A 115,343-nucleotide genomic window follows, 5' to 3' on the forward strand; every position below is an offset into this window, starting at 1 on the left:
CGCCGTCCTCGAGGCCATGAAAATGGAAAACCCCGTCAACGCCCACAAGGCCGGCACCGTCACCGGCCTCGCCGTCGAACCCGGCGCCGCCATCACCCAGGGCACCGTCCTCGCAGAACTGAAATAGCGTGTGAGTACTTGTCAACCGCCCGCGGTTGACAAGTACTCACGGGTGGCGGCCGTGCATGGCGGCCGTCACCCGCGCCGCGGCGTCCCGGACCATTTCACCGATCTCCGCCGTGCGCACACCCGACATCGGCCGGGACGCGTCGGCGACACACAGTACGACTGCGGGTTCACCGTCACGGTCGAATGCCGCGGCATTGATCGACAGCGGCTGGTAGCTGCCCTCCGGGTCGATGTCACCGACCACGGCATCCGCCGACAACAGTGTGCGGGCCTCTCGCAGCGCGACGGTCGAGCGATGCCCGCCCACACCGCGACCGCGGAGTTCCGACACGGCATCCGCAAGCGAATGCTGTTGCTGCTCCATGCATTCCATCGCGTATCCGCGCTCCCGGACGAGCGCGAGGGCCGGCTCGTACGTCGCCCGCAGCACGTCCACCTCGACACCCAGATTCTGCCCGCCGAGGGCATACCATTCCTCGCGCTGCTCCGGCGGGTACCAGGCCGCGATCCCCGAACCGATGGGCGGCGCGAGCAGCACCTTGTCGCCGAGCCGCAGGCCCAGCGTTCCGCGGCGTCCCCCGACCGGTTGCACCACCTCGGCGACCACCACGTCGCTTCCCGATTGCACGAACGCGATGGACGCCATGTCCGACGCGTCGGCCAGTTCGTGCATCACCGACCGCGCGAGGTCGACGACGTCCGTGGCCGTCGTCGCTGCACGTCCGATGGGGATGAGCGCGGGACCGAGACGGTAGGTCTTGCGGGTGGGGTGCCGGATGAGCCACCCCGCCTCGGTCAGCGCCACGACCATCGGATAGCAGGTCGCCTTCGCAACACCCAGGTGCCGGGCGATGTCGGCGAGGCTGCGGGGCGTCTCCGGTTCGTCCGCGAGGAGTTCCGTCAGCATCACGATCCGGTCGGTCTGCGGTGAATTTCGCGCCATGTGTTTGCATAATGCCACTCTGGCGTCGCACTGTGAACGGCGTTACAGTCGAGTCGTCTGAACGATCGCTAAATCACGTGGACCCTCCGTCACAGCCGCTGCAGGAAGTGAAACCCATGAAACGCTTCGATCTACGTCGCCGGACCGACCGACTCGATCCCGAGACGCAGTACGAAGAGATCGCTCGCATTCTCGCCACGCAGGAATTTCCCTGGGACATCAACCAGGCCCTCAGCTTCGCGCTGTTCCGGACGTACGCCGTGCCGACCATCGGGCGGTTGCTGTTCGAGACGGGTGAATTCACCGAACGCGTGCAGAAGCGCTACGACGACACCGGCCTGATCCTCGATGCCGTCCTCGAGCACGGCCTCACCAGCGATCCCGGTCGCGCCGGGATCCGCCGGATGAACCAGATGCACGGCTCCTACGACATCTCCAACGACGACATGCGGTACGTGCTGTCGACGTTCGTGGTGACCCCGGTGCGTTGGATCGACGACTTCGGCTGGCGGAAACTCACCCGCAACGAGATCGTCGGATCCACCAACTACTACCGTGCGCTCGGCAAGTACATGGGCATCAAACAGATTCCCGAGACGTTCGAGGCGTTCGAGAAATTCCTCGACGACTACGAGCGTGAACGCTTCCTCTTCGACGAGGGTGGCCGCGCCGTCGCCGACTCGACGCTCGCACTCCTCTGCACGTTCCCGCCGAACAACCTTGCGCCCGCCGCCCTGATCAAGCGATTCTCCTGGGCGCTCATGGACGATCCGCTGCTCGACGCGTTCGCCTACCGCAGGCCGTCCCGCCTCGCGCGAACTCTGTCGCGGGGTGCGTTGAAGGCCCGCGCCCGCCTCGTCCGGTTCTACCCCGTGCGCACGGTGCCCAAGTTCGCCCGCGACCTGCCGAACATTCGCAGCTACCCGACCGGGTACGAAGTGGAGAAACTGGGCACCTTCCCCAGAACCTGCCCCGTACAGCACACCAACGGTACGGTCGCGCGGGAAAACACCGCATCCTGAACCGCTTTGGAGGTGTGATCGACGGAAAGCCCTGTGTTCGAACTATTCTCGGACACTCGGCGAATGGCGGCGGGTATTACCTGGTTCTGCCGTAACGTGGCTGCGCGTAGAGACCGTCGACAGGAAGGGATTTTGTGCACTTCTCGCGAGGGACCCTGACCATTGCCGCACTGGCAGGAGCGGCCTCACTCGCTCTGGCGCCCACGGCAACCGCCGCAACCACCTATCAGATCTCCGTCGTTCCGCCGCTCGGGACCGTCTACGCCAACAATCTGGTGACGCTCGGCGCGCTGGTCACGCCCACCCCGACCGGCACCGACGGATCCACTCCGGTCGAACTCGAGATCACCGAGCCCGACGGCGACGTGAACACGCGAACCATCCCACTCACCCTCGGTGCCGGGACGGCAGCGATCCGGACGCACGAGGCCGGCCGCTACACCGCCGTGTTCACCTACGCCCCACCGAACGGCACACCCGCCGAGACGACGACGCAGTTCGACGCCGTCGCGTCACCGGGGCTGGGCCTGGGTAGCTGACCACCGGAACCTGCCGAGGCGCATCGCCGGTCAGACGCCGGCGGTGCGCCTCTTCTTCGGTTTGACGGGAGCCTCGGTGGATCCCACCGTCTTCATCGCGATCTCGACGTACTTGCGGGCCACCGCGTCCGGGGTCAGCTTGCCCTCGGCGTGATACCAGCGCGGAATCGACTGGCACATACCGAGAAGTGCCCGCGTCGTCTCCGCGGCATCCGACACGTCGAAGAGCTCCCTCTTCCTGCCTTCCTTGACGATCTCGAGGACCAGTTCCTCCACACCCTTGCGGACGGTGCGGTAACGCTGCCGGTTCTCCGGGCTCAGGTAGCGCACCTCGCTCTCGAGGGCCGCCAGACGGGATCGCATGGTCATCCGCAACACGATCGCCTCGATGACGTTCGCGAGTCGCTGCACGGGATCGTCGCCGCCGTCGGCGCTCGCGGCGTGGGCGCGCTCGAGAACGTCGCTGGTGGAGAGTTCCAGGAGCGCCAGGAGAACGGCCTCCTTGTTCTCGTGGTGGTAATAGAGGGCGGGTACCGTGACACCGACTCGGCGGGCGATGTCGCGCACCGACGTGCCGTGGAAACCGTGTTCGTAGAACGCGTCGAGGGAGGCGCTGAGGATCGGCGTCAACTTCGTGGGTTCGAGGCGGCGCCAGTCCGCTGCGTTGCCGACCTCGGTGGGCGTCGCACCCTTGGATGAGCTGACCATCAAAGACCTATCTACCGCTCGCTATGCCAGGACGGGTCAAGTGTAGCTGTTCAGATAGTCGGCGAAGGTCTGCGGCGGCCGCCCGGTGAGCGCCTCGACGTCCCCCGTCACCACTGCCAACTCACCGGCCGCGATCGCTGCGTACGAGGTCACCCACCCTGCGACCTCGAAGTCCGGCGCCCCGAAGTGGGCGCGGGACGCGTACGCCTCGTCCAGAGTCTCGTTCTCGAAACGCACCGAACGTCCGGTCACCCTCGTGATCGTCTCGGCGGCCTCAGTGAGGGTGAACGCCTCCGGCCCGGTCAGCCGGTAGGTGACGCCGTCGTGGTCGCCGTTGCCGGTGGTGAGGACCGCCGTCACGGCATCGGCGACGTCGTCGGGCGCCACCGCGCTGACCCGGCCGTCCCCGGCGGGTCCCCGGATGACGCCCTGATCGTCGGCCATCAGCGGGATCATCGACTGATACCAGCTGTCCTGCAGGAACGTGTACTTCAGCCCGCTCTCCCGGATGTGCTGCTCCGTGAAGTAGTGGTCGCGGCCGAAGGTGAACGTGCACTCGGGCGCCGCGCCGAGAAACGACAGGTAGACGATCCGCTCCACCCCGGCGGCACGGGCGGCGTCCACCACGGTGCGGTGCTCCTCGCGGCGAGTGGCGCTCTCGTGACCCGAGACCAGGAACAGCAGCCGGACGCCGTCCAGCGCGGCGGTCATCGCCGGACCGTCGGCGTACGTGGCCACCGCGAACGCGGAGTCGAAATGCTCGGCCAGCGGCTCGAGCCGCTCGGCGTTCCGCCCGATCAGCCGGACCCCGGCGCCACCGCCGAGCCGCTCGAGCACCTTGCCGCCGATCGACCCCGTGGCTCCTGTCACTGCAATGGTCATGGCCCGCATTCTCCCAGCGCCGGCCCTCTATCCTGACGCGTATGACTGAACCCGTGGCAACCGCTGACCTGGCAGACGAGATCGGACCCGACATCCGGAGCTGCGACACGCAGTTCATCCAGTTCGGCGGCCGTGAAGTGTTCTCCGGCCCCATCACCACCATCAAGTGCTTCCAGGACAACCTGCTGGTCAAGCAGACCCTCGGCGAGCCCGGCAACGGTGGCGTCCTGGTGGTCGACGGTGACGCCAGCATCCACACCGCCCTGGTCGGCGACATCATCGCCGGACGCGGCGTCGACAACGGCTGGGCAGGCGTAATCGTCAACGGTGCGGTCCGAGACTCGGCGATCCTGAAGACCCTCGACATCGGCGTCAAGGCGCTGGGCACCAATCCCCGCAAGAGCACCCAGACCGGCTCCGGTGAGAAGAACGTCCCGATCGAGATCGGCGGCGTCACGTTCAATCCGGGCGAGACCGTCTACAGCGATCAGGACGGCGTCGTCGTCCGCTGATCCGGCGAGAACCGAGCGGCGGTTCGGTATCTCTCGATGCCGAACCGCTGCGAGGCTCCGAGCGCCGACGCGATGATCCGGAGGAATTCAGCGGTCGTTCGCACGACCCGCTCCTACGGAGGGCGAACTCGATGGCCGTGTATGGGCTGGCCTGCGTGTTCCTGCTTCTACTACCCGACACTCCTGGCCTACGTCGCGAGCACCTTTGCGTACGTGATCAATCCGGCGCTCGCCGCGAACGACCTGTACACGGCCATCATCATCGTCACCCTGTTCTGGACCGGTGAACGCCGTGCACGTCTCCAGCCTGCGGCGACCGGCGAGCGAATTCCCTCGCGCGATGTTCGTCGCCATGGGGCTGGTCCTCGGAATCGTCGCGTACTGGATTCTCTCCGCCATCACCACGCAGGTGTATCTCGTGGTGCACGGGCTGATGTTCGCGCTGCGCACACCGGCCTGGAAACAGGACTGGCGGCCGACCCGCTCGCGGAGGAGGCGTGATGACCACATCCGGTCGTATGGGCCCCGACGACCAGTCCGTGAACACCGCACCGGTCGACGACCTGCACAAGAGACCCGAAAACACCCACTGGATCCTGTGTTCCGTCCTCGCCGCCGCGTTCGTCGGACTCCATCGTCGAAGGTGAGCGACTGGTGATCGCCGTGCACTGCCCGGACAGGTCGGCGGAATTCGAGTCCGCCGTCGCCGATCCGAAGCTCGTGGACGAGAATTAGGGGAACCCCGAGGAGGCGTTGATGTCCGACGAAATCCGTTCCACAGTAGCCGCGCTGATGCCCACGGCGCGTGACGAACTCGCCGAACTGGTGGCCATGCGGTCGGTGGCCGATCCGCGGCAGTTCCCACCGGAGGAATGCGTTCGCGCCGCCGAGTGGGTCAGGGACGCCTTCATCGGAGCCGGGATCGGACACGTCGAACTGTTCGAGACGTCCGACGGTTCACACGCCGTCGTCGGACACCAGCCCGCGCCGGACGGGGCCCCGACGGTACTGCTCTACTGCCACTATGACGTTCAACCGCCCGGTGACGAGAAGCTCTGGCACACCGACCCCTTCACCCTCACCGAGCGGGAGGGCCGCTGGTACGGGCGCGGCGCAGCCGACTGCAAGGGCAACATCGTCATGCACCTGCTGGCGTTGCGCGCACTCGGCACCCCGTTCCCCGTCGGGATCAGAATCGTCGCCGAAGGATCCGAGGAAATGGGCACCGGCGGGCTCGAGAACCTCGTCGAGGCCAGGCCCGAACTCTTCGACGCCGACATGATCCTCGTCGTCGACACCGGAAACGCCGCGGTCGGCAGCCCGACCGTCACCACAACGCTGCGCGGCATCGCGAACGTCGTGGTCCACGTCGAGACCCTGGCCGGGGAGGTGCATTCGGGCATGTTCGGCGGGCCCGCCCCCGACGCGCTGGCCGCCCTCGTCCAGATGCTCGCCACTCTGCGTGACGCGGACGGCAACACCGTCGTCGACGGGCTCGAGTCGGACCAGAAGTGGACGGGCGTCGACTATTCCGAGGCGCAGTTCCGCACCGACGCCGGCGTGCTCGACGGTGTGCGTCTCGCCGGTTCGAGTTCCGTCGCCGACGCCGTGTGGGCCCGGCCGGCCCTGACGATCCTCGGCATCGACTGCCCGCCGGTGGTCGGCTCGGCCGCCGCCATCCAGCCGCGCGCGTCGGCCCGCCTCAACCTGCGGGTGCCACCCGGTATGGACCCGCAGAAGGCGCAGGACGCGCTCGCCGCGCACCTCGAGAACGCCGCCCCGTGGAATGCGCGGGTGACGGTGGAACGCGAAGCGGTGGGCTCCCCGTTCCGCGCGACCACCGACGGCCCCGGATACGCGGCCCTCGGCGCAGCGATGGAGGAGGCGTTCGGGAAGGAACTCGGAACCGTCGGGCAGGGCGGCTCCATCCCGCTGTGCAACGTCTTCTCCGCCGTCGTCCCGACAGCGGAGATCGCCCTGATCGGGGTGGAGGAACCGCGCTGCCTCATCCACGCCCCCAACGAAAGTGTGGATCCCGGCGAAATCGAGAATCTCGCCGTCGCCGAGGCGCTGTTCCTGCAGAAGTTCGCGACCGCCGACCGTCAGGACTGAGAACTCACCCGAGCCGTCATCCCACCGATCTCCACGACGTCCCCGTCCCGCAACTGCCGCCCCCGCCGCACCTCGACCTCACCGTTCACCGACACGAGTCCGTCGGCGATCACTTCCTTCGCCTCCGCACCCGACTCGATGAGGTTGGCGAGCTTGAGGAATTGGCCGAGACGGATGGATTCGTCGCGGATCGGGACGGCGTCGTGAATGTCGGACATGCCTCTATCTTCCCTCTTGACCCAAATCGCGGCCCGACGGCTCACACTGAACACTGGAACACCTGTCTCCCGTGATCGGTACGTATCTCTCGCCGGGAAGGAAACGCTCGATGTCAGCTAGCACCGAGACACACCACGCGTCCGAGGCGGCCGTCCGCACCGCACCACGGCCCCGACCCGCACTCGGCTCGAAGAACGGGCGCCTGCACCAGGTTCCCCACATCGCGGGACTGATCCTGGGCGTCTTCTCGGTGCTCGTGTTCCTGTGGAGCATCTCGCCGGTACTGCGCTACTACGTGCACGTGCCGCGGGAATACGTCGACACCTACTATTTCGACGCTCCGGACACCAGCCTGTCGTGGGCTCTGGTGGTCGCGCTGCTCGCGGCGGCGCTGGCGAGCCGCAAACGCATCGCCTGGTGGCTGCTGACGATCTATCTGGTTCTGATCCTGATCACCAACGTGATCGTGAGCATCACCGACCGGAACGTGAACGCGATGGTCGCCGCCGTGGTCCAGGTGGTGCTGATCGGCATTCTCATCGCGGCCCGGCCCGAGTTCTACACGCGGGTCCGGCGCGGGGCGGGCTGGAAAGCCCTCGGCGTGCTCATCGTCGGTCTCGCGATCGGCACCCTCGTGGGCTGGGCGCTCGTCGAACTCTTCCCCGGCACGCTGCCGCAGGGTGAACGTTTCCTGTGGGCGCTCAACCGCGTGACCGCCCTCGCCGCGGTCGACAACGAACAATTCAGTGGGCGCCCGCACGGATTCGTCAACACCCTCCTCGGCCTGTTCGGCGCAATGGCGCTGCTGGCCGCCGTCATCACCCTGTTCCGCGCCCAGCGCTCCCACAATGCGCTCACCGGCAACGACGAATCGGCGCTGCGCGGGCTGCTGCTGCAGTACGGCGCGGACGACTCCCTCGGCTACTTCGCCACCCGCCGCGACAAGGCCGTCGTGTTCGCGCCCAGCGGGAAGGCGGCCATCACCTACCGCGTCGAGCTCGGCGTGTGCCTGGCAAGTGGCGATCCGATCGGCGACCCGGAGGCGTGGCCCCACGCGATCGAGGAGTGGCAGGCACTCGCGTCCCAATACGGTTGGGCCACCGCCGTGATGGGCGCCAGCGAAACCGGCGCCACCGCCTACAACAAGGCCGGTCTCACCGTGCTCCAGCTCGGCGACGAAGCCATCCTCCGCACCCGCGAATTCAACCTCAGCGGACGCGACATGCGGCAGGTCCGCCAAGCCGTCACCCGCGTCCGGCGTCAGGGCGTCACCGTCCGGATCCGCAGACACCGGGACGTCCCCGCGGAGGAGATGGCCGAAGCCATCCGGCTCGCGGACGCGTGGCGCGACACCGAGACCGAGCGCGGTTTCTCCATGGCCCTCGGCCGGCTGGGTGACCGCCTCGACGGCGACTGCCTGCTGGTGGAGGCGGTCGCCGAGGACGGCGAGATCGACGGCATCCTGTCGCTGGTGCCGTGGGGACCGACCGGTGTCTCGCTCGATCTGATGCGCCGCAAGCCGACCTCGCCCAACGGGGTGGTGGAGCTGATGGTGTCCGAACTGGCCACCACCTCGGACCAATTCGGCATCACCAAGGTGTCACTGAACTTCGCGGTGTTCCGCTCCGTCTTCGAGGAGGGCTCCCGCATCGGGGCCGGACCCATCCTGCGGATCTGGCGCTCGATCCTCGTCTTCTTCTCCCGCTGGTGGCAGCTCGAGGCGCTCTACCGCTCCAACGTGAAGTACCAGCCGGAATGGGTGCCGCGGTTCCTCTGCTTCGAGGACAACCGGGAATTGCTGCGCGTCGGATTCGCGTCGGCCGTCGCGGAAGGATTCGTGACCCTGCCCCGGTTCGGCCGCTCCGGAACCCGGGACGCCCTCGAGCACACCGGCACCCACGCCGCGGTCCCCGCCGCACTCGTCGCCGCCGAAGGACTGCACTCCGACGGCAGCGCACCCGGCGAAGGCGTCGCGCCGACCGCGACCGGACCTAAACGTCCCGAGCAGGTCCGCGTCCGGCTCGACAAACTGCCCGACCTCGCCGAACAGGGTATCGACCCCTACCCGGTCGCGTATCCGCCCACGCACACGGTGACCGAGGCCGTGGAGTCGCCGGAGGGAACGACGGTCCGAATCGCAGGGCGCCTGCTCCGGATCCGCGACTACGGGGGTGTCGTGTTCGCGGTGGTCCGGGACTGGTCCGGGGACATCCAGATCCTCGTCGACGAGGCCCGGGTCGGCACCGATCGCATCCGGGCGTTCGCCGCCGAGTTCGACCTCGGTGACCTCGTCGAGGTCGCCGGCGTCATCGGATACAGCCGCCGCGGAGCGCTGTCGCTGCTCGCGAACGAGTGGCGCATGACCGGCAAGTGCCTGCACCCCCTGCCGGACAAGTGGAAGGGCCTGTCCGACCCGGAGACCCGCGTCCGGCAGCGGTACGTCGACCTCGCCATCAACTCCGATGCCCGCCGCCTGCTCGAGGCCCGCAGCGCCGTCGTGAAATCGCTGCGCGATTCGCTCGGCGGCCGCGGCTTCCTCGAGGTGGAGACCCCGATCCTGCAGCAGGTGCACGGCGGCGCCAACGCGGCCCCGTTCCTGACCCACATCAACGCCTACAACCTGGACCTGTACCTGCGGATCGCACCGGAGCTGTACCTCAAGCGGTTGTGCGTCGCAGGAATGGAGAAGGTGTTCGAGATCGGCCGCGTCTTCCGCAACGAGGGCGTCGATTTCAAACACAACCCGGAGTTCACGATCCTCGAGGCGTACGAGGCGCACAGCGACTACGAGAAGATGATGGTGCTGTCCCGGGAGCTCATCCAGACCGCGGCGACGGCGGCGTACGGACGCGAGATCATCATGCGGCCCGGCCCCGACGGCACGCTGGTGGAGGTCGACATCTCCGGCGAATGGCCCGTCAAGACGATGCACCAGGCGGTCGCCGAGAAGCTCGGCGTCGACGTCTCACCCGAGACGCCCCTCGCGGAACTGCAACGGCTGTGCGACGAGCACGAGATCCCGTACCAGTCCACCTGGGACGCCGGCGCCGTCGCGCAGGAGATGTACGAGCACCTGGTGGAGGACTACACCGAATTCCCCACCTTCTACACCAATTTCCCGACGTCGATGTCACCGCTCACCCGGCCGCACCCCACGATTCCGGGGGTCGCCGCGAAGTGGGACCTCGTCGCGTGGGGCATCGAACTCGGCACCGCGTACAGCGAACTCACCGACCCCGTGGACCAGCGGAACCGGCTCACCGAGCAGTCGATGCTCGCCGCCGGCGGTGACGAGGAGGCGATGGAACTCGACGAGGACTTCCTGCAGGCCCTCGAACACGCCATGCCCCCGACCGGTGGGCTCGGCATGGGCGTCGACCGGGTGGTCATGCTCATCACCGGCGGCAGCATCCGTGAAACCCTCGCGTTCCCCCTGGCCAAGCCGAGGCAATGACCTCCCGTGGCCGGGTCGCCGTCGCTGCGCTGCTGATCCTCGGCGCCGTCGGCTACGCGTCGTGGCTGCTCGAATTCGTCCTCGACACCGGAATCGATCCGCTACGGGGGTTCGCGAGCGAACTCGCCGCCGCGGACCAGCCGTACGGATTCTGGTTCCGCACCGGCGACCTGCTGACCGGATGCGTCGTCGCCGTGGCCGGGGTACTGGGACTGTCGCGGTACTCGCAGGGCTGGGTGACGGCGGTCGGGTGGATCGCGCTGATCGTGTTCGCGCTCGCGACCATCGCCGATTCGCGCCTGCCGATGAGTTGCGCGGCCACCAACGACCCTGTCTGCGCTGCGCGTGAGGCCGCCGGGCACCTGCCGCTCACCCACGACCTGCACGCCGTGACCAGCGCGTCCGCCTCGACGGGAGGCGTGGTGTCTTCCCTCGCGTTCCTGTTGGCCGCGTTCCGCTACCAGTGGCCGACCTGGTTGAAAGTTTCCGGCGTGGCCGTGGCGACGGTGTTCGTCGGCGGCACGGTATGGACGCTGACAGCCGCGGGACTCCGCGGCGAACAGGACGCCTGGCTCGGACTCGGTCAGCGCGTCCAGCTGCTCGCCTTCTGCGGATGGCTGATCTTCGTGGCGCTCAGCGTGATTCACGTCACCCCGGAAAGGGCTGGTTCCACGTGAAACGTCCTGGGGAAATGGTCGCGGGAGTGCACGTGGTGGTGGACGGCGAGGGCCCACCCGTCGTCCTCTACGGCGGCCTGGGCGGGAACTGGTTCGACTGGGACGAGGTGGTCGAACTGCTGTCCGAGACCTGCCTCGTGGTGCGGATCGATCGTCCCGGGTACGGACTCAGTCCCCCGTCCGCCGAGCGTCCGTCCGCCCGTGGCGAGGCGGCGAGAATCGCCGACGTTCTCGACGCGCTTTCCGTGACCACCCCCGCGGTGCTCGTCGGCCACTCGCTCGGCGGCATCTACGTCGAGGCCTTCGCCCGGCTGTACCCCGACCGAACCGGCGGCGTGATCCTGCTGGACGCCACCGTCACGGCCCACCCGCACCGCGTGATCCCGACCCGATGGCGTGTCACGATGGGCAGACGAGCGGCCCGAACGGCCAGCAGGGTGGGGCTGCAACGCCTCCTGGGCCCCACGGTCCGCCGGATCCTGAACCACTCGACACCCCCCGGCGGGATCGCGCCGGGCACCCGTCGATGGGTCGAGCGGATCTACCGCGAGCCCGCGTACCTCGAGTCCTCGATCGTCGAGAACGCGTCGTACCCGGCGCTGGCCCAGGAGCTGGCCGCGCTGCGCGAGACCACGACGATGACGGCACCCGTCGTCGTGGCCGCGGCCCACACTGGACGCCCGACGCCCTGGGGGTCGGCGTGGATCCGCATGCAGCGACAGTTCGCGGAATTCCTCGGCGCCGCGTTCCGCGTCGTGCGTCCCGCGCACCACCACGCCATGATCGATCAGCCCGGCCAGATCGCGGTACTGGTGCGGGAGCTGGCAAGCTGATCGACGTGCAACTGCTACTGATCCGCCACGCGCTGCCCGAGCTCGTCACCGCGTCCGACGGGCGCGCGGACCCCGCACTGACCGAGGAAGGTCACGCCCAGGCCAAGCGGCTGCCTGCCGCGCTGGCCCCGTACCGCATCGCCCGGATCGTGAGCAGCCCGCAGCGCCGCGCACTCGAGACGGCGGCGCCGGTCGCCGAGGCCCTCAACCTTCCCGTCACCGAGTACGTCGGCCTCGCGGAGTACGACTACGACCTCGACCACTACATCCCGTTCCACGAGGCGGAGGCACGGGCGCCGGAGGCCTTCGCCCGGATTCGGGCCGGCGAGTTCCCCAAGTCCGTCGACGCCGACGCGTTCCGCACGCGGGTGTTCGAGTCCCTCGGCCGCATCGTCGACGAGTCCGGCCACGAGGACACCGTCGCGGTATTCGCCCACGGCGGCGTCATCAACGTGTTCCTGCAGCAACTGCTCGGGCTCGACCGACCCCTCGTGTTCCCGATCGAGTACGTCTCCGTGACCCGGGTGCTCGTCTCCCGCAGCGGCGAGCGACGGGTGGCGTCGGTCAACGAGACCGGTCACGTCAGGGACATGCTGCGTCGATAGAACCCGCGAGAACCGCACGCACGGCGATCGGCAGAGCGGTCGGCACGCCCGCTTCGGCGCCCGCACGTGCGACCGTGTCGATTGCCGCCGCGGTGAATTCCGCGCTCTGCACCGGCTCGTACTGCGCGGGAGTGTCGATTCCGACCGCGAACTCCTCGAAGCTTCCGGTCATCGCCTGAAGGAACGGCGCCGCCATTGCGGCGAGTTCCCCCGCGGTGCCGCCGGCGCCTCGGACCATCGCGGCGCCCTGCTCGAACCCGGCGAACATGGCGTACATCGCGCCGAGCAGCGCGAGGTCGTACATCGCCGCAGCGCCGGCGTCGTCGCCGACGAATACCGCACGACCGAACAGTTCCAGCACCGGCCGATTCCTGTCGAACGCCTCCGCTGCGCCGCTGTAGAGCACGAACGTGTCGCCGCCCCCGATCATGTCGGGCACCGCCATGATGCCGCCGTCGACGTACTCCACTCGCGCCGCGCCGGCCCACCGCGACATCGCACGCGCCTGCTCGGGCGTGGTCGTCGTCAGGTTCACGAGCGTTCGTCCACGCAGGTCACCGGCGACGGGCTCGATCAGCTCGTGCACCGTCTCGTCGTCGAGCACGCAGACCAGCACCAGCGGCGACGCCTGCACCGCCGCGGACACCGACCCGGCCGGGTGCGCACCGGACTTCGTCACCGTGTCCGCTTTCTCGGGCGTGCGGTTCCAGACGGTGACCGTGCGACCCGCCCGCAGCAGCGCGACGGCGATAGCCTGTCCCATGGCGCCGAGCCCGAGAACGGTGACGTCGGTGCCGGTCATGCGACACCCCGGGCGGACTGCGACGGTGCGACGATCGCCTCGTACACGCTGCCCGAACCGTGCCCGCCGAAACCGAGGTCGAGGGCGCGCCGGTACAGGTCCCTGACCGCCGCCGGAAGTCGCGAATCGATCTGCGCGTCCTCGCTGGTGGCCGTGATGTGATCGATTCCGGCGGCCATCATGGCGAGGCTCGCCCCGACGTCGGGGTACTCCCGACGGTCGATCTCCTCGGCCGCACCGTCCAGGAAGAACGGCATCTACGCGAGCAGGTCGGAGGCGTAGGGCAGGAACGTCTCGGCCTGCACCCCGGCAGATTTCATCAATGCCGCCGCATGACTGGTGCCGACCAGCGTGGTCATGAACAGATCGAGCAGTGCCTGGTACCAGAGCAGGGCCAGACCCGGATCGGCGCCGACGTACTCCGGCCGCGCTAGGAGCCCGAGCGTGTCGGACCACCGGTCGAGCACCGCGCGCGGTCCGCTGTAGAACGCGTACGCCGTGTCGTCGCCGACCAGCGGGGCCGGAACCATGATGCCGCCGGTGAGGAATTCGGCACCGTGCCGGACAGCCCATGCGGCCGCACGCTCGGCCTCGCGGGGAGTACCGGAGCTCAGGTTGACCAGGACCTTGCCGGCGAGGCGGTCGGCGGCGGGTTCGAGCAGGTCGTACATCGCCGGGTAGTGGGTGAGGCTGACGATCACCAGATCGGCGGCGTAGAGCGCGTCCTCCGCGCTGGTCGCGCGGCGGGCACCTGCCGCGACGACGGTGTCGGCGCGTGACGCGGTGCGGTTGAACACCGTGACCGGCACGGCGTGATCGAGGAGCGTTCCGGCCATGGCGCGGCCCATCGGCCCGAGCCCGACGACGGTGACGGAAGCAGTTGTGCAGGCATGATTCGCTTTCGGAAGTCCGTGCCCGAGTGACCGGGCAACGCTGCGGAGCAACGCCTTCTCCAGTCTCAGCGCGCGCACTACACTCGACAAGTACCCACTTCAAAGTCAGGTACTTACCAAAAAGTCAGTGAGGAGCGTCATGCGCCGACAGCAACGTCCCTACTCCTGCGGCATCGATGCGGCGATCGACGTCATCGGGGGCAAATGGAAGGTGCTGATCCTGTGGGCCCTTCACACCGGTGAGCAGCGGTTCGGCGACCTCAAGCGCCTGGTACCCGGCATCTCGGAGAAGATGCTGATCCAGCAATTGCGGGAACTCGAAGCCGACGCCATCGTGCATCGCGAGGTCTACCACCAGGTTCCGCCGAAGGTCGAATACTCGCTGACCGAACTCGGCGTCTCCCTCAACCGCTCCCTCGAACCGCTCGGCGCCTGGGGCGCCGAGCACATGGACCACATCGTGGCGGTCCGGGAGGTCGAGGCGAACGGGGACAACCTCGACCCGTCGAGCCGCTAGAGGCCCGGAATCCGCGGCAGCGGAGGGAGCGGCGGGGGCGGCGGAAGTGTCGGCAGCTGAATCTGCGGCAGACCGGGAATGAGTGGGCGCGGGGCGGGGGCAGGCGCGGGAGCGGGCTCCGGCACGCTTGCCTCCTCCTCGGCCGGGCCCGGAACCGACACCGCGGCGGACGGCGGTGGCGTCGACACCGGTGCGGGTGCGGGCGACGGGGACATCTGCGCGTCACTCGGCTGAGTGGCGACCGGACGTGCGTCGCCGTCGGAGCTCTGCAGGTGGCTGCCGCCGACGCCGAGGCCGAGTCCGATCACGGCGACGACAGCCAGCGCACCGCCCGCCAGCGCGCCACCGCGGATCACCGGTTTGGCGAATCCCCCGGCGCCGATGCGGTGCGACGTGCCCGAGTGCTCCTGTGCCAGCAGCGCAGCGCCCTCCGCGGCCACCAGTTCCGGCTGCGCCGGCACGATCACCGGGAGCGCGAGCCACGACTCCATCAGAGACGCGACCAGCGGAATATGCGCGCCGCCCCCGATCAGAACCACCGCGTCGGCAGCCCGCCCGGACGATTCGATCACCTCGCGGGCCAGGCGCGCCGACGCCTCGACGTGGCGCACGATCAGCGAGTCGAGGATGTCCTGCGAGAGCAGGAGCAGGCCGCCGTCGCCGGGCACGCAGACCGCGGTGTTGGTGGACAGCTCTTCCTTGGCGCGTCGGCAACGGGCATCGAGCGCCGACTCCGCGGCCGCATCGGCCGGTGGCGCAATGCGCTTCTCGTCGAGCTGGTGGTCGCGGATCAACCGGTCGACGACGTCGCCGCTGATCTCGTCGGTGCGAGCCGTCCCGAGCACCGTGCCGGTGAGTCGGTCGACCACGGTGACGGTGAGGCCGGAGCTGCCGAGGTCGTAGAACACGAGCGTCGAATGGTCGCCGAGCTGTCCCGACGCCTCGAGCATGCGGAGCGCGGCCGTCACTTCCGGGACCAGCCGGCAGTCGATCGCGGCCTGCACGGCAGCGGCCTGCGCCTCGTCCCGGTACGCGACACCGAAGACCTGCACGTCGTCGGCGGCGCGCTCGGCCATCACCGTTCCGATGGCGTCGGCAACCACGTGCTCCGGGTGCTCGCTCGCGACGTCCACCGGGAATGACCGGAAGACGGCCCCCTCGTCGTCCGGATACGCCACGCGCACCGCGCTGGCACCCACCGATACACCGAGAACTGCAACCATGGAACGACTATAACGGTTTGATCACGGAACGCGTGTCGGGGCCTCGCGGCCTCCACCTTCGTTATATGCGCTCAGAGTCCGGGTATCCGGGGAAACTCCGGCATCGGGAGCGGCGCGGGCGGCGGAATCGTCGGGAGCTGAAACTGCGGCAGACCTGGAACGAGCGGAGTGGGTTCCGGCGTGGTCGGCGGAGCCGACGACGCGTCGGACGGCACGACACCCTGTGCCTCGGGAGCCGCCGGCGCCCGAGTCGGGCTCTGCGTCTGCGGCTGCGGCTGGTACGTGGTGCGCACCTCGGTCTGCGGCGGGATCACCGGCTGCTCGTCGACCACCGACGGGGCGGCTCCCGAAGGCGGGGCCACTTCCGCGGTCGTCGTGGGCTGCGGCGGTATCACTTGCCGCGCTGCCGGCGCCTGCGTGTTCGACTGCGTGGCGGCCGGTTGCGCGTCCTCCTCCGCACCTTGCAGGAGGTCAGTGCCGACGCCGAGTCCGAGACCCACCGCGGCGACCACGGCCACGACACCTCCGGCGAGGACGAGGCCACGACGCTTCCGGATCGGTGCCGACTGCGACTCGGGCTCCGGCTCCCTCTCGGATCCGAGCTCCAACTCGGACTCGGGCTCGAACTCCGGCTCGGGCTCGAACTCCGGCTCGAACGGGTGGTCCGGCGCCACCGCCGCGACGAACTCGTCGGACGTCGGACGCGCCAGCAGGGCCGCACCCTCCGCCGCCACCAGTTCCGGCTGCGCGGGGACGATCACCGGAAGGTCGAGCCAGGACTCCATCACCGATGTGACCAACGGAATATGTGCGCCACCGCCGATCAGCACGGCGGCGTCGGGGAGGCGTCCCGAGCGGCGAATGACCTCCCGGGTCAGGCGCGCCGACGTCTCGACCGGGCCGACGATGAGCGAATCGAAACTGTCCTGCGACAGGAGAAGAAGACCGCCCTCGCCGGGCATGCACACCGCACCGTTGGTGGACAGCTGTTCCTTCGCATCGCGGCACCGCGCGGCGAGCGCGAGCGCGGCTGCCGCGTCGGCGGGGTGCGCGAAGCGGTGCAGTTCGAGTTGGTTGTCACAGATGAGCCTGTCGACGAGATCGCCGCTGATCTGGTCCGAACGCGCACTGCTCAGCACCATGCCGGTGTCCCGGTCGACGACGGTGACGGTGAGACCCGAACTGCCGAGGTCGTAGAACACGAGTGTCGAGTGGTCGCCGAGTTCTCCGGACATCTCGAGCATCTGGAGTGCGGCCGTCACTTCGGGGACCATCTGGAAGTTGCCGATCTGGAGCCGGGCCATCGCGGCCTGCACGGCACCGGCCTGCGCCTCGTCCTGGTACGCGACACCGATGGCCTGCACCTCGTCGGTCTCGTCGCGCTCGGCGAGCACCGTCCCGATGGACTCGGCGGCCAGTTCCTCCGGCCGTTCGAGTGTTGCGGTCACCGACCGCGATTGGAAGATCGGCGTTTCGAGAGTCACGGCGTCGTGGCACGCGAAGCGCACCGCGCTGGCGCCTACCGATACACCGAGAACTGAAGTCATGACGCAGACTATAACGGTTCGGTCACGGGTCTCGCGCATGAAGCAGACCGGACGGCACGTCAGGCGCTTTTCGGCCGTACCCCAGTGACGCACATCGGGTTCCCGTTCGTGACATCCACGTCGAAACCTGCGGAAACAAGAGCCCGCGTGGCGGTATCCGCAACACGCCGAGACTTGTCACGGTCGTGTACGGACACCGCTCCGCCGTACACGAGGTGCAGGATTCCGCCCGGTCGGAGCGCCTCCCACAGGACGCGTATCTCAGCGGTCGCGTCACGCACCCAGAACACGTTGACGTTGACCGCGAACGCCTTGTCGAAGGAGGCCTGATCGCAACGAAATCCGGCGACGTCGGTGTTCCGGAGCACCACCGTCCCCGTCGAGACGTGGGCGTCGTTGCGCCGCGCCGCCCGTTCGATCGCCGTCGTCGATCGGTCGAGCGCGGTGATCCGTCCGCCGTCGAGTTTCTCCGCGACCAGAGAAATCGCTACACCCGGCCCGCAACCCACCTCTAGGATCCGATCGCGAGGATTCACGTCGAGACGATCGACCGCCCACAGCACCCGACCGGGAATGCCCGCAGCCCTCACGGCATACCACCTATCCGAAGCGCCCCAGTAAGGACACCATGCGGGACCTCACCTACTTCGTCGGCATCACCATCGACGGCTTCATCGCCGGCCCGGACGGCGACATCGGTTTCTTCCCGATGCACGACGACATCCTCGGATTCATGGCGCAGGAATACCCGGAGACGATTCCGACACACCTGCGGGAGCAGTTCGGCGTCGACGGCGCCAACAAGCAGTTCGACACCGTGATCCAGGGCCGCGCAACGTACGAGCCCGCCCTGGCCGTCGGCATCACGAGCCCGTACGCGCACCTGCGTCAATACGTCGCTTCCCGCACTCTGACCGAAAGCCCCGATCCCGCCGTCGAGATCGTCGCCGACCCGCTCGAGAAGGTCCGGAAGCTCAAGGCCGAGGACAGCGCGCTGGGCGTCTGGGTGGCGGGCGGTGGCGAGCTCGCGGGCACCCTCCTGCCGGAGATCGACGAACTGGTCGTCAAGCACTATCCGGTGGTGGCCGGCCGCGGAACTCCGATGTTCGGCGGCGACTTTCGGCCCACCCACTTCGATGTCGTCCACCGGGAGGCCTACCCGAGCGGGGCCGCGGTCAGTCGGTTCCGGCGGCGCGTGTGACGCCGACGTGGGTGCCGAACCACTGCAGCGTTCGTGCCCATCCGTCCCGGGCGGCCTCCTCGTTGTACACGGCGGGACGGTCGTCGCAGTGGAAGCCGTGTTCGGCGTCTGCGTAGCGGACGATGTCGGTGTCCACCGGCGCGTGGGCGACCGCGGCGCGCAGCTCCTCGACTTCCTCGGTCGGAATCCCCTTGTCGCGGTCGCCGAACAGGCCGAGCCACGGCGTACTCAGCTGCCCGGCGACGTCAAGTTGCGATGGATACCCGAAGCGTCCGTTCGCGACGCCTCCGCCGTAGAAACTCACCGCGGCCCCCAGGTCGAGGCGCGTCGCCGTGTGGAACGCGACCGTTCCGCCCATGCAGAATCCGACGATCGCGGTGTTCCGCGGGTCGATCGAGGCCGCCGACAGGGCCGCGACGGCCCCGTCGACGTCCTCGTCGATGTGCGCGGCGGTGAGCTCACCGATCAACGACATCGCCGACTTCATGTCGTCGTACTCCAGCACCGGATCGCCGCTCCGGTGGAACAGGTGCGGCGCGACCGCGTGGTACCCGGCGGCGGCGAAACGGCGGCAGACGTCGACGATGTGCCCGGTGACGCCGAACGCCTCCTGGATGACGACGACACCGCCGCGGACGGGACCTCCAGGGGTGATGCTGGTGAGTGGTGTGGTCACGAACTACGACTCTAGGAAACCGGCTTCAGCGGGTGGATCGCCGGTGCCCCGGCGAGGTGCTCACCGAACGTCCCGAGCGCGGCCTGGAAGTGCGGCGACTTCATGTGCGCGTCGACCGCCTCCTGACCGGTCCACACCTCGACGGTGACGAAGGTTCCCGCGACCGCGGCTGATTCGAACACCTCGTACGAGATGCAGCCCTCTTCCTTGCGGCTCTCCGCGGCCAGCGCGGACAGTCCGTCGCGGACGGTGTCCTCGGAACCGGGCTTGGCAGGAATGGTCGCTACGACATGCAGATCGGACATCGACTCCCTTTCGTGAACGCCACCTCGTGTGGCCCGTCTCACGTAAGCACAGTTGGGTCGGCTAGGAAACCCGAAGTCGCGTCAAATAATCGGTGACCTTCGGTTCGTCCCAGCCGTGCGCTTCACGGAGACCGTCCGCGATGGTCGCGAGATAGGCGGGTGCCGGTGCGTTCCTGGCGACGACGTCGCCGCGGGCCCGGGTGGTGAACGTGCACATGGGAACATCGTGGCGGGCTCCGAGAGTGACCAGGCGGTCGTAGCAGGCGGGTTCCTGCGCGTGGATGTCCTCGAACTGCTCCTGTGTCACCAGGAATGCGCGGGCCGCGACGGTGCCGGGCGCGTCGGGGTCGTAGAACGCGCGGCCGCCGCCCCAGATCCGTGACTCTCCCGCGAAGAACACCGAGCCGGGTATCACCACCGGTACCGACTCGCGGGGGGCGCTCGCGTCACGGGCGCCCGTGTGCACGAGGTTGCCCCCCGCCGGGCAACCACCACGCAGGTAGCAGGTCAGACGCGTCGTCGCCATGTTCGATCCATAGCTGACGTACCAGATCAGCACACACACGACCGTACTCGGACAAGATGGTCACATGAGTCTTCTCGGCGAAGTAAGAGGCTGGCGCAGCGGTACTCGGAAGCATCACCGCCTGCGGGACCTCGACGGCACTCTCGTCGTCGTCACCGGTGGCGGCAGCGGGATCGGCCGCGAGACCGCGCTGGCGTTCGCGTCCGAAGGCGCTGTCGTGGTGGTCGCCGACCGCGACCTCGAATCCGCGCAGCTGACCTCCGATCTCATCAACTCCGCCCAGATGAAGGGCGGCGGTGCGGTGGCCATCTTCGGGGGCGGCTCCCACGCGTATCAGGTGGACGTCGCGGTGGAGGACGAGGTGCAACGCTTCGCGGAGAAGGTGCAGGCCGAGCACGGCACCCCCGACATCGTGGTCAACAACGCCGGAATCGGATATTCGGGCACGTTCACGAAGACCCCGCAGAAGGATTTCGAGCGGGTGATGGACGTGAATTTCTGGGGTGTCGTCTACGGCTCCCGCGCGTTCTCCCAGCAGATGATCGACCGCGGAACCGGTGGGCACATCGTCAACCTGTCGTCCGCCGCGGCTTTCACGCCGCAGAAGCGACTCACCGCGTACGCGACGAGCAAGGCCGCGGTGTTCATGCTGTCGGACTGTCTCCGTGCGGAATTGGTGAACCACGGCATCGGCGTCAGCGCCATCTGTCCCGGACTGGTCCACACCAACATCGTCAAGGCCACCGACTTCGCCGGCGCCACACCGGAGGAGCAGACGAAGATGCGGGACCGGGCCGACAAGCTCTACCGCAGACGCGGTTTCACCCCGGACCGGGTGGCGACGCAGATCGTGAGGGCCGTCAAACACAACAAGGCCGTCGTCCCCGTCACGCCCGAGGCCAAGTTCGGGCGTGCGCTGAGCCGCCTGGCCCCGGGCAGCATGCGGCTCGGCGCACGCTTCGACCTCGGCTGATCCGAAACGTCGGGGGTGGGTGCCTGCACCCGACCGGTGTAGGCGTCCATGCTGTGGTACACACCGAGCCGGTCGGCCAGACGGTCCCAGGCACGCACCGGCAGCACGGCTTTCGCCACCCGCGACAGATACAGCGACCGCGGCAGCATCAGCAGAGGCTTCCCCTGCTTCATCGCCCGCCACGACCGGGCCGTGACGTCCTCCGGGCTCAGGATCGGGGCGAACAGGGGGTTCTTCACACCGTCGAACATGCCGGTGGAGATGTAGCTCGGGCACACGGTGGTGACCTTGACGTGCCCGTGGCCGGCCTGGACCAGTTCGAGTCGCAGCGAATCGCTCCAGCCCAGGGCAGCCCACTTCGACGCCGCGTACACGGCCATTCTCGGTGTCGCCACGGTCCCGGCGGCGGAGGCGATGTTCACGATGCGGCAGTCCCGGCCGCGGTCCTCGATCATGGCGGGCAGGAACTCGTTCGTGATGTACATCGGTGCGAGCGTGTTGACGTCCATCACGAATCTGGTGTCCGACTCGTGGTCGTGATCCCAGAAGTACTTGCCACGCACCACCCCGGCGTTGTTGACGAGCACGTCGGGACGACCGACCGCGTCCCGCACCTCGGCGGCCGCCGTGCGGACGGATTCGAGGTCGGCGACGTCGACGACGTGTGCGCTGACGGTGCACCCCGATTCGCGCAGTTCGTGCGCCGTGCGTTCGAGCGCGGCGGCGTCGATGTCCCACAACACCACCGTTCCGGCGCGATCGGCGGCGGCGAGCCGGGCGAACAGACGCCCCATCCCCATGGCCGCCCCGGTGATCAGGACCGTCTTGCCCGCTACCGAGAATCCCACGTCATGCTCCCCTGCGGTCGATACCGGCCGGGCCGGCCGGCTCGTGGTAGAGGGTTTCGATCCGATCCTTCAACGTGGCCTGTGCACGTCGCAGCGCCTGCCACACCACGGGTGCGGCGACACCGCCGAGCAGTTGTCCGGCCGGTCTGCCGGGAGAGTGGTAGCGGAAGGCGACGGTGAGCTCCGTTTCGTCCGGGCTGACCGCGTCGAACGTCCAGACCGATCCGTGCACGCCGTGATCGGCCTCGACGACGAGCCGGCGACCCGGGTCCGATTCGACGACCCGGGCGCGGGACGGCAGCGTGATCGCACCGGGCACGGTCGCCGGATCCGCAAGGTACTCGAAGGCCATCGCGGGCGGAACGACGATCACCGTGGTGCTGCGTAAGCCGATCATCGAACGCCCGGAACTGCGGGGGCCGGACAGGCAGAGCTGAATGGACAAGACGGATATCCCAACGTGTCGACGTCCGAGACAGAAAATGTGTGGTACATCGATGTACCGCATACTGCCGACGGTATACGGAAACGCAGCGACAGGGAAGACTACGATTCGATTCGATGACGAAACCCCAGCAAGACGCCGGTGACGGGCGCGCTGCCCGGTGGCGCGGCCAACGCGAGAAGCGGCGCTCGGAGTTCGTCGAACGGGCACTCGTCGCCATCGACGCAGAAGGTCCCGACGTGTCGGTCGCGACGATGGCCGTCTACGCCGAGGTCGCGCGAACCCGCATCTACCGGCACTTCGACGACAGCACCGACCTCAAGAACGCCGTCGCCCGGCGGGTCGCGGCGATGATGCTCCTCGAATACGCCCCCGTGATCACCGTCGACGGCGCACCGCACGCCATCCTCACCCGCGCCGCCCGCACCCACCTCGACTGGGTCACCGAACACGCCAACCTGTACCGCTACCTGATGTCGTTCTCCCCCGCGGCCGGAGAGGTGCGGCGGGCCATCAGCACCGCGGTCGCCGACATGCTCCACCCCTACCTGGACGCTCTCGGCGCGCCCGCCACCGCGACACCGCTGGCCAATGCGCTGATCGGGATGGTCGAGTCGGTGTCCGCGGAGTGGATCGATCGACCGGGCGGCACCGACGTCGGCGCGCTGACCGAACAGCTGGCCGCGTGGGCGTGGGCGCTGGTCGACGCCACGATGCGCAGCCGCGGCGCGGTCCTCGACCCGGACCGTCCCCTACCGGCCCCCGACGACCTCCGCACGTGAGTGGGAAAGCGTGCCGGAACACACATTCCCACTCACGTGCGGGACCAGCGGGTCAGGTACTCGCGCTCGGTGGCGGTGATGCGGCGTAGCCGCTGGGCATCCACGTCCGCGACGGCCATCTGAGTGGTGGCGGTGACGGCAGGCGGGTCGGTGATCGGGGTACGGGCGCCCCGGACTTCGTAGCCGATGGTGAAATCCACCGCCCGGTGCTTGGCGATCCACATGGTGATCCGCAGGGGACTGTCGGAGTGCCGCAACTGTCCTCGGTACTTCACGTGGATGTCGGCGATGAACGCGCTCGTGATGAGCGACGAGTTCTCGCTGCCCTCGCTGAGCAGCCAGTCGATCCGGGCCTCTTCGAGCAACGTCACCATCCGCGCATGGTTGATGTGCTGAAAGGCGTCCATGTCGGACCACCGAACGGTCACGAAGGCGTCGTAGCCGACGACGGCGGCAGGGGTGTCAGTCACGTTGGACATCATCCCCTGCCGCCGTCGGCCGAACTCACGCGATGTCGCGCAACCAGTTCCTCAGCCACGTCGTGGCGGGCGTACCCGATCCGTCGACCGCGTACCTGGTGTAGTCCTGGTGAGCCTGCGACTTGTAGAACTGCTCCAGCTCGTCGATGCGCTTCTCGTTGGACTGCTCGTCCAGCTGAGCCATCAGGGCCGGCACACCGCCCACAGCGAGGATGTCGTTCCAGATCGCGAGCGCTTCCTGCTGGTAGCGCCCGAACAGCGTCGGCGTCGGATCCGACGTCTGCGCGAGGAACCCGGCGAGCCGCGTCACGAAGTCTTCCTTCGGCGTGGAGCAGTACAGGTCGCCGTACGCGCAGAAGGTGCGCGTGTTCTGGCTGACCCAGCCGAACCCGCCGATGCGGGGACCACCGGCGCCGCTGCCTGCGACGGCAGGGCCGACGAGCGCGTCGGTCGGCGACCGCCGCGGATCGGACACGAGTCCGACGGCCGCGATCTTGTCCGCGGGCACCACACCGAGGCCGGTGCCGATCTCCGCAGCGAGATCACCCGCCGCGTCGGCGCCCTGGCTGTACCCGATGATCGACAGCTTCGTGTCGGGGCACTGCTGCGACATCGACGACAGCATGCCCTTGGCATTGCTGACCGCCTGCGCCTTCGAGCGCCCGTACACCTCGGACTCCCACGGGAAGGCCGTGGCGGCGTACGTGACGTAGTCGGTGCGGATCGACGACGGCAGACCGTTCGTCACCGCGGACAGCAGACCCGGCGTGGGCCTGACATTGTCCTTGGTGGACGTTTCCCACGTCCCCGGAATCGCGACCACGTACAGACTCGGGCAGGGGTCCGCGTTCGCCACTGCGCTCGTGCCCGCTACTCCCGATACCACCGGGATGGCTGCCGCAGCAGCCACTGCGGTCAGAAATGCGACAACCCGTTTCATTGCCATGGCCTCAACCTGTTCTCCCCTTCGCCGTCCTGCAGACGGGATGCTGCCAGGGCGACGTGACCTAAAGATGCACGATCGGTAAATGAACGTTACCGACCGAACGTGACCCCCGCACGATAAACCGACACCCCGGTAGGAAAACCTACCGGGGTGCGGATTGTACGAGCAGTTACATCTACCGCTGCGGGGCGGTGGTGGTCTCGATCGGAGACGGCAGCGCCGACTCGCCCTCGAGGTACGCATCGACCGCGGCGGCCGCCGAGCGACCCTCGGCGATGGCCCACACGATCAGCGACTGACCGCGTCCCATGTCGCCGGCCACGAAGACGCCGTCGACGTTGGTGGCCCACTTCGCGGAGCGGGCGACGTTGCCGCGCTCGTTGAGGTCGACGCCGAGATCGGTGAGCAGGCCCGGCTTCTCGGGTCCGACGAAGCCCATCGCCAGCAGCACGAGGTCGGCCTCGAGCTCGAAGTCCGAACCCTCGACCTTCTCGAAACGACCCGACTTCATCTCGACCTCGTGGGCCTTCAGTGCGGTCACCTTGCCGTCGGCACCGACGAACCGTTCCGTGTTCACGGAGAAGAGGCGTTCGCCGCCCTCCTCGTGCGCGGACGCGACCCGGTACATCAGCGGGTACGTCGGCCACGGGGTGTGCTCGGCGCGGGTCTCGGGCGGTCTCGGCATGATCTCGAACTGGTGAACGCTCTCGGCGCCCTGACGGTGCGAGGTGCCCAGGCAGTCCGCGCCGGTGTCGCCGCCGCCGATGATGACGACCTTCTTGCCCTCCGCGGTGATGGTCGGCTTCTCCAGGTCGCCGAGCTGCACACGGTTGGCGATCGGCAGGAACTCCATCGCCTGATGGATGCCGTCCAGCTCGCGGCCGGGGATCGGCAGGTCGCGGGCCTCGGTGGCACCGCCGGCCAGGACCACGGCGTCGAACTGCGCGCGCAGTGCGTCCGCGGTGATGTCGACGCCGACGTTGACACCCGTCTTGAAGACGGTGCCCTCGGAGTTCATCTGATCGAGACGGCGGTCGATGTGCCGCTTCTCCATCTTGAACTCGGGGATGCCGTACCGCAGCAGCCCGCCGATGCGGTCGGCCCGCTCGAACACGGTGACCATGTGCCCGGCGCGCGTCAGCTGCTGCGCTGCAGCGAGCCCCGCAGGACCGGAACCGACGACGGCGACCTTCTTGCCCGTCGAACGGGTCGGGTGCACCGGCTTGACCCAGCCCTCGTCGAAGGCGCGGTCGATGAGCTCGACCTCGACCTGCTTGATGGTGACGGGGTCCTGGTTGATGCCCAGGACGCACGACGCCTCACAGGGTGCGGGGCACAGCCGCCCGGTGAACTCCGGGAAGTTGTTGGTCGCGTGCAGACGCTCGATGCCGTCGTGCCACCGGTCCTTGTAGACCAGGTCGTTCCACTCGGGAATCAGATTCCCCAGCGGACAGCCGTTGTGGCAGAACGGGATACCGCAGTCCATGCACCGGCTGGCCTGAGTCTTCAGGGTGTCCGGCGAGAACTCCTCGTAGACCTCGTTCCAGTCGAGCAGGCGCAACGGCACCGGCCGGCGAACCGGAAGTTCGCGTGACGTGTGCTTCAGGAAGCCGCTTGGATCACCCACGAGCTGCCTCCATCACTGCCTCGTCCACGTTCTTTCCATCCTTCTTCGCGGCCTCGATGGCCAAGAGCACCTTCTTGTAATCGCGGGGCATCACCTTCGCGAAATGGTTGACCTGCTGCGACCAGTCGGACAGTATGCGCGCGGCAACCTCCGAGCCCGTCTCATCGCGGTGACGCTCGATGGCGGACTTCAGCCAGGTGAAGTCGTCACCCGTCAGGTCCTCGAGATCCACCAGTTCCGTGTTGAGGTTGTCCTCGAACACCTTGTCCGGGTTGTAGACGTACGCAACGCCACCGGACATGCCGGCACCGAAGTTACGTCCCGTCGCACCGAGGATGACGACCTTTCCACCGGTCATGTACTCGCAACCGTGGTCGCCGACTCCCTCGACCACCGCGGTGGCGCCGGAGTTACGGACCGCGAATCGCTCGCCCACGACACCGCGGAGCAGAGCCTCACCGCTCGTGGCACCGAACAGGATCACGTTGCCGCCGATGATGTTGTCCTCGGCGACGAAGCCGGGCGCGGTCTCCAGCGGCGGGCGCACCACGAGGCGTCCACCGGACAGGCCCTTGCCGACGAAGTCGTTGGCATCGCCGTGCAGGCGCAGGGTCATGCCCTTGGGGACGAACGCACCGAAGCTGTTCCCGGCCGAACCGGTGAACGTGATGTCGATCGTGTTGTCCGGCAGGCCCTCGCCGCCGTACACCTTCGTCACCTCGTGGCCGAGCATGGTGCCGACCGTGCGGTTGACGTTGGTGATCGGCGACTCGAACGTGACCTTCTGGCCCTTGTCGAGAGCGTTGCGGCTCTGAACGATCAGCTGCTGGTCGAGTGCCTTGTCGAGGCCGTGATCCTGGGTGCCCGTGCAGTACAGGTCCTGGTCCATGAACGCCGACTCGGTCTCGTGCAGGATCGGCGACAGGTCGAGGTTGCCGGCCTTGCTGCCCTTCCAGTGCTCGAGCGCCTTCGTGGTGTCGAGGACGTCGACCTGGCCGACGGCCTCGTCGAGGGTGCGGAAGCCGAGCTCGGCGAGGAGTTCGCGCACCTCTTCGGCGATGAAGAGGAAGAAGTTCTCCACGAACTCCGGCTTGCCGTTGAACCGCTTGCGCAGAACGGGGTTCTGCGTGGCGACACCCACGGGGCACGTGTCGAGGTGGCAGACCCGCATCATGATGCAGCCCGACACCACCAGCGGGGCGGTCGCGAAACCGAACTCCTCGCCACCGAGCAGCGCGGCGACCATGACGTCGCGGCCGGTCTTGAGCTGGCCGTCCACCTGCACGACGATGCGGTCGCGCAGACCGTTGAGCAGCAGCGTCTGCTGGGTCTCGGCGAGGCCGAGCTCCCACGGGGCGCCCGCGTGCTTCATCGACGTCAGCGGGGTGGCACCGGTGCCACCGTCGTGACCGGAGATCAACACGACGTCCGCGTGTGCCTTGGACACACCGGCGGCGACGGTGCCGACACCGACCTCGGACACCAGCTTCACGTGGATCCGGGCCTGCGGGTTGGCGTTCTTCAGGTCGTGGATCAGCTGCGCGAGATCCTCGATCGAGTAGATGTCGTGGTGCGGCGGCGGCGAGATCAGCCCGACGCCGGGCGTGGAGTGCCGGACCTCGGCCACCCACGGGTACACCTTGTGCGCCGGCAGCTGGCCGCCCTCACCGGGCTTCGCTCCCTGCGCCATCTTGATCTGGATGTCGGTGCAGTTGGTCAGGTAGTGCGACGTGACACCGAAGCGTCCCGACGCGACCTGCTTGATCGCGGACCGCCGCCAGTCGCCGTTCTCGTCCGGGGTGAAGCGGGCCGGGCTCTCGCCGCCCTCACCGGAGTTGGACCGGCCGCCGAGGCGGTTCATGGCGATGGCGAGGGTCTCGTGCGCCTCGGCGGAGATGGAGCCGTAGCTCATCGCACCCGTCGAGAAGCGCTTGACGATCTCGGTGGCGGGCTCGACCTCGTCCAGCGGGACGGGCTCGCGGACGCCCTTCTTGAACTCGAAGAGGCCGCGCAACGCCGCGAGGCGCTCGGACTGGTCGTCGACCAGCTTCGTGTACTCCTTGAACACCTCGTACTGCCCGGTGCGCGTGGAGTGCTGCAGCTTGAACACCGTGTCCGGGTTGAACAGGTGGTACTCGCCCTCACGACGCCACTGGTACTCGCCGCCCACCTCGAGCTCGCGGTGCGCGCGCTCCTCGGGACGGTCCAGGTACGCGTTGGAGTGCCGGACCGCGACGTCGGCGGCGATCTCGTCGAGGCCGATGCCGCCGAGGCTGGACTGCAAGCCGGTGAAGTACTCGTCGACCAGTTCCTGCGACAGGCCGATGACCTGGAACAGCTGGGCGCCGGTGTAGGACGCCAGGGTGGAGATGCCCATCTTGGACATCACCTTGAGCACGCCCTTGCCCGCGGCCTTGATGTAGTTCTGGATGGCCTTGTCGAGGCTGACGCCCTGCAGTTCGTTGTTCTGCACCGCCTCGTCGACGGTCTCGAACGCCATGTACGGGTTGACCGCTGCCGCACCGAACCCGATGAGGAGCGCCATGTGGTGCACCTCGCGGGCGTCGCCGGCCTCGACGATGAGGCCGACCTTCGTGCGGGTCTTCTCGCGCACCAGGTGGTGGTGCACGGCCGACGTCAGCAGCAGCGACGGGATGGGCGCGTACGTCTCGTTCGACTCACGGTCGGACAGGACGACGAGGCGCGCACCGCCGGCGATGGCCTCCGACACCTGGTAGCGGACGTCGTCGAGGGCCTTGCGCAGACCCGCTCCGCCCTCGGCCACCGGGTACAGACCGCGGACGATGACGCTGCGGAAGTTCGGGAATTCACCGTCGTCGTTGACGTGAATGAGCTTCGACAGGTCGTCGTTGTGCAGGATCGGCTGCGGCAGGAAGATCTGCCGGCAGGACTCCGCGGTGGGGTGCAGCAGGTCGTGCTCGGGGCCGATGGTGCCGCCGAGGCTGGTGACGACCTCCTCGCGGATGGCGTCGAGCGGCGGGTTCGTGACCTGCGCGAACAGCTGCGAGAAGTAGTCGAACAGCATCCGCGACCGCGAGGACAGCACGGCGATCGGGGTGTCGGTACCCATGGAGCCGAGAGCCTCGGCGCCGGAGAGCGCCATCGGCTTGACGAGGAGGTTGACCTCTTCGTTGGTGTACCCGAACATCTGCTGACGCAGCACGACGCGCTCATGCGACATGTAGGTGTACGGGCGGTCCGGCAGGTCGTCCATGTGGGTCAGACCCTGGTCGAGCCACTCCTGGTAGGGGTGCTCGGCGGCCAGTTCCGACTTGATCTCGTCGTCGCTGATGATGCGACCCTCGGCGGTGTCGACGAGGAACATGCGGCCGGGCTGCAGCCGGATCTTCTTCACGACGGTGGCGGGGTCGATCGGCAGGACGCCGACCTCGGAGGCCATGACGACGAGGCCGTCGTCGGTCACCCAGAGACGCGAGGGGCGCAGGCCGTTGCGGTCCAGGACGGCGCCGATGACGGTGCCGTCGGTGAAGCACACCGACGCCGGTCCGTCCCACGGCTCCATGAGCGACGAGTGGTACTGGTAGAACGCCCGGCGGGCGGGGTCCATGCTCTCGTGCCGTTCCCAGGCCTCCGGGATCATCATCAGCACGGCGTGCGGCAGGCTGCGGCCACCGAGGTGCAGCATCTCGAGCACCTCGTCGAACCGCGCGGTGTCGCTGGCGCCGTTCGTGCAGACCGGGAAGATCTTCTCCAGCTGGCTGCGCCGATCCTTGCCGGGCCCAACCTCTCCTGACCCACCGAAGATGTCGCTGTCGATGAGCGCCTCACGGGCACGCATCCAGTTCTCGTTGCCGGTGACGGTGTTGATCTCACCGTTGTGGGCCACGCGCCGGAACGGGTGGGCCAGCGGCCACGACGGGAAGGTGTTGGTCGAGAAGCGCGAGTGCACGAGGCCGAGGGCCGACTCGACGCGCTCGTCCTGCAGGTCCAGGTAGAAACCCTTGAGCTGCGGAGTGGTCAGCATGCCCTTGTAGACGAACGTCTGGCTCGACAGGCTCGGGAAGTACACGGTCTCGCGACCGGGGCCGTCCTTGCCGGCGCCTTCGCTGCCCAGCTCGTGCTCGGTGCGCTTACGGACCACGTAGGCGCGGCGCTCGAGGTCGAGTCCGGTGAGGGCGTCGTTCTCGCTGCCGATGAAGATCTGCCGGAACGTCGGCATGGCGTCGCGGGCCAGGGCGCCGAGCGACGAGTCGTCGGTCGCGACCTCACGCCAGCCGAGGACCTTCAGGCCCTCGCTCTCGACGATCTTCTCGACGGCGTCGGCTGCGCGCTGCGCGTCGGCCTTGCTCTGCGGCAGGAACGCGATGCCGGTGGCGTACGTGCCTTCCGCGGGCAGCGGGAAGTCGACCACGGCGCGGAAGAACTTGTCCGGGACCTGGAGGAGGATGCCGGCGCCGTCACCCGTGTTGGGTTCGGAGCCCGCGGCACCACGGTGCTCGAGGTTCACCAGCGCGGTGATCGCCTTCTCGACGATGTCCCTGCTGCGGCGGCCCTTCATGTCCACGACGAACGCGACACCACAGGAATCGTGCTCGTTCGACGGGTGATACAGCCCCTGGGGGCCTGGAAGTTGCTTCATACCTAGCCTTCGTATGCCAAAAGATGCACCGACGACCAGCAGCGCTGATGGCCATCAACTTGCAATGCAGGTGCCGTCACGACGTGATCGGCACCACCGATCGGCTATCGCCCTTTTGCAGCACGCTGGGTGTGGTCCTCGCACCGGGCGACGTGGCTTTTCGGTCGGGTCGGACTTTCGTGGGTCCAACGTGTAACGAAAACGATAATTCAGAACCCCCGACGAAACACAACTTAGGTTGGCCTATTTACCCTCTGAACTGGGCATTGTCGAGGGCGGACCTCGTCCGACTGCACTGAGTACATGTTAAGTGAGAGCGCCGAGCACCGCTGTAATTCCCGCAGTCGGATCGAAATCGAGATCCGGGACGGTGAGTTGATGAAGGATCACACCGTCCAGGTAGTCGGTGACCACCACTGCGTCGGAAGCCGGGTTCCTCGATCCCACGAGTTCCAGCATCTCCGCACCCCACTCTACGAGCGCGCGGCGCGCCGATCCGATCTTCGCGTCCAGTCCCGGCGTCACGGAGGCCTCGACGAAGAGTGCGTAGCGGGCACTCGTGCGCACGCGGTCCGGACCAGTGGAGAAGCTCACGAACGCAACCAGGGCCTCGACCAGGGCGTCCGTGCCGGCCGGCCGGAGTTGCGCGAACTTCTGCCAGTCCTCCCGGTCACGTTCGACCAGCCGTGTGACGATCCCCTCGAGCAGCGCGCCCCGGCTGCGGAAGTAGTTGGACGCGGACCCCTGGGGCATCCCGGCCAGTTCGTCGACGCCCCGGTGCGTGAGGGCCCGGACCCCTTTGGTGCCGAGAAGCGTGATGGCGGCGTCGAGCACCTTCTCCCGTTTGTCTGCCATACCCCGACACTACAACGGTAGTAAATCCACTACACCCGTAGTACCGTGGTGGTCATGACGCACTCCGCAGCAGTCCTCGGCGGCGGCATCGGCGGACTCGCCGTCGCCCGCTACCTGTCCCGCGCCGGCTGGCACGTCGAGGTCTTCGAGCGTGCCGACACCCTGCCCACGTCGGGCACCGCGCTCGGCATGTGGCCGCAGGCGCTCGACGCGCTGGACGCGATCGGCGCAGGTGACCGAGTGCGCACGCTGGGATCACCCCAGCACCGCGGTTCGCTCCTGCGCCCCGACGGATCCGTGATCGGCACCCTCGACAACCGCGACCGCACCGCCTACCTGCTGTCGCGGCCCGCCCTCCTGGCCACACTGGCCGAGACCCTGCCCGACGGAATGATCTCGTTCGGCACACCGGCCCCGGCCGTCGACGCGCTGACGGACCACGACGTGGTGATCGGCGCGGACGGTCTGCGCAGCCCGACCCGCCGACAACTGTTCGGCGAGAAGTTCGAGCCGCGGTACACAGGAGCGACCGCCTGGCGCGGGTGGGTGCCCGGCCATCGCGACACCGTCAGCGAAACCTGGGATGCGGACGCACTTTTCGGTATCACCCCGCGCGACGGTGATCTCGTCAACTGGTTCGCGTGCGTCCGCACCGACGCCGGGCACCCCGGCGGCCTCGACTACCTCCGCTCGCGGTTCGGGAACTGGCACGCCGACGTCCGGGCAGTGCTGGATGCCGCCACCCCCGACGCGATGCTCCACCACGACCTGTACGAGTCCCCCGCGCTGCCGTCGTACGTGTCGGGCAACACGGCCCTGCTCGGCGACGCGGCCCACGCGATGGCACCGAACCTCGGCCGGGGCGCCTGCGAGGCCCTCGTCGACGCAGTCGCGCTCGGCCGATTCCTCACCGCCGACACCGACATTCACACCGCGCTACACCGTTACGACCGCACGCGGCGGCCCGCGACGCGGCGGCTCGTGCGTGGATCGCGCGTCATGTCCTCCCTCGCGATGACCGGCCGTCTCCGTCCGCTGCGCGATCTGACGGTGAAGCTGGCCGCGGGCCTGGCCTGACCGGAATGCGGGGGCGCGGGAACGCTTGCCCGTCTGGTACTTTGCCGCGGTAGGGGGACGAGAAAGAACCGGGGGCGGTCATGGGGGCGGTGGACGACGGCTGCGGCAGTGCGCCGGCAGCACGGACGTATCTCATCGGGGAAACAACACATCCACCTCGTCGGTGGAGGCATTCTGCTGTGCTCGCTTCCCTCTTTCGGTGCCTCTGAACTGCACCACTCTTGCGTTTGCTTCGTCAGCACCAGTCCGTTCGATCACCATGTCCGTTCGACTTCAGGAGTCAAAGACTTGAGAATCCGCATGCACGCTCTGGCAGCCGCGATTTCGGTGTCCGCCGCCGCACTGCTCGGTGCCGCGACGGCACACGCCGCTCCGACCACCCCGCCGTCCACGTCGCAGCCGGGCGTCACCGACCCGCGGGACGCGCCCACCACGTCGCAGCCCGGCGTGACGGACCCGACGACGCCACCCACCACGTCGCAGCCCGGCGTCACCGACCCGGCGGCTCCGGCCGCGACGACGCCCGCTCCCCCGCAGGCTCCGCTGGCGGTGCCGGGTGCCGAGACGGTTGTGCCCGCTGCTCCTGACCTGGCAGCGCCCACCGCCGAGGGAGTCGTCGACGAGGGAGTGGTCGACGAGGCACCGGCCGCCCAGCCGGCGACCGTGTGGATCGACCCCGACGACATGCCGAAGGCGCACCAGGCACCCGTCGCCCCCGCCCTTCCCGTGCCGAAGCCGGTGGTCGAGGTCAATGCGGCCGTCGACACACTGGTCGGCGCGGTGCCGGTTGCCGCCAACGGACGCCAGTACGGCAACCCCGAGGGATACGTCGGCACCATCGGCTGGCGCATCGGTGACGCCACCGGCACCGCGGGCATCGCCGTCGACCCGTTCTCGCCGACCGCGGCCACCGTGTCCGCGTTCTCGGCCGATTCCAACGCCGAGCACCCCACCAACTGGTCCGCGCCCGTCGACGTCACACCCGCCGCCGCCGCGATCGCGGATGCGGCCCACCGGTACCCGGCCTTCGGGGAACTGGTCCAGACGATCGCGTCCCTGCCCGCACCGCAACTGCCGCAGCTGCAGTCCACCGACAGCGGTCCGGCCACCACGACGATCGGCGGCGTGAACGTGCGCAGCCAGGCGACGCTGCACGTGTGATCCGATTCCCTCGCGTGGAGCCCGCCAGGGGTCGGCTCCGCGCGAGGGAATGAGGTGTGGAGGATTCAACTGTGACAGAACCGCCGAACAGGGCACCCCTCGACCGCTTCTCGCACTGGTTCCCGCCCTTCGCGTCGGCCCCGGCACCGCGGTCGACGGCTCCTGCCGCGGAAACCGAGCAGCAACCCCCCGCTCCGACGTGGCTGGCCCCGGGCGACGAGCCCGATCCCACCCCACCTGTTCGCAGCGGTCGCGGCAAGCAGACACTCGCGGTCGCCGGAGCCGCGGCAGCGGTGATCGCCGGGATCGCCGGTGTGGTCGCCGTGTTCAACTCGACGTCCGGTGATGCGAGCGGAACCCCCGTCGCCGCTGCCGATTCGGGCTGGTGCGTCGAATCCCGCGACGGCTCGACGGTGACCGGCAACGGTCCGGGCGGGACCTCCGACGGCGTCGCCGCGATCCTGGGCTTCGACCACGCGTACTACGTCGCACGGAGCGGCGCGAAGGCCCGCGAGGTGGTCGCACCCGACGCGCCGGTGGGGTCCGCCGAGACCATCCAGGGCGGCATCGATTCGGTGCCCGAGGGCACCGAGCACTGCCTCGCCATCACCGAGACAGAACCCGGCCGCTACGCCGTGACGCTGTCGGAGCTGCGACCGGACGGGTCGGCGAAGAAGTACGAGCAGGTCGTGACCACCGCGGACCGCGACGGTCGCACTTATATCACATCCATTGGAGACGCGAAGTGACCGACCAACTGCTGCAAGCACTTCCGGTGTCAACTCTCGTCCTCGGGGCGTGTGGAGGAGCCGCCGCCACCACGACGACGCTCGGGCTCGCCAACACCGCGGCAGCTCGCGGCGGCGCGGTCGTGGCCGTCGACGCGACACCCGCGGGCGGCGATGTCGCCGAACGCGGCGCCGACGCCGTGCTCTCCGTGAGCGGCCTCGAGCAACTGGTGGCCGCCGGCCCCGTCGCGGACGACGTGTTCGACGGGTACTTCTCCCGCACGAGCGCCGGGACCCGCATCCTGAACCGCATCGGGAATCAGACCGCATCAGAACGTGAATTCCATACTGTCACAGGGACACTCCGCGCTCGCGGTGTGAGTGCCGTTCACGACCTCGGTCACCGGTTGCGTGCCGCGTACCTCGCGCCGCTGCTGGCCACTCCGTCGCCCATCGTCCTCGTCGTGCCGTGCCGGGCGGACGCGTTCAACCGTCTCCGCTCCGCGTTGCAGTCGATCGGTGACACGCTCGGCGAACCAGGGCTCGCCCGCACCGTCGTCACCGTGTCGAATCAGGACGCCACCGGCTGGCAGGTGGACGTCGACCTCCTCCGCGAGTACCTGGGCGGACAGGTGTGGGGCATCGAGACCATCCCCTACGACGAACATCTGGGCATGGGGATCGTCATCGAACACAGCAAGCTGGCACCGGACACCCGGGCCGCGTACGAGCGGGTGTCCGCGGCAGCGTCGGCGGTAGCCGAAGGTCGGCCGGAACGGGTCTGAGCGGGGCGCGTCCAGTACCCTCCCGGGCGGGGAGGACATTCGACATCAGGGGGCTGTCATGGGGGAATCCGTCGGCGACTGCAGCGCGTTGCTCGCCGAAATGCACGCGTTCCGTCAGGGTTTCGGCCAGCCGGCGCTGCTGACCGACGCCCTCCGTTCGGCGCTGCTTCTCATTCCGCTGACCGGCGACGACCGGCTGCTGACCAGCACGTTCGGCGGACTGAATTGGGTGTGCGCCTTCACCAGCAAGCAGGAATACGCCCGGTATCTGCTCGCCCGCGACGAACAGGGCGGGCCGTGCCGCTTCCACACCGTGTTCGGGTGGCGGTTGCTCGACATCCTCGTCCCGTCAGTTCCCGGCCCGACCGGGGTCGTCATCGACGTCGCCGGTGCCACACCGATGGCCTTCCCGCCGGCAGTCGAAGAGGTGGCCTGATGGGTGACCACCTCGAAGTCGACCCGTCGGTGCTGATCCAGGCGGCGCAGGGCATCACGGCGATCACCGAATCACTGTCCGGGCTCGGGACCGGCGAAACAGCATCCGTGGGGCGCGGGTTCTCCCTCCTCGCCCTGTCGCCGATGGAAGCCGGGAAGCAGGAGGTCCAGACGAGTCTCGAGGAGTTCGCGGAACGGTGGTCCTGGGGAGTCCGTCATCTCGTGCAGTCGGCCAACGAGATCGCCCGCGTCCTCGATCTGGCTGTGGGCAGCTACTACACCACCGAACAGGTCTACTCGGATGCGCTGAAAACGGTGTGGACGAACACCGTCGGCAACCCCCACCTCAGCGGCGACGAGATCAGCGACCGCACATGGGGCGAAACGCTCGCGGACAATCCGATCAACCAGACGCTCAACGCCAATTACAGCCTCGAATCATTCGAGGCGGCAGACCAGGCCATCGCAACCAACAACGAGGTCATCGCCGCCGTCGGCCCGCAGGCCCTCGCCAATGTCTCCCCGCTGGCGGACATGCTCGATTCGGGCACCACACGAAACTGGGACACCGACGCAACGGAGCAGGCCGCCGAGATCATGTCGGCTGGTGGCGGTCCGTCGTGAGCTGGCTCAGTGATACGTGGGACGACGCGAAGGGTGCGATCGACGACTTCGGCGACGCCGCCGAGAATGCGATCGAGAGCACCGTCGAGAACGTCGGGCAAGCTGCCGATTCGGGCCTCGATGCCGCGGCGGGACTCGCGCAACGGGTCGGCGCCGACGGCATCGCAGATACCCTGACCGATCTCGGTGACGACATCGCCAGTGCCACCGGTGGACCCGTCGACGAACTGGACCTGGGACAGACCGAAGAACCGAAGGAACTGATCCGCGGTGAGCCGTCGGCCATCGCCGAAGCGACCACCACGCTGACCGACCTGGCCACGAGCATCGGCTCCACCGGTGACGCACTGCGCACCGTCGACGCGGCCGATTGGACGGGCAGCGCGGCTGACGGATTCAACGAGATCTTCGACAAACAACCCGCACTGTGGCACGACGCGGCCGACGCGATGAACTCCGCAGCCCGGACACTCGTCTCCTGGGGTCATACCGTCGAAGCCGCCCAGGCCCGCGCCGCCGACGCGGTGGCGCGATGGAAGCAGGCCGAGGCGGAGGAGAGGGCAAAGAAGTCCGCCTACAACGCACTCACCGGTGAGCAACAGGCAGACCACCCACTCGTCGACACCTGGACCGCGATGCGCGAGCAGGCCCGCGAAATCCTGCGGGGCGCCCGAGCGGACCGCGACGGCGTCGCCGGCCAGGTCTCCGGTGCACTGACCAGCGCCACCGCGACAGCCCCCACGGAGCCGCCCTTCACCGAACGGTGGATGAACAACCTCACCGACGCCACCGACGGCGTGCACCTGGGCGTCGCCAACTTCTACTCCGGTCTGCTCACCGGACTCAGCGGAATCGTCCAGTTCGTCCGGCAGATCAACCCGACCGACACCTACAACATGACGCATCCGGCCGAATACCAGGCCGGCCTGTCCAACCTCGCGACGGGAATCGTGGTCGCGGCCGCCGACCCCGGCACCATGGTCTCGACGATGGTCAGCGACATCCGGAAGAACCCACTCGAATTCGCCGGAAGCCTCACCGGCGACGCAGTGCTCACCGCCGCCACCGGCGGTGCGGGCGCAGGAGTCGCAGGCGCTCGCACCGCGGTCCGCGTGCTCGACACCGCCGGCGATCTCGGCAACGGTGCCCGGCTCCTCGACGACGTCGCGGACGTCAGCCACATCCCGAAGCCCGACACCCCGCACGTCGACTCGCCCACTCCGCACGCGGACACGCATCCGACGAGCACCGACCCGGCACCGACTCCCGAACCGCGCAGTCCCGAACCTGCCCATCCCGGCCCCGCCGAGCATGCCGGTGCGGATTCGGGCGCGAACGACGCCGCTCACGACGCCGGCCCCGAAACCGATCGCACGAGCAACCAGAACTGCGAAGGCCGCGACCCCGTCGACGTCGCGACCGGTGAATTCCTGCTCCCCGAAACCGATCTGACACTTCCCGGTGTGCTGCCACTGGTGTTCGGCCGGCGGCATCGTTCCGGCTATCGGTTCGGTCGCTGGTTCGGTCCGAGCTGGTCGGCCACCGTGGACATGCGCGTGGTGGTCGAGGAACCGGGGGTGACGCTGCTCGCCGAAGACGGTGTCATGCTCACGTATCCGCACCCCGAGGTGGGGACGCCGGTGATGCCGGATCCCGGGCAGCGCTGGCCGCTGTCGCGGACCGACACCGGCGGCTACCGGGTTCACGACCCCGACCGCGGACTCACCTGGCATTTCACACCCAAGCCGGAACTGGACGGTCTCGACTCCGCGCTCGGCAACATCGCAATCAGTGCGATCACCGACCGCCACCGCAATCGCATCCTCTTCCGGTACGACACTTCCGGGACCCCCGTCGAGGTGTCGCACTCCGGTGGCTACCGGGTTCTCGTCGACACACGGTCCGGCCGGATCGTGGGGTTGTCCGTCGTCGACGGAGACACTGCCACCCCGGTTCGCCGGTTCGACTACACCGACGGGCAACTCACCACCGTCGTCAAGGGCGACGCGGCTCGACTCGGTACACGTACGACGCGGAAAACCGCATGCTGTCGTGGGTCGACGGCAACGGCAACCGCATGGTCAACACGTACGACGCGGACGGGAGGGTAGTCCGGCAGAACGGCACCGGCGGCATCCTCGACTCCGAGTTCGACTACCGCACCAACGCGGAGTCCACGGGCTCCGTCACCGTCGTCACCGACTCGACCGGCGCGGCGACGGTCCACGGTTTCGACTCCGACCTGCGGCTGCGGGACCTCGTCGACGCCGCAGGGTCACGCACCCACACCGACTACAACGCGCGGCGAGAACCGTTGCGAGTCGTCGGACCTGACGGCGCGACGACGAGCTACCTCTACACCGCCGACGGAGACGTCGCCCGGATCACCCGACCCGACGGACACGCCGTCGCCATCGACTACGCCGGCCCCCGCCAACCGGCGACGATCCACCATCCCGACGGCACGATGTCGCGGCAAGAATGGGATGAGCAGGGAAACCTCGTCGCCGTCGTCGATGCGGCCGGTGCACGCACCCGGTACGGGTACGACGCGTCGGGAAGCCTCACCTCGATCACCGACGCGGCCGGGGGTCGCACATTCGTCGAATCCGTCCGGGCCGGACTGCCGGCCGCCGTCACGGATGCGAACGGCGCCGTCACCCGCATCACCCGGGACGGGTTCGGCCGACCCACCACCGTCACCAACCCCACCGGGGAGACCACCACCTACCGATGGTCGGCGGACGGTCAGCTCGTCGCGCGCACTCACCCGACGGCGCTGTCGAGACCTGGGCGTACGACGGGGAGGGCAACCTCCTGGTCCACACGGACGCGGTCGGCGCCACCACCCTCTACGAGTACGGCGCGTTCGACCTCCTCGCCGCCCGCACCGATCCCGACGGCAGCACCACCACGTACGGCTGGGACACCGAGCGGAGACTGACCTCCGTCACCAATTCGCTGGGCGCCACGTGGTCCTACCGATACGATGAGGTCGGCCGGCTCGCCGAGGAAACCGATTTCATCGGCGCCACAACTACTTACACGTACGACACCGCGGGTCGCGTCGCATCGGTCACCCCCGCCACCGGCATCACCCGCCGGCACACGTACGACATTCTCGGCAGCGTCACCGACATCCGTGCCGACACCGGCGAACATCTCCACTACGCGCACGACCTCGCGGGACGCGTCACCACCGCCGTCTCCGGCACCCGCCGGCGGGAAGTCCATTCCCTCACATTCACGTACGGCCCGACCGGGCAGTTGGTCAGCGAGACCGTCGACGACAACCCGGCGTTGCGGTTCGAATACGACGCGGTCGGTCGGCGCACCACGAGGCACAGCCCCACCGGAAGCGATACGAGTTGGCAGTGGGATCCCACGGGGCATCTCCTCGGACTCACCACCGACGGCCACCACCTGGCCTTCGGCCACGACTCCGTCGGCCGATTGACCGACTGGCGCGTCGGAGAACTCGCCGTGCGACGAAACCACACCCCGCGCGGCCAGCTCGCCAACCAGGACGTGATCGCCCATCCAACGTCCACCCTGAATCTCGGACTCGAGCCGAGCGTCCAGCCCCGGGCGCTGAGACAGGACAGTTACGCATACCGGCCGGACGGATACCTCGTCGACCACACCACCCAGCGGGACGCGTCCAGGGTGGTCCGACGCAGCTTCGACCTCGACCCGGCCGGTCGGATCACCGCTGTCGTGCAGGACGGCCATGCCACCGAGCAGTATCGCTACGATCCGCTCGGCAACATCACGGACTCCGGCTCGGATCGTCGCGAGTATCTCGGCAATCTGCTCGTCCGCGACGGCCGCACCCGATTCCACTACGACGCCGTGGGACGTCTGATCCGGAAGACCACCACCCGGCTGTCACATGCACCGGACGTGTGGCACTACCGCTACAACGCGTTCGATCAGCTCACCGACGTCACCACCCCCGACGGCCGGCACTGGCAATACACCTACGACGCCCTCAGCCGACGCGCCACCAAACAACGACTCGACCACGACGGCACCGTCGCCGACCTCATCCGCTACACGTGGGACGGCACGCACCTACTCGAGCAGAGCTCCGGCGACACCACCACCCGATGGAACTACCAGCACGGCAGCTACACCCCCCTCACCCAGGCCGTCAGCCGCACCTCCGACATCGACCGTCTGTGGGATCAGCGGGCCGTCGACACCGAGTTCTACGCCATCGTCACCGACCTCGTCGGAACACCCATCGAACTCGTCGATCCCCGCACCGCCGACCGCGTCGCCGACGCCACCACCGACCTGTGGGGAAACACCATCTGGCACGGCGCCACCGACACACCCCTCCGCTTCCCCGGCCAATACCACGACCCGGAAACCGGACTCCACTACAACCTGCACCGGTACTACAACCCCGACACCGCCCGATACCTCACCCAGGACCCGCCCCCTCACCCAACCCGAACACCTACCCTCACAACCCCACCGGATGGACCGACCCACTCGGCCTGGTGCCGGCGGCGTGTGATGGGACAAACGGGAAAGCGTTCGAACATGACTACGACTATCACCCAAGGATTCGAGCAAGAGGACTCGAGGATCCGACTGGGCACAACTTTCCGTACTCATTTGATGACGAGATACTGCGGCGGCAACCGATAGTTCAGAACGACGGTTCTCTGCTCTATCGCGCCGATGGTTTCCTCAATGGAAAGCCGGGATATTATGAGATTGCTGTAAATACGGATCGAAATCTCATTTTTCACCGAACATGGAGGTCTGGGAGTTGAAGTATCTAAAGCTTTCGGCTGATTTTCTGGCTCTATCACTGGTCGACCAACAAGATGGTCCAACCAGCCCCTCAGAACTGGGACTGTCCACGGAATTGCAGAATATGCTCACCGATTGGAATTCCGATTACCAGACAATCATACCGTTGAGTATGTCGGTACGGTCGAGCGAGCAGTGGAACTCTATCATCTGTTCATTAGACACTCGGGGCCTCAATCTTGCGCAAATGATCGCCGATGAACTAGTTGATGATGCCAAGGTTGAATACTATAGCGAAGGCTTGCTGAAAAGAATCGATCACTGAGACGCCGTCGAAATTATCCCACGCTTGATCTTTTCGAATACGTTCCGTGCCGAAACCGAGCAACGGCTCGGTGAACTACGGAGAACATTGCGAGATCGAAGCCGAGAGTGGTGGCGCAGGGCAGTTACTATCGATACTGCAACTCTGGTCGCAGTTGCAGTCGGGAGATGCTTGAATTTTTTCAAATTGAAGCCGGACAGGAATGGAATCCCGAATAGTGGACAAATTTGATGCCCTGATACCCAGCGAGATCCACAATCGAGAGGGGCTTATCGAGTTCATCGTCAACTCTCAGCTGAAGTGGCAAACAGTTCCGAAGAGTTCGAGAACCTCACCACTCATGACTATCTGTCAGCTGCGGCGGCATGGACGGAGGAAATGACGGCTACTTCGACAACCTTGGCCTACCTCTGCCGATAAATCCTAATTGGAGCTTCATCGCCACGATTCCGACTGCCGCACTTCGGTACGAATAGCGGAATCTCGTGCTAACCGGAGGGCACGTCGAGGTCAGTCACATCCGCGAACGTTTTAGCTATGTGCGTCCGCAATTGCGTGCGCAGATGACCAATTGGTGCGCGGGTGTGTAAGACTCGACATCCGTGTACCACCCATTCGAAATACCCGCTCCTGACGAACTGGCGAGATTTCATCAGATAGCGTCCCAGCCGTTGCCTGATATCCCGGGCGGCTATATCCTTCGCGCATCAACTGATCGCGGTGGAGATGTCGAACTCGTCGTCGACCCTCTGGGCCGGTCCATCAGGCTCAGGTTTTCGGTTCTCTCACATCTTGTCTTCGACCTTTTTCGCGAAGGCGCAACGCGACTCCGACTAGCCGAAACCTACGGTTCACTGGTCATTGCAATAGAATTCGAAGCGGGCGAAATTGCCGGGACCTTGTACATCAACGTCGGCGGCACGATTAACATTAAGGATTCGCTCTTGCTCCATTAGGGACACCACATGCCTCTCGAGACATCCGCACATGGTTTTGCTGTTTGCACCCGCGATTGCGTCCGCATTTGGCTAATCGGTGTGCCAATGTGCGACAGGAGGGCTTTCACTGACGCCGAGCGGCAATAGCTGAGCGAAGTCACCACATCCGCACACTTTTTGGTCAGCTTCACACGCAATTGCATGCGCGTTTGACCAATCGGTATGCAAACGCGAGGTCCGCGGCCCCCTCACGCCTCCAGCAACCCCTTCAACCTCTGCAGGTCGGCGTTGACGGCCGCTGCGTCCTGCGCGAATTCGTCGGCGGTGACGCCGTCGCGTCGCCGGATGGTGAAGACGACTTCGCTGTGGTCGCCGTCGGCGATGACGCGCACGGGGTTGTAGACGGTGTCGCCGCTGGGGAGGGTGACGTCGTGGTCGAGGATGCCGTAGTCGTTGGCGGGTGCGAAGGTCACTGCGACCTGTCCCATCGGGGAGTCGGCGAGCCAGCGGTCGCCGTCCCGGGTGATGTTGGTGCTCAGGCCCGCCGCCCAGGCGGGGAGGTTGGCGGGGTCGCTCGCGTAGGCGTACACGTCGGCGGCGGGCCGAGCGATGAACACACTGACATGGGTTGATTCGGTGGTCATGACACCCAGCATCCCCGCTACACGGCACGGGTGATTGAAGAAATCGGACTCCGGTGCTCGATGTCCGAAACCTTCAATGCGGGTCCGCCTGAGGTCGTTAGCGTTCTCGGTATGACCGCAACATTCAGTGCCATCGAACTGGTCGTCCACGACCTGCCCACGTCGCTCGCGTTCTATCGGCGGCTCGGACTCGACATTCCCGCCGACGCCGATCAGGCACCGCACGTCGAATTCGAGTTTCCCGGTGGGCTCCGCCTGCTGTGGGACACGGTCGAGACCATCCGCTCGTTCACACCCGACTGGACCGAACCGGCCGGCGGGCATCGCATCGGACTCGCCTTCGACTGCGGAACGGCCGCCGACGTCGACACGCTCTTCGACGAGTTCACGGGCGGCGGCTACACCGGTCGGAAGAAGCCGTGGGATGCACCGTGGGGCCAGCGTTACGCCACCGTCGACGATCCCGACGGCAACCCCGTCGACCTGTTCGCCGCGCTCACACCGTGACCAGCTGACCGAACGTGCGGCCGGTCAACTCGTGCGCCTCGCGGATAAGGTGGGCCTGATCGGCGAACCCCGCCATGCCGGCGGCCTGAGCTGCGGGAATGGATGAATCCGCCAGCCCCAGTGCCGACTGCAACCGAAGGATCCGGGCCAGCATCTTCGGTCCGTAACCGAATTGCCGTCGGCACAGGCGGTGCAGTTGGCGCTCGCCGACACCGATCCGGTCCGCGACCTCACGGACGGACGTCTGCTGCTCCAGAAGTCGCGCGATCGCGGGGATCCTGCCGTCCGGCGGCGGCCCGAGGAGCCGGCGAGATCTCGCGAACTCCTCGAGCGCCCGGCCCGGATCGGCGTCGTCGGCGATCCTGCCCAGAAACTCCGTGGTGGCGCGGTCTGTCAGCACCTCGGCGAGCGGCACCCGCAGATTGGTCAGCTCCTCCGCCGGCGTCCCCAGGAGATCCGGCAGAGTGCCTGGGGAACAACGTAATCCGACGTAGCGGTCGCCGTCGCGGCTCCGGGTGAGATACGGCCGGGAGTCGGGGCCGGCCACGACGACGTCACCGTTCATCCAGATGAGGTCCATACAGCCGTCGGGCAGGATGGCCGCCTCACCCCCGGCTGCGGTCTTCTGCCACACCACAGCGCCGGGGAACACCGACCGCCGCTCCGTGTACATGACCCCATGCTAGGCAGCTGCTATGACACTCTGCGTGGCGTCAGATCTCCGGCTCGCCGACATGCAGATCGGGCTCCCAGTCGTAGATGACGGCGGTCCGCAGCAGAATGTCCTGCAGTGACCGGCGGCGGCCGTCGACTGCCGCCCACAGCAATCCGAACCCGAACATCACGCACAGCACCGCCCGGAGAAGGGCCCGCAGCCAGCCGATCAGTTCACCGTTGCGGCTGACCACCCGCAGCCCCATCGTCACGGCACCGACGGTGCGGCCGCTCACCGACCAGCATGCCGTCAGGTACAGCACCGCCACGCCGATGAACAAGGTCGCGGAGAGCACGGCATTGGCATCGGGGAACGAGAACTCCTGCGGCGAGAACAGCAACCGCAGGAACAACACTCCGACATAGATGCCGCCCATCATGGCCAGGACGACCGCCAGGTCGATACCTGCGGCCAGTCCGCGGGTCACGATCCCGGCCGCACGATGCGCCGGCGTGCTCATGCATCGTCCGGTTCGTGCCCGCGCCCGAACCACTTGCCCACGAACCCGGCGACGGCGTCGTCGGCCTGCATGCCCTGGTTTCGCACGCCGCGGACCGCCTCGTTCGACATCGAGTCAGTCGACTCACGGATGATGCGCGGCAGGTCCACGCCCTCGATCACGGTGTCGGCCAGAACCACCAGGTCGACCCGCCCTATGACGGAGTCCACGTCGACGCGATCGACGATCGCATCCACGTCGATCCGTGCGGCGACGGCGTCGATATCCACTCGATCGAGGATCTGCGGGATGTCCACCCGGGCGGCGATGGCATCAATGTCCACCCGGTCGATGATGCGCTGGATGTCGATGCCCTCGGCGACGACGTCCAGGTCGACGTGATCATGCACGATCGCGGTGAGGTCCACCTCCTGAAGAGCGACGTGCACGATTCTCCGGAGTACCGCGTGCAGCAACCGATCCGCGAGTTCGTCCGCGCTGCGGAGTGTCTGGGTGCCGCGTTCCTCGAGGGTGACCAGCAGCGGATCGACGCCCGGCAGGAGTCGCGCCGTGTCGACGCCGAATCCGATCACACGTTGCAACGCACCGCCGGCAGTCGCGGCGACGCCGGCCGCGAGGCGCAGCGGATCGGGGGCTTTCCTGCCGTCCATAGTCGTAATCCAAGCCGGTCTGCGCCGGGGATGCAGGGGTTCCCGGAATCTGAGTCACCCGCGGGGTGCGCCGGGGCCGTGCACGATACGTGGGGCGGGCTGTCCGGACGCCGGCCGAGGGGCCCAGTCGGCGAGTTCGGCGATCAACTCGGCGACCCGATCCGAGCAGTGCGCGGGATCCGGTGCCGGTCCCAACCCGAGTCCCTCGACCACCAGCACGTTCCCCTGGGTGAGTCCGTGTACCCCGAGCGACCACCCGAAGTGGCGGTTCCAGGCCAGAACGGCCTTCCGGCCGCGGTAGTAGGGGATCTCGCAGGACAGGGTCACGACCGCGTCGAAAGCGGGGGTGCACCACCAGTCGACCGACAGGGCGCCCACCGTCGTCGCGACGGAACCGACGTACTCACCGACATTCGCCGAGCTGGTGGCCCGGACCTGGCTGATGCTCATACACAACCCACTCTCGACGTTCGCAGAAACCCAGCGGAAAGAGCCGGACGGCAGGTTCACACTCGAGTCATTCGTCACGGACCGCCGAGAGGACGGGTTCGGGTCCGTAAGGGCCGGAGGTTCGCGACGAAGCTTCTACTCCATCGTCGGGCGGCGACGGGGCGCCCGGTAGCCACCCTGGGGTGGGGATACACCACCCCCGCCCCTTGCGGGGAAAACACAAAGGCCACGAACTCGTGGAGTTCGTGGCCTCGATGTCGCGATTCCGGAGAATCGCTTGTGGTGGGCGAAGGGGGACTTGAACCCCCACGTCCCGAAGGACACTGGCACCTGAAGCCAGCGCGTCTGCCATTCCGCCACTCGCCCGAGCGACCCGGAAACATTAACACGAGGTCGCCAGAAATTACGATTCGTACAGGTCAGGACCCGAAAAGGCCACAAAAACACCCGTCCAGGCAAAGACCGATATCATGCAATGGCGTAGACCCGTGTCGTGGCCCGAGGCAATGACAGTACCGTGGGATACACGCACGGCTGTGCCGCGACACGGACATGTCCCGTCACAGCCACCGCGTACCGAGGACAGAAGGCCCGACTGCCAGGCACCGTGAGGAGGTTCCGATGGGGATAGTTCAACGTTTCGAGCGGAAGCTCCAGGGAGCCGTGGGTGACGCGTTCGCCCGGGTCTTCGGCGGCGGCGTGGTGCCACAGGAGGTGGAGGCCGCGCTTCAGCAGGAAGCCTCCGACCGAATCCAGCAGTTGGACGGTGGGCACCTGCTCGCGCCGAACAGCTATGTCATCGCCATCAACAACTCGGACCACGAAGAACTTGCCGCCGACAGAGACTTGACGGTCAAGGCCTTCGCCCGACACCTCGAAGACTTCATTCGCGACCAGGGCTGGCAGACGTATGGTCCCATTCATGTCGCGTTCGAACCGTCGCCTTCACTGCACACCGGGCAGTTCCGCACCCGGGGTTCGGTGGATCCGGATGCCGGCCGCCCAGGGGCGGCCACGCCGGGGCGACCCGAACCGCCAGGCGGTCCCGCACCGCGACCACAGGCACCGTTTGTACCCGTCACGTCGAATCCAGGAGCTGGCCCCATGACGCAGAACTCAGGCTACGACCCCAGCCGCGAACCAGCGGGCAACCGCAATCCCGATCCCCAGTACGCGCGCAACGGTCATGCCCATGCAGGTCAGGACCAGCGGTACCCGCAGGGCTACCAGAACGGTTACGACCGCGGCAGCTACCAGCAGGGCGGCTACGACCAGCAGCAGTACCCCGACGACCAGCGCGGCGGGTACCCCCAGGATGCGGCGTACGGCCAGGCGTACGACCAGGGCGCGCAGGCTCCCGGCTACGACCAGCCCGCGGACGCCGGCTACGACTACCAGCAGGGCGGCTACCAGCAGGGCTACGACCCGCAGGCATACGACCAGCAGGCTGCTCCGGCCCGCTACCCGGACGGTTCCTACGCCGACGCCGGCTACCAGCAGCCGCAGGGCTACGACCAGGGTTACGACCGCGGTGGCTACCAGCAGGGCGGTTACGACCAGCAGGCGTACGACCAGCCGGGCTACGCCGACTACGACCAGGGCGGTTACGGCCAGCAGGCCTACGCGACCGACGGCCACACGTTCACGGCGACGCTGCAGCTCGAGGACGGCAGCGGACGCCACTTCCAGCTGCGTGAGGGCAACAACATCATCGGCCGCGGCCAGGAGGCACAGTTCCGCCTGCCCGACACCGGTGTGTCGCGCCGCCACATCGACATTCGCTGGGACGGACAGGTCGCGATGCTGTCCGACCTCGGCTCCACGAACGGAACCACCGTCAACGGTGCCCCCGTGCAGGATTGGCAGCTGGCCGACGGAGACATCATCCGGGCAGGTCATTCGGAGATCCTGGTCCGAATCCTCTGAGGCTCCACCGAATCAGGTCCCCCAGTAGACACCGCCGATACCCGATCCCGAACTCCCTCACCGAGACACAACCGAGACGGCTTCGATACTGGACCGACACCGCGTCGGAGCCCGTGTCGGACGTAACACGGTGGGGACTCCGTATCGTTGTGGGCTGTCCGTATCCTGATCGCAGGGTGCGGGTTGCCCCTATGATGCTGCCAGAAAAAGACGCTGGAACCTCGAACGTTCCGGCCACAGAAGGAGGTGGACTGCCGTGCAAGGTTTGATTCTGCAACTCACACGAGCAGGGTTCCTGCTCCTGCTGTGGCTGTTCGTCTGGACCGTTCTGCGGGCGTTGCGCGGCGACATCTACGCCGGCTCCGGCGTCCGTGTGCCGCCCCGATATTCACGCAGCGGCAATGTGCTGCCGTCGCTGGGAAAGACCAAGACGGCCAAGTATCTGGTGGTGACGCAGGGCGGCCTCGCCGGCACGCGCATCACCCTCGGCACCCAGCCCGTCCTCATCGGCCGGGCCGACGACTCCACCCTCGTTCTCACCGATGACTACGCCTCCACCCGCCATGCTCGGCTCTCCCCGCGAGGCGCCGACTGGTACGTCGAAGACCTCGGCTCGACCAACGGCACGTATCTGGATCGCGCCAAGGTCACCACATCTGTCCGCGTGCCGCTCGGTACCCCCGTACGGGTCGGCAAAACGGTAATCGAGTTGCGCCCGTGACCCTCGTACTCCGCTATGCCGCCCGCAGCGACCGTGGCCTTGTCCGTTCCAACAACGAAGATTCCGTGTACGCCGGGGCCCGCCTGCTGGCGCTCGCGGACGGCATGGGCGGGCACGCGGCCGGTGAGGTCGCGTCGCAGTTGATGATCGCGGCCCTCGCGCATCTCGACGACGACGAGCCCGGCGAAGACCTTCTCGGCAAGCTCGAGGCCGCCACCCGGGAGGGCAACGACTCCATCGCCGACCACGTCGAGGAGGACCCCGAACTCGACGGCATGGGCACCACGCTCACCGCAATCCTGTTCTCCGGCAACAAGCTCGGGCTCGTCCACATCGGTGACTCCCGCGCCTACCTGCTCCGCGACGACTCCCTCGCGCAGATCACCCGGGACGACACGTTCGTGCAGTCCCTCGTCGACGAGGGACGGATCACCGCCGAGCAGGCTCACACCCACCCGCAGCGGTCGCTCATCATGCGCGCCCTCACCGGCAACGAGATCGAGCCGACGCTGACGGTCCGCGAGGCGCGTGCGGGCGACCGCTACCTGCTGTGCTCCGACGGACTGTCGGACGTGGTCAGCGACGAGACCATCGAGAACACGATGCGGGAGGGCTCGCAGGACGAGTGCGCCGACCGGCTCATCGAACTCGCCCTGCGCAGCGGCGGCCCGGACAACGTGACGGTCGTCGTCGCGGACGTCATCGACCTCGACTACGGACAGAGCCACCCCATCGTCGCCGGTGCCGCCTCCGCCGACGACGAAGAGGACACCCCGCCGCCCAACACCGCCGCGGGGCGTGCCGCCGCGATGCGTCCGCCGCGGGCCACCCCGAAGCGGGTCGTCCCGCAGGTCGAGGAACCGCCGACGAAGAAGAAGCGTCACCGCATGTGGTGGGCTGCATTCGCGCTCGGTCTGATCGTCGTGGTCGCCGTCGCTGCCTTCGTGGGGCGGGCTCTGGTCCGCAACAACTACTACGTCGGCGCCGACGGCGAACGCGTCACCGTGCTGCGCGGAGTCCCCGGCTCGGTGCTCGGTTACTCGCTGCAGGAAGCGAATCTCGTCGGCTGTGTCAGCGATGCCGGCGACCTGACGTTGATGTCGCCGACCGAATCGCCGAACGGGTGCACCATCCTCGAGGTCGACGACCTCCAGCCGTCCGCCCGCGAGCAGGTGCGTGCCGGGCTGCCCTCGGGCAAGCTCGACGACGTCCGCAACCAGATGACGCGGCTCGCCCAGAACGATCTGCTTCCGGTCTGCGAGTCGGAGTCGTCCACCACCACGACGACGACGCCGGCACCGACGCCGGCTCCCGTCCCGGAGACCACGCCGCCGCCCGCGCCTGCACCTGTTCCCCCGGCCGAGGTACCGCCCGCTCCGGGGCCGACCGCACCCCCGACTCCGACCGCCACCCCGGCGCCGACCGTGACCCAGGTTCCCGGTCAGAACTGCAGGACGGCTAGCTGATGTCGGTCGCAAGTGCATCACCGGGGGCGCAGTTTCCCAGTCCACCCGGCGGGTTCGCGCCAGCCCCCGTCCAGTCGACGCGTCGGGGCACCGAGCTGATCCTGATCGGTTTCGCGATCCTGATCACGACGATCTCGCTGGTGCTGGTCGAGGCCAGCCAGGAACAGAGCATCACCTGGGATCTCGCCAAGTACGCCGCCGCCTATTCGGCGCTGTTCCTGATCGCGCATCTCGCGGTGCGCCGGTTCGCTCCGTACGCCGACCCGCTGATCCTGCCGATCGTCGCGCTGCTCAACGGCCTCGGACTGGTGCTGATCCACCGACTCGACCTCGCCGACGCACAGTCCGCCGCCTACTTCGGGTTGCCCGTGCCGTCGCCGGACGCCAACCAGCAGGTGCTGTGGACGACGCTGGCCATCGCCGGTTTCGTGGCGGTGCTGGTGCTGCTCAAGGACTACCGCCTCCTGGCCCGCTACAGCTACACGCTGGGCCTCGCCGGACTGGTGTTCCTCGCCATCCCGGCGATCCTGCCGTCCAGCTTCTCCGAGGTGAACGGCGCGAAGATCTGGATCCGCCTCCCCGGCTTCAGCATTCAGCCCGGCGAGTTCGCGAAGATCCTTCTGATCATCTTCTTCGCGTCGGTGCTGGTCGCGAAGCGCGACCTGTTCACCACCGCAGGCAAGCACGTGTTCGGCATCGACCTCCCCCGCGCCCGCGACCTCGGACCCATCCTGCTCGCATGGATGGTGTCGGTGGGTGTGCTCGTGCTGGAGAAGGACCTCGGCACGTCGCTGCTGCTGTTCAGCACCGTGCTCGTGATGCTGTACATCGCCACCGAGCGCGTCGGATGGCTGCTGATCGGCGCCGGACTGCTCGGTATCGGCTTCTTCTTCGCCTACCAGCTGTTCGGCCACGTCCGGGTCCGCGTCAGCACCTGGCTCGATCCGCTGGCCGACTACAACAACACCGGCTACCAGATCTCGCAGTCGCTGTTCGGGCTCGCGACCGGTGGCGTCGCCGGAACGGGACTCGGCAGCGGACGGCCCGCCCAGGTGCCGTTCGCGAAGACCGACTTCATCGTCGCCACGATCGGTGAGGAGCTCGGTCTCATCGGTCTCGCCGCCGTCCTGATGCTGTTCCTGATCCTCGTCATCCGTGGTCTGCGCACCGCGCTGGCCGTCCGGGACAGCTTCGGCAAGCTGCTCGCGGCCGGTTTGTCGTTCACGATCGCGGTGCAGGTGTTCGTGGTGGTCGGCGGCGTCACCAAGCTGATCCCCCTCACCGGGCTGACCACGCCGTTCATGTCGTACGGTGGGTCGTCGCTGCTCGCCAACTATCTCCTCCTCGCGATCCTGATCAAGATCTCCGACGCCGCCCGTGAGCCGGCCGTCCCGAAGAAGAAGGGCCCCGCACCCATCGCCGACGCCCCGACCGAGATGGTGCCGCGCTCATGAACACACCTCTGCGTCGCGTCGCGATCGCCGTCATGGTGATGGTGGTCGCCCTCCTCGCCAACGCCACCTACGTCCAGGTCATCAAGGCGGACAACCTGCGGGCCGATCCGCGGAACTCGCGCGTGCTTCTCGACGAGTACTCGCGTCAGCGCGGCCAGATCTCGGCGGCCGGCCAGGTGCTCGCGGCGTCCGTCCCGACCGACGACCGCTACAAGTACCTGCGCACCTACCCGCCCAACCCGGCGGCACCGTCCAGCCCGCTGGCCAACGCACCGGTCACCGGGTTCTACTCGATGCAATACGGCAGCACCGGTCTCGAGCGGACCGAGGACCCGGTCCTCAACGGTTCCGACAACCGGCTGTTCGGACGACGCTTCTTCGACCTCGTGTCCGGGCGCGACCCCCGCGGCGGCAACGTGGTGACCACCATCAACCCGGTCATGCAGCAGGTTGCGTACGACGAGCTGACGGCTAAGGGCTACACCGGTTCGGTCGTGGCGATCGAGCCGAGCACCGGACGCATCCTCACGATGGTCAGCACCCCGAGCTACGACCCCAACTCGCTCGCCAGCCATGACGGCACCGAGACCACCGCGGCGTGGGAGGCCCTGAATGCCGACCCGGAGAAGCCGCTGATCAACCGTGCGGTGTCGCAGACGTACCCGCCCGGTTCCACGTTCAAGGTGGTGGTGACCGCCGCCGCGCTCGCCGCCGGAACCACCCCCGACACCCAGCTGACCGCGGCCCCGCAGATCACCCTTCCCGGCACCTCCACGACGCTCGAGAACTACAACGGCTCCACGTGTGGCGGTGCCCCCACCGCGTCGTTGCGTGAGGCGTTCGCGCGGTCGTGCAACACGGCGTTCGTCGAACTCGGAGTCAAGACCGGCACCGACGCCGTCAGCGACCAGTCCAGCGCGCTCGGCATCGGTGGGCAGATGCCCGGCGTCCCGTTCCCCGTCGCGGACAGCACGATCGGATCGATCCCCGACGACGCCGCACTCGGCCAGAGCAGCATCGGCCAGCGAGACGTCGCGCTCACTCCGCTGCAGAACGCGATGATCGCGGCTACCGTCGCCAACGGTGGCGTGCGGATGCAACCGCAGTTGGTATCCGAATTGCAGGGGCCGGACCTGTCCAACCTCGCGACCACCAACCCGGTCTCCGAAGGCCAGGCGATGTCGTCCCAGGTGGCGGCCACCCTGACCGACCTGATGATCGGTTCCGAGAACAACACCAGCGGCGAAGGCAAGATCCCGGGCGTCCAGATCGCGTCCAAGACGGGCACCGCCGAGCACGGGACCGACCCTCGGAACACCCCGCCCCACGCCTGGTACATCGGATTCGCACCCGCCCAGAACCCGACCGTCGCCATCGCGGTCATCGTCGAGGACGGCGGAGATCGTGCACTGGCCGCAACCGGCGGCTCGGTGGCTGCACCTATCGGCCGTGCCGTCATCGCAGCCGGACTACAAGGGGGCTGATTGTGGCACTGAACAACGGCGCGCTGATCGCCAATCGATACCGCCTGATCCGGCTCATCGCCACGGGCGGAATGGGACAGGTCTGGGAAGCGACGGACAACCGGCTCAATCGTCGTGTCGCGGTGAAGGTGCTGAAGTCCGAGTTCTCGTCCGACCCGGAGTTCGTCGAACGATTCCGCTTCGAGGCGCGCACCACCGCGCAGCTGAACCATTCCGGCATCGCCGGGATCTACGACTACGGCGAGGTCCGCGACGCCACCGGCGATTCCACCGCCTACCTGGTGATGGAACTCGTCAACGGTGAGCCGCTCAACGCCGTCCTCGCACGGGTGGGCCGTCTCGCGGTGCCGCACGCCCTGGACATGCTCGAGCAGACCGGCCGGGCGTTGCAGGTGGCGCACGACGCCGGTGTCGTGCACCGGGACGTGAAGCCGGGCAACATTCTGATCACCCCCACCGGCCAGGTGAAGATCACCGACTTCGGCATCGCGAAGGCCGTGGAGAACTCGCCGGTCACGCGTACCGGCATGGTGATGGGCACCGCGCAGTACATCGCCCCCGAGCAGGCGCTCGGGCAGGACGCGACCGCGGCGAGCGACGTGTACTCTCTCGGCATCGTCGGCTACGAGGCGCTGTCCGGACGTCGCCCGTTCGTCGGCGACGGCGCGATCACGGTCGCGATGAAGCACGTGCAGGAGGCACCGGCACCGTTGCCGAGCGACCTGCCGCCGAACATCCGCGAACTCATCGACATCACCATCGCGAAGGATCCGAGCACCCGCTACGCCAGTGGTGGAGAGTTCGCCGACGCGGTCGCGGCGGTCCGGGCAGGCAGGCGTCCCCCGCCGCCCGGCATGTCGGGTACCGGGGCGGCGCGGGTGCTGCCCCCGCCGATGACCGGCGCAACCCAGATGATGCCGCCCTCGCAGACCGCGTACGCGGGACCGGTCACGGGGCAGGTGCCGCCGGACGACTCGAACGGTGACGGCAAGAAGGGCGGGCTGACCAGCGGCCAGAAGGCCGTGGCCTGGGGTGCGGGTGGTCTGCTGGTGCTGGCGGCGATCATCGCGCTCGCGCTCGTCCTGTTCGACGGTGGTGACACGAAGGAACCGACGTCGCCGGCGATCACGTCGTCGCTGCGGACGATCACGACGACACCGCGGCCGACGACCACCACCACGACCGAGGAACCGACGACCACCACCGAGCCGCCGTATACGACGACCACCACCCAGCCGTTCACGACGACCACCACCCAGCCGACGACCACGACGACGACAGAGCCGACGACGACTACCACCACCACGACCACCACCGCACCCACGACGACGACCACGACGACCACGTCGGAGGAGTCAACTACTCCGACCCCACAAGGACTGCCATGACGACACCGCGCAACCTCTCCTCACGCTACGAGCTGGGTGAGATTCTCGGCTTCGGTGGCATGTCCGAGGTCCACCTCGCCCGCGACGTCCGGCTCAGCCGGGACGTCGCGATCAAGGTCCTGCGCGCCGACCTCGCCCGCGACCCCACGTTCTACCTCCGGTTCCGCCGGGAGGCGCAGAACGCCGCGGCGCTGAATCATCCGGCGATCGTGGCCGTCTACGACACCGGCGAGGCGGAAACCGACGCGGGACCGCTGCCGTACATCGTGATGGAGTACGTCGACGGTGACACGTTGCGGGACATCGTGCGCGGCGAGGGCCCGATGGCGCCCCGCCGCGCGATGGAGGTCATCTCTGACGTGTGCGCGGCGCTCGACTTCAGCCACCGCAACGGCATCGTCCACCGCGACGTGAAACCCGCCAACGTGATGATCAACCGGGCGGGCGCGGTGAAGGTGATGGACTTCGGCATCGCGCGAGCGATCTCCGACGCGTCCAGCCCCATGACGCAGACCGCTGCCGTCATCGGCACCGCCCAGTACCTGTCGCCCGAGCAGGCCCGCGGCGAGCAGGTCGACGCCCGCTCCGACGTGTACTCGCTCGGGTGCGTGCTGTTCGAGATCCTCACCGGAGAACCCCCCTTCAAGGGTGACTCCCCGGTCGCGGTCGCGTACCAGCACGTGCGGGAGGACCCACAGACCCCGTCCGTGGTCAACCCGGACATTCCGCGTGAGCTCGACTCGGTGATCCTCAAGGCGATGAGCAAGAACCCCGCCAACCGCTACCAGACCGCCGCGGACATGCGCAGCGACCTGGTCCGGGTACTCGGCGGGCAGCGCCCCAGCGCGCCGATGGTGATGAGCGACGAGGACCGCACCACGATCCTCGGTGCCGTCGACTCCGGCGCGGGGAACTACCGGCGCCCGCAGTCACCCACCCCGGCCACCGCGTCGAAGACGGACGGCGGCGAGCCCGACAAGAAGAAGAACCCGATGCGGGTGGCGTTGATGGCGCTGGGCGCCCTCATCGTCGTCGGCATCGTCGGCGCGTTCCTGTGGTCCGTGGGACCGGGTTCGAAGGCCGATCAGGTAACCATGCCGGACGTCACGAACCAGGCCGCGGACGACGCCGAGACGACACTGCAGAACCTCGGTTTCCGCGTCGCCCGGCAGCAGAAACCGGACGCCGTCGTGGCGACCGGCAACGTCATCACCACCCGGCCCGTCGGCGGGGTGCAGGTCGACGAGGGCAGCACGATCACCCTCGAGGTGTCGTCCGGACCCGAACAGGTGAAGGTCCCGCGGCTCGCCGGCCTCACCCAGCAGGAAGCGCAGCAGGAGCTGAACGCGGTGGGTCTGCGGCTCGACACCGCCGTCGCCCGCGCACCGTCCGACGTGTCCGACGTCGACAAGGTGATCGAGCAGAACCCGTCCTCCGGGGCGAGCATCTCCCTCGACTCCGAGGTCGCCGTCACGCTGGGCACCGGGCCGGAGCAGATCCGCATCCCCGACGTGACCGGCCAAAAGGTCGAGGTCGCGCAGGCCAACATCGAGGGTGCCGGATTCAAGGTGCAGATCCAGAACATCGATTCCGGTGTGCCGAAGGGCCAGGTCGTCTCCACCGACCCCGTCGGCGGCTCCACCGCAGCCAAGGGCGACACCATCCAGATCCGGGTGTCGAACGGCAACAATATCGAGATGCCGGACCTGACCGGCAAGACGGTGTCGCAGGCGCTCGCCGAGCTGCGCAGCGCCGGCTGGAGTGGGTCGTCGAGTTCGATCAATCAGACGCAGACGTCCACCCTGGACCCGGAGATGGTCGGCAAGATCATCAGCCAGGAACAGCCGCCGGGATCGGAGATCACCAAGAACGGTGTCGTCTCGGTCGGTGTCGGCGCGCTGGGCATCCCGCGGTAGGCGCCTCCGCCGCCTGTGCGCCTTTCTGGTTGCGGTAGCTACCACAAAGGCGCACGGGCGCTACGCGCCCAGCGCCTGCGCGACCTCGGTCTCGAGGGTGGCGACGAGGGATTCCTTCGGGGCTTCGCCGCAGACGGTGAGCCAGTTCGCGAGCATGCGGTGCCCACCCTCGGTGAGCACGGACTCCGGGTGGAACTGGACGCCGTGGATCGGCAGTTCCCGGTGCCGCATCGCCATGACGATGCCGCTGTCGGTGTGGGCGGTGACCTCGAGTTCGTCCGGGATGGTGTCTTCCAGGACGGTCAGCGAGTGGTAGCGCGTGGCGGTGAACGGGTCGGGCAGACCCGCGAGTACACCCTCGCCGGTGTGGTGGACGACGCTGGTCTTGCCGTGCAGGAGTTCGGGTGCCCGGTCGACGGTCGCGCCGAACGCGGCCCCGATCGCCTGGTGCCCGAGGCACACCCCGAGAAGCGGTGTCTCGGCGGCGGCGCATGCCGTGACCAGGTCCATCGTCGCGCCTGCCCGCTGCGGTGTGCCGGGGCCGGGGCTCAGCAGAATGCCGTCGAACTCGGCCGCTGCCGCCGCGACGGCGTCGGGCCCGGTGAGGTTCGGATCGTCGTTGCGCCAGACCACGGCCCGTGTTCCCAGCTGTCCGAGGTACTGCACCAGGTTGAACACGAAGCTGTCGTAGTTGTCGACGACGAGAATCCTCATGGAAGCAGGGTATTCTGCCCGCCTCGTGCTCTGCACGGCCGGGGACCGTTCAGGTCAGTGCCCTGCGTAACCGGGCACGGTGAGTTGGCCGGACGCCGCCTCCGAATAGCCGAGGCCGAACCGCGACGCATATTGCTTGAACACCCGGATTCCGGGTTCGTTCGCGAGCGCCGACTCCAGTCGCGCGGGGTCCCCGATCGCCGACATCACGTACGGCGGGCTGTAGGTGCGGCCGTGCAGCAGCAGGGTGTTGCCGATGCAGCGCGGCGCCGACGTGTTCACGATCCGCTGGTCCTGCATGCTGATCGCCTCGGCGCCACCCACCCACAGCGCGTTCAGCACGCTCTGGACGTCCTGCTGGTGGACGACGAGATCGTCCGGGGACGCGTCGACGGGGTATTTGCCGTCCGCGTCGCGGGGGGCGTCGGTGAGGGTGACGGTGACGCCGGGACCGGTCATCGGCGTGAGTCCGGCATCCGTGGCGAGCGCCTTGGTGTCGGCGAGCGCCTGCGCGACACCGCTGTCGGACGCGGCGGCGTCCTGCTGCAGCGACTCGACCTGCGCCGCCAGCCGGTCGCGGGTCTCGGCCACCTGGTCGGTCTCGGACTGCGCGTTCCGCACGAGGTCGGACAGCCGGGTGGAATCGCCGGCGCGGATCTCGTTGCCGTGCGACACCTGACGGGTGGTGGCCACCAGCAGGCCGGCCACGAGACACACCACCAGCACCGCGATCCGCCAGAAGATCGACCTGGTCACCGGTGTTTCCGTCCCCTCGTCCTCGCCGCGCGAATCGCGGCTACGTTAGCGTGTACACACGCAGGTATTTCCGAATCTACCTGCCCACATTCCCGTAGAGCCGCACGAACGAGGACGTCATGCCGAAGTCGAAGGTCCGAAAGAAGACCGATTACACGATCAACCCTGCGAGCCGCACCCCGGTGAAGGTGAAGGCCGGCCCCTCCAGCACCCTGTACGTCTCGGTGATGCTCGGGTTCATGCTGGTCGGGCTGGTGTGGCTGCTCGTCTACTACCTGGCCGCCGACCAGCTCGAGTGGATGAACAACCTCGGTGCCTACAACTTCCTCATCGGATTCGGCTTCATGGTGGTCGGTCTGATCATGACGATGCGCTGGCGTTGACGATCACAATTACACCGATGTCATTCATCCCCAATGTGGACAACCCCTGTGGATAGCCGCAGGTCGAGTGCTGATGTCTGCTGACGAGGCGCCGTTGGAGTGGTCGACGCCCCTCGGCGCGGTGATCGCGCTCGCTGCGGGCGGAGTCGCGTTGGGGGTCGCGGGACTTGCCGTGTCGACCGAGCCGGCGGGCCGTGTTCTCGTGTGCGTCGCCGCCCTCGGGCTGCTGCTGACCGCCGCGTCGGCGCTCCGGCAACGCCCCCGTCTCGCCGTCGACAAGGAGTGCGGCGGGATCGTGGTGAACCGGCTGAGAGGCCGCCACAGGTATGCCCGCTCGGAGATCGACCGCGCGCGACTCGTGCGCTACCCCCGGCTGGGTCGCCGGGTGCCGATGCTCGAGATCGACATCCGCACCGAGGACGGCACCGAACGCCTCCTGATCTTCGGCCGCTGGGATCTCGGCACCAATCCGGAGGACGTGTTCGACGCCCTCGCGGTGCATCGTCTGGTGGGCCGGGGTCAGTAGCCGAAGCTCGCGCGGAGCTGCAGGGTGCGGACCGCGATGACGGCCAGCGGCACCAGCACCACGACGCCGAGGCAGATCCAGCCGACGGTGATTGCCTTCTCCCGGTTGTTCCCGGCGCCCAGCAGCTGGGGTCCGTAGAGAATTCCCGCGGTGGCCGCGGCTCCGGCGACCAGGCCGCCGAGATGCCCCCACAGTGAGATGCCGGGGATCGTGATGCTGATGATCACGTTGACGGCGATCACCGAGATCACCGGTGCGGGGCTGCGTCGCAGCCGCAGGAGGATGACGGCCTGAGCGCCCATCAGTCCGAAGACGGCGCCCGACGCCCCCGCGGTGACCGCGCCGAGCTGGAACAGCATCACTGCGGCGGAACCGCCGAGCAGGGACACGAAGTACACGCAGGCGTAGCGGGCGCGGCCGAGGACCAGTTCGGTGTCGCGGCCGATCACCCACAGCGCGAACATGTTGACGGCCAGGTGAATGATGCCGAAGTGGAGGAATCCGCTGCCGAGCACGCGGACGATCTGCCCGTCCACGACAGCGGGTGGGAACAGCGCCCAGTCCGCGAAGAGCTTCGATCCCGCCTGGTTCTGCATGATGCTGCGGGACTGCGCCGCGGTGATCAGGAAGATGCCGACGTTCACGGCCATCAGGATGTACGTCACGAGCGGCACCGCACGCTGCGTGGTCACGGCGCCGGCGACGTTGCGAACCTGACGGACATCACGCTGCCCGGCGGCCACACAGTCGACACACTGGTAGCCGACGGCTGCTTCGCGCAGGCATTCGGGGCACGCGGGACGACCGCACCGATTGCACGACAGTGCAGTGGGCCGATCGGGGTGGCGGACGCACCGCGGCTGGGGCGGAGTGCCCTCGTTCGCGGCACCGCCCCAGCCGGGGTTGGTCATGTGCTGCGGTTCCCTACGCGATGGTGACGCTGTTGATCACGACCGGCTCGAGCGGACGGTCCGCGCGATCCGTCGCAGTGGTCGAGATGGCGTCGACGACCTTCTTCGACTCCTCGTCGACGACCTCACCGAAGATGGTGTGGCGACGGTTGAGGTGCGGGGTCGGGCCGGTGGTGATGAAGAACTGCGAACCGTTGGTTCCCGGGCCTGCATTCGCCATGGCCAGGATGTACGCGCGGTCGAACTGCAGTTCCGGGTGGAACTCGTCGCCGAACTTGTAGCCCGGGCCACCGGCGCCGGTACCCGTGGGGTCGCCGCCCTGGATCATGAATCCGTCGATGACGCGGTGGAAGACGGCGCCGTCGTAGAACGGTCCGGAGTCGGTGCCACCGGCGTTGGCGGTGCTGTAGTCCTTCGAACCGTTGGCCAGGCCGACGAAGTTCTCGACGGTCTTGGGCGCGTGGTTGCCGAACAGCGCGATCTTGATGTCGCCGCGGTTGGTGTGCAGCGTTGCGGTTGCGGTCTGATGAGGTGAAGTCACACCACCATGTTGCCATTGTGGGGTTCCGTGTGGTTCCGCCGCGGTGACTCGAGTCCTTCGGATCGGTTCGTGCTCCCGGTTCTTGTGACAAAGTGGGGACATGACACGAGCGACGGAGTCCCTCACGAATCTGCTTCCGACCGAACGCGCCGAGACCCTGCAGGAGCAGGTCTCCGAACGAGTCGAGACCGCTCTGGCCCACGTCGAGGATTCGGCTTCCCGCGTCAAGGAATCCGAGGCTGTCGATCAGGCGCGGCGCTACGCAAGCTCGGCGGCACTCGCCACGGCTCGCGGCGCCGGCCAGCTCAGTCTGTTCCTCGGCCGTCAGGGTGCCTCGCTGGCCAAGAAGGGCTACGAACGCGCCCGGACCGTGCCGGTGAAGAAGGTCGCCCAGGATGTCGTTCGTCCCCTGACCTCGGCCGCGGCGCCGGTCGAGGAGAAGAAGTCGCGGAAGGGCCGTCGCATCGCGATCATCGTCCTCGTGGGTGCCTCTGTGGCCGGGGGGGCGGTGTTCTTCAAGAGCCGCCGCCGCGAGCAGCCGCGGGTCGCGTCCGCTCCCCCGAACCTGCGCGACCTCGACAGCACGAACACGCAGGAGCCCACGCCGCCCACGGCGACGAAGCCCCTCACCGCAACCGACCCGTCACTCCCCGGCCAGTAGGGCGCGCGCTCGCTCGGTGTGGCCCGGCGCCAGCCGGGCGGCTGCAGGATCGGTCGGCACGGTCTCCGGCATCTGCGAATCCTTTCGTTTCACGGCTTGTACCAGGGGTATCCCGCAGGCAGATGCGCACCAGCGCGAGGATCCGTTCCGAGGAGCAGACATGACCGCCAGACGTATCGTCCACCGTATCGCCGCCGTCGCGTTTCCGATCGCCGCCACCGCGGCTGTGCTGACGGCCGGCCCCGCCGGCGCCGACCCGCCCCACCCGTTCGGCGGACCGGCTCTGACCATCGGATGCCCGAACCAGGGCAGCCTGATGTCGTTGACGGCGCTCACCGGACAGTCCGGGCCGGAGGCGTCGCCGCCCATCGCCGACGGCGACATCCGGTTCGAGTCACGCCCCGCCGCAGCACCGATTCCGGCAGCCGCGCAGGTCACCGTGGCCTGGGTCAACACCGACAGCGGACGGTCGGGGGTCGTGAACCTCGGCGGTGTCTACCCCTTCCTGTCCGCGACGGTGAACACCGGCGTCGGGAACGTGGTGGCGACGGCGTTCGGATCGATCAACTTCGGCAGTAGCCCGATCTGCCAGGCGAACCCGGCCATCGGCACGTTCATTGCCTGAGTTCGGCCGCGTTGCAGCCGAACCGGCGCCGATAGTCGGCCGGTGCGACGCCGACCACCCGGTTGAAGTGGTGACGTAGAAGCGCACCGGACCCGAATCCGCTGCGTCTCGAGATCGCCTCGAGACCGAGGTCGGTGCCCTCGAGTAGTTGCCGTGCGTAGAGGACCCGCTGCGTCGTCAGCCACTTCACGGGGGTGGTGCCCGTCTCGGCCGCGAACTTGCGTGCGAAGGTGCGCGTCGACATGGACGAGCGCGCCGCGAGCTCGTCGACCGTGTGCGGCAGCTCGAGATTCTCGCTCATCCACGCCATCGTCTCGCTCAGACTGTCCGACGTGCACGCGACCACCGGCTGTTCGATGAACTGCCGCTGTCCCCCGTCGCGTTGCGGCGGCACGACCATCCTCCGGGCGATCGTATTGGCGACGGTGGAACCGAGCTCCCGGCGGACCACGTGCAGGCAGGCGTCGATGCCTGCCGCGGTGCCCGCACTGGTGACGAGGTTGCCCTCGTCGACGAACAGGACGTCGGGGTCGACGGTTGCCGTCGGGAACCGGGTGGCCAGTTCGTCGACGTACTCCCAGTGGGTGGTGCACTTGCGTCCGGCCAGCAGTCCCGCCTCGCCGAGCAGGAATACACCCGAGCACAGGCTGAGGACGATGGCACCGGCATTCGCGGCCGCACGCACCGCGTCAAGCGCCTCCACCGGGAAGTCGGACTGCGCCCCCGGCGGCGGGACGACGACGAGATCTGCGTCGCGCAGGAAGTCCAGCCCGAAGTCGGCGGAGAGCGTCAGTCCCGGTGTGATCGACGCGAGCGGTTCGCCGGGACGGATCCCGCAGATCCGGAAGTCGAACGGCGGAACCCCGTGTTCGGTGCGGTCGATTCCGAACACTTCACAGACCACCCCGAACTCGAACATCGAGACACGGTCGAGGAGGAGCGTCGCGACCTTGAAGATCATGACCCCACTCTAATTGGCGACATCTTGTCGGACCATGTCGGAACGGCCAGTCATTCGCGGACCGGCCCACAGATCGACACGAGCGCACGCGCCAGCGTGGCCTGATGCAGCGGGTCGAGGCGTTGTTCGGCCGCCACCGCGACCGTGGCGTCGACGAGCGCGGGCACGCACCCCGGACCGGCGAGCACGGCCTCCTGTTCGCGCAGCTGCAGGAGTATGTCCGAGTTCCGGCGGTCGATCACCGGACGAACCTGTGTCAGGTCGGGCCGGACAGTCGGCGCCGCACCGGGCGCGACGCTCCACCAGGCGAAGAGGGCCCGCTGCACCTCCTTGTTGGCCTCGATCTGGTCCCGGAAGACCTGCTGCACCCGCGCCGCGCTCAGGCCCTCGTCGGCGGCCTGCGTGGCGACCGCATTCAGAACCTGCGCCTCGCGCGCGGGATCGTCGATCGGTGACGGGGTGCCCCACTTGGCCGCCGCCACCGCGTCGGCCGTGGCGAGGCGCAGCGAGACCGCCCGGGCGATCGGTTCCAGTGGTCGGGTCTGCGCACCCGCGGGCGCGGTACCGCCTGCCGTCAGTAGCCCGAGCATCACCGCGGCGACGGCCGCGCGGCGGGCGAGTGCTGGCCGGACCGTGGTCATGGTGCGAGTGTAGGGCCGGTCAGTCGTCCAGCCCGGCGACTCCGCGTTTCCAGTACCCGGTGAACAGCGAATCCATCCGGCCCCGGCTCCACGCGCGCAGAGGCTTGATGTCGGTCGCCTCGCCTGCCGCGAACAGGAAGTAGCGGCCGTCGGGCAGATCGAGCGACTGCACCGTCGACGCCACGGCGGACTCGCTGCCGTCGCGCACGAGCCACGTCACGTCCACGTTCTCGCGCACGGCCAGCGGGTAACCGTGCTCGACGTCGTCGTCGGTCTCGATCACGACGTGCGCCGAGACGTCGGCCGGGGATTCGTCGAGCCACCGCGCGACCGCCGGGAGCGCGGTGGAATCGACCGCGAAGACGTAGTGGTCGAAGTTGTGGGCGAATGCCTTCGCGCCGGGCGGTCCGGCGATGGTCACGTCGTCACCGATCGCGACCGTCCTTACCCAGGAGGACGCGAGCCCGCCCTCGTGCAGCACGAAGTCGAGGTCGAGTTCGCGGGCGTCGGCGTCGTAGCGGCGGACGGTGTATTTCCGCGTGGTCGGGAGCGGTCGCGGCCAGTCGAGCATCATCGCGTCGTTCACCACCGGGACGCGGCGGGTGCCGTCCGGATCGGGGAACACGATCTTGACGTGATCGTCGGCCTGGTAGGTGTGGAATCCGTCGAGGCCGGGGCCCCCGAGCGTCAGACGCACCATGCGGGGTGTGACGTACTCGCGTGCACGGACCGTGACCGTGCGGACTCCGATCGGGTATCCGATGCGTGCGGTTCCCTCACCGGTCCGGTGGTGGGATGCGACGCGACCGCGCGGGTCGAGACGTTCACGGGCTCCGGGATCGAGGGCAGTCATGAAGTAAGGGTAACCTCACCCGGTTCTGGTCCGCACAGCAGCGTGCCCCGGACTCTTCCGAATCCGGGGCACGCTACTTCTGTATTTGTACTTGTGGAGCCTAGGAGATTCGAACTCCTGACATCTGCCTTGCAAAGGCAGCGCTCTACCAACTGAGCTAAGGCCCCGTTACCTCGTGCCACACCTCATTGCCGCGAAGCAACTTGGACAGTCCGATCGCCACCAGCACTCCGGCTCCCACAAACAGGAGGACCTTCATGCGAATGACCTTTCACCGGCACCAGGAGTGGGCCTAGGAGGACTTGAACCTCCGACCTCTTCGTTATCAGCGAAGCGCTCTAACCGCCTGAGCTATAGGCCCCTGAAGTCTGGAAACTCATCTCGCGCAGTTCCCTGAACCGAGTCGGAAGATTACCCCACCGGACCGGCAACTACCAAAACCGGTCCGGCGAGACGCTCTTTTCCCAGCTCAGCCCTCGTCGTTTTCCGCGTTCAGTCCCGGTCGGCGAGCGTCACTTCGACGCCCCCGACGAGGTCGGAACACAGGTTGTAGATGAAGGCGCCGATCGTCGCCAGTGCGGTGAACAACACCATGTTCGCGAGACCGATGACGGCGGCGTATCCGAAGACCTGCCCGGCCGTCACGAGCCCGTCAGAGCTCGACTCCGCGACGATATCGGTGAACGCGTTGTTCAGCCGGTCCCACACGCCCATCCCGTCCAGGACGACGTACAGCAGGCCGACGGCCACCATCCACACGAAGAACAGCGACACCGAAATGACGGACGAGATCTTCAGCGTCGACCACGGATCGATCTTGCGGACCTGCACCGTCGCCCGGAGAGCCTCGCCCTCCTCGACCCGCTGCGGGGCCACGGCGACCTTCGGCTGCTGACCCGCGGCCGCTGCCCCGGGCAACGGGTGCTTGGCCTCGGACAGGTCCGGCATGTCCTTGGGGAGCACGTCCCGGTTGATGTGCCGGGTGGGTCCGTCGATCGCGGACGCCTTCGCCTTCGCGGCCTCCCGCTGAGTCACGGCACCGGCGGCTGCACCGGACACCGCACCGACCGCTGCCGTGGCCGCGGTCGAGGACGGTGTGCGATCGGGCCCCTCCTTGGGCGCGGGCTGACCCTTCGCCGGCGCCGACGGGTTCTGTGCGGGCGCCTTCTGGGTGGGCACGGCCTGGGTGGGAGCACCCCCGTTCTGCGCGCCCTGGGGTCGCTGACCCTGCGCCTGGGGCTGCTGCGTCTTCTGCGTCGGCGCGGTCTGCGGTTTCTGGACGTCCTGACCGGCGGGAGCCTTCGCTGCCGCGGCACCCGCCGCAGCCGCTGTTGCCGAGCCGTTGGCCGGGTTCGGCTGCCCCTCCGGGCGCGACTGCTTGGCACCGGCCCCGCCCTGCACGGGACGCTTCAGGTTGGTCTGCGGCTCACGCTGCATTCCCCGCTGCCACGGCGGAGCCTGATTTCCCCGGATGGACTCGGTGGGAGCACCGCCCGCGGGAGCCCGGTTGCCGGACGCCTGCTGCGGCGGGCCCTGATGCCCGGGAGCCTGCTGATTCGGAGCGTGACCCTGCTGCGACGGCGGCACGGGCCTGCCCTGCGGGGTCTGCGTGCGCGGACCCTGATGCTGGGGCGTCGACGGCGACCGGGCCGGATCGGCCGGAGCCTGCCGATCCGGTCGCCCGTCGGGAGCACCACCCGGCCGGGCAGCCGGCCCCGCCTGAGCGGGGCCACGACCGGCTGACGCCTGCGGCCCCTGCGGCGCGGAACCCTGCTGCGGGTTCGGTCGCGCCGACCCGTTCTGGGGAGTGCGGGAGGCCTGCTGCTCGGATGGCGCCTGATTGGCGGAACCCGGGTTCTGCCGGTCACTGCCTGGCTGGTTGGGAGTGCTCACTAGGACTCCTTAGCTCCTTTGCCGCTGCTCTCGGCGTTGTCGTCGGGTTCGTCCGGTTCGTCGGCATTGCGCGCGATCGCGAGCAGGGTGTCGCCTTCCCCGAGGTTCATCAAACGAACCCCCTTGGTCTGCCGACCGGCCTTGCGGACCTGCTTGGCGGCGGTGCGGATGACACCACCGCCCGACGTGATCGCGTAGAGCTCGTCGTCGTCGTTCACGATGAGCGCTCCGACCAGGGTGCCACGTTTCCGGTCGTACTGGATCGTGAGTACACCCTTTCCGCCGCGACCCTGGACCGGGTAGTCCTCCATGCCGGTGCGCTTCGAGTAGCCACCCGACGTCGCCACCAGCAGATAGGTGCCTTCACGCACCACGTTCAGCGACAGCAGTTCGTCGTCACCGTTGAATCGCATGCCCTGGACGCCGGACGTGGCGCGGCCCATCGGACGCAGCGCCTCGTCGGTGGCGGAGAAGCGGATCGACTGTCCCTGCGCGGAGACGAGCAGCAGGTCGTCGTCGGAGGAGCAGAGGACCGCGCCGACCAGTTCGTCCTCACCGCGCAGGTTGATGGCGACGATGCCGCCGCTGCGGTTCGAGTCGAAGTCGGTGAGCTTGGACTTCTTCACCAGACCGTTGCGGGTGGCGAGAACCAGGTAGGGGGCGTCCTCGTACGTCTTGATCTGGATGACGCTCTGGATGCGCTCGTCGGGCTGGAACGCGAGCAGATTGGCCACATGCTGCCCGCGGGCCGTGCGGCTCGCCTCCGGCAGCTCGTACGCCTTGGCCCGGTACACGCGGCCCTTCGTGGTGAAGAACAGCAGCCAGTCGTGCGTGGAGCTGACGAAGAAGTGCGAGACGATGTCGTCCTGCTTCAGCCCGGCGCCCTGCACGCCCTTGCCGCCGCGCTTCTGCGAGCGGTACAGGTCGGTCTTGGTGCGCTTGGCGTAGCCGGTCTCGGTGATCGTGACGACGACGTCCTCGCGGGCGATCAGATCCTCGTCGGCCACGTCGCCGTCGGCCGCGATGATGCGGGTCCGGCGGTCGTCGCCGTGCTTGTCGACGATCTCCTTGAGCTCGTCACGGACGATCCGGCGCTGACGCTCGGGCTTCTCGAGGATGTCCTTGAGGTCGGCGATCTCCCGCTCGATCTCGGCGAGTTCGTCGATGATCTTCTGACGCTCGAGGGCGGCGAGGCGACGCAGCTGCATCGCGAGGATCGCGTCGGCCTGGATCTCGTCGACGGTGAGGAGCTCGATCAGGCCTGCCCGCGCGATGTCGACGGTCTGCGACGCCCGGATCAGCGCGATGACCTCGTCGAGGGCGTCGAGCGCCTTCACCAGTCCGCGCAGGATGTGAGCGCGTTCCTCGGCCTTGCGGAGCAGGTACTCGGTGCGCCTGCGGATGACCTCGACCTGGTGGGCGACGTAGAGCCGGATCATCTGGTCGAGGCGCAGGGTGCGCGGCACGCCGTCGACGATGGACAGCATGTTGCAGCCGAAGCTGGTTTGCAGCTGGGTGTGCTTGTACAGGTTGTTGAGCACGACCTTCGCGACCGCGTCACGCTTGACGGTGACGACGATGCGCATACCCGCGCGGTCCGAGGACTCGTCGTGGATGTCGGAGATGCCGGCGATCTTCGCGTCGCGCACCTGCTCGGCGATCGACGTGATCAGGTTGTCCGGGTTCACCTGGTACGGCAGCTCGGTGATGACGATCGTGGTGCGCCCCTTGGCGTCCTCTTCGATCTCCACCACACCGCGCATGCGGACCGAACCGCGTCCGGTGGTGTAGGCGTCGTGGATGCCCTGGCCGCCGACGATCAGGCCGTGCGTCGGGAAGTCGGGTCCCTTGACGCGTTCCATGACCGCGGTGAGGGTGGACTCCTCGTCGGCTTCCCAGTTCTCGAGCGCCCAGTAGATGGCCTCGGCGACCTCGCGCAGGTTGTGCGGCGGGATGTTGGTGGCCATACCGACGGCGATGCCGCCGGAACCATTGATCAACAGGTTGGGGATACGGCTGGGGAGAACTGACGGTTCCTGTGTACGACCGTCGTAGTTCGGGGTGAAATCGACCGTCTCGTGGTCGATCTCACGCAGCATTTCCATGGCCAGCGGAGTGAGCCGGCACTCGGTGTATCGCATCGCGGCGGCGCCGTCGTTGCCGCGGGAACCGAAGTTGCCCTGGCCGTCGACGAGCGGGTACCGCAGCGACCACGGCTGGGCCATGCGGACGAGCGTGTCGTAGATCGAGGCGTCGCCGTGGGGGTGGTAGTTACCCATCGTCTCGGCGACCGGTCGCGCAGACTTCACATAACCGCGATCGGGCCGGTAACCGTTGTCGTACATCGCGTACAGAACGCGGCGGTGCACCGGCTTGAGGCCGTCTCGCACGTCGGGCAGCGCACGACCCACGATCACGCTCATCGCGTAATCGATGTAGCTGCTCTGCATCTCCTGCTGAATGTCGACGGGCTCGATGCGGTCGTGCCCCGGTCCCTCCGGCGGCAACGTTGTGTCAGTCATGAGCTCCTTCTTCTACTCGGCTTGACGTCTCCTCGCGGACTCGCGGTCCTGCACGACGTCGCGCAACCACCCGAGTCTATAGGTGCAGGTCAGCTGTGAGGGTGAAGGACTCGGGTGCGCTCATGAATCGGTGCCGCCGGAGTCGTCCGATCTACTGGAGTTCGAGCTCCCGGCCCTGGGTTTCGGCGGCGAGGGATTCGGCGGCGAGCATGTCGGCCTCGAGTTCGAGCTCGGCGGCGACGCGGTCGGGTGCCATCAGCAGGGCGGTGATCGGGATCGTGACCACGAGCATGCCCAGCACGAAGACGGGGAACAGGATCGAGAACACCTCGAGCCCGTCCGGGCGCGCCACGGCCAGGTCGACGGTGGCGCTCAGCCCGAACACGCCGGTGTAGTGCATGGCCACCAGTCCGGCGGCCACGACCACCGACGCCACGAGTCGCAGCGTGCGGGACTCGAGGGCCGAGATCGACCACATGATTCCGGCGCCGACGACCAGGCCGATCACGGCCGACGCTGCCGTCAGCAGGATGTCGGAGTCCACGGAACCCTGGATCTCGAGGGAGGCGACGATCGCGAGGTCCATTCCGGTGAAGCCGACGCCGAGGAGCACCGCACCGCCGGCGAGACGGCCGATCTCCACCGACGCGCTCGGCAGCCGGTGTTTCGTCGGCGGCGGGCTGATGATCAGCAACGCCACCGCGGCGGCCGCGACGGGCACCACGAACGAGACCGCGATCCACAGGACGTCGTAGCGCACCACGCTGCCGTAGACCTCGAACCCGACCATCGCGATGTAGTGCGGCAGCCAGGCGCCGATGCCGCCGATGGACAGCGCACCCCAGGCCAGCCAGAGGTACCGCTGCCTCGGGTTCGGCGCGGTCACCGCCTTGCGGGCGCTGGCGATCCCGACGAAGACGCCGATGAACGCCGTGACCGCGGCGAGGGCGACGATCCACGTGCCCATGGAGAAGTGCTGCAAGTCGTCCGACATGTTTCGAATCCTCAGTACGCGGCCGTGTGAAGCTTGGTCAGTGCGTATTCGGTGATCGCGACCAGAGCGCGTTTCGCCGATTCCCGGTCACGCGCGTCGATCGGGATGATCGGCACGTCCTCGGAGATCGCGAGGGCCGCGCGGATGTCCTCGATGGGGTAGCGCGGGGCGTCGTCGAATTCGTTGATCGCGACGAGGAACGGCAGTTGCCGGGCCTCGAAGAAGTCGACGGCCGCGAAACTCTCGTCCAGCCGGCGGGTGTCGATCAGGACGATCGCACCGATCGCACCGCGGATCAGGTCGTCCCACATGAACCAGAACCGGTGCTGACCGGGGGTACCGAACAGGTACAGCACCAGGTCGTCGGCCAGGCTGATGCGACCGAAGTCCATGGCGACGGTGGTCGTGCCCTTCTGCGGTGTCGCAGCCAGGTTGTCGACGCCGTCGCTGGCGTTGGTCACGAGCGCCTCGGTGCGCAGCGGGACGATCTCGGAGACAGCCCCCACCAGCGTGGTCTTACCGACGCCGAACCCGCCGGCGATCACGATCTTGGTCGAGGTCACCCGATTGCGGGGATCAGATTTCGCGAAGTCCACTGAGGACCCTTTCGATGAGTTCACGACGTTCGGAGTCGGTCGAGTCTTCCTTCAGGGTGGCCAGGATCTGCAGATGACCGGCCTCGACCAGGTCGGCGACCAGGACGCGTGCCACTCCGAGGGGTACGCCCACCCGGGCGGCGATCTCGGCGACCGAAGGCGACTGCTGACACAACGCGACGATCGCGGCGTTGACGTCGTCGAGTTCCCACTGCCGGTCCACCGACTGCGGCAGTGCCTGAATCAACGCTTCGAGCGCGAGCTCGACCGCAGGCCGGGTCCGGCCCGACGTCAGCGAGTACGGGCGCACGATGTTCGGGCCCGGCTGCTCCGAGTGGTGGTCGTTCATGGGCATGGGCTGGTCAGAGACCCTGCGGGGTGCGGGCCGTGGCCTGTACCGATGCGCCGACGCGGTCGACCAGGATCGCCATCTCGTAGCCGACCTGTCCGATGTCGCACTCGGCGTCCGTGAGGGTCGCGAGGTGCGAGCCGTCGCCGACGCTCATGAGCAGCAAATACCCGTGCTGCATTTCGACCACCGACTGCAGCACTCCGCCGCCTTCGAACAACCGGGACACACCGGCCGACAGGCTGGCCAACCCAGAGGTGACCGCGGCCAGCTGCTCGGCCCGGTCGATCGGGAGATGGGCGCTGGCTGCCATCAGGAGACCGTCCGCCGACACGAGCACGGCGTGGGAGACACCGGGCACGTCACTGGCGAAGTTCGACACCAACCAGTCGAGCGGTCGCGTGACGTCGGATCCATGAGCGGTGTTCATCGGTCTCCTTCAATGCTGTTACGTTCCGCGAGCCTCGTGGCCCTGCCGTTTCGGACGCCCTGCTGGTGACGACTGAGATTGGCGCGAATTGTCTCAGGGTCACGCACCCGGCGCAGTGTCCCCGTATTGTGCGCGCCTTCGACCGTGCCGGGAACCAGTCGGTCGCCGGGACGCCGCTTCGGCAGTCCGATCTCCGGGTCGACCTCGACGGGAGTCTCGCTGATCCGTTCGGCGGCGGACCATCCGGCGTCGCCGGCGGAATGCCAGACGCCGGGTGCGCCCTCGGCGCCGGTCGGATCGGTCAGCCAGTCGGACACCATGTCGGAGAAGATCGGGGTACCGCCGCCGGGCCGGGGTGTGGCCTCGGCCGACGGCGGGTCGATCCGCGACTGGAAGAACGACGCGGTCTTCGCCGAGTTGGTGCGGTAGCGGTGCCGGACCGGTGCCTGATCGTCGCCGTTCGACGACGTGGGCGCCGGCTGTTCCGCGGTCCGCGCCGCGATGCGGTTCTCGCTTCGTGGTGCGTGCGGTGCGTGCTGCGGCTGCGATTCCGCCGGTGCCGTCTCCGGGGTAGCCCCCTGCGGCCGCCGCACGGGCAGCTTCGGCATCGCCCCGGATCCGCGGACGTTGACGGTGTCCTGGGACTGCGCGGCCGGGGCACCGGCCGACGATCCCGCGCCGGCGGCGATGCCACTGGCACCGGGCTGACGTCGGGGCAGGCTCGTGCCCGACGCCGTCGTCACCGCGCCCGCAGGTGCCGGGCTCGGCGGGGGCGTGGACGGGGTGCGGGTCGGCAGTCCGTTTCGGGTTGCCGGCTTCTGCTGTCCGTTGTCCGTGCGCGGTGCCGGGGCCGCGGGTGCCGGAATGGCGGTGCGGACCGGCGCCGCGGGAATCCTCCGCTGCGGTCCGGTGTCCTGCCGGGCAGCCTGCGACACGATCAGCGCATTCGGGATGTGGATGCTCACGGTCACACCCGGGTTGCGGGCGGTGTCGAACGTCGACCGCAGGCGCACGGTCAGGCCGTGACGCTTCGCGAGGCGGCTCACGACGAACAGACCCATGTGGCGGGCGGTCTCGGGACCGACCTCACCACCCGACGCCAGACGCTCGTTGACGGCGCGCATGTCGTCGGCCGGGATACCGATACCGCGGTCCGCGATCTCGAGCAGCACCCCGCCGTCCACGGCGCGAGCGAAGCTGAACGTCACCGAAGTGTCGGGCGGCGAGGCGCGCAGCGAGTTGTCGACGAGTTCGGCGAGCAGGTGCACGACGTCCGTGACGACGGTGCCGCTGAGCGCGCCTTCGGGAGTCGCACCCATCTGCACACGCTGGTAGTCCTCGACCTCGGAGATAGCGGCACGCAGCACGTCGCCGAGCGGGATCGGCGCCGCCTGCGAACGACGCACGCGGGTACCGGCCAGAATCAGCAGGTTCTCACCGTTCCGGCGCATACGCGCCGCCAGGTGGTCGAGCCGGAACAGGCTCTCGAGTCGCTTCGGATCTTTTTCCTCGAACTCGAGATTCTCGATCAGGCCGAGTTGCTGGTCGACGAGCGACTTGCTTCGGCGCGCGAGGGTTTCGAACATGTCGTTGATCTGCAGGCGCAGTTGCGCCTGCTCACCGGCGAGCTTGAGCGCCTGCCCGTGGATGTCGTCCACGGCGCGGGCGAGCTGGCCGATCTCCTCGGAGGAGTGCACGGCCACCGGCTCGAACGACAGTGCCCGCGGATCGTCACTGGCCTTGATCTGCTCGATCGCCTCCGGAAGGTCGCGGCGCGCAGCCTTCAGCGCGCCGTACCGCAGGCGGCGGATCGGACCGATCAGCGACCGCGACACGAGGAGCGCGAGGACGAGGGCGGCGAGCAGGGTTCCGAGGACGATCGCCGTGTCACGCAGCGCGGCGGACCGGGTCTCGGCCGCACGGACCTGCACGGTGGACGCGATGTCGTTCGCCGCTTCGCTGGTCAGTTCCTGGTACACGTCACGGCTCGCGATGAGCGAGGAGCGCAGCTGCAGGATGGGCAGCATTCCGCCGCGCGCCGCGTCCGCCAGGCCCTGGTCGATGAGGGCGTTGCGGTCGTTGATGTTGTTTCGCAGCGTCTCGAGACGGGCATCACCCTTGGGGTAGTACCGGTCGAGGACGTCGAGGAGGCTCGATTCGGCGCCGGCGGCCGCGACGACGGCCGAGGTGGGAATGTCACCCGTGCGGGCCTTCTCCCGTCCGTCGGGACCGGCGTAGACGTCCTTCACGATCACGAGGCCCATGGCCTGCTCGAACAGACGACGCTGCGCCTGCCACGCGTTGGTCAGCTGGTAGCCCTTGTCGACGACTTCGCTGTCTTCGATGGGACGCACGATGTCGTCCACTTCGCGGATGAAGTCCGCGGCGAACGCGCGCTGGCGTTCCGCGAGCAGGTCGGTGGCGACGCCCGGGGAATCCATCAGATTCAGGAGGGCGCGGCCGTCCGAGACGGTCTGGTTGATGGAACTCGCGACGGCGGGATCCAGCTCGGGGTTCCGGGCCTCCTCGGACACGTCGTTCATCAAGGATTCCGCGTCCTCGCGGTCCTGCTTGGTGAGGGTGCCCGAGGCGTAACCACTGGTCACGGTACCCATCGAGGCCTCGAGGGCCACGATGTCCGGGACGACGACGATCTGGTCGGCCGCCTCGGTGAAGTGGACGGCGTTACTCAGCTCGCCCTGCACACGGAGCCCGCCGAGCACCATGGCGACGGTGACGGGAACTGCGAGAACCGCGGTGACCTTCCACCGCAGGCCCCAACCCTCGATATCCCAGAACTTTGCCCGGGGCGGCGAATCGTCGCTCATCCCACGCTTCCTTTCCAACCACTCATAGCTTGTCGCTCTGTGCTCGTGACCGCGCCTGCGGCAGGACAGTCGTACCGGCCCGGACGACACGCGTCGACAGAGGAAAGTGATCGATCAGTTGCGCTGTGCGCAACGCTGCCCGACGCACCGATTTCCGAATGTAACGAGTTCATCACATCCCCATGGGGAACGTTCTTACCACAGAAATTCCCCGATCCTTACTTCCAAGTAACATGCGCACCACCGATCCCAGACGTTGCCGTCGCGGGGGGATCAGCGGACCAGGCTACACAGAATCGCGGTTCACAGTCGAGGACGGATTTCCGCGTCACCCGGTTCTGTAACCGGCCCAGACGGGTGCAGCCACCGGGGTCTTCCGACCGCCGGTGGCTGCACGATATCCGTAATCTCTTGTGCCGGATACCTAGACGTCGAGGAAGCGGACGTCCTTGGCGTTACGGGTGATGAAGCTACGCCGGGCCTCGACGTCCTCACCCATGAGAACGCTGAACAGCTCGTCGGCTGCGGCCGCGTCGTCGAGCGTCACCAGACGCAGAACGCGCACCGTCGGATCCATGGTGGTCTCCCACAGTTCCTTGGCGTTCATCTCGCCGAGACCCTTGTAACGCTGGATGCCGTCGTCCTTGTTGATCTTCTTGCCGGACTCGAGACCGGCCTTGACCAGGACGTCGCGCTCGCGGTCGGAGTACGCGAACTCCGGGTCGCTGCGCTGCCACTTCAGCTTGTACAGCGGGGGCTGTGCCAGGTAGACGTGACCGTGCTCGACGAGCGGGCGCATGAAGCGGAACAGCAGCGTGAGCAGCAGCGTTGCGATGTGCTGGCCGTCGACGTCGGCGTCGGCCATCAGCACGATCTTGTGGTACCGCAGCTTCGCGATGTCGAATTCGTCGTGGATGCCCGTGCCGAACGCGGTGATGATCGACTGGACTTCCGTGTTCTTCAGCACACGGTCGATGCGTGCCTTCTCGACGTTGATGATCTTTCCGCGCAGCGGCAGGATCGCCTGGTACATCGAGTCGCGGCCGGACTTGGCCGAGCCGCCTGCGGAGTCGCCCTCCACGATGTAGATCTCGGACTTGCTCGGATCGTTGGACCGGCAGTCGGCGAGCTTGCCCGGCAGACCGCCGAGGTCGGTGGCGCTCTTGCGGCGCACCAGTTCGCGGGCCTTGCGGGCGGCGACGCGGGCCTGCGCCGACGACACCGCTTTGTTCACGATGGTCTTCGCGTCGGCCGGGTTCGCCTCGAACCAGTGCGACAGGTGCTCGTTGCTCGCCTTCTGGACGAACGACCGGACCTCGGTGTTACCGAGCTTCGTCTTCGTCTGACCCTCGAACTGCGGTTCACCGACCTTCACGGAGATGATCGCCGCGAGGCCCTCACGGATGTCGTCACCGGTGAGCTTCGGGTCCTTCTCCTTGAGGAGCTTCTTGTCGAGCGCGTACTTGTTGACCGTCGCCGTCAGAGCGGAACGGAAGCCCTCTTCGTGGGTGCCGCCCTCGTGGGTGTTGATGGTGTTCGCGAACGTGTGGACCGACTCCGAGTAACCGGAGTTCCACTGCATCGCGATCTCGAGTTCGTGGCCGGTGCCCTTCGCGGTGAAACCGACGACGGAGTTGTGGATCGGCTGCTTCGTGCGGTTGATGTGCCGCACGTAGTCCTCGAGGCCGCCCGGGTAGTGGTAGACGCGGGTCTTCACCTTGTGCACGGCAGGCGCATCCGCCTCGGCGGACTCGTCCTCGGCGGTTTTCGGCGCGTCCGCGACCTGACTGACGACCTCTTCGGTGACCTCGGCGTCGCTGACGCGCTCGTCGGTGAGGGTGATCGTCAGGCCCTTGTTGAGGAAGGCCATCTCCTGGAGGCGGCGCGCGACCGTCTCGAAGCTGTAGACCGTGGTCTCGAAGATGTTCGGGTCGGCCCAGAACGTGACCGTGGTGCCCGTCTCCTTGGTGGCCTCGCCCTTGACGAGTTCACCCGGCTTCGAGTCGGTGTAGGTCTGGTTCCATTGGAAGCCGTCGCGCTTGATGTCGACGTCGAGCCGGGTGGACAGCGCGTTGACGACGGAGATACCGACACCGTGCAGACCGCCGGACACGGCGTAGGAGTCGGAGTCGAACTTGCCGCCGGCGTGGAGCTGGGTGAGGACGACCTCGACGGTGGGGACACCGGAGGCGTGCATCCCGACGGGGATGCCTCGACCGTCGTCGACGACCCGAACGCCACCGTCCTCGAGAAGGGTGATCTCGACCTTGCTGGCGTGGCCGGCCATGGCCTCGTCGACGGAGTTGTCGACGACTTCCCAGATCAAATGGTGGAGACCGCGTTCACCGGTGGAACCGATGTACATACCCGGTCGCTTACGAACGGCTTCGAGTCCCTCGAGGACGGTGATGGAAGAAGCGCCGTAGTCCTTGCTGGAGGTGCTTTTGTCTGACTTCTGGGCAGCCACGGGTGGGTAGCTCTCCTTCTCCGTCCAATGCCCGACGCAGGCGCCCACCGCCCTGGTCGGGCACGCGGGAGACGAGAATCGGGAATCTTGCCGCTAGTTACCTCGGCCATCTTACTGGTACGTCAGCGCCAGGAGCGTGCTATGACACCCCTGAGCGCCCCGTAGACGAATTTTCAGGGCGTCTCGGGAGTGAAAACCTAGGCCGAAGCGCTCTCGGACGGGCCGTCCGAGAGATCCGCCCACTGCCGGTCCTCGACGTCCAGCACGAACTCCGCGGCAAGTTGTGCGATGTCCTCGGCGTGGGAGATCGGCGACCAGTGCCCGGCGTCGACCTCTCGACGGCGCAGGTCGGGTGCCCATTTCTCGGTGTCCTCGTAGCCGACGGGCCGCACCGCCTTGTCGTTCTTGTTGAGGATCAGTTGGACGGGGACGTCGGTGTACCGCTCGCGCGGCCTCAGCAGACTCGTGCGGATGTTGGCGCGGTACAGCTTGAGACCGTTGACCATGTCGTCCGCCAGCGTCGGCGCCGGACGCACCAGCGCGGGATCGAGGCGGTCGAAGAACTTCAGGAACGCCGGCCAGTGCCGGGAGAACCAGAGCCGCAGCGGCAGCGTCGCCAGGCCCGGAATCTGGAACAGGACGGTGTAGCCGGACGCGACGGCCTGCGCGAGCGGCCCGCCGAAGCTGCGGTCCGAGATGCGGCGGCGCAGCCACTTGCCGAGGTGATCGAGGTTGGGGCCCGAGACCGAGGTGAACGACGCGATCCGCTCGCGGGCTCCCGGTTCGCAGACCGCCTCCCATGCCTCCACCGATCCCCAGTCGTGGGCCAGCACGTGCACCGGCCGGCCCGGGCTCACGGCATCGATCACCGCGAACAGGTCACCGGCCAGGGCGGGCAGCCGGTAGTCCTCGACCCGGGTGGGCACGGTGCTCCGGCCTGCGCCGCGGCTGTCGTAGCTGACCACCCGGAACCGCTCCGTCAGGAAGGGCACCACCCGGCTCCACAGGTCGTGGGTGTCGGGCCAGCCGTGCACGAGCACGATCGTCTCGCCGTCGGGGTTGCCCTTCTCGAACACGGCGAGTTCGACGGAACCGTTGGTGATCCGCCGGGCGGTACCGGATGTGGATGGAGTCATGGTGGGTCCTCTGGTCGTCGTGCGGGTTCGGGTTTGACGGTGGGAACTACAGATCGAGGACGAGACGGCCCCGGTCGGCGCGGGACACGCAGATCAGCATCTCGTTCTCCTGCTCGGCGTCGGTGAGCCGCGTCTCGCGGTGATCCGGGGTGCCGGAGAGCACCTTCACCCTGCAGGTGCCACAGAAGCCCTGCTGGCACGAATATCCCACTCCGGGCATCGTCTTCTTGATCACCATCAGTGCGGATTCGTCGGCGGGCACGGTGAGCACCTCACCCGTGCTGACGAGCTGCACTTCGAATTCGGTGCCGTCGAGCACCGGCGGCGCCCCGAACCGCTCGAAATGCAATGCGGTGGCCGGGCTTCCGGGGAACGCACGGCGCACGGACTCCAGCATCGGCGTCGGACCGCAGCAGTAGACGGCACCGCCCGGCGCGGCGCGCCCCAGCAACTCCTCGGCGGTCGGCAGTCCGAACTCGTCGTCGGGACGGATGAAAACCCGTGACCGGTCGAACGTTTCGATCTCGTCGAGGAACGGCATCGACTCCCGTGACCGGCCGGAGTACACGAACTGCCAGTCCATTCCGAGTTCGCGCGCCGCCCGGACCATCGCGAGGATCGGCGTGATGCCGATGCCGCCCGCGACGAAGAGCGCGCTCCCTTCGCCGACGAAGGGAAACCCGTTGCGGGGGCCGCGAACCGTCACCGGGGCACCCGGTTCGAGCGCGTGCATCTCGAGGGATCCGCCACCGCCGTCGGGGATCCGGCGAACGGCGACACTGTAGCCCGTGCGGTCCGCCGGGTCCCCGCACAGCGAGTACTGACGTCGCAGCCCGGACGGCAGGTGGAAATCGAGATGCGAACCCGGCTGCCACGCAGGGAGTTCCGCGCCGTCCTCGGCTTCGAACCGCAACTGGACGACGTTCTCGTCCCGTGCGACGACGTCACGCTGGGAGACAACCATTTTCATCGCCACGTCCGGGTTGTGACCGGCGACGCCCGGGTTGTACTCGTACGCGGTGAGAACACCGAGGTACTTGGCAGCGACGGCCTCGGTGATCCGCATCGCGCGGTCAGGGCGCGGTCGCCCCTTGATGTCCGGGGGAGCGTCGTAGCGGGGCAGTCCCTGCCCGGTGAGCACCTCCCGCACCTGCGACAGCTTCATCGCTCGGCCGCCTGAGCTGCCGGCGAGGACGCCAGGTACTTCACGGCCTGCGCCGTCGAACCCTCGTTGCTCGGGTGGTACGAACGCGTGAAGTACGTCGACATCCGCTTGCCGAGTTCCCGGGCCGTCGGGAGGGTGCCACGCTTGCCTGCCGCGAAGAAATCGGTCAGGTGCGGCTTGCGCCGGTGCGCCGACCACTGGGCGAGCTCCGGATCGTTGCGCATGAGGAAACGGGTGCCGCGCACCCACAGCCACACGATGACCGGGGTGACGATCACCTGGGTGCGGATCCGCCGGGACTCACGCTTGTCGAAGTACCGCATGACGTCGTAGGCCACGGAGCGGTGCTCCACCTCCTCGGCGCCGTGCCAGCGCAGCAGGTCGAGCATCGTCGGATGCATGCCGGAGCGGTCGAGTCCCTCGGCATTGAGGACCCAGTCGCCGAGGAACGCGGTGATGTGCTCGATGGCGGCGATGACCGCCAGCCGCTCGATCAGGTAGTTCTTCTCCCGCAGACCGGTCAGCGGTCGCGGTCCGAGGATCTTGGAGAAGGTCCATTCCATCTGCTCGGTGAAGGGCGTCGGATCGAGACCCTTCTCCTTCAGGTGCGCCAGCACGCCGGTGTGGGCGTTGGCGTGCATCGCCTCCTGGCCGATGAACCCGACGACGTCGTCGCGGAGCCGCTCGTCCTCGATCAGCGGCAGTGCCTCTTTGAACGTCTCGACGAACCACTCCTCACCGGCGGGCAGCAGAAGGTGCAGGACGTTGAGGACGTGCGTGCCGAACGGGTCGCCCGGGATCCAGTGCATGGGGAGGTTCGACCAGTCGAACTCCACGTTCCTGGCCTGCAACAGGATGTGGTCCGGTTCGGGGATCGCGTTCCGGGGTGCAGTCGGGGCGGACATCTCATTACTCCTTCGTGCCGGCGGCTGCGCCACGACGAAGGCTTGTGGCACAGTTCACTCGAAAACTTGGAGTAACTGTAACACCGGGTAATAGACAAAACTAGGGACCGAACGTCCGCTCCGGCCTATCCGTAGGTGTCCCGAGGTCCGCGCCCCCGGATGTGCCGTTCGCCTTTTCGCCAGCTCGGGGCGGTCGGACCGGTGATCCGCAACGACTTCACGACGCCGTCGCCGACGGCCGCAGCAATCTTCGCGAGAATCTGCGACTGCATCATCCGAAGCTGCGTCGCCCAGGCCGTCGACTCCGCGGAGACGCTGAGAATCCCGTCCCGCAGCCCCGTCGGTTCGGCGTGCGCGGCGATGTCCTCACCGACCACCTGTACCCACCGACCGAGGACCGTCCCCTCCGACACCTTGGGCGACCAGCCGCGTTGTTTCGCGATCGCGTTGGTCAGCGCACCGAACGGCTGCGGGTCGCGGTCGTCCGGTCCGGGACCCGACCATCCGCGTCGACGCCGGGCGCGCAGGGCCCGGACACCCGTTCCGGATCGGCGGCCCTGCCCGACGGATTTTCCGCTGGCCTTCGCCGCGGCACGCGCCTCCTCCAGGGCACGGCGCGCGAGGTCGATTCCCTTCACCTCCGGTTCGGGGGCCGCAGCCGGTGCGGTGGGTTCGACGTCATCCGTCACGGCGGTCCTCCGTCTCTTCCACAATGTGCGATATTCGTCCTCGATCGGTGTCGCGGGCCTCCACACCGAATCGGACGGCGTCGAGTTCCTCCGGAACATCTTCCGGCACGGCCGCCGTGATCAGCACCTGTTCCGCATCCAACGCGACCTTGGCGAGTGCGCGCCGTCGACGACGGTCGAGTTCGGCGAACACGTCGTCGAGCATGAGGACGGGATCGCTGCCCTCCGAACGCAGCAGTGCGAATCCCGCCAACCGCAACGACAACGCGAACGACCACGACTCACCGTGACTCGCGAATCCCTTCGCCGGGGTGTCGCCGAGCTGCAATTCGAGATCGTCACGATGCGGGCCGACGAGACACACACCCCGCTCGATCTCCTTGGAGCGCATCACGGACAGCTCCTGGAGAAACCGCTCCTCGAGAAACGCGACATCGCCAGCCTCGGGCGCTCGAGCCGGTTCGGTGAACTCCGGCGGCAGCGAGGACCCCAGACTCGAGCGGTAACGGATGCTCGCGGGCCTCGACTCCGGCGCCAGCGATTGGTACGACTCGGCCAGGTGCGGCGCGAGATCGTGGACGAGGTGAAGCCTTCCGGCGAGCAGCTGCGCGCCGTGTGCAGCGAGATGTCCGTCCCAGACCTCCAGCGTGGCAAGGGCACTCGCGCCGTCCTCGCTCGGCTGGCCGCCGCCGCGCGACACCCGTCGCAACGCGCCGCCTGCCGTCTTGAGCAGCGCCGACCGCTGCCGCAGCACCCGGTCGTAATCGGCGCGCACCGCCGCCATCCGCGGGATACGGGACGTGAGGAGCTCGTCGAGGTAGCGTCGCCGATCACCCGGATCGCCGCGGACCAGCGACAGATCCTCCGGCGCGAACAGCACCGTCTGCAGAATCCCGAGAATCTCCCGCGGCCGCCGGGTGGGCGACTGGTTGATCCGCGCCCGGTTGGACTTGCCCTCGTTCAACTCGAGATCGACGGTCAGTTCCCGGCCGGTGTTGACGACCGTGGCCCCGGCGAATGCCTGACCGGTGCCCGTCCTGATCAGCGGGGCGTCCGAGCTGACCCGATGAGACGAGAGGGTCGACAGGTAGCCGAGCGCCTCGAGCACGTTCGTCTTGCCGTGTCCGTTGGGTCCGACGAAGACGGTGCAGCCCGGACGCAGGGTGAGACCGAGGGCGTCCCAGGAACGGAAGTCTCTGAGCGAGAGTGCGCGAACGAACACCTACGTTCCAGAACCGGCTTCTGCCTCGCCTGCCGCCTTCTTCACGGCGTGACCACCGAACTGGTTGCGCAGCGCCGAGACGGCCTTCATCGCGGGGGAATCGTCCTGACGGGACGCGAACCGCGCGAACAACGCGGCCGAGATCACCGGTGCGGGCACCGCGTGGTCGATCGCCTCGAGCACCGTCCAGCGTCCCTCACCGGAATCGTCTGTGTAACCGGAGATCTCGGCGAAATCGGGATCCTCACCCAATGCCTTGACGAGCAGCTCCAGCAGCCACGACCGGACGACCGTGCCCTTGGTCCAGGCGCGCAGCACACCGTGGACGTCCGTGACGAGGTCTTCCGCCTCGAGCAGTTCGTAGCCCTCGGCGTACGCCTGCATCAGTCCGTATTCGATGCCGTTGTGGACCATCTTCGCGTAGTGGCCGGCGCCGACCGGGCCTGCGTGGACGAAGCCGTCCGCACGCTCACCCTCGGGACGGAGAGCGTCGAAGACCGGCAGCGCCCGCTCGACGTCCGCGTCCGATCCGCCGACCATCAGCCCGTAGCCGTTCTCGAGTCCCCACACCCCGCCGGACACACCGCAGTCGAGGTAGCCGATGCCGCGGGAACCCAGCAGCTCGCCGTGGATTTTGTCGTCGGTGTATCTCGAGTTGCCGCCGTCGATCACCAGGTCGCCGGTCTCGAGCACCGACGACAGTTCGGTCACCGTGTCCTGGGTGATCTTTCCCGCCGGAACCATCACCCAGACGACTCGCGGAGACTCGAGTCGCTGAGCGAGCTCCGCCAGCGATGCCACATCCGTGACCTCGGGGCGGGGGTCGTAGCCGACCACCTCGTGCCCGTGCGCGCGCAACCGCTCGCGCATGTTGAATCCCATCTTTCCGAGCCCGACCAACCCGATCTGCATCGTGATCTCCGTCCACTCGTGAGATTTCTTTCGGCAGTACTGGTTTCGCTTCCGCGAAATCGTCAGCCCGGGAGACGCACCGGCATCAGCAGGTACGTGTACGCGCTCTCCGGCGCCGCGAAGTTGCCGGAATCGTCGGGTTCGATCTCGTCCTCGGTGGCCGGACGCAGCACCGCGGGGCGGCTGGGGGTCGTGAAACCGAACAGCACCTGCTCGCTGTGCAGCGAAGACAGTCCGTCGATCAGGTAGCCGGGGTTGAAGGCGATGGTGAGCGGCTCACCCTGGAACACCGCGTTCAAGCCTTCCTCGGCGCGACCTGCGTCGTCGCCACCGGCGGAGAGGAGCAGCCCCTCGGTGGAGAACTGCAGTCGGACCTGCGCGCCGCGCTCGGCGACGAGGGCCACACGCTTGATCGCCTCGACGAGCGGAGCGATCTCGACGGTGGCCAGCGCGGTGTGCTCGGACGGCAGCAGCTGCCGGAACTTCGGGAACTCGGCGTCCAGCAGCCGGGTGGTGGTGCGGCGGCCGTCGTTGACGATGCCGAGGAGCCCGTCGTTGCCGACCGCGGATCCCGAACCGAGCGCCAGCTCGACCGGCGAAGTGGCATCTCCTGCAAGAGTTTTCGCCGACTCGGAGAGCGTCTTCGCGGGGATGAGGACGGCCGCGGTGGTGTCGGGGTTCGCCGGCGACCACTCGAGTTCGCGGACTGCGAGACGGAACCGGTCGGTGGCGGCGAGCACGATCGCGTTGCGTTCGATCTCGACCCGGATGCCGGTGAGCATCGGCAAGGTGTCGTCCTTGCCCGCCGCGACAGCCACCTGACTGATCGCTTCGGAGAAGACGTCGGCGGGAATCGAGCCGGTCTGCTGCGGCAACTGCGGAAGCTGGGGATAGTCCTCGACCGGCATGGTGGGCAGGGAGAACTTGGCGCTTCCGCACGTGATCAGCACGCGGGTGCCTTCGAGGGTCACGTCGACCGGCTTGTTGGGAAGCGACTTCGTGATGTCGGCGAGAAGCTTGCCGGAGACGAGGACCTGACCGGCGCTACCGACCTCGGCTGCCACCCTGACCTGGGCCGATACCTCGTAGTCGAATCCGGAAACCGTCAACCCTTGCTCGGTCGCGTCCAGGAGAACACCGCCGAGAACGGGGACAGGAGGCCGCGACGGCAGACTGCGAGCGACCCATGCCACTGAATCAGCGAATTCTTCCCGGGAGACACGAAACTTCAGGCTTCCAAGCTCCATCGCCGGGTTGTTCCTCTCGGTAGGCACGGTTGTTCGCCACGGTCGGCCCGTGACCACAGCACTGCAGTCTTTCACAGAGCGGCGATGCATAACCGTATGCCCTCGAGGACGAACTTGAAAGCGGAACGGTCGCGTCCTCGAGTCTCCGCCAGAGGCCTGTGAACCGACGCTGTCCCCAACCCTGTTTTCAAAGAGGTTTTTAGAAGAATTAATGAGAAGTACTATTAGGTCCTGTGGAATCTGTGGACGAAGGTGTGTAGACGCTGGTCCGTCCGCGTCGCCGTATGGGGAATTCTCGAGGACAAACTCGAGGACCGATCCGGCACCCATGTGGACTACTCGAGGTTGTTCAAAGTTCTGCACGTTCTGTCCACAGAGATTCCACCTCATCCCCACACTTATCCACAGGTGTGCATGCTTTATCCCAGGTCCTGGCGTCGGCGTGTTGCACCGGCGTGTCGTGTCGGCGGGGATTCGCGCGAGCCTCGAGTAGACCCTCGAGCGGTACCTCGAGGACCCGCTCGAGCCAACCCTCGAGGACCGGCTCGAGGAGCCCCTCGAGTTGCCCGTGGGACGGTGTTTCCCCCGAAACGGCCTGTGCCCCCGGTAGGCGAGCTACCAGGGGCACAGGAGAGGGAGGTGTCGGTGACTACCTCTTGGAACGCTGCTTGATCCGGGCGGTCAGCTCCTGGACCTGGTCGTAGACCTTCCGACGCTCCGTCATCTCCTTGCGAATCTTCTTGTCCGCGTACATGACCGTGGTGTGGTCACGGCCGAACGTCTGCCCGATCTTCGGCAGGGACAGATCGGTGAGCTCACGGCACAGGTACATGGAGATCTGCCGGGCGGACGCCAGCGGACGCGCCTTGCCGGGGCCGCAGAGGTCGTCGATGGACATGTTGAAGTACTCCGCGGTGACCGCCATGATCGTCGCCGCATTGATCTCGAGACTCGACGAGTCCGGCATCAGGTCACGCAGCACCACCTCGGCGAGCGTGAGGTCCAGGGGTTGCCTGTTCAGGGACGCAAACGCCGTCACACGGATGAGGGCACCCTCGAGTTCCCGGATGTTGCGTTCGATCCGGGAGGCGATCAACTCGAGGACGTCGTCGGGCACCTCGAGCCGGTCCATTCGGGCCTTCTTGCTGAGGATCGCGATGCGCGTCTCGAGTTCGGGCGGCTGGACGTCGGTGATCAGGCCCCATTCGAACCTGGTGCGCAGTCGTTCCTCGAGTGTTGCCAACTGCTTCGGCGGCCGGTCGGACGAGACGACGATCTGCTTGTTCGCGTTGTGCAGGGTGTTGAAGGTGTGGAAGAACTCCTCCTGGATACCTTCCTTGCCCTCGATGAACTGGATGTCGTCCACCAGCAGCACGTCGGTCTCGCGGTAGCGGCGCTTGAATGCCACCTTGCGATCGTCGCGGAGGCTGTTGATGAAGTCGTTGGTGAACTCCTCCGTGGAGACGTATTTCACCCGCATCCCCGGAAACAGCCGCTGGGCGTAGTGGCCGGCGGCGTGCAGGAGGTGCGTCTTGCCGAGGCCGGACGCTCCCCACACGAACAACGGGTTGTACGCGCGCGCCGGCGCCTCGGCGATGGCGACGGCCGCCGCGTGGGCGAACCGGTTGGACGAGCCGATCACGAACGTGTCGAACGTGTACTTCGCGTTGAGGCTGTTACCCCCGGTCGCTGACGGTGCCGGGCCCGAGGGCGGCTTCGTGAAGTACGACGGCCAGGATTCGTGGACGCTGGCGAGGGCCTCGCGGTCGTCGTCGACTTCCTCGAAGTCCGTCGTGTCCGAGTAGGGCTGATCCTCACCGGAGCCGAACCGGCGCCTGCGGAACGAACCGGAACTGGTGACGGAAGGCTCGAGGTGGCGAGGAGTGTGGATAGGTTCCGGCTCGGGCCGGTGGTCCCGGCTCGGAGGCTCGGATTCGGGTTCATCGTCGACCGGGGCCGCGATACGCACACCGAGCCCTTCGACCTGCTCACCGAGATGCCGGCCGAGGGCGTGGAGGATCGGCTCGCGGAGATCCCGCTCGATCGCCTCCTGCGCGAAGGGCGACGGTACGGACAGGAGCGCGAAGCCCTGTGCGAGCGTCAGCGGTTTGACGAGCGCCAACCACGCCTTCTGTCCCCTCGTCAACGGCGGCAGATCGCCGCCGGGCGAATCGGATGTGAGGTCTGCGACGACGTCGATCCAGATCCGTGCGAGCGCATTCGGATCGTCGTTCACGTGGTTCCTCCCCAGTGTGTTCGCGGACTCGGCGCCAGCGGTGCCGAGTCGAGTGTCGGTGCCGTCGTCGAGGTGGAATTGGGAGCTTCCCCGACCTGAGGATGGACCCCGTACGGACCTACGAATATGCCATCTGAACTGTGTTTCCACACAATTATCCACAGATGTGGACAAACCGCAGACGCCTCTCGTCGAGACGCCGTTGCATGGTGAGGAGTCCAGATTGAACGCACTGACCTGCGCTTATGCTTGCGAAACCTGGATGAGCGGGTTCGAGGACCCAGGAAGTGAAGGGTGTCAACAACCCTCGTGGTGATCCGAAGCGGCACACCATCTGTGCCCTGTGGATGAATTGCGGTGAATATGCAGATGAGAACGCTGAAGTCGAGAGCTGGGCACTCGATCAGGGTTCATCGGCGAGACCATGCATAGACGCTAACAACAGTGTCGGCAACCTCACAGCGGTTTGGCACATTGGAAGTTGGGGTGCAAGCATTTGTCGATCCTCGGCGTGTCGGTCAACCGATTCGCGGGGGAATCGCAGGTGAGCGAGTTTGACCTGACCGTCAGTGGTAAGTACTCTCGAACAGTCACCCTGTGGTGAGGTGGCGGTTTCGTGCTGGCTCGAGTCCAGTTTCGAAGTCGTTTCATCCCCACCTGTGGATGAACACCTGAGTTTTCGCCAATGTTAGATCCATGACGCCGGGAGGCGTCGATGAACTTCGAGGAGTGTTGACCGTGGCCAAGGGCAAGCGGACGTTCCAGCCGAACAACCGACGCCGCGCGCGCGTTCACGGCTTCCGTCTTCGTATGCGGACCCGTGCGGGTCGTGCAATCGTTTCGGCGCGTCGCCGTAAGGGCCGCGAATCTCTCACCGCCTGATCCCGACACTGGGTTCGGGAGCTCGGGGTGTTGCCTGAGCCGCACCGATTGCGTCGTCATTCAGATTTTTCGTTGACTGTGCGACGTGGTCGTCGGATGGGAAGACGCGACCTGGTTGTGCACGCATTCGACCGTGCGCAGGCAGATGAGCTGGTGAGTAGCGGCGGTCCGCGATTCGGACTGGTTGTGAGTAAGGCTGTCGGGCCGGCGGTGATTCGACATCGAGTCGCACGCCGGCTTCGTCATATCTGCATCGACCTCGTGGACGTGGTTCCACGCGGAACCGATGTGGTGATTCGGGCTCTTCCGGGAGCTGCGACTGCAAGTAGCCGGGACCTGGAGAAGCAACTCCGTGCAGGTCTCCTTCGATTGGACCTTCTTGCGCCTGTGAGTAACTCCGCATGAAAAGCGCACTCCACGAGTCGCGCGCCCACACGGCCGAGGCCACTTCCTCGGTCTCTTCCGCGTGGAAGTCGGTCCGTGCGTTACCGGCGCGCACTCTCATATTCTTCATCGAGCTCTACCGGACGTATGTGTCGCCCCTGAGGATGCCGACCTGCCGGTTCATGCCGACCTGTAGCGAGTACGCGGTGGAATCCCTGCGTACCCACGGGGCGATCAAAGGCCTTTTCTTGACGGTGGTTCGGTTGGCGAAGTGTGCCCCCTGGCACCCTGGTGGGTGGGACCCGGTCCCTGCCCGTCACGACCGTCATGCGGGTGGCCGTTGCTGTCCGGCGAACGTGGACGAACAGAGGAGTACATAGAGCCGTGCTCGACTTCATTTACTATCCGGTGTCCGGGATCCTGTGGGTCTGGCACAAGATATTCGGTGCCATTCCCTTCCTCGGGCCGGACAGCGGTGTCACGTGGGCGCTCTCCGTGGTGTTCCTCGTGTTCACCCTGCGTGCCGTGCTGTACAAGCCGTTCGTCAAGCAGGTTCGCACGACGCGCCAGATGCAGGAACTTCAGCCGCAGATCAAGGCTCTGCAGAAGAAGTACTCGGGTGACCGCCAGCGTCAGGCCGTCGAGATGCAGAAGCTCCAGAAGGAGCACGGGTTCAACCCCATCATGGGCTGCCTGCCGGTTCTCGCGCAGGCTCCGGTCTTCATCGGCCTGTTTCACGTGCTTCGCTCGTTCAACCGCACCGGCACCGGCTTCGGGCAGCTCGGCATGTCGGTCGAGGCGAACGCGAACACGCCGAACTACTTCTTCAGCGTCGAGGACGTGCAGTCCTTCCTGAGTGCCCGACTGTTCGGTGCTCCCATCTCGGCCTGGATCACCATGCCGAAGGAGCAGCTCGATGCGTTCGCTGCCTACGGCCCGATCCCCACGGTGTTGAACATCGCGGTTGTCGCGGTTCCGCTGATGGTCATTGCCAGCATCGCGACCCACTTCAACTCGCGCGCCTCCGTCGCACGCCAGAGTCCCGAGGCCGCCGCCAACCCGCAGTCCGCGATCATGAACAAGCTCGCTCTGTGGGTTTTCCCACTCGGTGTGCTCGTCGGTGGCCCGTTCCTCCCCATCGCGATCCTCTTGTACTGGGTGAGTAACAACATCTGGACCTACGCGCAGCAGCACATCGTCTTCCGTCGTATCGACGAAGAAGAGGAAGAGAAGAAGCAAGCTGCCATCGCACGCCGGGCAGACAACGCTCCGAAGCCCGGTGCACGTCCGGATCTCACCAAGAAAAAGAAGAAGTCCGCGACCGCAACGGACGGCTCTTCCTCGACGGACGAGCCGGAGATCGTCGAGGGTGTCGTCGAAGACAGCGCCTCCGATCAGGTGAGTGGTGATGGTTCGGCGACGGGTACGTCGAAGCCGAAGCCCGGTGCCCGCCCCCAGTCCAACCGCGGAAAGTCCCCCAAGCGCAAGCGGCGCTGATTCAGAAAAGAGAACGAGCATGGCTAGTGAGCCTGACATCGCAGTGGACGGAGATGAGACAGACGTGACTGCAACGACGCAGAACCCGGACACCGAGGTGGATTCCGATTCTGACGACTACCTGATCGAGGAAGGGGAAATCGCCGGCGATTACCTGGAGCAGCTGCTCGACGTACTCGACTTCGACGGCGATATCGACCTGGACGTCGAGGGCGACCGTGCTGTTGTCAGCATCGACGGTGGAGACGATCTCACCAAGTTGGTCGGACGCAAGGGTGAGGTGCTCGACGCACTCCAGGAACTGACTCGCCTCGCCGTGCAGCAGGCGACGGGCGAGCGTAGTCGCCTGATGCTCGACATCGCCGGGTGGCGTGCCGGCCGTCGCACCGAATTGACCGAGCTGGGTTCCTCGGCTGCTCGCCGCGTACTCGAGAGCGGCGAACGCGAGGAGCTCGCTCCGATGACGCCGTTCGAGCGCAAGATCGTTCACGACGCAGTCGCGAAGGTCGATGGCGTTTCCAGCGAGAGCGAAGGCGCCGAGCCTTCACGTCGCGTGGTCGTCATCAAGGACTGATCCACACAAGCATCACCAAGGCGGGGCTCCCGGATTCATCTCCGGGAGCCCCGCCTCTTCTCTATCCGTATGTCGCTACCCGTCACTGTGGATTCGTTTCGTTTCACGTGAAACACGCACCCCTCCCCTCCCCCACCGAGGGGGCGGGTGTCCGCAGCGAGATTCGGATGCCTCCTCCGCTCACTGCGCTGTCTCAGGGCTTCGTGGACAGTGTGTTGTCGACGAAGACGCGGACCGTGCCCGCTCGATCTCGGAGAGAGTTTGATGTTCGCGCACGCCCGCCGGTGGTCGGCGACCAGGGTATGCGGCGGGTGTTCGCGGCCGCAACGACGCTGCGAGTTCAATGCCCGGGGTACATCGCCGAGCGCCTTGATGAGGGGCCACCAGTCCGCCAACAGGTCCACCGCTCCGCGGGCACCAGCACCGCACACAACCCAGTGCGGGCATCCACAGTTCATGGTCAAGACTGGGAGCTTCGTTGTCGTTCGGATTTGGCCCTGGTTGATCGGGCGGGTGATAGGCGGGAACCGGAAATCACACTGACGATCCCCAGCGAGGGAGGTGGCGCATGAGGAAGGATTCGGCGGCAGGAAGATCGGGCACAGTTCGGCGACGTGGATGCTGAGGATCCGGAGTGTATGGTCCCAGCCGATCCGTTCGGCCATCACGGTTGCCGGAATCTCGAGATCTCAGTGCGCCCTCGGCGGCTCACGCCGAGCAGACGGGTTCGCGGGGAAATCCCCATCGCTCATCCGATCGCCCTGATAGGCAACTGCTCGAGCCGGGATCGATGGGCAGGGGTCAAAATTGGCAAGCCGTACCCCGCTCAGTTTCAGGGGCCGCCCAAAACGTGAATCCGTCGGCGACTAGTGGGCCAACCGATCGACCAATTCCTCCTGCACCGTGCCGCCGGCGAGTGCCGAGATCGTGGAGACGAGTACTGGATCCATCGAAGCTCTGCTTCGCTCATCCGCCGATGGTCACTGGACACGATCCGAAAGTTCGCGAAGTCCTGAGCCAAACGATTCACGGTGCGCTGACTCGACGCGGTGAGTTTCGCCGCTTCTCGAAGTCCACCTCATTGAAGCGACCGAACCAGTGCCGTCGACGGGTGGAGTGAGTGAGGACCGAGGACGAACGACAAATCCGGAATCTGATCGACCGTTGGGCCGAGGCTGTGCACAGCGGCGACATGGCTGGGGTGCTCGCGGACCATTCCGACGACATCGTGATGTTCGATGTGCCACCGCCATATGAGGGTGCTCGCGGAATCGATGCGTATCGCGAGACGTGGCCGCCGTTCGAATGGCAGTCGAAGGGTGCCCGCTTCGAGATGGTGGCCTTGGATGTGACAGCCGGCGAGGACGTCGCCTTCGCCCATGCACTCCTCCGCTGCGGTATGGAAGCGGAGCTCGCCGACAATCCGGAGAACCGGCTCCGCCTCACAGTGGGGTTGCGGAAGGAAAACGGGCGTTGGCTCGTCGCTCACGAACACCACTCCTTTCCGGACACCACTGTCTGACGCGTGGCGGATAGGGGGTCCGGGACCGTCGTTTTCACACTTTCGAAGGAATTTAGGTTGTAGTTTCACCCACCCAACCACACCCGGAAGTTTCGTCACTGTGATGATTGAGAAACAGGGATTCGTTGGGGTGGAGTTGCCGAGAGGTAGCGTCGAGGAGGCGTGGACGGCTGCCCCAAGTTGGAGAGGCCCGACTCGATTGTCGTTCACCGAACCCCGCGTGCGTCCGCTTGGGAAGGTCGCGGGGTGACGCGCGAACTAGGCCAGTGACCGCCGTCTGTTCCACGTGAAACACGAGTCGTGAAACACGAGTCGGTTGTTCCACGTGAAACCGCCGCTCGGGGCTCGGTCTGGTTGTGTCGCCGCCGTGGACGGGGTCGTCTGTTCCACGTGAAACATGAGCGCCGCGATCTGCAGTCCCAAATCTGCGTAACTCTCTGCCGGCGTTGGGCGCGACATCGACCGTCCGAGAGGGTTCGCCGTCGAAGGGACGGCCGGATTCGCGGGATCGCCAGGATTCATCACCGAGAGACGACCGAACCCCTCCCCTCCCCCACCGGAAGGGGTGCGGCCCAACACTGCTCCGGCGTTGCGCGTTCGAGTTAAGGGACATAGTCGCGAGAGAGGGCGGATAATGAAGAAGCTGTGTTTGTTGATTTCGCGATATTCGCGGGAGGATGTTTCACGTGGAACCGAATGGTGGAGAGCCGGCCGAATGGGACGAACAAGCGGCGGCACGCCAGGTGTTCGGTGAACGATTCGATATTGCGGAGCGCTACTACAAGTCGTTGGCGACCGACGGTGTCGAGCGGGGGTTGATCGGACCTCGTGAGGTTCCGCGGCTCTGGGAACGTCACCTCCTCAACTGTGCCGTCGTTGGTGAACTGATCGCCGAGGGTGAGTCCGTCGTCGATGTCGGAAGCGGTGCCGGGTTGCCCGGTATCCCCCTCGCGATTGCCCGTCCCGATCTCCGCATCACGTTGGTGGAGCCGTTGCTGCGGCGGTCGGTGTACCTCGCCGAGTTCGTCGAGTCGAACGGCCTGGACGTGCTCGTGGTCCGGGGCCGCGCCGAGGAGTCGGGTGTGGTGAAGGAAGCCGGTGGCGCAGACGTTGTGACTTCGCGAGCGGTGGCACCGTTGGAGAAGTTGGCCAAGTGGTCGCTGCCGCTTATCCACGAGCATGGGAGAATGCTCGCATTGAAAGGTTCGAGCGCCGCCGAAGAGATTTCCCGTGATCGCGCTTCCCTGACTCGGTTGGGTGCTGGCAAGCTGGATATCGTGGAATGCGGAGTGGGCCTGCTTCCTGTCCCCACCGTTGTCGTTCGGGCAGAACGTGTACCGAAACGCCGTCAGCGTCGATGACGATGGGCACGGTGACTAGGGAGTGAATATGTCGAGTAACGAGCGATTCCCAATCGAAGGAGTAGTCAATGTCGGGTGGGCCTGAATCCGCCGTTTCACGTGAAACAGTTTCACGTGAAACCGACCATCAATCCGACCAGGCGACGAGCTCCGGGAACGGAGACGACGGATTCACGGCCCCCTACAACGGAATCTCCGTCGAGGAGACTCCGATCGGTGCCGCCGCGCACCGCGCGAGTCAGGTACTGCACCCCCACTCGGTGAGTCTGCCGAAGCCGCCCGAACGGCGGATCCTCACGATCGCCAATCAGAAGGGCGGCGTCGGTAAGACGACGAGCGCGGTCAACCTCGCCTCCGCCCTCGCGGTGCAGGGACTCACCGTCCTGGTCATCGACCTCGACCCGCAGGGCAACGCCAGCACGGCGTTGGGCGTCGCCCACCACTCCGGTGTGCCGTCCAGCTATGAGCTTCTCCTCGGTGAGGTGACGGCAGCGGAGGCAATCCAGAAGAGCCCGCACAACGACCGGCTGTTCTGCATTCCGGCCACGATCGACCTCGCGGGCGCCGAGATCGAATTGGTCTCCATGGTCGCCCGCGAGGGACGGCTCAAGGGCGCGCTCTCGGAGAAGGCTCTCGGCGAGGTGGATGCCGACTTCATCCTGATCGACTGCCCGCCCTCGCTCGGACTGCTCACGGTGAACGCGATGGTCGCGGCCAAGGAAGTTCTGATCCCGATCCAGTGCGAGTACTACGCCCTCGAGGGTGTGGGACAGCTGCTGCGGAATATCGAACTGGTGCAGGCACATCTCAACCCGGATCTCCACGTGTCGACGGTCCTTCTCACGATGTACGACGGGCGCACCAAGTTGGCCGACCAGGTGGCAGAAGAGGTCCGCACCCACTTCGGTGACGCCGTCCTCCGTGCCGTCATTCCCCGCAGCGTGAAGGTGTCCGAAGCGCCCGGGTACGGCATGACCGTGCTCGATTACGACCCCGGCTCGCGGGGTGCCATGAGTTACCTCGACGCGGGACGTGAACTCGCAGCACGCACCGCACACATCACGAAGCAGGAGCAGCGATGAGTCAGACGCGTAAGGGTGGACTTGGCCGTGGACTGGCTGCGCTCATTCCTACGGGACCGACCACGACGGGACCGGGGCTGGGCAACGCCGCCGCGGACGTCGTGATCGGCGCGGACCGACGCACCGTACTGACCGCTCCCGCGCCGAACTCGTCGGACTCTGCGACGGACGAGAAGACCGCTCCCGCGTCCACGGGAAACAATGGAGGGAGCAACGGCGCCGACGGCGAATCCGGGAACGGTGCTCAACCCCTCCCCTCCCCCACCGGGGCGGTGTACCGGGAGATCGCCCCCGACCTGATCGAGCGGAACCCCAAGCAGCCGCGTCAGGTGTTCGACGACGAGGCTCTCGCCGAGCTCGTCCACTCGATCCGTGAGTTCGGGTTGATGCAGCCGATCGTGGTGCGTCCGCTCGACGACGGCAAGTTCCAGCTCGTCATGGGCGAGCGTCGGTGGCGTGCCAGCCAGGAAGCCGAGCTGGAGACGATCCCGGCGATCGTTCGCGAGACCGGCGACGACGCCATGCTTCGCGACGCGCTCCTGGAGAACATCCACCGCGTGCAGCTGAACCCGCTCGAAGAGGCTGCGGCGTATCAGCAGTTGCTCGAAGAGTTCGAGGTGACCCACGAGGAACTGGCGGCGAAGATCGGTCGCTCGCGTCCCGTGGTGACGAACATGATCCGACTGTTGAAATTGCCGATTCCCGTGCAACGCCGCGTCGCGGCGGGTGTGCTGTCGGCCGGGCACGCTCGCGCCCTGTTGTCGCTCGAGGCCGGAGCCGACGCGCAGGAGGTGATGGCGGCACGCATCGTCGCGGAGGGCATGTCTGTTCGCGCGACGGAGGAGGCGGTGACGCTCGCCAACCGCAGCGACGACCAGGCGGCGCAGCCCGCCCAGCGCCGCAAGCCGATCCAGATGCCGGGCCTGCAGGACGTCGCCGAGCGGCTGTCGGATTCGTTCGACACGAGGGTCACGGTCAGCCTCGGCAAGCGCAAGGGCAAGATTGTGGTCGAGTTCGGTTCGGTGGACGATCTTCAGAGGATCGTTGGGATGATGGAGGCACAGAAGGCCGATTCATGAGCGCCTGAGAGAGGTAGAAGTACCCGCGGGTGATCCGTCACTGTGACAGTGGCCGCTGACGGACCGACTCCAGCAGAACTATCGGGGGCGAAAAACGTTGAATACCAGAGGATGTCGAATGATCTGCGGTAGTGACATATGGAGGCTGAGCTAGCCAGTGTCGACTCACGTCACATCGCTCACTCTCGACGGCTTGGACAAGCTCTCCGCCCACGCTCGTCGCTGTGTCTTCTGGGAAATGGATCCCGCGGCGATCCACAGTTCGCGCGGATTCTGCGATCAGGAGTTCGAGAAAGAAGCCTGGCTCTCCATGGTCATGCTCGAATGGGGATCGTGCGGACAGGTGGCCGTCATGGACGGGAAGCCGGTCGGCAGCGCCCTCTACGCTCCCCCGCGGACCGTGCCGCGCGCGCAGCTACTCCCGACCGCTCCGGTCGGTGCCGACGCCGTCCTCCTTACGAGCCTCCGGCTCGAGCCGGCCGGTGAAGAACAGAATCTGGGAACCACGTTGATCCAAGCCGTGGTGGCCGATCTGGTGCGCCGCGGTGTTCGCGCGCTCGAGGCGTTCGGTATCCGCAACACCGACGGAACCGGGCCGATCGACACACACGGGATGGCGTCAGCCACAGCGGCGCGCGAGTGCTCCCCGGAGGAGTGCATGATTCCCGCCGATTTCCTCGAGGACAACGGCTTCGAGATCGTCGCGCCCCATCATCGGTTCCCGCGCCTACGGCTCGAGCTGAACCGGGATCACGGGTGGAAGGAAGACGTCGAGGCTGCCCTGGAGCGTCTGATCCACACCGCGACGGTGAGCATGGTCGACATCGGGGAGCGCACACCCGTCGGTGCGCACTGAGCGTTCGGGAACGAGATGTCAGGAACGTTCGGAGGAAGACAGCTCTTCGGCGAGCAACTCGGCGAACGTGAACGTTCCGGTCGGCTGGTCGTCCTGACCGAGCAGGTACAGACGCTTCACGGAGATGAGGATCGCTTCGGCGATGGCGTCGCGCGCACGCGGGTTGGAGAGCACCGCGGCGTCGAGGTCGTTGGTGAGGTACCCGAGGTCGATCTGCACGGTCGGCATGTTCGTCAGGCGCAGCAGGTCCCAGGTGCGACCGTGGGTCCGGCAGTCCTGCAACGGCGTGCGCGCCACGATCTCCCGCTGAATGAATCCGGTGAGAACCTGACCGATCATCGACGTAGAACCGTGCGAGTTGCCGAAGTGGAAGCTCGCGACACCGTTGGCGGACGGGCTGGTGTTGCCATCGCAGCGCAGCGAGATCATCAGGTCGGCATCGAAGGCGTTCGACGTGGATGCGCGTTCGATGTCCGTGGGATTGGCGTGGTGCGGGCGGGACAGGAACGTCTCCATGCCCGTGGCGGCCATGCGGCCCTCGAGGCGGCTGGCGAGGTCCCACAGGATGTCGGACTCCGAGATCGTGCCGTACGCGGACCGGACGATGGTGCCGTAGGTGTCGCCGCCGAGGCCCGGATCGATGACGATCCGCTTGCCGCTCAGCTGGGGTCCTGAGCTGCGAACCATTTCTTCTTCGCTCATCGCGTGCGGTGAACCACCGGTGACGCGGGTGCCGAGCAACTCGAGCGACCGCAGGGTTGCCGGACCGCAGATGCCGTCGGCGGCGATCCCGATCTCCCGCTGGAACGAGGACAGCGAATCGTGGGTCTGCGGGCCGAAGAAGCCGTCGACGCGACCGACGTAGAAGCCGAGATCCTGCAGGCGGGTCTGCAGGGTGGCGACGTCGTCGCCGTAGAGCGGTGCGGACAGCTGGTAGATCAGCGTGCGCGCGCCCAGGCGGTACGACGCCTCTTTCATGGACCGGTAGGTGGCAGGACCCACGATTCCGTCGACGAGAAGCCCACGCTGCTGCTGGAAGGCCCGTACGGCGCTGTCCAGGTGATGATCGAACACGGCGTCGGGGGCGATCCAGTGCGAACCGTTGGTGCCTTCGCGCCGGGTGTCCGCGATGCCGTTGTGCAGGAAACCGAGACCGGCCAGAGTGCCCCGAATCTCAGCAACGGCCGGACCATGGTCGCCGTGACGGAGTCGGTGCATTTTTCAGGGCCTCTCAGTCCGAATCAACGAGTACATACGAGTCTCGGTACAAACAAAACGATCGATGTGTTCCGGTCGGTCTAGCTGATGCGACTGGAGCACATCGATCGATTGTCTCAGAGATTCCCACAAAATCGGGAATCGTGCCGGGTGTTCGGGTGTCGATCAGAGAACGTCGGCGAGCTCTTTCAGCAGCGCAGCCTTGCCTTTGGTGCCGACGATCGTGTTGATCGGCTTTCCGTCCTTGAACAGGATCAGCGTGGGAATCGACATGACCTGGAAGTCGCGGGCAGCGCCCGGGTTCGCGTCGATGTCGAGCTTCGCGATGGTCAGCTTGTCGCTGTGCTCACCGGCGATCTCCTCCAGGACGGGGGCGATCATCTTGCACGGGCCGCACCAGGTGGCCCAGAAGTCGACGAGGACAGGCTTGTCGCTGGAAATGACGTCCTGCTGGAACGAATCATCGGTGATGGTGACGGTATTCGACACGGGGATTTCCCTTACTCGAGGTGGGTGTGTGTGGGTGAGGTCAGGCGTCGACCGGCGAGCCAGCGGCGGCGACGGTGTTGGCGGTGATGTCGCCGCGCTCTGCCAGCCAGCGCTCGGCATCCATCGCCGCGGAGCAACCGGTGCCGGCGGCGGTGACCGCCTGCTGGTAGATGTGATCGACCAGGTCGCCGGCGGCGAAGACTCCGTCCACGGAGGTGGCGGTGGTCGGCGTCTTGACGAGCACGTATCCGGCGTCGTCGAGGTCGACCTGTCCCTTGACGAGTTCGCTGCGCGGGTCGTGACCGATGGCGACGAACATGCCGGTGACGTCCAGCGTGGAGGTCTCACCGGTGACGGTGTCGCGGATCACGAGGCCGGTGACGCTGTTCTCGCCCAGCACCTCGACGGGCGCCGCGTTGGTCATGAACCGGATCTTCGCGTTCGCCTTGGCGCGCTCGAGCATGATGCGGGACGCACGGAACTCCTCGCGGCGGTGCACCACGGTGACGCTGCGGGCGAAGCGGGTGAGGAAGGTGGCCTCCTCCATGGCGGAGTCGCCGCCGCCGACCACGACGATGTCCTGATCCTTGAAGAAGAATCCGTCGCACGTGGCGCAGGCGCTGACGCCGCGGCCGAGCAACTTCTCTTCACCCGGAATCCCCAGGTAACGGGCTGCGGCGCCCATTGCCAGCACCACCGCGTGCGCCTGGTAGGTCTCGCCGTTGACGACGACCTTCTTGATTGGGCCCGTGAGGTCGAGTTCCTCGACGTCCTCGGTGCGGATGTCGGTGCCGAAGCGCTTGGCCTGCTCCCGCATCTGATCCATCAGGTCGGGTCCCATGATTCCCTCACGGAATCCGGGGAAGTTCTCGACCTCGGTGGTGGTCATGAGGGCGCCACCGAACTGGGTCCCCTCGAACTGCAGCGGTTCGAGTTCCGCGCGCGCCGCGTAGACGGCAGCGGTGTATCCGGCAGGTCCCGAACCAACGATGATGAGTTCATGAACCGTCGATGGAGTGGTCATGCGGGCCTTCCAGTAGTGAGGGGTGCTCAGTCGTATGGATCAACACAAGACTAAAGGGTGTTGTTCCCCGACTGCAGGTGATACCGGTCGCTCCCCTCGCAGGCGCCCTGATCAGCGCAGAGTCTCCCGGATGACGCAGCGGGTGCCCGTGTAGATGGTGGGCATGCATTTGTTGCAGTGGATGCAGAGTCCCTCGGCCACGTGCCGGTCGCGGAACTTGTTGACGAGGTCCGGGTCGCGGAGCAGGGCGCGCGCCATCGCGACGAACTCGAACCCTTCGCCGAGTGCGTTCTCGATGGTGTCCAGCCTGTTGACGCCGCCGAGGAGGATCAGCGGCATCGACAGGGCCTCGCGGAACTGCCGGGCCATCGGGAGGAAGAAGGCTTCCTCGAACGGGTAGGTCGGAAAGATGCGCGGCCCGTAGACCTTCAGGCCCCAGCCCACCAGCTTGGGCTGTGAGGCAACGAATTCCGCCATCGGGACCTCGCCGCGGAAGAAGTACATCCCGTTGAGCAACGAGCTGCCGCCGGTGAGCTGCAGTGCGTCGAGGTGCCCGTCGGCTTCGAGGAGCCGCGCGATGCGGAGACTGTCGTCGAGCCACAGCCCTTTCGGGACACCGTCCGTCATGTTGAATTTGGCCGTGACGGCCACCGAGTCGCCGGCGGCGTGGCGCACTCGCTCGATCACCCGCCGGGGGAACGCCGCCCGCCGCTCCAGGCTGCCCCCGTACTCGTCGGTGCGCTTGTTGAGGTTGGGACTCATGAACGAGCTGAGAAGGTAGTTGTGGCCGAGGTGGACCTCGATTGCGTCGAATCCGGCCTCGACGGCATTGCGGGCCGCGTCCTCGAAGTCGCGGGTGACCTGGTCGAGTTCTTCCCGCGTGGCGCCCTTCACCAGACCCATGGCGGGCGGGCTGAGCCGCGTGGACGGCGCGAGGGTCTTGGTGCGGTTGGACAGCGTGTTCGCGACGAGACCGGCATGACCGATCTGCGCCGCGACCAACCCACCTTCGGCGTGGACGGCGTCGGTGAGCCGGCGCAGATCAGGGACGTGGGCACGGTCGAGCACGAGGGTGTTCGCGTGGACGCGTCCGCCGGGTGAGACGGCGCAGTACGCGACGGTCGTCAGTGCGGCACCGCCGCGAGCGACCTCGGCGTGGAAGTCGACGAGCTGGTCGGTGACCCGGCCGCGCGGCATGACGCCCTCGAACGTGGCTGCCTTCACGATGCGGTTGCGCAACGTCAGGGGACCCAGGCGGGCCGGCTCCCAGATGCCGGGCCGGGGTGGTGGAACGGTCATGGTGGTCCGCCTTCGAGGGTGGTGGTGGGAGGGCGTTTCAGGCGAAGGTCGCGGCCAGCGCCGCGCGGGCAGGCCGCCAGGTGAGCCCGAGCTCGTCGCGGGTTCGCGAGTCGTCGGTCGGGGTCGCCGAGGTGAGCAGCCACGCTGCCTCGTAGCTGAGCCCCGCGCTGAGGGGCGTGAACCTGCCGACCACGTCGGCGATCCGTCCGAGCGCGCGAAAGGTGCTGCCCGACAGCGGGATGCGCCGGAGGCGACGGCCCGAGGAGTGTTCGAGGACGTCGATGAGGTGGTTGAACTCGACGAGTTCGCCGCCGCAGACGTATCGCCGGGGTCCGCGGCCGGGATGCATCGCGGCGGTGTGGACCGCGGCCACGTCGCGCACGTCGATCATCTGCATGCCGCCGTCGAATCGGGGCGCCACCCCGCCGCTGACGATCGCGCCCCATCCCTGTTCGGTGACGCCCTTGGTGGATCCGAGCCCGGGACCGACGACGCTCGTCGGGTAAGTGATGACCACGGGGGCGCCCGCGTCCTGGAGTGCGCGGGCGATGCGGTCGGCGGCCGCTTTGGTGCGGCCGTACGCGCTACGGCCCGACGCCGTCGGACTGTCCGGGCCGATGACGGCGTCGGGTGACGGAAACAGGGCACTGAAACTCGCGACGTGGATGATCGGGTCGAGTCCGAGGAAGGCCGCCCGGGTGAGGATCGCGGCGGTGGCCTGCGTGTTGATCTCCCACATCAGCTGTTCGCGACGGTCGTCGGTGCCCACTACCCCGGCGGCGTGGAGTAGCGCGTCGCAGCCGTCGAGGAGGCGTGCGACCACTTGGGCGTCGCGGATGTCGCCGACCACCTGCTCGATCCGCGCGGCGTCGTCCCCGGCTGCCACGAGCAGGGTGTCGGGAGATTCGGCGGGCGGCACCAGCAGTCGAACCGTGTGGCCGGCGGCGAGGAGCGCCAGCGTGGTGTGGGCACCGACGTATCCGGTGCCGCCGGTGACCGCGATCTTCATGTGTTCGTCCGTTTCAATTACGGTGCCACTGGACTCGTAATAGGTACGATATAGCGCGGAAGACACTTCTGTCCCACAATTCGAACCAATGAATGCAACTGGAACCGGCCGCCCCCGCGACCCACGGATCGACACCGACGTCCTCGCGGTCACCCGGGCGATGCTCGTGGAATCGGGCTGGGATCAACTGAGCATGCGGGCCATCGCGACGCGGTCCGGGGTGAGCAGGGCGTCCATCACCCGACGATGGCCGTCGAAGGCGCATCTGGTTCTCGACGCCATCCTCGGTGCGACACCCGACCTGACACCGTTCGAGGGCACCGACCGCGAAGGCTGGATCCGCTGGGTGGTGACCGGCAGCGCCGAATTGTTCTCGCGACCGGAGGTGCGAGCGGCCACGCCGGGTCTGCTGGCCGCGATCCGCGACCACGACGACCTCCGTACCGCGCTGTGGCGGGGATTCAGCGGGCCGAGTACTCAGCTGTTCGAGAGCGAGGAGGACCCGGCCGGGTCGAGCACCGCGACGGCCGTGCTCGTCCTCGCCGCCGGCGCCGCACTGTTCACGAGCCTGATCGCCGTCGAGGACGACACTCCGGAATTGCGCGCGAAGATCCTCGAGCTGCTCATGCCGGTCGCCCGTTCGGAGCGGGAAAAACCCTGAGAATCAACCGATCTCGGTGACAGCGATCGTCGCCGGATCTCCCGCGCCGCACTCGCGGCCCACCACCAGGGCCGTGATCTGCGGCGGACGCGGCGCAGCCACCAGTAGCAGTACCCCGGGAGCACCGTCGAGGCGAACCTCACTGGACCCCAGAAGGGGGCGGGACGGTTCGATGCCGTTGGCGCGCAGGCATTCTGCGAGTTGCGCGGGATCCCCGAGTGGTCCGAGCTGCCGCGAACCGATCACGGTGAGGAGGCGTCCGGAATCGAGATCGGTGCCCAGATCGAGAACGGCCGATGCCGGTGAGGTTTCGGAACTGGGCAGGGCAACGGCCGGCTCGGATTCCCGGCTGTCCGGCATGACGACCGCGACGGCCACCACGACCGCTGCCGCCGCCGCGAAGGTCCCCGCGGCCGCCGCAGCCCACTTCCGTCGCCGGGCGAGCGGCACCACGGTGGCCTCGGCCGGTGTGTCCCGTTCCGCAGCGAGAGCGCGGTTGATGCGGTCGGCGACGTCGGCGGGAATCGAGGTCGAGACCGAATGATCACGTCCGAGCGCGCCCAGCTGATCGGTGACCCGGTCGAGTGCGTCGATCACGTCCATGGCCTGCGGGTCGTTCCGGACGAGCGGCCACAGGCGATCGCTGACCGACTCCGGCAACACCCCGGCGTGGAGATCGGCCAGCAGGTCCTCGGAGTACGGCGGTGCGGGCAGCGCGGCATCGGACGGTTCGGGTTCACGGTCGGCCATGGCACCTCCTCGCCGGTTCATCGTGGTCCGGGACGTCAGGACAGTTTCCCGCTCCCACTAGGTTTTGACGCCCCGGAGTCATGATCGGTTCCCCTCCACCCGAAAATATTCGAGAGAGGCGGCCAGCTTCTTCCGGCCGCGGGCGCAGCGGCTCTTCACGGTGCCTTCCGGAACCCCGAGAAGCGCGGCCGCCTCACTCGTCGAACGGCCCTCGAGGTCGACTGCCACGATCGCGGTCCGCTGATCCGGCGGGAGCTGCGCCAGTGCGCGCTCGACCACCAGGCTGAGCTCCACCTCGGAAACGTAGTCGCGGGTATCGCGCGGTTCGTCGTCCTCGTCGGCGGACAGGGACACCGCAGGACGAGCCTTGTTCCGGCGGATGCGGTCGAGGCAGGCGTTGACCACGATCGTGTGCAGCCAGCTCCGGACCGCGGCGTCCCGGCGGAACGAGCCCGCGTTGCGGTGCGCGGACAGCAGCGCCTCCTGCAGGGCGTCCGCCGCGTCCTCGGTGGTGTAGCTGGTGCGTTTGGCGACGTGCCACAGATGGTCGTAGTGCCGTCCGAGCAGTGTCTCGAATGCGTGCCGATCGCCGGCGACGTGCGCAGCCAATAGGTCGACGTCCGAGGGCTCACCCTCGGAATCCCCCCGGAAGATTCGCACCGGCGGATGTTAGCTCAGTTCGCCGATCCGCGAGCACCGGGTGCCGACTACGTCGCGGCGTTGAAACCGATGTCGGCGATGGACGATTGGTTCTTGCCACCGGAATTACTCAGGCCGGTGATCCACACCAGGATGTTCTTGGTGGGTCCCTCCGACTTCACCGGGATATCGGTGACACCGTTGCCGAGGACCTTCGAGCCGAGCACCTGCGTCTGGTCGAGGGTCGGGTTCTCCGACGGGGCGCTGCGAATCTCGACGTTGGTGCCCGGTGTCGGCGAGTTGATCCACACGCTCGACAGTGTCGCCGGCTCGTCCAGCGTGACCATCAGGCCCACACCGTTCTTCAGCGCGGGGAACGGCTGGAAGTACGAGTCGGTGCTCCACACGGTGGACGTGTTGCCGTCGACCGCCAGCCGGGCGTTCGCGGCGGAGTCGGGGGTGCCCTGCGGCGAGAACACCGTCGCCCCCGAGGGGCTGACCGGCGCGACGTTCGCCGCCGGGGCGGGCGCGGGGGCGGGCGACTCGGGGTTGGGCGGCGCCTCGGCCGACGTGGTGAGCCCGAAGTCCTGTTCGGTGAGCGGCGCGTCGGAACTACTGCCCGTGAGGAACGTCGCGAGCCAGAAGCCCAGCAGAGCCAGCACGATGATCGTGACGACCGCGAGGCCCACGAGCGCCGCGATCATCCGGTTGGACTTCTTCTTCTCCGCCTCCAGTGCTTCCGGGTCGGCGAGAGCGTGACCGGTCGTGCCGGGGCCCCGCTGCCCGAGCCGCAGCACGGGGATGAATTCGGTCTTGTCGTTGACGACGGACGCCTGGTCGAGAATGTGCTGCACGGTGGCCGCCGTGCGGATTCCCCCGTTCGGCTCGAGTGAGCGCAGCGCCACCGCGGAAATCTCGAACGGGACCTCAGGGCGGATCACCCGCGGTCCGATGGGCTGCCCGCTCGAGTCGCGGTCGGCCAGCCGCATACCGCCGACGGTGCCCGGACGGTGCGAACCCGACGGGTCCCCCGCGGGAGCGGACGGGTCACCCAGCGGCCAGCGCGCGGTGATGAGGGCGTAGAGCATGGCCCCCAGTCCGCGCACGTCGGAACTCGAGTCGGAGTCGGCGAGCGTTGCCGGGAACGCCAGCACGGCATCGCCGTTGATGCTGATACGGACGCGGTCGGGGTGGTCGATGGACAGTGCCCCGCCGGCGCGGTGTGCGGTCTCGGCGGCCGCGGCGAGCGCGCGGATGGCACTGGCAGCGCCGATCGGAGACGGCTTGGTGTCGGCCATCTCCCGCAGCGAGCGGCCCGGGGTCCACTCGGCGACGACGATGCCGCCCGAGCTACCGCGGACCACGTCGAGCACACGGGCGAGTCCGGGCGAGTTGATCCGGCCCAGTCGCAGGGTGCGCGACAGAATGGCTTGCGGGCCTTCGGGACCGGCCGAGGTGGAGCGCTGTTCGGCATCCACGAACGTCAGAGCCACCTCGCGGTCGAGCTTGACGTCCAGCGCCTGCCAGAACTGCAGTCCCCGCGAACCGCCGTGCGGTGTCAGAAGGCGGTACCGACCGCCCGCGACGGACGCGCCGGGAATGAGCTTGGGGCCACGAGGAGTACGACGAGGACCTGCGCCGGGCTCACGTCCGGGTGCCGGTGTGATCGGGATCACGCCGGTGTCGTAACTGAGATCCCGTGCGGGGGCCGCGCCCATGTGACGTGTGTCTCTGGGCGATTCGCCTGCGTCGTCGGCGGGAGTCTTCGGCGCAGCCTTCGTCTGCGCATCCGCAGGATCGCCGGTCTCCTTGCTCTGCCCCGTTTTCGGAGTGTCTGCGGAGCCCGAGGACGTGGCCGCGTCCTTTTTCTGCGGTGCGTCGGTGCCGGCCTGCTTGTCGGACTTCGCGGCGTCGGTGGAGGCCGACTCGGACGGGATCCGGGTGGTCGGGGCGTCGACGCCGTTGGGGGCGGCGGCCGAATCGCGTTCGGACGCTTGCACCGTAGAACCTCCGGCTCTCTTGCTGCCGGCCACGTCGTCGTCGCTCACCCTCACTCCTTCATTCTCGAATGCCCAACTCCGACCAGTACCGGGCGGCGATCCGACCCGCTCGTGTCCAGGGTACGGGAGTCCACCGGGTCGTTCGATACCACGCGGCTGTCCCCCGAAGTCGTGCGGTGTGGCGCGGACCACGGGAATCAGTTCTGTTTCGGCTTCTGCGAGCGGGTCGGCCTCCGGTTCCTGTGCGGCGCCGCGACCGCGCAGGGCGCGAACCTTGCGGGCGACGGCGACGGTGATGGACACGATTTCGGGGATCTTCGCGAACCAGAGGATCACGAAGGTGACGACGAGCATGAGGACACCGCTGATCATGACCCGGACCATCGAGCCCGGACCGCCGAACAGACTGGTGAGGCGGTCGAGCCCGAGGAGGCGGTCGGCGCCGAGCATGACGAGCGCACCCGCCATCGACGCGAGCACCACCACCCACACCGTCTTGCCGACGTTCGCCATCTGCAGGTTGCCGAGACTGCGGTGCAGCAGCCAGCCCCCGACGAGCGCGCCGGTGATGTAGCCGAGGCCGTTGGCCACGCCGAGCAGGATGACCACCTGGTCGTCGCTGGAGGCGATCATCGGGGTGAGCGCCGACAGCGCGATCTTCACCGCGGTGATGCCCAGGACGATCCACGTGGGGGTCCAGGCCTGCTCGCGGGCGTAGAACACGCGGAGCTGGATCAGCACCAGGGAATAGGGAATGAGCGTGAAGGCCGACCAGCTGACGGCCTGGCCGAGGCGTTCGGCGTCACCGGTCCCGAAGTTGCCGTACCCGTAGAGCGCCTGGCCGATCTCGGGGCCGGCGAACGTGAGGAACGTGATGATCGGGATGAGAGAGATCATCGTCAGCCGGGTGGCGACGGACAGATCGTCGACCACGGCGGGGGTGTCGTCGGCGGCAGCGTTGCGGCTGAGTCGCGGCATGATCGCCGTCAGCACCGTCACGCCGAGCACGCCGTACGGCAGCTGCAGCAGGAGCCACGCGTTGTTGTAGATCGCGGGACCCGACGCGTCCGCGTGTGACGAGATGCGGGTGGCGACGATCATGCCCGCCTGGCTGATCAGCACGTACAGGATGATCGCGACGGCCATGCCGCCGAACTGCTTGAGCCGGTCGTCGAGGCCCCACAGCGGTTTCAGTGAGATGCCCTCGCGCCGGATCGCAGGCACCAGGCTCATCGCCTGCACCACGACACCGAGCGTGACGCCCACACCGAGGACCAGCAGTTTCGGGTCGCTCATCCGCACCGGATCGAGGGTGATCTCCCCCGGTGTCGCGTAGTAGATCACCAGCACGGTGAGCATCACGACGTTGTTCAGCACCGGTGCCCAGGCACCGGGTTTGAACACCTGCCGGGTGTTGAGAATGGCCGTGAGCAGCGCCGACAGTCCGTAGAACAGGATCGCGGGCAGGAGGAGATAGGACAGAGCCGTGGTGAGGGACGTGTTCACCTTGCCGTCGGCCGACAGGAAGACATGCGTGGTGAGCACGGGCGCGGCCGCGGTCGCCAGCAACGCCGCAGTTCCGAGCAGCACGCACGTGGCGGTGAACAGGCGTCGCACGAACGCGGCACCCTGGTCCGGGTCCTCGCGTTCGGCGCGCACCAGGACGGGCACCACGATCGCGGTGAGCACCGCTCCCAGCACGAGCTCGGAGATCATGTTCGGGATCTGGCTGGCGACGGTGAACGAGCTGGCCACCGACCCACCCAGCAGCGTCAGGACGAGGAGCTGCTTGGCGAATCCGGTGATGCGGCTGACGAGCGTCGCCACCGCGATCGAACCGGTGGACGCCAGCAGTCGGGAGTTGCCCTGCTTCTGCGGCGCGGTCGACGGCCCGGAGTCCCGGACCGGAGGCGGCGAGGGGTCGACGCGGATGGCCGCGAACTGGACCGTCGGCGCCTCGTCCGGCCGGATTTCCCGAGCCCAGTGGTCCCGCTCCCACGGCGCGACCCGGGGATGGGAGCGATCGGGAAGCCTCTGGCCCCTACTGGGCAAGTTCCCGGTCATGAACGTTCGTACCCTTCGTCAGCTGGATCCGGCTGGCCGCGGAATCGATGCCACAGCCGGCGGCCGGCGAGGAACAGCAGCAGAGCACCCGCGCATGCTGTCAGTATCGCCAACGCCTGCCCGTACGCGTTGGACCGTACCGTCACGCTGGTCGGCTCTCCCAGTTGCTGTCCATCGGCGGTGGTCAGAGAGAAAGTGACGACGAGCTTGCGGGAGTCGTTGGCTTCGGTGGGAACGGTGAGGGTGCGGCTGCCACGTGGGGGCAGCGTGGTGGGGCCGATGTCGGTGATGGTCATCCCCGACGGCGCGTCCACCTGGAGACGGACGGTGATTCCGACCGGCAGGTCGTTCCTGGCCACCAGCAGCAGCGGGCTCTGTTCCGACGCCAGCGTGTAGACACCGCCCGGCGACACGACGGTGACGGCCCCGAACAGGTCGTCCATGGTTTCGGCCACCTCGTCGGCGCGCGTGTCGGACGCCTCTTCCGCGGACCGTCGTTCGTCGTCGCGGCGATGCGCGAGGCTCATCGAGCGCAGCAGGTCCTCGCGCAGCGGTGCCGTGAAGCGTTCCGGGGTGAGCGGGGCCTGCGGGTCGTCGACCAGTGCGGTGTTCAGTGCCTCGATGCGGGGCGTCTGGGTGGCGGCGGCGTCGCGGATATGGGCGGGGACGCCGTCCTCGGCGGCCTGATCCGGGTACTCCAGCGTCGCGACCTCGGGTGATCCGGGCTGACGTCCCAGCAGCGTGGGCAACGGGCGGGGGGTCGCGAGCCCGGAGCGCATCAGCGAGGACACCGTGGACAGCAGCGTCTTCGCGTCCTCGGCGCCGGCCGTCCACAGCTGCGGCGGCACCACCATCAGCGAGCGGGGGGTGCCTGCGGCGCGTGCGGCCTCGGGTTCGAGGGCAGACCACGACACCGCACCGAGTGCGTCCTGCAGTCGGGCGGTCCGGGAATCGTCCGAGAGGTCGTACCGGGCGCGCTTCGGGGTGTACGAGGGGGTCTGCGGTGTCGTTCCCATGGCCGCGAGCGCCGTCCCGACGGACGGATCGAACAGCAGCGCGTCGACGCTTCCGGTGGCCGCAGGCGTCTCGGTTGCCGCCGGGGTCGTCTCCCCGTTCGCGGGAACGGGGGCGGGGGGCGGAGTCGCCTCGATGACGTGGGCGCTGTCGCGGGGTGTCGTCGTGTCGACGGAATTGGCGGCCACGAGCGTGGTGGTCGCCTCGTCTCTGCGCAGCATCTGCGCCGTCGCGTCGTCCAGCACGCCGGCGTCGCTCCACACGAAATTGCGCAGCGACGTGACACCCAGCACGTTGTCGACGATGTCCGCGGGGGCTTCGACGGCGGTCGCGGTGAGGTCCGGGTTCGCGACCTCGGTGATCGCGGACAGGTCGGCCTGCGCGAACGGAACCGACGTGGTGCACATGGACGCGGCCAGTGACCGGGCGCGGTCGAGCCACGCCGACGCGGCATCCTTACCGGTGCCTTCGTGCGCGGAACCGGTGGGATCGGACGGGTCGTCCACCACCAGATATCCGCGCGTCATGTTCTCGACGGTGATCAGCAGGTCGGGGTCGACGGCCAGGCACAGACTGTCCCGGAGGGTGTGGTCACGGTCGACGCTCTCCCGGGTGGCGAACTCCGCCGCGCCCAGCAGTTCGTCGAGCCGGCCGCCGTCCGCGAGCGAGGACGCGAGGTCGTCGTCGACGAGACGGACCGGTTCGGTGACGGAACCGGGCACCCCCGCCGCGAGCCGGGGCCGGTCGGCGAGCGGCCAGAGCATGGTGACGGCGACGGGACTGGAGATGTCCGGGGGCACGGCCGGAGTGCCGGGGACCCCGAACACGGGGAGCAGGAATCGGGCGTCGTCGAGGCGCGCGGCCCCGCCGTACTCGGGGGTGCCGTTCACGTTCACCATCAGCGGGTACACGCCGGGTTCGGTGATGTCGAGAGAGATGTCGGTGTCGGACCGTAGTGGCAGCGACAGCGTGAACTGCTTGCTCTGCCCCTCGTCGAGGCGGCCCGCGACCGTGTCGAACATGCCGACCGTGTCGTACCGCGACTGATCGAGGGTGAGGGACGTGCGGAGGCCCTCGCTGCTCGCGACGGCGGGGGCGCGCTGCAGTCGCACGCTGACGTCGCGGACCGTGCGGTCGCCGATGTTCTTCACCGAGCCCGTGACGGTGACGAACGGGTCGCTGGTGGTGGTGACCGTGGACGGCGTGACGTTGTCGATGTGCAGTTCGAGGAACTCGGGGTCCTCGGCGACCGTCTGGGTCCCGGCGCTCTCGGGCGGCACGGGGTCCTGGGCCGCCGCCACCACGGTGCTGGTGGGAGCCAGAACGACCGCGAGTGCGGTCAACGTCACGGCACCGACCCGACGCAAAGCCATCCTCATCCGGCGTCTGGCCCCTTCTGGAGCTTCAGGTCGGGGGCGGTCGGGGTGGTAGTCATCTTGGAGATCAAGTCACCGGCGATTTCTGCGAGTTTCCGTTCGTCTGCGTAGGCCAGGCGTGATCCCAGCTCGGCGAGCGGCACCCACGCTACCTCGGTGACTTCCACGTCTTCGTCCGACAGTTCCCCACCGAGGCATCTCAGCAGATAGTGGTGGACGGTCTTGTGGACCCGTCGGCCCTCGGTGACGAACCAGTAGTCGATGCTGCCGAGCGACGCGAGGACGGTGCCCTGGATGCCGGTCTCTTCCTCGACCTCACGCATCGCGGTCTGTTCGGCGGTCTCGCCCTGTTCGATGTGTCCCTTGGGCAGCGACCACAGCAGCCGCCCGCGTCGGTCGGTGCGTCCGATCAGCGCGGCGCACAGATTCTCCCGCGGTCCGCCGAGACCGTTGACGACGAGCCCGCCCGCCGAGGTTTCGCGAACCGTCCTCATGTGGGGTTTCGCGGGTTTGCCGACGGCGCCGCGCCGCCGCGAGTTGCGGCGACTCCTGTTCGCACGTTCGGCAGCAGACACCCCATCGATAGTAGTTGGCTTTGCCGTCTCCACCGGAACGCCGCACCCGAACCGAGACGCTTCGTGACAGACCTGTGGTGAACCGAACGGCGAGGTGACAGCGTGTATGCGTATCTCGCTATTTGCGCACCTCGGTAAGCTTCCTGGACGTGACTGCCCCTTCTCTCGACGACGAGCGCCGTACGCGACTGCTTGCCGGCGCCGCGGTGACGCTGCGCGAGCTGTCCGAAGTCCTGACGCCGCTCGGTGAGAGGTTCGCTGCAGCCGGTCACGAGTTGTACCTGGTGGGGGGTACTGTCCGGGACGCGATCCTGGGCCGCCTCGGCACCGATCTCGACTTCACCACCGACGCTCACCCGGAGCGGGTGCAGAAACTGCTGTCCGGCTGGGCCGACAACCAGTGGGACACGGGCATCGAGTTCGGGACGATCAGCGCCACCAAGGCGGGTCAGCAGGTCGAGATCACGACGTATCGGGCCGACGCCTACGACCGGGTGTCGCGCAATCCCGTCGTCCAGTTCGGGACGAAGCTCGAGGACGACCTGGTGCGGCGCGATTTCACGGTCAACGCGATGGCCGTGCGGATCGGTGCGGACGGCTCGCAGGACTTCGTCGACCCCCTGGGCGGCATGGACGCGCTGCTGGCCGGGGTGCTGGACACGCCGTCGGCGCCGGAGAACTCCTTCAACGACGACCCGCTGCGCATGTTGCGGGCCGCCCGGTTCGTGTCCCAGCTGGGATTCACCCTGCACGAGCGCGTGCATCAGGCCATCGTCGACATGGCGCCGCAGATCGAGCGGATCACGGCCGAACGCGTGCGGGCCGAACTCGACAAGCTGATCCTCGGCGAATTCCCGATCGACGGCATGAACGTGATGTGTGAGACGGGTCTCGCCGACTTCGTGCTGCCCGAGGTGCCGCAGATGAAGCTCGAGATCGACGAGCACCACCAGCACAAGGACGTGTACTGGCACTCGCTGACCGTGCTGAAGCAGGCCGTCGACCTCGAGGACGGCGACCCCGACCTGGTGTTGCGGTGGGCGGCGCTGCTGCACGACATCGGCAAACCGGACACGAAACGCAACGAGCCGGGCGGCGGCGTGAGCTTCCACCACCACGAGGTGGTCGGCGCGAAGATGGTCCGCAAGCGGATGCGGGCGCTGAAGTATTCGAAGCAGATTGTCGACGACGTCTCGCAGCTGGTGTTCCTCCACCTGCGGTTCCACGGCTACGGCAAGGGTCAGTGGACCGATTCCGCCGTGCGCCGGTACGTGACGGATGCCGGCCCGCTGCTGCCGCGGCTGCACAAGCTGGTCCGCGCCGATTGCACCACCCGCAACAAGCGGCGGGCGGCCGCCCTGCAGGCGACGTACGACGACATCGAGGAGCGGATCGCCCGGCTCGCCGAGCAGGAAGACCTCGCACGGGTGCGCCCCGACCTCGACGGCAACGCGATCATGGAGTTGCTCGGCATTCCCGCCGGCCCCGACGTCGGGAGGGCGTGGAAGTACCTGAAGGAGCTCCGGCTCGATCGTGGTCCCCTCAGCCGCGACGAGGCCGAGGCCGAACTGCTGTCGTGGTGGGCCACGCAGCAGGGCTGACCGATCGCCGATCCGCTCGGGTCGACGTCGCCTTCTCCTTACTCCGCTTTCGGGCGGCCACTCACCTTAAGTGACGACAGTCACATGATCTGGTGATTCTGCCGTGCCGACATCACCACCGTGCCCGCGCCCGGGTGCGAGAGACGTCACCGAACGCTCACGGGGGTTAATCCCGACGAAACACGGTTCCCGGCAGCATTGATACAGGTCGTGAGCCGGGTGGACAGGCGGCGACCGTGCAGGTGAGGAGCTAGTCGATGCAGCAGCAGAAAGCCGGGACTTCCACAGTGAAGACCGCCTGCTCGTACTGCGGTGTCGGCTGCGGCATGGTGCTCGAGGTCGGGACCGATCCCGGGACCGGTGCGCGCCGCGTGCTCAAGGCGTCCGGCGACAAGGACCATCCCACCAACTTCGGGCGGCTGTGCACCAAGGGTGCGACGAGCGCAGAGATGCTGGTGGCCGGTGGCCGGATGGAAACGGGGTACGTCCGCGACGAGCGCGGGGAGGCACCCACCTCGATCGACGTCGGCGCCGCCATCAGCGAGACCGCGCGCCGGCTGAAGGAACAACTCGACGAGCACGGACCGGACGCCCTGTCGTTCTACGTCTCCGGTCAGATGTCCATCGAGGCGCAATACCTGATCACCAAGCTCGCGAAGGGCTTCGTCGGCACCAACCAGATCGAGTCCAACTCGCGGCTGTGCATGGCCAGCGCCGGCACCGGCTACAAGCAGTCGCTGGGCGCGGACGGCCCGCCCGGCTCGTATCAGGATTTCGACTCGGCCGACGTGTTCTTCGTGATCGGCGCGAACATGGCGGATTGTCACCCGATCCTGTTCCTGCGGATGATGGACCGCGTCAAGGCCGGGGCCAAGCTGATCGTCGTCGATCCGCGTCGCAACGCGACCGCCGACAAGTCGAACCTGTTCATGCAGATCGCGCCGGGCACCGACCTCGCGCTGCTCAACGGTCTGCTGCACCTGCTCGTGAAGAACGGGCACACCGATCCCGAGTTCATCGCCGAGTTCACCGAGGGCTGGGAGGTGATGCCGGAGTTCCTCGAGGAGTACACCCCCGAGAAGGTCGCGGACATCACCGGCATCCCCGAATCCGACATCCGTCAGGCCGCCCAGTGGATCGGTGAGGCCGAGAACTGGATGAGCTGCTGGACGATGGGCCTCAACCAGAGCACCCACGGCACCTGGAACACCAACGCGATCTGCAACCTGCACCTGGCCACCGGTGCGATCTGCCGGCCGGGCAGCGGCCCGTTCTCCCTCACCGGCCAGCCCAATGCGATGGGTGGCCGCGAGATGGGGTACATGGGTCCCGGCCTGCCGGGGCAGCGGTCGGTGCTCGCCGCCGACGACCGGGCGTTCATCGAGGATCTGTGGGAGCTGCCGGAGGGCAGCATCCGCACGGAGGTCGGCACCGGAACCGTCGACATGTTCGAGCGGATGGTCGCGGGTGACATCAAGGCCTGCTGGATCATCTGCACCAATCCCGTTGCCACCGTGGCGAACCGGCGGACGGTGATCGAGGGTCTCGAGGCCGCCGAGCTCGTGATCACGCAGGACGTCTTCCTCGACACCGAGACCAACGGTTACGCCGACATCCTGCTGCCGGGGGCGCTGTGGGCGGAGTCGGATTCGGTGATGATCAACTCCGAGCGCAACCTCACCCTGTTGCAGCAGGCCATCGATCCGGTCGGCCAGGCGCTGCCCGACTGGCAGATCATCGCCCGTGTCGCCTGCGAGATGGGATACGCGGACGCGTTCACCTACGACTCGTCGGAGGACGTGTTCGAGGAGATCAAGCGCACCTGGAATCCGAAGACCGGCTACGACCTTCGCGGCATCTCCTACGACCGTCTGCGGGAGACGCCGGTGCAGTGGCCGAGCCCGCCCGGCAACCGCACCGATCGCAACCCCCTCCGCTACGTGAATGACGGCGTCAGCCAGAACCTGCTGTCCGCTCCCGACGGTTCACTCCCCCGGCTCGCGTTCGCCACCGCGAGCGGCAAGGCCGCCTTCTTCCCGCGCCCGCACATGCTGCCCGCCGAGATGCCCGACGACGACTACCCGTTCGTCCTCAACACCGGTCGCCTGCAGCACCAGTGGCACACGATGACGAAGACGGGCAAGGTGGCCAAGCTCAACAAGCTGAACTCCGGCCCATTCGTCGAGATCAATCCGGCTGATGCGCAGAAGCTTTCGATCGCCGACGGCGACAAGGTGGAGGTGGCGTCCCGGCGCGGTCGCGCGGTGCTTCCCGCCGTCGTCAGCGACCGTGTCCTCGCCGGCGGGTGTTTCGCCCCGTTCCACTGGAACGACTCGTTCGGCGAGTACCTCAGCATCAACGCCGTCACCAACGACGCCGTCGATCCCACGTCCTTCCAGCCGGAGTTCAAGGCGTGCGCCGTCTCCCTGACCCGGGTGGCCCCGGTGGCGGCGCCGGAGGTCCCGGAGTCCGGCGGGGCGCTCACCTTCGCGCAGGGTTCGCCCGCCGCGGAGATGAGCCGCATCCTGGGCCTGGACGACTCCGCCTCCCCCACTTTCGACGAACACGAACGCATGTACCTCGCCGGGCTGCTGTCGGGGCTGCAGTCCACCGAGATCCAGGGCGTTCCGGTTCTTCCGCGAAGCGCGCCGATCTCCGGGTCCAAGCGCGTGTGGCTGGACGGTCTGATGGCGGGGCTGTTCTCCCGTTCCGACCTTCCGCACAGTGCCGTGGTTCCGGATGCGAACACTGAATCGGTCCAGCACCCGGTGGTGGTGGTGTGGGCGTCGCAGACCGGCAACGCCGAGGAGTTCGCCGCCGAATGTGCCGAACAACTCGAAGCGGCCGGCCACGGCACCCGCCTGACGAGCATGGACGACTACGACGTCGCGGGTCTCGCCGACGTCCGCGACCTCCTGATCATCACCAGCACGTTCGGGGACGGCGACGCCCCCGACAACGGCAGCAGCTTCTGGTCCGCGCTCAGCAGCGACGAGGCCCCGAAGCTGTCGCAGACCCGGTATGCCGTGCTGGCTTTCGGCGATTCCAACTACGACGACTTCTGTGGGCACGGCAAGCGGATCGACGCCCGGCTGGAGCAGCTGGAGGCGAAGCGTCTCACCGAGCGGGTCGACTGCGAACCCGACTACGAGGACCAGGCACGTCAGTGGCTGACCCAGGTCCAGAAGCTGGTCCGGGAGCGTGCGGCGGCCGACGGTGCGCCCGTGGTGGCGTCCGCACCCGCGCCGGCCCGTCCCGCAGCGAAGAAGGCGGCGACGTTCACACGGAAGACGCCGTTGGTCACGCGATTGACGAAGAACATTCCGCTCAGCGCCGCCGGATCGTCGAAGGACGTGCGGCAGTTCGGTTTCGAAGTGAGCGATCCGGAGTTCTCCTACGAGGCGGGCGACGCTCTCGGTGTCTGGCCGACCAACAGCGACGCCGTCGTCGACGAGTGGCTGAAGGTCACCCGGTCGATCCCGGACACGCCCGTCACGTTGCCGGACCTGCCGGAGATGACGCTGCGCGAGGCGCTGCGCACGAAGCTCGAGATCACGAAGGTGACCCCCGAGCTGCTGCGGTTCGTGCAGAGCCGCACCCAGGACACCGAGCTGGCGCGGCTGCTGCGCCCGCAGAACAAGATCGCGCTCCAGCAGTGGCTGTGGGGACGGCAGTCGATGGACGTGCTGGCGGAGTACGGGGTCGAGGCCGACGCCGAGGAGTGGCTGAGCGTGCTCAAGCGCCTCCAGCCGCGGTTGTACTCGATCTCGTCGAGCCCCAAGGTCGACCCGGGTGAGGTGCAGCTGACCGTCTCCGCGGTGCGCTACAACCACGAGGGCAAGAACCGCTCCGGGGTCTGCTCGACGTTCCTCGCCGATCACTGCGACGAGGCCGACGTGCCGATCTTCGTGCAGAAGTCGGCGCACTTCCGTCCCCCGCAGGCCGCCGACGCACCGATGATCATGGTCGGTCCCGGCACCGGTATCGCTCCGTTCCGCGGATTCCTGCACGAACGCCGCGAATTGGGTCATACGGGTAAGAACTGGATGTTCTTCGGTGAGCAGCACGAGGCTACCGACTTCTACTACCGCGAGGAGATGGAAGCTATGCACCGCGACGGATTTCTCACCCACCTCGATGCGGCGTTCTCCCGGGACCAGCGGCAGAAAATCTATGTGCAGGACCGCATTCGCGAGCACGGCGCCAAGCTCTGGGGCTGGATGCAGGAGGGTGCGTCGCTGTACGTGTGCGGCGACGCGAGCCGCATGGCGAAGGACGTGGACGAGACAATCCGTGAGGTCGTCCGCACCCACGGGCGCCTGGACGAGGAAGATACCGAGCTGTACATGAAGCAGCTCGCGACCGACAAGCGGTACGTGCGCGACGTGTACTGATCCGTATCTGCGGAAAGGTGCACTTGATCGGTCCGCATTTGCCGACATAGGATGTCGGTCATGACGCATGCGCGGACAATTCTCGGATGACGGGAATCCGGATACGACAAGCCGCAGAACTGCTCGGCGTCAGCGACGACACAGTCCGGCGGTGGATCGACAACGGCAGCCTCGCGGCGGAGAAGGACGAGTCGGGCCGCAAGGTCGTCGACGGCCCCGCACTCGCCGAGTTCGCGCGCGCCAACGCCTCGAAGTCGCCCGATCTGCTCGGATCGGAGTCCTCGGCACGTAACCGATTCACCGGCATC

At 67.3% G+C, this 115,343-nt stretch carries 107 protein-coding genes, 3 tRNA genes and 2 pseudogenes (1 of these 112 running past the window's edge); 52 read left to right on the forward strand and 60 right to left on the reverse strand.

What is annotated here, in order from left to right; all coding sequences use genetic code 11:
- Positions 1–127, forward strand: a 127-nt coding sequence (locus HGB39_RS17545; protein WP_168442935.1) for an acyl-CoA carboxylase biotin carboxyl carrier protein subunit, incomplete at its 5' end; no start/stop codon positions are given.
- Between the two features lie 39 nt (positions 128–166).
- Here HGB39_RS17545 and HGB39_RS17550 read toward each other — a convergent pair.
- Entirely contained in the window at positions 167–1,072 is a 906-nt protein-coding gene (locus tag HGB39_RS17550; protein WP_005563997.1) for an IclR family transcriptional regulator, read from the reverse strand.
- Positions 1,073–1,188: 116 nt separating this feature from the next.
- Here HGB39_RS17550 and HGB39_RS17555 point away from each other — a divergent pair, with 116 nt between their 5' ends.
- Positions 1,189–2,094, forward strand: a complete 906-nt coding sequence (locus tag HGB39_RS17555; RefSeq protein WP_005563995.1) for an oxygenase MpaB family protein — start codon at positions 1,189–1,191, stop codon at positions 2,092–2,094.
- Positions 2,095–2,228: 134 nt separating this feature from the next.
- The gene (locus HGB39_RS17560; protein WP_005263374.1) at positions 2,229–2,633 is read left to right on the forward strand and encodes a hypothetical protein; all 405 of its coding nucleotides are present in this window, start codon (positions 2,229–2,231) and stop codon (positions 2,631–2,633) included.
- 30 nt (positions 2,634–2,663) lie between these two features.
- Here the strand turns inward: HGB39_RS17560 and HGB39_RS17565 are convergent, their stop codons facing one another.
- Both HGB39_RS17565 and HGB39_RS17570 read right to left on the reverse strand, forming a co-directional pair.
- Positions 2,664–3,341: a TetR/AcrR family transcriptional regulator gene (locus HGB39_RS17565; protein ID WP_064080691.1), complete on the reverse strand. Its 678-nt coding sequence runs from the start codon at positions 3,339–3,341 to the stop codon at positions 2,664–2,666.
- Positions 3,342–3,377: 36 nt separating this feature from the next.
- Positions 3,378–4,223, reverse strand: coding sequence for an SDR family oxidoreductase (locus tag HGB39_RS17570; RefSeq protein ID WP_064080690.1), 846 nt, complete (start codon positions 4,221–4,223; stop codon positions 3,378–3,380).
- Between the two features lie 41 nt (positions 4,224–4,264).
- Between HGB39_RS17570 and rraA the strand changes: the two genes are divergently transcribed.
- From rraA to HGB39_RS17590, 4 genes are all read left to right on the forward strand, one after another.
- A complete protein-coding gene (gene rraA / locus HGB39_RS17575; protein ID WP_005563989.1) occupies positions 4,265–4,735 on the forward strand; it encodes a ribonuclease E activity regulator RraA in 471 nt (156 codons plus the stop codon).
- A gap of 141 nt (positions 4,736–4,876) precedes the next feature.
- Positions 4,877–5,236, forward strand: a complete 360-nt coding sequence (locus HGB39_RS38790) for a hypothetical protein (RefSeq protein WP_231137780.1) — start codon at positions 4,877–4,879, stop codon at positions 5,234–5,236.
- Positions 5,236–5,382, forward strand: a complete 147-nt coding sequence (locus tag HGB39_RS17585; RefSeq protein WP_005263378.1) for a hypothetical protein — start codon at positions 5,236–5,238, stop codon at positions 5,380–5,382. Before HGB39_RS38790 ends, HGB39_RS17585 begins: the two co-directional genes overlap by 1 nt.
- Positions 5,383–5,491: 109 nt before the next feature.
- A complete protein-coding gene (locus tag HGB39_RS17590; RefSeq protein ID WP_064080689.1) occupies positions 5,492–6,847 on the forward strand; it encodes a dipeptidase in 1,356 nt (451 codons plus the stop codon).
- On the opposite strand, the gene HGB39_RS17595 is transcribed toward HGB39_RS17590, so the two are convergent.
- Positions 6,838–7,065, reverse strand: coding sequence for an RNA-binding S4 domain-containing protein (locus tag HGB39_RS17595; RefSeq protein WP_005263380.1), 228 nt, complete (start codon positions 7,063–7,065; stop codon positions 6,838–6,840). The two genes, HGB39_RS17590 and HGB39_RS17595, sit on opposite strands and share 10 nt — an antisense overlap.
- A 110-nt stretch (positions 7,066–7,175) precedes the next feature.
- Here HGB39_RS17595 and lysX point away from each other — a divergent pair, with 110 nt between their 5' ends.
- The 4 genes from lysX to HGB39_RS17615 are packed head-to-tail and all read left to right on the forward strand — an operon-like array spanning position 7,176 to position 12,635.
- Positions 7,176–10,520, forward strand: a complete 3,345-nt coding sequence (gene lysX, locus HGB39_RS17600; RefSeq protein WP_064080688.1) for a bifunctional lysylphosphatidylglycerol synthetase/lysine--tRNA ligase LysX — start codon at positions 7,176–7,178, stop codon at positions 10,518–10,520.
- A complete protein-coding gene (locus HGB39_RS17605) occupies positions 10,517–11,197 on the forward strand; it encodes a DUF998 domain-containing protein (protein ID WP_054247538.1) in 681 nt (226 codons plus the stop codon). Before lysX ends, HGB39_RS17605 begins: the two co-directional genes overlap by 4 nt.
- Before the next feature lie 14 nt (positions 11,198–11,211).
- The gene (locus tag HGB39_RS17610) at positions 11,212–12,030 is read left to right on the forward strand and encodes an alpha/beta fold hydrolase (RefSeq protein WP_005563982.1); all 819 of its coding nucleotides are present in this window, start codon (positions 11,212–11,214) and stop codon (positions 12,028–12,030) included.
- Between the two features lie 5 nt (positions 12,031–12,035).
- The gene (locus HGB39_RS17615; protein WP_005563981.1) at positions 12,036–12,635 is read left to right on the forward strand and encodes a histidine phosphatase family protein; all 600 of its coding nucleotides are present in this window, start codon (positions 12,036–12,038) and stop codon (positions 12,633–12,635) included.
- Here HGB39_RS17615 and HGB39_RS17620 read toward each other — a convergent pair.
- Together HGB39_RS17620 and HGB39_RS40225 are read right to left on the reverse strand one after the other, a co-directional pair.
- On the reverse strand, positions 12,613–13,437 hold the full coding sequence (locus tag HGB39_RS17620) for an NAD(P)-dependent oxidoreductase (protein ID WP_064080687.1): 825 nt from the start codon (positions 13,435–13,437) through the stop codon (positions 12,613–12,615). The genes HGB39_RS17615 and HGB39_RS17620 overlap by 23 nt on opposite strands.
- A pseudogene (locus HGB39_RS40225) lies at positions 13,434–14,408 on the reverse strand (NAD(P)-dependent oxidoreductase). The gene HGB39_RS17620 and the pseudogene HGB39_RS40225 overlap by 4 nt, the downstream one beginning before the upstream one ends.
- A gap of 61 nt (positions 14,409–14,469) precedes the next feature.
- Between HGB39_RS40225 and HGB39_RS17630 the strand changes: the two are divergent.
- Positions 14,470–14,847 (forward strand): winged helix-turn-helix transcriptional regulator, encoded by a 378-nt coding sequence (locus HGB39_RS17630; RefSeq protein WP_005563979.1) that lies wholly within the window; start codon positions 14,470–14,472, stop codon positions 14,845–14,847.
- Here the strand turns inward: HGB39_RS17630 and HGB39_RS17635 are convergent.
- The 3 genes from HGB39_RS17635 to HGB39_RS17645 all read right to left on the reverse strand — a co-directional run bounded on the left by HGB39_RS17635 (position 14,844) and on the right by HGB39_RS17645 (position 18,207).
- Positions 14,844–16,070, reverse strand: coding sequence for a DUF7159 family protein (locus tag HGB39_RS17635; protein ID WP_005263389.1), 1,227 nt, complete (start codon positions 16,068–16,070; stop codon positions 14,844–14,846). The genes HGB39_RS17630 and HGB39_RS17635 overlap by 4 nt on opposite strands.
- Positions 16,071–16,141: 71 nt before the next feature.
- On the reverse strand, positions 16,142–17,617 hold the full coding sequence (locus HGB39_RS17640) for a DUF7159 family protein (RefSeq protein ID WP_198432380.1): 1,476 nt from the start codon (positions 17,615–17,617) through the stop codon (positions 16,142–16,144).
- Positions 17,618–17,676: 59 nt separating this feature from the next.
- Positions 17,677–18,207 (reverse strand): class I SAM-dependent methyltransferase, encoded by a 531-nt coding sequence (locus HGB39_RS17645; protein ID WP_005561102.1) that lies wholly within the window; start codon positions 18,205–18,207, stop codon positions 17,677–17,679.
- A gap of 38 nt (positions 18,208–18,245) precedes the next feature.
- Between HGB39_RS17645 and HGB39_RS17650 the strand changes: the two genes are divergently transcribed.
- Positions 18,246–18,818 (forward strand): dihydrofolate reductase family protein, encoded by a 573-nt coding sequence (locus HGB39_RS17650; protein WP_005561104.1) that lies wholly within the window; start codon positions 18,246–18,248, stop codon positions 18,816–18,818.
- Here the strand turns inward: HGB39_RS17650 and HGB39_RS17655 are convergent.
- From HGB39_RS17655 to HGB39_RS17665, 3 genes are all read right to left on the reverse strand, one after another.
- The gene (locus tag HGB39_RS17655) at positions 18,793–19,494 is read right to left on the reverse strand and encodes a dienelactone hydrolase family protein (protein WP_005561107.1); all 702 of its coding nucleotides are present in this window, start codon (positions 19,492–19,494) and stop codon (positions 18,793–18,795) included. The two genes, HGB39_RS17650 and HGB39_RS17655, sit on opposite strands and share 26 nt — an antisense overlap.
- Before the next feature lie 11 nt (positions 19,495–19,505).
- On the reverse strand, positions 19,506–19,799 hold the full coding sequence (locus HGB39_RS17660) for a putative quinol monooxygenase (protein ID WP_005249047.1): 294 nt from the start codon (positions 19,797–19,799) through the stop codon (positions 19,506–19,508).
- Positions 19,800–19,860: 61 nt separating this feature from the next.
- Positions 19,861–20,358, reverse strand: a complete 498-nt coding sequence (locus HGB39_RS17665) for a hypothetical protein (RefSeq protein ID WP_005263402.1) — start codon at positions 20,356–20,358, stop codon at positions 19,861–19,863.
- A gap of 31 nt (positions 20,359–20,389) precedes the next feature.
- Here HGB39_RS17665 and HGB39_RS17670 point away from each other — a divergent pair, with 31 nt between their 5' ends.
- Complete coding sequence (locus tag HGB39_RS17670; protein WP_005263403.1) at positions 20,390–21,298, forward strand: SDR family NAD(P)-dependent oxidoreductase; 909 nt, start codon at positions 20,390–20,392, stop codon at positions 21,296–21,298.
- An 11-nt stretch (positions 21,299–21,309) separates the two neighbouring features.
- On the opposite strand, the pseudogene HGB39_RS17675 reads toward HGB39_RS17670, so the two are convergent.
- A pseudogene (locus HGB39_RS17675) lies at positions 21,310–22,146 on the reverse strand (SDR family oxidoreductase); the annotation flags it as partial.
- Position 22,147: 1 nt separating this feature from the next.
- Positions 22,148–22,591 (reverse strand): SRPBCC family protein, encoded by a 444-nt coding sequence (locus HGB39_RS17680; protein WP_005561109.1) that lies wholly within the window; start codon positions 22,589–22,591, stop codon positions 22,148–22,150.
- 116 nt (positions 22,592–22,707) lie between these two features.
- On the opposite strand from HGB39_RS17680, the gene HGB39_RS17685 reads away from it, so the two are divergent.
- Entirely contained in the window at positions 22,708–23,373 is a 666-nt protein-coding gene (locus tag HGB39_RS17685; RefSeq protein ID WP_005561110.1) for a TetR/AcrR family transcriptional regulator, read from the forward strand.
- 32 nt (positions 23,374–23,405) lie between these two features.
- On the opposite strand, the gene HGB39_RS17690 is transcribed toward HGB39_RS17685, so the two are convergent.
- The 5 genes from HGB39_RS17690 to HGB39_RS17715 all read right to left on the reverse strand — a co-directional run bounded on the left by HGB39_RS17690 (position 23,406) and on the right by HGB39_RS17715 (position 31,901).
- Complete coding sequence (locus HGB39_RS17690) at positions 23,406–23,855, reverse strand: acyl-CoA thioesterase (protein WP_005561111.1); 450 nt, start codon at positions 23,853–23,855, stop codon at positions 23,406–23,408.
- 22 nt (positions 23,856–23,877) lie between these two features.
- Positions 23,878–24,792, reverse strand: a complete 915-nt coding sequence (locus HGB39_RS17695) for a cutinase family protein (RefSeq protein WP_039953080.1) — start codon at positions 24,790–24,792, stop codon at positions 23,878–23,880.
- A gap of 181 nt (positions 24,793–24,973) precedes the next feature.
- On the reverse strand, positions 24,974–26,425 hold the full coding sequence (locus HGB39_RS17700) for a glutamate synthase subunit beta (protein ID WP_005263409.1): 1,452 nt from the start codon (positions 26,423–26,425) through the stop codon (positions 24,974–24,976).
- The gene (gene gltB, locus HGB39_RS17705) at positions 26,418–31,046 is read right to left on the reverse strand and encodes a glutamate synthase large subunit (protein ID WP_005565359.1); all 4,629 of its coding nucleotides are present in this window, start codon (positions 31,044–31,046) and stop codon (positions 26,418–26,420) included. Before gltB ends, HGB39_RS17700 begins: the two co-directional genes overlap by 8 nt.
- A 306-nt stretch (positions 31,047–31,352) precedes the next feature.
- Positions 31,353–31,901: a TetR/AcrR family transcriptional regulator gene (locus HGB39_RS17715; protein WP_005263411.1), complete on the reverse strand. Its 549-nt coding sequence runs from the start codon at positions 31,899–31,901 to the stop codon at positions 31,353–31,355.
- Between the two features lie 54 nt (positions 31,902–31,955).
- Here HGB39_RS17715 and HGB39_RS17720 point away from each other — a divergent pair, with 54 nt between their 5' ends.
- The 11 genes from HGB39_RS17720 to HGB39_RS17760 all read left to right on the forward strand — a co-directional run bounded on the left by HGB39_RS17720 (position 31,956) and on the right by HGB39_RS17760 (position 42,759).
- On the forward strand, positions 31,956–32,978 hold the full coding sequence (locus HGB39_RS17720) for an FAD-dependent oxidoreductase (RefSeq protein WP_043789057.1): 1,023 nt from the start codon (positions 31,956–31,958) through the stop codon (positions 32,976–32,978).
- Between the two features lie 300 nt (positions 32,979–33,278).
- The gene (locus HGB39_RS17725) at positions 33,279–34,139 is read left to right on the forward strand and encodes a hypothetical protein (protein WP_005565362.1); all 861 of its coding nucleotides are present in this window, start codon (positions 33,279–33,281) and stop codon (positions 34,137–34,139) included.
- Positions 34,140–34,210: 71 nt separating this feature from the next.
- On the forward strand, positions 34,211–34,888 hold the full coding sequence (locus HGB39_RS17730) for a DUF8176 domain-containing protein (RefSeq protein WP_005565363.1): 678 nt from the start codon (positions 34,211–34,213) through the stop codon (positions 34,886–34,888).
- A complete protein-coding gene (locus HGB39_RS17735) occupies positions 34,885–35,652 on the forward strand; it encodes a hypothetical protein (protein ID WP_005565365.1) in 768 nt (255 codons plus the stop codon). Before HGB39_RS17730 ends, HGB39_RS17735 begins: the two co-directional genes overlap by 4 nt.
- A 58-nt stretch (positions 35,653–35,710) precedes the next feature.
- Positions 35,711–36,088: a hypothetical protein gene (locus HGB39_RS17740; protein ID WP_005565367.1), complete on the forward strand. Its 378-nt coding sequence runs from the start codon at positions 35,711–35,713 to the stop codon at positions 36,086–36,088.
- Positions 36,088–36,711, forward strand: coding sequence for a hypothetical protein (locus HGB39_RS17745; protein WP_005565368.1), 624 nt, complete (start codon positions 36,088–36,090; stop codon positions 36,709–36,711). The genes HGB39_RS17740 and HGB39_RS17745 overlap by 1 nt, the downstream gene beginning before the upstream one ends.
- Positions 36,708–38,822, forward strand: coding sequence for a putative T7SS-secreted protein (locus tag HGB39_RS39880; protein WP_064080184.1), 2,115 nt, complete (start codon positions 36,708–36,710; stop codon positions 38,820–38,822). The genes HGB39_RS17745 and HGB39_RS39880 overlap by 4 nt, the downstream gene beginning before the upstream one ends.
- Positions 38,756–39,655: a hypothetical protein gene (locus HGB39_RS38800; protein WP_405134904.1), complete on the forward strand. Its 900-nt coding sequence runs from the start codon at positions 38,756–38,758 to the stop codon at positions 39,653–39,655. Before HGB39_RS39880 ends, HGB39_RS38800 begins: the two co-directional genes overlap by 67 nt.
- Positions 39,656–39,735: 80 nt before the next feature.
- Positions 39,736–41,370 (forward strand): RHS repeat-associated core domain-containing protein, encoded by a 1,635-nt coding sequence (locus HGB39_RS40600; RefSeq protein WP_471897030.1) that lies wholly within the window; start codon positions 39,736–39,738, stop codon positions 41,368–41,370.
- Positions 41,371–41,479: 109 nt separating this feature from the next.
- A complete protein-coding gene (locus HGB39_RS17755) occupies positions 41,480–41,803 on the forward strand; it encodes an immunity protein CdiI family protein (protein WP_005565370.1) in 324 nt (107 codons plus the stop codon).
- Between the two features lie 602 nt (positions 41,804–42,405).
- On the forward strand, positions 42,406–42,759 hold the full coding sequence (locus HGB39_RS17760; RefSeq protein ID WP_005565372.1) for a hypothetical protein: 354 nt from the start codon (positions 42,406–42,408) through the stop codon (positions 42,757–42,759).
- A 230-nt stretch (positions 42,760–42,989) separates the two neighbouring features.
- Here HGB39_RS17760 and HGB39_RS17765 read toward each other — a convergent pair whose 3' ends face one another.
- Positions 42,990–43,385, reverse strand: a complete 396-nt coding sequence (locus HGB39_RS17765) for an SRPBCC family protein (protein ID WP_043789065.1) — start codon at positions 43,383–43,385, stop codon at positions 42,990–42,992.
- Positions 43,386–43,496: 111 nt separating this feature from the next.
- Here HGB39_RS17765 and HGB39_RS17770 point away from each other — a divergent pair, with 111 nt between their 5' ends.
- On the forward strand, positions 43,497–43,892 hold the full coding sequence (locus HGB39_RS17770) for a VOC family protein (RefSeq protein ID WP_005565376.1): 396 nt from the start codon (positions 43,497–43,499) through the stop codon (positions 43,890–43,892).
- On the opposite strand, the gene HGB39_RS17775 is transcribed toward HGB39_RS17770, so the two are convergent.
- The 5 genes from HGB39_RS17775 to HGB39_RS17795 all read right to left on the reverse strand — a co-directional run bounded on the left by HGB39_RS17775 (position 43,882) and on the right by HGB39_RS17795 (position 46,533).
- A complete protein-coding gene (locus tag HGB39_RS17775; protein WP_005565378.1) occupies positions 43,882–44,565 on the reverse strand; it encodes a helix-turn-helix domain-containing protein in 684 nt (227 codons plus the stop codon). The two genes, HGB39_RS17770 and HGB39_RS17775, sit on opposite strands and share 11 nt — an antisense overlap.
- Positions 44,566–44,605: 40 nt before the next feature.
- On the reverse strand, positions 44,606–45,067 hold the full coding sequence (locus tag HGB39_RS17780; RefSeq protein WP_005565380.1) for an RDD family protein: 462 nt from the start codon (positions 45,065–45,067) through the stop codon (positions 44,606–44,608).
- Positions 45,064–45,717: a hypothetical protein gene (locus HGB39_RS17785; RefSeq protein ID WP_005565381.1), complete on the reverse strand. Its 654-nt coding sequence runs from the start codon at positions 45,715–45,717 to the stop codon at positions 45,064–45,066. The genes HGB39_RS17780 and HGB39_RS17785 overlap by 4 nt, the downstream gene beginning before the upstream one ends.
- 54 nt (positions 45,718–45,771) lie before the next feature.
- On the reverse strand, positions 45,772–46,167 hold the full coding sequence (locus tag HGB39_RS17790; RefSeq protein WP_005263438.1) for a DUF6292 family protein: 396 nt from the start codon (positions 46,165–46,167) through the stop codon (positions 45,772–45,774).
- Between the two features lie 280 nt (positions 46,168–46,447).
- Positions 46,448–46,533: transfer RNA gene (locus tag HGB39_RS17795), tRNA-Leu, on the reverse strand.
- 255 nt (positions 46,534–46,788) lie between these two features.
- Between HGB39_RS17795 and HGB39_RS17800 the strand changes: the two genes are divergently transcribed.
- The 7 genes from HGB39_RS17800 (at position 46,789) to pknB (ending at position 56,522) form a co-directional block, all read left to right on the forward strand.
- Positions 46,789–48,093, forward strand: a complete 1,305-nt coding sequence (locus HGB39_RS17800; protein ID WP_043789061.1) for an FHA domain-containing protein — start codon at positions 46,789–46,791, stop codon at positions 48,091–48,093.
- 256 nt (positions 48,094–48,349) lie between these two features.
- Complete coding sequence (locus HGB39_RS17805; protein ID WP_005249074.1) at positions 48,350–48,814, forward strand: FHA domain-containing protein FhaB/FipA; 465 nt, start codon at positions 48,350–48,352, stop codon at positions 48,812–48,814.
- A complete protein-coding gene (locus HGB39_RS17810; RefSeq protein WP_054247680.1) occupies positions 48,811–50,280 on the forward strand; it encodes a PP2C family protein-serine/threonine phosphatase in 1,470 nt (489 codons plus the stop codon). The genes HGB39_RS17805 and HGB39_RS17810 overlap by 4 nt, the downstream gene beginning before the upstream one ends.
- Positions 50,280–51,734 carry an FtsW/RodA/SpoVE family cell cycle protein gene (locus HGB39_RS17815; RefSeq protein ID WP_005249076.1) on the forward strand — a complete coding sequence of 485 codons (1,455 nt, stop codon included), beginning with the start codon at positions 50,280–50,282 and terminating at the stop codon, positions 51,732–51,734. The genes HGB39_RS17810 and HGB39_RS17815 overlap by 1 nt, the downstream gene beginning before the upstream one ends.
- A complete protein-coding gene (locus HGB39_RS17820) occupies positions 51,731–53,218 on the forward strand; it encodes a penicillin-binding transpeptidase domain-containing protein (RefSeq protein ID WP_005263445.1) in 1,488 nt (495 codons plus the stop codon). Before HGB39_RS17815 ends, HGB39_RS17820 begins: the two co-directional genes overlap by 4 nt.
- 2 nt (positions 53,219–53,220) lie before the next feature.
- Positions 53,221–54,606, forward strand: a complete 1,386-nt coding sequence (locus HGB39_RS17825; RefSeq protein WP_005561059.1) for a protein kinase domain-containing protein — start codon at positions 53,221–53,223, stop codon at positions 54,604–54,606.
- On the forward strand, positions 54,603–56,522 hold the full coding sequence (gene pknB, locus HGB39_RS17830) for a Stk1 family PASTA domain-containing Ser/Thr kinase (protein ID WP_005263449.1): 1,920 nt from the start codon (positions 54,603–54,605) through the stop codon (positions 56,520–56,522). The genes HGB39_RS17825 and pknB overlap by 4 nt, the downstream gene beginning before the upstream one ends.
- Positions 56,523–56,582: 60 nt before the next feature.
- On the opposite strand, the gene HGB39_RS17835 is transcribed toward pknB, so the two are convergent.
- A complete protein-coding gene (locus HGB39_RS17835) occupies positions 56,583–57,236 on the reverse strand; it encodes an aminodeoxychorismate/anthranilate synthase component II (protein ID WP_005263451.1) in 654 nt (217 codons plus the stop codon).
- A 54-nt stretch (positions 57,237–57,290) separates the two neighbouring features.
- Complete coding sequence (locus HGB39_RS17840; RefSeq protein WP_005561061.1) at positions 57,291–57,992, reverse strand: DUF881 domain-containing protein; 702 nt, start codon at positions 57,990–57,992, stop codon at positions 57,291–57,293.
- 119 nt (positions 57,993–58,111) lie between these two features.
- Here HGB39_RS17840 and crgA point away from each other — a divergent pair, with 119 nt between their 5' ends.
- Both crgA and HGB39_RS17850 read left to right on the forward strand, forming a co-directional pair.
- A complete protein-coding gene (gene crgA / locus HGB39_RS17845) occupies positions 58,112–58,375 on the forward strand; it encodes a cell division protein CrgA (protein WP_005249082.1) in 264 nt (87 codons plus the stop codon).
- A gap of 67 nt (positions 58,376–58,442) precedes the next feature.
- Positions 58,443–58,901 carry a PH domain-containing protein gene (locus HGB39_RS17850; protein WP_005561063.1) on the forward strand — a complete coding sequence of 153 codons (459 nt, stop codon included), beginning with the start codon at positions 58,443–58,445 and terminating at the stop codon, positions 58,899–58,901.
- Here HGB39_RS17850 and HGB39_RS17855 read toward each other — a convergent pair.
- Together HGB39_RS17855 and HGB39_RS17860 are read right to left on the reverse strand one after the other, a co-directional pair.
- The gene (locus HGB39_RS17855; RefSeq protein ID WP_005249084.1) at positions 58,895–59,812 is read right to left on the reverse strand and encodes a rhomboid family intramembrane serine protease; all 918 of its coding nucleotides are present in this window, start codon (positions 59,810–59,812) and stop codon (positions 58,895–58,897) included. The genes HGB39_RS17850 and HGB39_RS17855 overlap by 7 nt on opposite strands.
- A 13-nt stretch (positions 59,813–59,825) precedes the next feature.
- Positions 59,826–60,353: a peptidylprolyl isomerase gene (locus HGB39_RS17860; RefSeq protein ID WP_005263459.1), complete on the reverse strand. Its 528-nt coding sequence runs from the start codon at positions 60,351–60,353 to the stop codon at positions 59,826–59,828.
- A 100-nt stretch (positions 60,354–60,453) separates the two neighbouring features.
- On the opposite strand from HGB39_RS17860, the gene HGB39_RS17865 reads away from it, so the two are divergent.
- On the forward strand, positions 60,454–61,014 hold the full coding sequence (locus HGB39_RS17865) for a hypothetical protein (protein WP_005561066.1): 561 nt from the start codon (positions 60,454–60,456) through the stop codon (positions 61,012–61,014).
- Between the two features lie 160 nt (positions 61,015–61,174).
- Positions 61,175–61,639: a hypothetical protein gene (locus HGB39_RS17870; protein WP_005561067.1), complete on the forward strand. Its 465-nt coding sequence runs from the start codon at positions 61,175–61,177 to the stop codon at positions 61,637–61,639.
- On the opposite strand, the gene HGB39_RS17875 is transcribed toward HGB39_RS17870, so the two are convergent.
- The 21 genes from HGB39_RS17875 to dnaA form a co-directional block, all read right to left on the reverse strand.
- Positions 61,629–62,600, reverse strand: a complete 972-nt coding sequence (locus tag HGB39_RS17875) for a helix-turn-helix domain-containing protein (RefSeq protein WP_005561069.1) — start codon at positions 62,598–62,600, stop codon at positions 61,629–61,631. The genes HGB39_RS17870 and HGB39_RS17875 overlap by 11 nt on opposite strands.
- A 50-nt stretch (positions 62,601–62,650) precedes the next feature.
- Positions 62,651–63,241, reverse strand: coding sequence for a chorismate mutase (locus HGB39_RS17880; protein WP_005561071.1), 591 nt, complete (start codon positions 63,239–63,241; stop codon positions 62,651–62,653).
- Positions 63,242–63,260: 19 nt separating this feature from the next.
- Positions 63,261–64,094, reverse strand: coding sequence for a siderophore-interacting protein (locus HGB39_RS17885; protein ID WP_005561073.1), 834 nt, complete (start codon positions 64,092–64,094; stop codon positions 63,261–63,263).
- A gap of 94 nt (positions 64,095–64,188) precedes the next feature.
- A tRNA-Ala gene (locus HGB39_RS17890) sits at positions 64,189–64,261 on the reverse strand.
- 120 nt (positions 64,262–64,381) lie between these two features.
- Positions 64,382–64,455 (reverse strand) — tRNA-Ile (locus HGB39_RS17895).
- Positions 64,456–64,586: 131 nt separating this feature from the next.
- Positions 64,587–65,987, reverse strand: a complete 1,401-nt coding sequence (locus HGB39_RS17900; protein WP_231137777.1) for a DUF3566 domain-containing protein — start codon at positions 65,985–65,987, stop codon at positions 64,587–64,589.
- The gene (gene gyrA / locus HGB39_RS17905) at positions 65,987–68,509 is read right to left on the reverse strand and encodes a DNA gyrase subunit A (RefSeq protein WP_005249092.1); all 2,523 of its coding nucleotides are present in this window, start codon (positions 68,507–68,509) and stop codon (positions 65,987–65,989) included. The genes HGB39_RS17900 and gyrA overlap by 1 nt, the downstream gene beginning before the upstream one ends.
- A gap of 151 nt (positions 68,510–68,660) precedes the next feature.
- Positions 68,661–69,503 (reverse strand): MHYT domain-containing protein, encoded by an 843-nt coding sequence (locus tag HGB39_RS17910; RefSeq protein ID WP_005561077.1) that lies wholly within the window; start codon positions 69,501–69,503, stop codon positions 68,661–68,663.
- An 11-nt stretch (positions 69,504–69,514) separates the two neighbouring features.
- Positions 69,515–70,066, reverse strand: coding sequence for a GTP-binding protein (locus tag HGB39_RS17915; protein ID WP_005249094.1), 552 nt, complete (start codon positions 70,064–70,066; stop codon positions 69,515–69,517).
- Between the two features lie 13 nt (positions 70,067–70,079).
- Entirely contained in the window at positions 70,080–70,454 is a 375-nt protein-coding gene (locus tag HGB39_RS17920) for a DUF742 domain-containing protein (RefSeq protein WP_005249095.1), read from the reverse strand.
- A gap of 7 nt (positions 70,455–70,461) precedes the next feature.
- Positions 70,462–70,878, reverse strand: coding sequence for a roadblock/LC7 domain-containing protein (locus HGB39_RS17925; RefSeq protein ID WP_005249096.1), 417 nt, complete (start codon positions 70,876–70,878; stop codon positions 70,462–70,464).
- Positions 70,875–73,706, reverse strand: a complete 2,832-nt coding sequence (locus tag HGB39_RS17930) for an ATP-binding protein (RefSeq protein ID WP_005561080.1) — start codon at positions 73,704–73,706, stop codon at positions 70,875–70,877. Before HGB39_RS17930 ends, HGB39_RS17925 begins: the two co-directional genes overlap by 4 nt.
- A 424-nt stretch (positions 73,707–74,130) precedes the next feature.
- On the reverse strand, positions 74,131–76,173 hold the full coding sequence (gene gyrB, locus HGB39_RS17935; protein WP_043787085.1) for a DNA topoisomerase (ATP-hydrolyzing) subunit B: 2,043 nt from the start codon (positions 76,171–76,173) through the stop codon (positions 74,131–74,133).
- 197 nt (positions 76,174–76,370) lie between these two features.
- Positions 76,371–77,309: an alpha/beta fold hydrolase gene (locus HGB39_RS17940; RefSeq protein ID WP_005561084.1), complete on the reverse strand. Its 939-nt coding sequence runs from the start codon at positions 77,307–77,309 to the stop codon at positions 76,371–76,373.
- A gap of 46 nt (positions 77,310–77,355) precedes the next feature.
- A complete protein-coding gene (locus HGB39_RS17945) occupies positions 77,356–78,474 on the reverse strand; it encodes a PDR/VanB family oxidoreductase (protein WP_064080185.1) in 1,119 nt (372 codons plus the stop codon).
- Positions 78,471–79,379, reverse strand: coding sequence for a metal-dependent hydrolase (locus HGB39_RS17950; RefSeq protein WP_007301426.1), 909 nt, complete (start codon positions 79,377–79,379; stop codon positions 78,471–78,473). The genes HGB39_RS17945 and HGB39_RS17950 overlap by 4 nt, the downstream gene beginning before the upstream one ends.
- 125 nt (positions 79,380–79,504) lie before the next feature.
- Entirely contained in the window at positions 79,505–80,068 is a 564-nt protein-coding gene (locus HGB39_RS17955; protein WP_005263477.1) for a DUF721 family protein, read from the reverse strand.
- On the reverse strand, positions 80,058–81,290 hold the full coding sequence (gene recF / locus HGB39_RS17960) for a DNA replication/repair protein RecF (protein WP_005263478.1): 1,233 nt from the start codon (positions 81,288–81,290) through the stop codon (positions 80,058–80,060). The genes HGB39_RS17955 and recF overlap by 11 nt, the downstream gene beginning before the upstream one ends.
- Complete coding sequence (gnd, locus tag HGB39_RS17965; protein WP_259465776.1) at positions 81,291–82,262, reverse strand: phosphogluconate dehydrogenase (NAD(+)-dependent, decarboxylating); 972 nt, start codon at positions 82,260–82,262, stop codon at positions 81,291–81,293.
- Between the two features lie 2 nt (positions 82,263–82,264).
- Positions 82,265–83,449: a DNA polymerase III subunit beta gene (gene dnaN / locus HGB39_RS17970; protein WP_005249107.1), complete on the reverse strand. Its 1,185-nt coding sequence runs from the start codon at positions 83,447–83,449 to the stop codon at positions 82,265–82,267.
- A 649-nt stretch (positions 83,450–84,098) separates the two neighbouring features.
- Complete coding sequence (dnaA, locus tag HGB39_RS17975; RefSeq protein ID WP_005263480.1) at positions 84,099–85,685, reverse strand: chromosomal replication initiator protein DnaA; 1,587 nt, start codon at positions 85,683–85,685, stop codon at positions 84,099–84,101.
- 738 nt (positions 85,686–86,423) lie between these two features.
- Between dnaA and rpmH the strand changes: the two genes are divergently transcribed.
- The 10 genes from rpmH to HGB39_RS18025 all read left to right on the forward strand — a co-directional run bounded on the left by rpmH (position 86,424) and on the right by HGB39_RS18025 (position 94,922).
- On the forward strand, positions 86,424–86,567 hold the full coding sequence (rpmH, locus tag HGB39_RS17980) for a 50S ribosomal protein L34 (RefSeq protein ID WP_005263481.1): 144 nt from the start codon (positions 86,424–86,426) through the stop codon (positions 86,565–86,567).
- 27 nt (positions 86,568–86,594) lie between these two features.
- On the forward strand, positions 86,595–86,972 hold the full coding sequence (gene rnpA / locus HGB39_RS17985) for a ribonuclease P protein component (protein ID WP_005249110.1): 378 nt from the start codon (positions 86,595–86,597) through the stop codon (positions 86,970–86,972).
- Complete coding sequence (gene yidD, locus HGB39_RS17990) at positions 86,969–87,331, forward strand: membrane protein insertion efficiency factor YidD (protein ID WP_005560838.1); 363 nt, start codon at positions 86,969–86,971, stop codon at positions 87,329–87,331. The genes rnpA and yidD overlap by 4 nt, the downstream gene beginning before the upstream one ends.
- 4 nt (positions 87,332–87,335) lie before the next feature.
- Complete coding sequence (gene yidC / locus HGB39_RS17995) at positions 87,336–88,448, forward strand: membrane protein insertase YidC (RefSeq protein WP_005560837.1); 1,113 nt, start codon at positions 87,336–87,338, stop codon at positions 88,446–88,448.
- A gap of 19 nt (positions 88,449–88,467) precedes the next feature.
- Positions 88,468–89,022: a Jag family protein gene (locus HGB39_RS18000; RefSeq protein ID WP_037206810.1), complete on the forward strand. Its 555-nt coding sequence runs from the start codon at positions 88,468–88,470 to the stop codon at positions 89,020–89,022.
- Between the two features lie 1,120 nt (positions 89,023–90,142).
- On the forward strand, positions 90,143–90,544 hold the full coding sequence (locus HGB39_RS18005; RefSeq protein ID WP_005560836.1) for a nuclear transport factor 2 family protein: 402 nt from the start codon (positions 90,143–90,145) through the stop codon (positions 90,542–90,544).
- 677 nt (positions 90,545–91,221) lie between these two features.
- Positions 91,222–91,905, forward strand: coding sequence for a 16S rRNA (guanine(527)-N(7))-methyltransferase RsmG (gene rsmG, locus HGB39_RS18010; protein WP_005249117.1), 684 nt, complete (start codon positions 91,222–91,224; stop codon positions 91,903–91,905).
- 68 nt (positions 91,906–91,973) lie between these two features.
- The gene (locus HGB39_RS18015) at positions 91,974–92,987 is read left to right on the forward strand and encodes a ParA family protein (protein ID WP_005560835.1); all 1,014 of its coding nucleotides are present in this window, start codon (positions 91,974–91,976) and stop codon (positions 92,985–92,987) included.
- Positions 92,984–94,066, forward strand: coding sequence for a ParB/RepB/Spo0J family partition protein (locus HGB39_RS18020; RefSeq protein WP_005560834.1), 1,083 nt, complete (start codon positions 92,984–92,986; stop codon positions 94,064–94,066). The genes HGB39_RS18015 and HGB39_RS18020 overlap by 4 nt, the downstream gene beginning before the upstream one ends.
- Positions 94,067–94,223: 157 nt before the next feature.
- Complete coding sequence (locus HGB39_RS18025) at positions 94,224–94,922, forward strand: GNAT family N-acetyltransferase (protein WP_005560833.1); 699 nt, start codon at positions 94,224–94,226, stop codon at positions 94,920–94,922.
- Positions 94,923–94,940: 18 nt separating this feature from the next.
- Here HGB39_RS18025 and HGB39_RS18030 read toward each other — a convergent pair whose 3' ends face one another.
- The 5 genes from HGB39_RS18030 to HGB39_RS18050 all read right to left on the reverse strand — a co-directional run bounded on the left by HGB39_RS18030 (position 94,941) and on the right by HGB39_RS18050 (position 99,961).
- Positions 94,941–96,140 carry an N-acetylmuramoyl-L-alanine amidase gene (locus HGB39_RS18030; protein ID WP_005560831.1) on the reverse strand — a complete coding sequence of 400 codons (1,200 nt, stop codon included), beginning with the start codon at positions 96,138–96,140 and terminating at the stop codon, positions 94,941–94,943.
- Between the two features lie 165 nt (positions 96,141–96,305).
- A complete protein-coding gene (trxA, locus tag HGB39_RS18035; RefSeq protein ID WP_005249122.1) occupies positions 96,306–96,629 on the reverse strand; it encodes a thioredoxin in 324 nt (107 codons plus the stop codon).
- 40 nt (positions 96,630–96,669) lie between these two features.
- The gene (trxB, locus tag HGB39_RS18040) at positions 96,670–97,653 is read right to left on the reverse strand and encodes a thioredoxin-disulfide reductase (RefSeq protein WP_005560829.1); all 984 of its coding nucleotides are present in this window, start codon (positions 97,651–97,653) and stop codon (positions 96,670–96,672) included.
- Between the two features lie 111 nt (positions 97,654–97,764).
- Positions 97,765–98,952, reverse strand: a complete 1,188-nt coding sequence (gene nox, locus HGB39_RS18045) for a 4,4'-dithiodibutanoate disulfide reductase (protein WP_005263506.1) — start codon at positions 98,950–98,952, stop codon at positions 97,765–97,767.
- A 37-nt stretch (positions 98,953–98,989) separates the two neighbouring features.
- The gene (locus HGB39_RS18050) at positions 98,990–99,961 is read right to left on the reverse strand and encodes an NAD-dependent epimerase/dehydratase family protein (protein WP_005560827.1); all 972 of its coding nucleotides are present in this window, start codon (positions 99,959–99,961) and stop codon (positions 98,990–98,992) included.
- 88 nt (positions 99,962–100,049) lie between these two features.
- Between HGB39_RS18050 and HGB39_RS18055 the strand changes: the two genes are divergently transcribed.
- Positions 100,050–100,622 (forward strand): TetR/AcrR family transcriptional regulator, encoded by a 573-nt coding sequence (locus HGB39_RS18055; protein ID WP_005560823.1) that lies wholly within the window; start codon positions 100,050–100,052, stop codon positions 100,620–100,622.
- Positions 100,623–100,625: 3 nt separating this feature from the next.
- On the opposite strand, the gene HGB39_RS18060 is transcribed toward HGB39_RS18055, so the two are convergent.
- The 5 genes from HGB39_RS18060 to HGB39_RS18080 form a co-directional block, all read right to left on the reverse strand.
- Positions 100,626–101,372 carry an RsmA family anti-sigma factor gene (locus HGB39_RS18060; protein WP_005560821.1) on the reverse strand — a complete coding sequence of 249 codons (747 nt, stop codon included), beginning with the start codon at positions 101,370–101,372 and terminating at the stop codon, positions 100,626–100,628.
- A 78-nt stretch (positions 101,373–101,450) separates the two neighbouring features.
- Complete coding sequence (sigM, locus tag HGB39_RS18065; RefSeq protein WP_005263510.1) at positions 101,451–102,032, reverse strand: RNA polymerase sigma factor SigM; 582 nt, start codon at positions 102,030–102,032, stop codon at positions 101,451–101,453.
- 47 nt (positions 102,033–102,079) lie between these two features.
- On the reverse strand, positions 102,080–106,075 hold the full coding sequence (gene murJ / locus HGB39_RS18070) for a murein biosynthesis integral membrane protein MurJ (protein WP_081276584.1): 3,996 nt from the start codon (positions 106,073–106,075) through the stop codon (positions 102,080–102,082).
- A complete protein-coding gene (locus tag HGB39_RS18075) occupies positions 106,072–108,462 on the reverse strand; it encodes a DUF6049 family protein (RefSeq protein WP_043793375.1) in 2,391 nt (796 codons plus the stop codon). Before HGB39_RS18075 ends, murJ begins: the two co-directional genes overlap by 4 nt.
- Positions 108,463–108,464: 2 nt before the next feature.
- Entirely contained in the window at positions 108,465–109,040 is a 576-nt protein-coding gene (locus HGB39_RS18080; protein ID WP_005572816.1) for an NUDIX hydrolase, read from the reverse strand.
- Positions 109,041–109,189: 149 nt separating this feature from the next.
- Here HGB39_RS18080 and HGB39_RS18085 point away from each other — a divergent pair, with 149 nt between their 5' ends.
- The 3 genes from HGB39_RS18085 to HGB39_RS18095 form a co-directional block, all read left to right on the forward strand.
- Entirely contained in the window at positions 109,190–110,641 is a 1,452-nt protein-coding gene (locus HGB39_RS18085) for a CCA tRNA nucleotidyltransferase (protein ID WP_005572815.1), read from the forward strand.
- Between the two features lie 257 nt (positions 110,642–110,898).
- Positions 110,899–115,035, forward strand: coding sequence for a bifunctional nitrate reductase/sulfite reductase flavoprotein subunit alpha (locus tag HGB39_RS18090; protein WP_064080624.1), 4,137 nt, complete (start codon positions 110,899–110,901; stop codon positions 115,033–115,035).
- 86 nt (positions 115,036–115,121) lie between these two features.
- Positions 115,122–115,343: the 5' portion of a TOBE domain-containing protein gene (locus HGB39_RS18095; RefSeq protein WP_005263518.1), read on the forward strand. It continues 183 nt past the right edge of the window; only the first 222 of its 405 coding nucleotides appear in the window; it begins with the start codon at positions 115,122–115,124; the stop codon falls past the right edge of the window.

The organism is Rhodococcus opacus, assembly GCF_012396235.1.
GTDB lineage: Bacteria > Actinomycetota > Actinomycetes > Mycobacteriales > Mycobacteriaceae > Rhodococcus_F > Rhodococcus_F opacus.

Coding starts and splice junctions, on each gene's coding strand:
- HGB39_RS17550 (WP_005563997.1), bottom strand. CDS start 1,072: ATGGCGCGAAATTCACCGCAGACCGACCGGATCGTGATGCTGACGGAA.
- HGB39_RS17555 (WP_005563995.1), top strand. CDS start 1,189: ATGAAACGCTTCGATCTACGTCGCCGGACCGACCGACTCGATCCCGAG.
- HGB39_RS17565 (WP_064080691.1), bottom strand. CDS start 3,341: ATGGTCAGCTCATCCAAGGGTGCGACGCCCACCGAGGTCGGCAACGCA.
- HGB39_RS17570 (WP_064080690.1), bottom strand. CDS start 4,223: ATGACCATTGCAGTGACAGGAGCCACGGGGTCGATCGGCGGCAAGGTG.
- rraA (WP_005563989.1), top strand. CDS start 4,265: ATGACTGAACCCGTGGCAACCGCTGACCTGGCAGACGAGATCGGACCC.
- HGB39_RS38790 (WP_231137780.1), top strand. CDS start 4,877: ATGGGCTGGCCTGCGTGTTCCTGCTTCTACTACCCGACACTCCTGGCC.
- HGB39_RS17585 (WP_005263378.1), top strand. CDS start 5,236: ATGACCACATCCGGTCGTATGGGCCCCGACGACCAGTCCGTGAACACC.
- HGB39_RS17590 (WP_064080689.1), top strand. CDS start 5,492: ATGTCCGACGAAATCCGTTCCACAGTAGCCGCGCTGATGCCCACGGCG.
- HGB39_RS17595 (WP_005263380.1), bottom strand. CDS start 7,065: ATGTCCGACATTCACGACGCCGTCCCGATCCGCGACGAATCCATCCGT.
- lysX (WP_064080688.1), top strand. CDS start 7,176: ATGTCAGCTAGCACCGAGACACACCACGCGTCCGAGGCGGCCGTCCGC.
- HGB39_RS17605 (WP_054247538.1), top strand. CDS start 10,517: ATGACCTCCCGTGGCCGGGTCGCCGTCGCTGCGCTGCTGATCCTCGGC.
- HGB39_RS17610 (WP_005563982.1), top strand. CDS start 11,212: ATGGTCGCGGGAGTGCACGTGGTGGTGGACGGCGAGGGCCCACCCGTC.
- HGB39_RS17620 (WP_064080687.1), bottom strand. CDS start 13,437: ATGACCGGCACCGACGTCACCGTTCTCGGGCTCGGCGCCATGGGACAG.
- HGB39_RS17630 (WP_005563979.1), top strand. CDS start 14,470: ATGCGCCGACAGCAACGTCCCTACTCCTGCGGCATCGATGCGGCGATC.
- HGB39_RS17635 (WP_005263389.1), bottom strand. CDS start 16,070: ATGGTTGCAGTTCTCGGTGTATCGGTGGGTGCCAGCGCGGTGCGCGTG.
- HGB39_RS17640 (WP_198432380.1), bottom strand. CDS start 17,617: ATGACTTCAGTTCTCGGTGTATCGGTAGGCGCCAGCGCGGTGCGCTTC.
- HGB39_RS17650 (WP_005561104.1), top strand. CDS start 18,246: ATGCGGGACCTCACCTACTTCGTCGGCATCACCATCGACGGCTTCATC.
- HGB39_RS17660 (WP_005249047.1), bottom strand. CDS start 19,799: ATGTCCGATCTGCATGTCGTAGCGACCATTCCTGCCAAGCCCGGTTCC.
- HGB39_RS17670 (WP_005263403.1), top strand. CDS start 20,390: ATGAGTCTTCTCGGCGAAGTAAGAGGCTGGCGCAGCGGTACTCGGAAG.
- HGB39_RS17685 (WP_005561110.1), top strand. CDS start 22,708: ATGACGAAACCCCAGCAAGACGCCGGTGACGGGCGCGCTGCCCGGTGG.
- HGB39_RS17690 (WP_005561111.1), bottom strand. CDS start 23,855: ATGATGTCCAACGTGACTGACACCCCTGCCGCCGTCGTCGGCTACGAC.
- HGB39_RS17695 (WP_039953080.1), bottom strand. CDS start 24,792: ATGAAACGGGTTGTCGCATTTCTGACCGCAGTGGCTGCTGCGGCAGCC.
- gltB (WP_005565359.1), bottom strand. CDS start 31,046: ATGAAGCAACTTCCAGGCCCCCAGGGGCTGTATCACCCGTCGAACGAG.
- HGB39_RS17715 (WP_005263411.1), bottom strand. CDS start 31,901: ATGGCAGACAAACGGGAGAAGGTGCTCGACGCCGCCATCACGCTTCTC.
- HGB39_RS17720 (WP_043789057.1), top strand. CDS start 31,956: ATGACGCACTCCGCAGCAGTCCTCGGCGGCGGCATCGGCGGACTCGCC.
- HGB39_RS17725 (WP_005565362.1), top strand. CDS start 33,279: ATGCACGCTCTGGCAGCCGCGATTTCGGTGTCCGCCGCCGCACTGCTC.
- HGB39_RS17740 (WP_005565367.1), top strand. CDS start 35,711: ATGGGGGAATCCGTCGGCGACTGCAGCGCGTTGCTCGCCGAAATGCAC.
- HGB39_RS17745 (WP_005565368.1), top strand. CDS start 36,088: ATGGGTGACCACCTCGAAGTCGACCCGTCGGTGCTGATCCAGGCGGCG.
- HGB39_RS38800 (WP_405134904.1), top strand. CDS start 38,756: ATGCTGTCGTGGGTCGACGGCAACGGCAACCGCATGGTCAACACGTAC.
- HGB39_RS17755 (WP_005565370.1), top strand. CDS start 41,480: ATGGAGGTCTGGGAGTTGAAGTATCTAAAGCTTTCGGCTGATTTTCTG.
- HGB39_RS17765 (WP_043789065.1), bottom strand. CDS start 43,385: ATGACCACCGAATCAACCCATGTCAGTGTGTTCATCGCTCGGCCCGCC.
- HGB39_RS17770 (WP_005565376.1), top strand. CDS start 43,497: ATGACCGCAACATTCAGTGCCATCGAACTGGTCGTCCACGACCTGCCC.
- HGB39_RS17775 (WP_005565378.1), bottom strand. CDS start 44,565: ATGTACACGGAGCGGCGGTCGGTGTTCCCCGGCGCTGTGGTGTGGCAG.
- HGB39_RS17780 (WP_005565380.1), bottom strand. CDS start 45,067: ATGAGCACGCCGGCGCATCGTGCGGCCGGGATCGTGACCCGCGGACTG.
- HGB39_RS17785 (WP_005565381.1), bottom strand. CDS start 45,717: ATGGACGGCAGGAAAGCCCCCGATCCGCTGCGCCTCGCGGCCGGCGTC.
- HGB39_RS17790 (WP_005263438.1), bottom strand. CDS start 46,167: ATGAGCATCAGCCAGGTCCGGGCCACCAGCTCGGCGAATGTCGGTGAG.
- HGB39_RS17800 (WP_043789061.1), top strand. CDS start 46,789: ATGGGGATAGTTCAACGTTTCGAGCGGAAGCTCCAGGGAGCCGTGGGT.
- HGB39_RS17815 (WP_005249076.1), top strand. CDS start 50,280: ATGTCGGTCGCAAGTGCATCACCGGGGGCGCAGTTTCCCAGTCCACCC.
- HGB39_RS17820 (WP_005263445.1), top strand. CDS start 51,731: ATGAACACACCTCTGCGTCGCGTCGCGATCGCCGTCATGGTGATGGTG.
- pknB (WP_005263449.1), top strand. CDS start 54,603: ATGACGACACCGCGCAACCTCTCCTCACGCTACGAGCTGGGTGAGATT.
- HGB39_RS17835 (WP_005263451.1), bottom strand. CDS start 57,236: ATGAGGATTCTCGTCGTCGACAACTACGACAGCTTCGTGTTCAACCTG.
- crgA (WP_005249082.1), top strand. CDS start 58,112: ATGCCGAAGTCGAAGGTCCGAAAGAAGACCGATTACACGATCAACCCT.
- HGB39_RS17855 (WP_005249084.1), bottom strand. CDS start 59,812: ATGACCAACCCCGGCTGGGGCGGTGCCGCGAACGAGGGCACTCCGCCC.
- HGB39_RS17865 (WP_005561066.1), top strand. CDS start 60,454: ATGACACGAGCGACGGAGTCCCTCACGAATCTGCTTCCGACCGAACGC.
- HGB39_RS17870 (WP_005561067.1), top strand. CDS start 61,175: ATGACCGCCAGACGTATCGTCCACCGTATCGCCGCCGTCGCGTTTCCG.
- HGB39_RS17875 (WP_005561069.1), bottom strand. CDS start 62,600: ATGATCTTCAAGGTCGCGACGCTCCTCCTCGACCGTGTCTCGATGTTC.
- HGB39_RS17880 (WP_005561071.1), bottom strand. CDS start 63,241: ATGACCACGGTCCGGCCAGCACTCGCCCGCCGCGCGGCCGTCGCCGCG.
- HGB39_RS17885 (WP_005561073.1), bottom strand. CDS start 64,094: ATGACTGCCCTCGATCCCGGAGCCCGTGAACGTCTCGACCCGCGCGGT.
- gyrA (WP_005249092.1), bottom strand. CDS start 68,509: ATGACTGACACAACGTTGCCGCCGGAGGGACCGGGGCACGACCGCATC.
- HGB39_RS17910 (WP_005561077.1), bottom strand. CDS start 69,503: ATGTCGGACGACTTGCAGCACTTCTCCATGGGCACGTGGATCGTCGCC.
- HGB39_RS17920 (WP_005249095.1), bottom strand. CDS start 70,454: ATGCCCATGAACGACCACCACTCGGAGCAGCCGGGCCCGAACATCGTG.
- HGB39_RS17925 (WP_005249096.1), bottom strand. CDS start 70,878: ATGAACACCGCTCATGGATCCGACGTCACGCGACCGCTCGACTGGTTG.
- HGB39_RS17930 (WP_005561080.1), bottom strand. CDS start 73,706: ATGAGCGACGATTCGCCGCCCCGGGCAAAGTTCTGGGATATCGAGGGT.
- HGB39_RS17940 (WP_005561084.1), bottom strand. CDS start 77,309: ATGACTCCATCCACATCCGGTACCGCCCGGCGGATCACCAACGGTTCC.
- HGB39_RS17945 (WP_064080185.1), bottom strand. CDS start 78,474: ATGAAGCTGTCGCAGGTGCGGGAGGTGCTCACCGGGCAGGGACTGCCC.
- HGB39_RS17950 (WP_007301426.1), bottom strand. CDS start 79,379: ATGTCCGCCCCGACTGCACCCCGGAACGCGATCCCCGAACCGGACCAC.
- dnaN (WP_005249107.1), bottom strand. CDS start 83,449: ATGGAGCTTGGAAGCCTGAAGTTTCGTGTCTCCCGGGAAGAATTCGCT.
- yidD (WP_005560838.1), top strand. CDS start 86,969: ATGAAAAGCGCACTCCACGAGTCGCGCGCCCACACGGCCGAGGCCACT.
- HGB39_RS18000 (WP_037206810.1), top strand. CDS start 88,468: ATGGCTAGTGAGCCTGACATCGCAGTGGACGGAGATGAGACAGACGTG.
- rsmG (WP_005249117.1), top strand. CDS start 91,222: ATGTTTCACGTGGAACCGAATGGTGGAGAGCCGGCCGAATGGGACGAA.
- HGB39_RS18015 (WP_005560835.1), top strand. CDS start 91,974: ATGTCGGGTGGGCCTGAATCCGCCGTTTCACGTGAAACAGTTTCACGT.
- HGB39_RS18020 (WP_005560834.1), top strand. CDS start 92,984: ATGAGTCAGACGCGTAAGGGTGGACTTGGCCGTGGACTGGCTGCGCTC.
- HGB39_RS18030 (WP_005560831.1), bottom strand. CDS start 96,140: ATGCACCGACTCCGTCACGGCGACCATGGTCCGGCCGTTGCTGAGATT.
- trxB (WP_005560829.1), bottom strand. CDS start 97,653: ATGACCACTCCATCGACGGTTCATGAACTCATCATCGTTGGTTCGGGA.
- nox (WP_005263506.1), bottom strand. CDS start 98,952: ATGACCGTTCCACCACCCCGGCCCGGCATCTGGGAGCCGGCCCGCCTG.
- HGB39_RS18050 (WP_005560827.1), bottom strand. CDS start 99,961: ATGAAGATCGCGGTCACCGGCGGCACCGGATACGTCGGTGCCCACACC.
- HGB39_RS18055 (WP_005560823.1), top strand. CDS start 100,050: ATGAATGCAACTGGAACCGGCCGCCCCCGCGACCCACGGATCGACACC.
- HGB39_RS18060 (WP_005560821.1), bottom strand. CDS start 101,372: ATGGCCGACCGTGAACCCGAACCGTCCGATGCCGCGCTGCCCGCACCG.
- murJ (WP_081276584.1), bottom strand. CDS start 106,075: ATGACCGGGAACTTGCCCAGTAGGGGCCAGAGGCTTCCCGATCGCTCC.
- HGB39_RS18075 (WP_043793375.1), bottom strand. CDS start 108,462: ATGGCTTTGCGTCGGGTCGGTGCCGTGACGTTGACCGCACTCGCGGTC.
- HGB39_RS18090 (WP_064080624.1), top strand. CDS start 110,899: ATGCAGCAGCAGAAAGCCGGGACTTCCACAGTGAAGACCGCCTGCTCG.